This window comes from Bacillus sp. lyk4-R2A-2, assembly GCF_030209735.1.
GTDB classification, from domain to species: domain Bacteria; phylum Bacillota; class Bacilli; order Bacillales; family Bacillaceae; genus Bacillus; species Bacillus pumilus.
This window is the reverse complement of sequence record NZ_JARVRK010000005.1, coordinates 1-115,343: the sequence shown is the minus strand read 5'-3', so window position 1 is coordinate 115,343 and position 115,343 is coordinate 1. Positions and strand designations below refer to the sequence as shown.

The following is a 115,343-nucleotide window of genomic DNA, read 5'->3' as shown; positions in this document are numbered from 1 at the left end:
GTAAATTCCCTCAAGAGTCATGGGAGAAAATCCCCGAATTTTTCCATGATGCCGGATGGGGAACTCTCACGATGGTCCATTCGAAAAAACAGGAAATTGAGTTTGAGCTCGAAGGACCACTTGTATCAAATCGACTTACCTATCAAAAGGAGCCATGCTTTCAGATGGAAGCAGGTTTTATTGCTGAACAAATCCAGCTTCTGAACGAGCACGTGGCTGAATCTTATGAACAAGTGAAAAAGCGTGCTGATAAAGTCATTTTAACCGTTAAATGGGATTTAAGAGACCCTAGCTAACACTCTTTATGAAAGGCGCGGACTTTAGGTCACGCCTTTTTTGTTTGCCTTCTTCTATCATAGCATACTTAGTGAATGGGTTTACGTACGTTTTCCTTTCTAGTATGGGGGTTTCGGATATAAAAAAGAGGTGCACTCTTTTAAGAGATACACCTCCCTGCCTGTTTAAGAATGGGCAGCTACCTTTGATAAATCAAACGCATCGTGCAACGCTTCAACTGCTTTGACCATATCGTCACGGCCAACCACTGTTGAGACTTTGATTTCAGACGTACTGACCATTTTCACTTGTATGTCTTTTTCCGCTAACACAGCGAACATTTCAGCGGCTACGCCTGGATTTGAGACCATACCAGATCCAACGATAGATACTTTGGCTAATTTGCTTTCTGTCTCGATCTGTTCGTAGCCAAGTGCTCCTTTATATTCTTCTAACACTTCAACTGTTTTAGACAAATCATCCGTTTTCACAGAGAAAGAGATCGACGTCTGATTGGTGCTTGTGACGGACTGAATGATGATATCCACATTGATATTTTGTTTCGCAAGTGTCGTAAAAATGGTCGATAATGTGGTGAGACCGCTTGAAAGACCGCACACCGTCACGCGTGTAATCTGATCCTCAAATGCAATGCCTCTGACGACTAAATTTTGTTCCATGGATGATTCCTCCTCAATTAACGTACCCGATTCATTTTCAATACTAGAACGGACTTCTAGTGGGACTTGATAATTTTTCGCAAATTCGACAGCTCTCGGATGCAAGACACCAGCTCCTAAATTAGCCAGTTCGAGCATCTCATCGTATGAAATACCTGCAAGCTTCCGCGCGGCCGGTACATAGCGCGGATCTGTCGTAAATACTCCTGGTACATCTGTGTAAATATCACATTTATCCGCTTTTAGTGCGGCAGCAAGTGCTACAGCCGTCGTATCTGATCCACCGCGTCCAAGTGTTGTAATATGCAGGTCATCTGCAATTCCTTGGAAGCCTGCCACAACAACGACTTTCCCAGCACTTAATTCCTCTTTTATTCTTGATTCATCGATGTCCACGATTCTTGCGTTACCGTGTACCTGCTCTGTTTTCATACCAGCCTGCCAGCCTGTAAAGGAAATCGCATCATAGCCTTTTGCTTGCAGCGCCATCGTTAATAAGGAAATGGTCACTTGCTCTCCAGTTGCGAGCAGCATATCCATTTCTCTTTTGCTCGGATGATCTGTGAGTTCTTTCGCTAGGTCTACTAGAACATCCGTTGATTTACCCATTGCCGACACAACCACAACCACATCATGTCCGGCCTCGCGTTCAGCGATGACCCTTTCTGCAGCATTGCGAATTTTTTCTGTCGATCCAACAGACGTTCCGCCAAATTTTTGTACAATTAGTCCCATGTCTACCACCCTTTTTCAAAAGATCACGTGTGAGAGAAGAGGCAAGAAGCGGCTTTGGAGACTGCCTGCTCACTGCAAATAAAAAAAGCAATGAGAGAACAGATCTCCCATTGCTTTATAATCATCATCAAACGATGCAAACAATGAGATAGCCCTCCAAGAAATACATTCTTGACAGCCCTACATTTCTTCAATGTACAGCCAGCGAATAAAATGAGTGGATTTTATTCACTTCGGCGACGCTCCCCTTTTAGCCCTCTTCCTAGATCCCATCGATCTCTGAAGGCTTACTCTTGAAGTTCGCACCTCTATCTTCAACAAACAACACGTTCATTTATTAAATTTAGTCACAATCTTAACAGACTTTTGGAAAAAGTACAATCTATTTTTTTAAAGCTTCCATTAAAAGCTCGGCCGTTTGTTTCGGGATACCAGCCTCCTGAAAGTCTTGGATAGAGGCTTCTTTCATCTTTTTCACAGAGCCAAAATGTTTAAGAAGCTGTTTTTTACGCTTTTCTCCGATACCTGGCACATCGTCTAAAATAGATTGAAATGCATTTTTTCCGCGCAGCTGCCGGTGAAAGCTAATCGCGAACCGGTGCACTTCATCTTGAATGCGCTGCAATAAATAGAAGGCCTGGCTATTTCGCTCTAGTGCAACAATTTCCAGTGTATCGCCCATCATCAAATTGGATGTCCGGTGCTTTTCATCTTTGACTAGACCTGCTACTGGAACAGACAGATTCAATTCATTTTCAAGCACATCTATCGCTGCATTGATCTGTCCCTTTCCTCCGTCAATTAAAATCAAATCTGGTAGCGGGAGCTCATCCTTTAACACGCGGGTATATCGCCTTCTAATGACTTCACGCATCGATGCATAATCATCTGGACCTGTGACGGTTTTAATTTTGTATTTTCGGTATTCCTTTTTATACGGCTTCCCGTCCTGAAAGACGACCATGGCAGAAACCGGGTCTGCACCTTGAATATTCGAGTTATCAAATGCCTCAATCCGGTAAGGCATATAAATATTTAGTGCATCTCCAAGCTGCTTCACTGCACCAATGGACCGCTCTTCATCACGCTCAATGAGCGAAAATTTTTCTTTTAAGGCGATTTTGGCATTTTGATGGGCAAGTAATAGCAAATCCTTTTTCTTTCCTTTTTTCGGCTGATGAACGTTCGTCTCAAGCAATTGTTCAATCATCTCTTGATCTACGCTATCTGGCACCAAAATTTCCTTCGGCAGAAAGTGGTTGTTCTTTGCATAAAATTGTCCCATAAATGTGAGAAACTCTTCCTCAGGGTCTTGATACATAGGAAACAGGCTGACATCACGTTCAATCAATTTCCCTTGCCTGATGAAGAAGACCTGGACACACATCCAGCCCTTGTCATAGGCATATGCAAAAACATCTCGATCTGATAAATCGCTCATCGTCATTTTCTGCTTTTCCATCGTAGAGTCGATATACGCGATTTGGTCTCTCAGTTCTTTTGCCCGTTCGAACTCTAATTGTTCGGCGGCTTCCTGCATCTTTTCGGTGAGTTCTTTTTTGATTTGCTGGTGTCCTCCGTTTAGAAACCTTATGATTTCGTCCACGAGCTGCTTATTCGTTTCTTCAGAAATGTCATACACACATGGCGCGAGACATTGTCCAAGATGATAATAGAGACAGACACGGTCAGGGAGGGTGCTACATTTTCTGAGAGGATATAAACGGTCGAGCAGCTTTTTCGTTTCTCTTGCTGCTTGAACGTTCGGGTATGGACCGAAATATTTCCCTTTATCCTTCTTCACATTGCGTGTGACGATCAGCTTAGGATGCCGTTCATTCGTAATTTTAATAAAAGGATACGTTTTGTCATCCTTGAGCATGACATTGTATTTTGGGTCGTATTTTTTGATTAAATTCAGCTCTAAAATGAGTGCCTCGATATTAGAAGAGGTGACAATGTATTCAAAGTCCTCAATTTCACTGACAAGCCGCTGCGTTTTGGCGTCATGAGATCCAGTGAAATAAGATCGTACTCTATTTTTTAAGACCTTTGCCTTCCCCACATAAATGACTGTATTTTGCCGATCTTTCATTAAATAGCAGCCTGGTTGATCTGGCAAGACCGATAGCTTTTCTTTGATCAGTTTGTTCATCTTTTCATCCGTCCTTGTTTTCCTCTTTCACTCCTTCTAGTGTATCACGAACATTTGTTTTATACCATGTTGAAAGAAAAGCGGCTCTCGTCTTTACGAGAACCGCTTTAGTGAGTATGCCGATTGGGCATAGACAGGTTTATAGATGTTTGTTAACAAGCTCAGCAAGTGCTTCTTTTGGTTTGAAACCAACAGAAGTTTCTACCACTTCACCGTCTTTTAAAACAAGAAGTGTTGGGATACTCATCACGCCGTATTTACCAGCAGTTTCTTGGTTATCGTCTACATCAATTTTTACAATTTTCATTTTATCGCCCATTTCTTGATCAAGTTCTTCAAGAACTGGAGCAATCATTTTACAAGGTCCGCACCATGGTGCCCAAAAGTCCGCAATAACAACACCTTCTGCAGTTTCTTGTGAAAATGTTGCGTCAGTAGCTTTTACGATTGCCATTATTCATTCCTCCAATGTAAATTATGCTTTTTAGTATAGCATCTACCAATGTGACTTGCGAATGAAATGCTTACGAATCATTTTTTATGAAATGAATTAAAAAACAAACCGTACAATCGCACCAATGACAACAATTGCACCGATAATCATGAGAATCGTTCTAAGCATATAAATAACTCCCTTTCCGCTTCGTTTACAATGTATGATGCCCCAACATCCTGCTCATCAAACATCTAAATATGCGATCAAGCGAGATCAATCGTAATCATCACCACAGACATTGGCGGCAGCTCTATGCTCAACTCACCGGGTTTTACAGCAAATTGCTGAAACTCTGCTGGCTGGACAGCATGAGGATCAGCAAATGTGTTGTGCGCATTCATGCGGTCTGCTGTCAGCACGCGGCCCGTGACTTTCGTTTCTGCATCCATACCTTCAATGGCAAGGGATACTTCGTTTTGTTCATGCGGATTCAGGTGACAGAAGCTAATATGCATCTTATCTGACGAACGCGAAGCTGACACGCTAACCTGAGGTATTTTTTCTCCTCTGCGTTCATAAGACGTTGACACGAACTCCACTTCAAGTACTTCTTCCTCTTGATGCACTTGAAACATGTGAAACACATGATACGTAGGCGTCAGAAGCATCTTTTCGTCTTCCGTTAACACCATTGCTTGCAGAACATTGACCGTCTGGGCAATATTCGCCATATGAATCCGCTGGCAATGACGATGAAAGATATGAAAATGAAGGGCACAAACAAGTGCGTCTCTTAGTGTGTTTTGCTGATACAAAAACCCTGGGTTTGTTCCTGGTTCTGGGTCATACCATGTCCCCCATTCATCAATGATCATCCCGATTCGCTTGTCTGGATCATAACGATCCATGATCTCTCCATGATCCACGACAAGCCGTTCCATCTCATAGGCTTTTTTCAACGTAATAAACCATTCATCTTCATCAAATTCAGTCGCTGACCCTTTCTTCTCCCACGTACCAGGTACAGTGTAGTAATGCAAACTGAGTCCATCCATCCAAGGTGCGGCGCGCTCCATTAATACTTTTGTCCAATTCACATCATTTGAATTGGCTCCGCACGCAATTTTGTATATGGATTGACCTGCAAACTCTCTCACATACGTTTGATATCGTTTATATAAATCGGCATAGTATTCAGGCGTCATATTCCCGCCACAGCCCCAGCTTTCGTTTCCTACACCAACATAGGTCAAATCCCAAGGTTCTTGTTTTCCATTTTGAATGCGCCAATCAGACATAGGTGTTCCCTTTGGAAAGGTGATGTACTCGACCCAGTCTGCTAATTCTTGAACAGTCCCACTTCCCACATTTCCGCAAATATAAGGCTCACATTCAAGCAGCTCACACAATTTCATAAACTCATGTGTACCAAATTCATTGGATTCAACCGTACCACCCCAATGAGTGTTCACCATCGGCTTTCGTTCGCTGAGATCACCTACACCATTTGCCCAATGATACTCGTCTGCAAAGCAGCCGCCCGGCCACCTAAGCACCGGAATATGTAATTCTTGAAGGGCTTTTAGCACATCCGTACGAATCCCCTCAATATGATCGATCTCTGAATCTTTTCCGACCCAAATCCCATCATAAATCCCTCTTCCTAAATGCTCTTGAAAATGTCCATAGATGTGTTTAGAAATACGTCCGATCACGTCATTCACTTTTACTGTTCCCTTCACTTATCAACCGCTCCTTTGTGTATTGATTACATACAAAAAAACCCAGAATACCTAGGCATTCTGAGTGTATGAGCGTTACGAGTGGATATTCATCTTTTTTAACTCTTCATTCAAAAGCGGTACCACTTCAAACAAGTCACCGACGATTCCGTAATCGGCAATTTTGAAGATCTCAGCTTCTGGGTCTTTGTTAATCGCCACAATGACTTTACTGTTAGACATCCCGGCTAAATGCTGAATCGCTCCTGATATCCCGCACGCAATATAGAGATCAGGTGTGACGACCTTGCCTGTTTGCCCAATTTGCAGGGCATAATCACAGTAGTCTGCGTCACAGGCACCACGCGAGGCACCGACTGCTGCGCCCAGCGTCTCAGCGAGTTCATTCAGCGGTTCAAACCCTTCCTTACTCTTGACCCCGCGTCCCCCGGCGACGATAACTTTTGCTTCAGATAAATCTACACCTTCTGACGTTTTTTTAATGACTTCCTTCACGATCGTTCGCAGGTTCTGAATATCGACAGAAACCGGTGTAATGTCACCGCTTCGTGAGGCATCCCGCTCAAGAGGTGCCACGTTGTTCGGGCGTATGGTGGCCAAAAGCAGACGATCTGTTGAAATCACTTTTTCGAAGGCTTTTCCAGAGTAAATCGGTCTTGTGAAAACAAGATGTTCTCCGGTAACGCTTACATCAATCGCATCTGAAATTAAACCAGTCTGCAAGCGTGCAGCTATTTTCGGCGACAAGTCTTTTCCGATAGACGTATGGCCAAAGAGGACGGCATCTGGGTCAACCTGATCTAATATGGCTTGAAGTGCCTGCGCAAAACCATCTGACGTATAGTATGAAAGGTGCGGATGCTCCACAATCATGACATGATCCGCTCCATAGTATAGCAGTTCATTCGCTTGGTCTTTGACGTCATCCCCTATTAACACGCCAATGACTTCACCGCCATCTGCCACTTGATGAGCGGCAGCAATCGCTTCAAATGTCACATTTCTTAATTTACCGTCACGACTTTCTCCAAGTACAACAACTTTTTTACTCATCTTTCAAGTTCCCCCTTGTTCTCGTGATATCGTAAAGTGGATGTTTAGATGACCTTTGCTTCATTTCTTAATAAATCTGTCAGTTCTTTGACTTGATCCTGAAGCTCACCGTTCAGCACCTTGCCACCCTCTTTTTTCTCCGGTAAGAAACGTTCAATTGTTTTGATTTTATATGGCACATCATCTTCATCCAGATCTAAATCATCTAGTTCCAATTCTTCTAAAGGCTTTTTCTTTGCCTTCATAATGCCTGGTAATGATGGATAGCGAGGCTCGTTGAGACCTTGCTGCGCAGTGACGACAAGCGGGAGCTCAGCAGAAATGACTTCCACATCACCTTCTGCATCTCGTTCAATCGAAGCAGAGCCGCCGTCAATTTGAATACTTGTAATCGTTGTGACATATGAAAACCCAAGTAATTCAGCAAGACGCGGGGCAACCTGTCCAGAGCCACCGTCAATTGCCACATTCCCTGCTAAGATCAAGGAAGCCTCTTTGTCTTTTAAATAATGGTAAAGAATCGTAGAAGCTGAATATTGATCCCACTCTTCTAAGTCGTCTTCCACATTTAATAAAACGGCTTGATCGCAGCCCATAGCAAGCGCTGTTCTCAGCTGCTTTTCCGCATCCTCACTGCCAACTGTCACAACGGTCACTTCTCCCCCGTGCTCGTCGCGAAGCTGGATGGCTTCTTCTATGGCGTACTCGTCATAAGGATTAATAATGAACTCTGCTCCATCTTCTTGAATTGCACCAGACTGAATGGAAATCTTCTCTTCCGTGTCAAACGTACGCTTCATCAAAACAAATATATTCATCCATTTCTCCCCCTTGTTTCGTTTGAATCCTTTATTCCCCTTTAAAATTCGGTTTGCGCTTTTCGATAAAGGCTTGGATGCCTTCTTTGGCGTCATTCGATTGGAAAATCTCACCGAACTTTTTGGCTTCTAGCTTCATTCCGCCATCATATGAATACAATTTTGTTGCGTTCAATAAATCCAGCACATACTCGAGTGATTTTGGACTTTTCGTTGCAAATTTTGACGCAAGTGTTTTGGCTGCTTCGAGCGCCTCTTCTTCTGTTTCTGCCAGCTTTGAAACAAGTCCGCAGGCAAATGCTTCTTCACCTGTAATCGGTTCAGCTGTACCCATCATTTCCAGCGCTTTAGCAGAACCAACATAGCGCGGCAGGCGCTGCGTACCGCCGAATCCCGGAATGATGCCGAGGTTTAGTTCCGGCAATCCAAGCTTCGCATCCTTTGTTGCGATTCGGATATCACAAGACATGGCAAGCTCAAGGCCCCCGCCTAATGCCGCTCCGTGAATTGAGGCAATGACCGGTTTTGGACATTGTTCAATCCGTTCAAAGACCTGCTGCCCTCTGTCTGCAAGGCTTGAATAGTCAGACTCTTCCTGTAACGTCGTAAATTCCTTAATATCAGCTCCTGCTGAGAAAAATCTTCCTTCCCCGTGGATCACAATGGCTCTTACTTCTTCATTTTGTTCGAGCTGGTCAAACATGTCATTAAGCTCGGTGAGCAGCTGAGAAGATAAGGCGTTTGCTGGTGGGTGCTGAATCGTGATAAGTGCTGTCTGTCCTTCATGATGTAAGGTGAGTATCTTTTCCATGTCAATCATCCTTTTTCAAAATGTCTTTAAGATTGATGTATTCCGTTTAAGAGTAGATCACGTACGTTTTCTGCGAGTGCAGGAAGATCATATTTTTGATCATTCATGACCCATGTTGTAGCGGTTTCATCAATCGTCCCAAATACCATTTGTCTCGCTAAGCGGACATCTAGATTTTGTCTGAATTCTCCTGTTTTCTTTCCTTCTGCTAATATCGACTCGAGCATATTTAAATACCCTTTCAGCACCTCATTGATTTTTTGCCGCAGCTCAAGGTTTGACTGCCTGAGTTCAAGCTGTGTCACAAGAGCCAAATGATGATTTTGCGCAAGCATACGAAAATGCTCCTCAATGAGCAGTAGAAGCTTTTCTTTCGCCGACGGTTTCTTTTGAATATCTGTTTCCATTCGTTCGATGAATTGTCCCATTTTTTCTTTGAACAATGAGATCAAAATATCCTCTTTATTTTTGAAATAAAGATAAATGGTTCCGTCTGCTACCCCTGCTTGTTTCGCAATTTTTGAAACTTGTGATTGGTGATAGCCGTTCTCTGCAATCACCACAACTGCTGCATCAATAATTTGCATGTACTTCGGTCTTTTCTGCTTCAATGTGCTTCGTCCCTTTCTGAATTGAATGAGTATTCATTCATAACTTTATGTTAAAAAGAAACGGGCGATTTGTCAAGTGATCTTCTTCTTTCTTTTCCACCTTTAGCATACCAGAGGAGGCGGTCAACATTCAAATCATCCGGCCGGTGGACCGGATGATGAAGCCGTTATGTTTTCGGTTGATCGGCAGGCGTTTCAGATGAAGAAGCGTGCTTTCTTTTTTCTTCTTCAATTAATACTCTGCGCAAAATCTTCCCGACGGCTGTTTTAGGCAGTGACTCTTTAAATTCATACACGCGCGGTACTTTAAATGAGGCAATTCTCGTCCTGACAAAGCGATCAAGTTCGTCCTCTGTTAAGTAGGCATCCTTTTTTGTTACAATAAATGCTTTCACTGTTTCTCCTCTGTACGGATCTGGAATACCTGCGACGACGACTTCTTGTACAAGCTCATGCTCATAAAGGGCTTCTTCGACTTCTCTTGGGTAAATATTATAGCCGCTCGCAATGATGACATCTTTTTTCCGGTCGACGATATAGAAAAAACCGTCTTCATCCATATACCCTATATCTCCGGTGAAAAACCAGCCATCTCGTAATACAGCCTCTGTCTCCTCTGGCTGATTCCAGTATCCTTTCATGATCTGGGGCCCTTTGACAATGATTTCTCCATGCTCATATGGTTCTTTGAGGCCTCCGGTTTCCTCGCAATAAATACCGGCATCTGTATTAGGCCACGGACAGCCAATGCTGCCTGTTTTGTTCGCTCCCCATAAAAAGTTAGAATGAGTGACGGGTGAGGTTTCTGAAAGTCCGTACCCCTCCACTAAGCGTCCTCCTGTTAATTTTTCAAAGCTTTGTTTGACTTCAACAGGAAGTGCCGCTGAGCCGCTTAGACATGCAGTGATGGACGATAGATCATACTTTTCAATGTTCGGATGATGCAGCAAGGCTATATACATGGTTGGTGCACCTGGAAAGAGCGTCGGCTTCTGTTTTTCAATCGTTTTGAGGGTATCAGCTGCGTCAAATCGCGGAAGTAGAATCATTGAATGCCCTTCTTTGACAGCAAGATTTAAGACAGTCGTCATTCCGTAGACATGAAAAAACGGAATGATGCCGAGGATGCGTTCTTTCCCCCTGGTCGTTTTATACATCCAGGAAGCGCACATTTCAGTATTCGCTAAAATATTTTCATGTGTGAGCATGACGCCTTTTGGTAACCCGGTCGTTCCGCCAGTATATTGCAAAACAGCGATATCCTCTTTCGGATCAAAGGCAAGTGCGGGTATCTGCTGTTCACCTTCCGATTCTTTCATAATCTGCGCGAAGTGATGAATGGTGTCATTTTTCTCCACTTGGATGACCATTTTATTTTTTCTTCTTTGCACAATAGGAAACAGTATGTTTTTCGGGAATGGTAAATAATCTTGTAGTTTGGTGACGATTAAGTGCTCCATACTTGTCAGCGCTTTCATTTTATAAGCCTTTGGATACAACAAATCTAGCGTGATCAGCACTTTGGCGCCGCTGTCTTCTATTTGATATTCCAGTTCTTTCTCCGTATAAAGCGGGTTTGTTTGAACAACGATGCCGCCTGCTATTAAAACAGCATAATAAGAAATGACCGATTGAGGACAGTTCGGCAGCATGATCGCTACTCTGTCGCCTTTTTTCACGCCAATTTTCAGCAGATGACTGGCTAGTTTCAATACGTCTTCTTGCAGCTGTTCATAGGTGATGTTCTTTCCTAGAAAATGAATGGCTGTATGCTCAGGTGCAGCCTCTGCGGAGCTGAATAAGTAAGATTGTAATGTTTCATTTGGGATGGTGAGTTCGTGGGGAATTTGATTCGGGTAATGCAGAAGCCAACGTTTATCTGACTGCATAAAAACCCTCCTTCCTGAACTTTCGTACTATTATATTATAGCAAACTTTTCCTTAGGGCAGTTTGCTTTTTTCTAATAGGGCTTGGTTCAATTGCACATGTTTACTTTTTCGCCGGTGTTTCGATAGAGGCTCTTTTTCCTTCATGATGCCACTGTTCATATAATCCACCGATTGCACGAAATGAGTCGTTGACTCTTTCTACGATCTGTTGATGGATACTAGGGTCATTCGGTAAATGCGTCTGGATGTTGTCGACTTGATACTTCCTCATCATGTCGATATAAACCGTGAGAAAAATCGTGTCTTCTAAAATCCAGTAAATGACTTCATCCACCACTTTTGTTCTTTTATGCAGCATTTGAATGCCTCGTTCATATTGAATGAGGATATAACCACTCGAATCGATTTGAATATAGGGACTCAAATCATCAAAAAATCCTGACGTTTGAAATGGACGTGCAATATACGGTTTGTATATGTCTCTTGGAAGGGATGTCATTTGAAGACAAGTATCAATGCGCTTGATTAGTTCGTCTTTTTGCAGAATGTGCTTCATGTCATTCGCCGCCTTTGATGAGATAAAAGCTGCCAAGGGATTCCCTGACAGCTTTCTAACGCCTGTTTTTTTCATTTCACAGGAACAGATAAACGGCACCAATGACCGCAAAAGTGCAGGCAACTACGATTAATACTTTTGCTAGCTTTTCCATGTCGTCTCCTTAAATGCCGGCTGCTACTACGTAAGACAGCCCAACTGAAATGATGAGTGAAATAAACCCGACCGCTCTATTATCATTTTCAATCTCTTTGTCTACTTTAAAACGTGGTGTTAAAAATTCAAAAATGAAATAGCTGACAAGCAGCATCACAAAGCCGTATACGCCCCATCCAATCATTTGAAGAAGGGAATTGTGCTGAGCGATTGAATGCTGAAACACATTCGCAATCCCAAAGATTTTCCCGCCTGTTGCCATGGCAACGGCTAAGTTCCCCCGCTGAATCTCTTCCCAATTCTTATAGGAGGTGACGAGTTCAAAAATGGTTAGAAATAAGACGAGACACAGGACGGCCACGCTATAATAGGCGGCAATTTCCACAAGTTCATTTTCCCAAAAGGCTTTCATGCGTTTTCTCCTTTTTACTTTAATTCGACGATGGTGACGCCTGATCCTCCCTCACCTTGTTCGCCAAAACGAGCATTTTTCACACTTCGATGCTGTTTCAATAATTCCTGAACCCCTTTTCTAAGGGCGCCGGTTCCTTTACCGTGAATAATAGACACACGCGGATAACCAGCTAATACAGCATCATCTAAATATTTTTCGACTCTGCTTAAGGCATTTTCATAACGCTCGCCTCTTAAATCGAGTTCCAGCGAGACATGATAATCTTTCCCTTTGACTGCCGTGATGGCTTTTTCTTGCTTAAATTCAGGTGCTGATTTGATAAATTCCATGTCTTTTTCTTTTACCTTCATTTTCAGAATGCCCATTTGGACACTCCATTCTTTGTCGCCTGTTTGTTCAAGCAGCGTTCCTTTTTGCCCGAAGGTAAGCACTTTGACTTCGTCGCCTGCCTTCAGCTGTCTTACTGCTTTTTTCGCTGGCTCTGGCTTCTTTTTCCTGTCAAACTCAGGAACAGCTTCTTCAAGACGCTTTCGCGCATCGATGAGTTCATGGTCTTTGAATGAGCGATGTTCACTTTTTATTGAACGGAGCTCTTGAATGATATCTTCCGCTTCTTTTGATGCTTGTTCAATTTTCTCTTTCGCTTTCTGTTCAGCTTCTTCAAGCAGTTTGTCCTTTTGCTCATTCCATTCAAGAATTTGTCTTTGCAATTCTTTATGAAGCTTTTCTGCTTCTTTTCTATAGACTTCTGTCTCATGCAGTTCTTCTTCTGCTTGTTTCTTGCTATCTTCTAATGAAGCGATCATTTGGTCTACTTCATTATGCTCTGCATGCATATCTGCTTTTGCCCGGTCTATAAGGTGATCTGGCAAACCAAGACGCTTTGAAATTTCAAATGCGTTGCTTCGTCCAGGCACACCGATGAGCAGGCGGTACGTTGGTGATAAGGTTTCAATATCAAACTCCACGCTTGCATTTGTGACGCCTTCCCGGTTATACCCATATGCCTTCAGCTCGGGGTAATGAGTCGTTGCGATGACACGTGCATTCGTTTGATGCACTTCATCTAATATGCTCATCGCAAGTGCCGCACCTTCAGCTGGGTCTGTTCCTGCCCCTAATTCATCAAATAAGACGAGAGAATTAGAAGTCAAATGCTTTAAGATATCGACAATATTGACCATATGAGATGAGAACGTACTCAAGCTTTGTTCAATGGATTGTTCGTCTCCAATATCAGCAAAGACTTGGTCGAACACAGCCACTTCAGAGCCTTCTTCAACTGGAATATGGAGGCCCGCCTGTGTCATCAGCGTCAGAAGACCTAGCGTTTTTAAAGTAACGGTCTTTCCCCCTGTATTTGGTCCAGTGATCACGATCGTTGAAAAATCTTTACCGAGCTCAATATCATTTGCGACAACTTGATCCCGGGGCAATAGAGGATGTCTTGCTCGTTTTAAATAGATTTCTCCTTGATCATTCACAGCAGGTTTTGTGGCTTTTTCTGTCTTTGCATATTTAGCTTTAGCAAAAATAAAATCTAGCGTCTGCAGTTCCTTTACATTGTGAAGCAGTTCCCCAATGTGCTCTGACACGCTCTCTGTCAGCATTTGCAGGATCTTTTCAACCTCTTGCTTCTCTTTTAAACGGGTTTGCTGCAAGGTGTTATTTACATCCACGACCACTTGCGGCTCAATAAAAAGGGTCGCCCCTGATGAAGACTGGTCATGAACAATTCCGCCGTAATTCGAGCGGTACTCTTGTTTCACAGGAATAACAAACCGGTCATTACGAATGGTGACAATTGTGTCTGACAGCATTTTCGAAGCCGATTGTGAACGAATCATCGCTTCTAATTTATCGCGGACCTTTGATTCTAGTGAGCGTAATTGAATACGCAATGAACGAAGTGCAGGAGTTGCATGATCAAGCACTTCTCCATTATCACCAATACAGCTTTCGATTTCTTTTCTGATTTCAGGCAGTAATATCAGCGTCTCAGCATATGTATGAAGGCGCGGTATATCTACTCCATCTTCATACATGGACGTGAGAAAGTGCTTCATATTTTTCACCGCATATAATAGCCCTGCGATTTCCATCAGCTCAGAAGGGCTTAATGTACTGCCGATTTCTGCCCTTTTCACTGCGCGTCTAATATCTGTTAACCCGCCAAATGGCGCAGATCCCTTTAAACGGATCACATCTTGCGCTTCTTCTACCTCTTCCAGCAAATGCTGAATGGTTTCTATATCCGTCAGAGGTGTTAAATCCTGCGCTCTTTCTTTTCCTAATGTGGATGCGGTATAGGACATCACTTTTTCTTTTACTTTATGAAATTCTAATGATGCTAACACTTTTTGTTGCAGCATGGTCCAGCCTCCTAACGACTACCTGTCACGCGTTAAAAACTTTTTGATCTCGTTTAGAGTAAAAGTATTCACGACATTTGCTTTTGGTGTCCAGCCCTTTCTTGCAGCTGTTACACCGACTTCCATATGTTCCAGCATGGCGATGTTGTGCGCATCTGTATTGATCATGATGTGCACACCCGCTTCATTTGCTTTGATTAAATGCTCTGTTTTCAAATCAAGTCTTGACGGATTGCTGTTGAGCTCAAGTGCAGTGCCCGTTTTCTTCGCAAGCTCTATGAGTTGGTCTATATTTAAGGCATAGCCATCCCGTCTGCCGATCAAACGGCCTGTTGGATGTGCAATTAAATCGACATGCTGATTACGCAAGGCATTTTCAAGGCGTTCCATAATGACTTCTTCCGGCTGAGAGAAGCTAGAATGAATAGACGCAATGACAAAATCCATGTCTTTTAAAAAGTCGTCATCATAATCTAACGATCCATCCGGCAGGATATCCATTTCGACCCCTTTGAAAATGTGAAAATGCTCGAATTCCTGATTAAGCTTGTCAATTTCTTTTGCTTGCAGACGCAAACGTTCTTTTGTTAAGCCGTTGGCTACTTTTAAATATTGCGAGTGATCTGTAATCGCCATGTATTCATAGCCTTTTGCGATACATGCTTCCGCCATTTCACGAATAGAGAAGGCTCCGTCACTCCATGTCGAGTGCATATGAAGGTCGCCTTTGATATCTTTCAGTTCTACAAACTGCATACTTTCTTTATACGTATCAATCTCCGCTCCGGTTTCACGAATTTCTGGCGGAATGAGCGGAAGTTGAAAATGTGCATAAAAAGCGCTCTCGTCTTCAAACGTTTTTACTTCGCCAGTTTCAATTGTTTCCACACCATATTCGCTAATGCGCTCTCCGCGTTCCTTCGCAAGCTGACGCATTCGAATATTGTGATCTTTTGAGCCAGTGAAATGGTGCAGTGTAGTTGCGAATTGGTCTACTGTCACAAGCCGGAAATCGACACTGATCTCAAAATCAAGGGCAAGCACAACAGATACCTTCGTATCACCGCTTGCGATGACATCTTTCACATCATCAAGTGCAACGAGCTGCTCTCTGACTTGCTCAGGATTGTCTGTTGCAATGATATAATCTAAATCTTTGACGGTTTCGCGTGCACGTCTTAAACTGCCAGCTCTTGAAAAACGGATGATACCTTTCATCTCTTCAAGCGCATAATCAATCCGCTCTGCCACATCTAATGCAAAGCCAATTGGCAGTCGTTCCGGCTGCTTTCCTGCTTCCTCAAGCGCTGCGAGAATCTTTTCTTCTGTTTTTTTGCCGAAGCCAGCAAGCGCTTGTACCTTTTCCACTTCGCATGCTTCTTTTAGAGACTGTGCATCATGGACGCCAAGCTCTTGGTAAAGCTTAGCGATCTTTTTGCCGCCGAGTCCTGGCAATTTCAAAAGCGGGACAAGTCCTTCAGGCACTTCCTTTTTTAATTGTTCGAGTGTTTCTGATTGTCCTTTTTCGATATACTCAGTGATCACAGCAAAGGTTCCTTTTCCAATGCCCGGTAATGCTAGTAGATCATCTATTTGAGAAAGGCTGCGGTCATCTTGCTCCAGTGCCGCTGCTGCTTTACGAAAGGCAGAAATCTTAAAAGGATTATCTCCTTTTAGCTCCATATATACTGCAATTGTTTCAAGAAGTTTGATAATATCTTTTTTATTCATCTCTCATCCTCCAGCCGCTTTGGCATCTTCCTTTATAAATATACAAACTTTTCCTTCATCCTACAACTTTCTGTCATGGAATGAGAAAAAACTTCTCCAAGAAAGGAGAAGTTTTTAAACTCCATACGTCGTCCATAAGTCTTTAACAAGACCGGACAGATAAGGGGTGTTGCTTACGATCGCATCTGCTAATATGGATTTGCTCAACATTGTTTGCAGTGCATCGACTGGAAGTAATGCAGCGACAAACAAGAGAATAAATACAAATAGATAGGTTTCAAGAAATCCTAAAACACCGCCAAGCAGTTTGTTGACCTGTTTAATCACAGGTATACTTGCAATGGTTGTGAGCAATCCGCCAATGATGGCGAGCAGGATTTTGGTCAAGATAAACAGAATGATAAACGCAATGGTATTATAATAAGCTGTTTCTAGATTCCCACTAAAGAAAGCGAGCTGCGCTTGACCGCCGCTAAAATTAGGTGCTGGAATCCACGTAAGCTGTGGTGCAAGTGACTGATAAAACATGGAAGCCACTAAGATAGAAACAACAAAGCTGATCAATTTAATAAATTGAAGAATAAACCCGCGTTTTAGACCGACAAGCGTTCCCATAAGAAGCAAAAACAAAATGATGATATCGATCACGGTAATTTCATTCCTTTTCTTTAAGCTGAATCTCTAGTTTTTCGTATTGCTCTTTTAATTTCAAGTAGTCGTGGACGACATTGACTGCTGTCAGTACAGCTAATTTGTTTATATCAAAGTATGGGTTTTTTTCATTTATTTCTCTCATTTTATCATCAACAATTGAAGCAACGTGTCGCATATGCATCTTCGTTTCTTGACCGATGATCGTATAGGACTGTCCGTAAATCTCAACTGTTGTTTTCGTTTTACCGCCGTCAGACAACGTTTCTCCTCCATTCCACGAGAATCCTAGTCTCTATCATAACATGTTTAGACATTGAATGGAAAGACGAGCCCTTCCCTGTTATGGTACACTTTAGAAATCAATGATATCAAGGTAAAAAGGAGTTATCCACTGTGCCCCAATCCGTCTTAAAAGCAACATCAGAAGACCTTAAAAAAATGAAGAGCGCGTATGCGCACCACTTAACTGATACGTTACCACCAGGCGCCCTTTTTCAAGCAAAGGTTCCTGGCTGTACAATTACAGCCTATCGATCTGGAAAAGTGCTATTTCAAGGTCAAAAGGCAGAAGCTGAAGCCAGTCAATTCAGCCATTTACAAACAGCTGATCCGAAAAGTCCAAAAGCACCTGCTGTCACAAAATATAGTCCGCCGTCAGGGATTGCTTCTATGTCCGTCATCGGTTCAGATGAAGTAGGAACAGGTGATTATTTTGGACCGATAACGGTCTGTGCCGCCTATGTCGATTCAAGCAAGCTTGCTCTCATGAAAGAGCTTGGCGTAAAAGACTCAAAAGGTCTAAAAGACCCGCAAATTATCAACATTGCCAAAGATCTCATCAAAACCATTCCGTTCAGCCTGCTCGTACTCCGAAATGAAAAGTACAATGCGATGCAGGAAAAGGGCATGAGCCAAGGAAAAATGAAGGCGCTCCTTCACAACCAAGTCATCACCTCTGTGCTGGAGAAATTAGATGGGAAACAGCCTGAAGCTATTTTGATTGACCAATTTGCAGAACCGGGTATTTATTTCAAGCATCTTGCTGGGAAAAAAATCATTCGGGAGCGGACGTACTTTAGCACAAAAGCAGAAGGCATTCATTTGTCAGTTGCTGCGGCTTCCATTATTGCAAGATACGCTTTTTTAATTGAAATGGATAAGTTATCTAAAGCAGCAGGGTTTGACATTCCAAAAGGAGCCGGTCCTCATGTGGACAAGGCGGCTGCAAAGCTCATCAAGCTGCACGGCGAAGAGGCTTTACGTCAATTTACAAAGCTGCATTTTGCCAACACAAAAAAAGCGAAAAAATGGTTATAAAAAAGAGCTAGGCCCATATGGCCTTAGCTCTTTTTTCTTTAACCGCGCAAGACGGCTTGATACGTATTTTCTAATGCTTTCAATACGTTTGTATGAACAGCGGTGACTTCTTCCTCTGTCAATGTTTGTTCCGGATTTAAATATTGGAGAGAGAATGCAACAGATTTTTTGCCTTCTTCCATGTGTTCACCTTCATACACATCAAAGACGGATAGATCAGTCAGTAAATCCCCGCCTGCCTCATAGATGACCCGCTCCAGCTGTCCGCTTGAGATATGCTGATCTACAACAAGTGCAATATCTCTTGTCACAGCAGGGAATCTCGGAATCGCTGTATATTTCATATCCTTCGATTCAGACGTCATCACATCTGTTAAATCAAACTCGAAGACATATGTTTCTTTTAAATCTAATTCCTTTTCAATGACTGGATGAAGTGCAGCAACAAACCCAATGACTTTTCCATTTAAATGAACATCTGCTGTACGACCTGGGTGAAGACCCTCACGCTCTGCTTGAACATATGTGATTTGGTCTGATACACCAAGCTTTTCAAATAGACCTTCTGCAATTCCTTTTGCTACATAAAAATCGACGGCTTTTTTCTCGCCCTGCCAAAGATTTTTATGCCATAGGCCTGTCAGCGCACCAGCGACATGCTCTTTTTCCACCGGTTTTGCTCCTTCAGCTTCTGCTAAGAACACAGAACCCGTTTCATAAAAACCAAATGAATCAGCTTGTCTTGCCAGGTTATATGCAACGGAATCAAGTAAGTTTGGCAGAAGACTTTGTCTAAGCACACTTCGTTCTTCACTCATTGGCAGGGAAAGTCTCGTTTTATAAGCTGGATTCAATGCAAAAGCTGTAGACTTATGCTGATTTGTCAATGAATACGTGATCGCTTGAGAAAGACCTGCGCCTTCTAAGAAGCGTCTCACCTTTCTGCGCTTCACTTGATATGGCGTGAGACCGCCAACTGTACCAGCTGTCGCAGGCAGTGTAGACGGGATATTATCGTAGCCATATAATCTCGCAACTTCTTCAGTGAGGTCTTCTTCAATCGTGATATCCATTCTACGAGAAGGAACCGTTACAACAAGAACGTCATTTGATTCGCCTACTGTAAAGCCCAATTTGTTGAAAATTTGAATCATATCTTCTTTTGAAATGCTCATGCCAAGCACCTTGTTCACACGCTCAGTAGATACTTGGATGACATTCATACTTGTTTCAAGGTGGTTTTCCTCCACAGTCCCGCTTAGCACTTCACCACCTGCATAGATGCTGATCAGTTGCGCTGCTCTTTCGGCTGCTGATTTCGTACGCTGCGGATCAAGTCCTTTTTCAAATCGTGTACTTGATTCACTGCGAAGCCCCAAGTCTCTAGATGCTTGACGGACTGTTTGACCGTTGAAATATGCCGCTTCTAAAAGAATTGTTGTCGTTTCATCACGCACCTCTGATTCAAGACCGCCCATGACGCCTGCGACAGCGTGCGCTTTCGTCCCATTAGTGATCACAAGATGCTTTGATGAAAGTGTACGCTCTTGCTCATCAAGTGTTTGAATGCTTTCGCTATCAGTCGCTTTACGTACGACCACTTGCTTTGAACCAAAGCGGTCATAATCAAATGCATGAAGCGGCTGACCGTATTCAAGCAGTACAAAGTTCGTAATATCGACGACGTTGTTAATTGGGCGAATGCCTGCATTCATCAATCTTGTTTGAATCCAAAGCGGTGCTGGTCCAATCTTTACATGTTTAATGATCTTCGCAGCATAAAGTGGATTCGCTTCTTGATCCTCAATTTTCACTGAAATATAGTCTGCTGCTTTTTCTGAAGACGTGTCATGTGCTGTATCAGGAAGTTTGATATCCTTCCCTAAAATGGCTGCAACCTCATAGGCGACACCTAGCATATTCAGGGCATCCGCACGGTTTGGCGTTAAGCCAAGCTCAAGTACCGCATCGTCTAATTGAAGTGCCTGAAGGGCATCATCTCCGGGCTTGACGTCATTTGGGAAAACAAAAATACCTTCTGCATATTCCTTTGGTACGAGTTTGCTTTCTACACCTAATTCTTGCAGAGAACAAATCATGCCATGAGACTCTTCGCCGCGCAGCTTTGCTTTTTTAATTTTAAAATTCCCAGGAAGGACTGCGCCAACCGTTGCGACAGCCACATATTGTCCTTTATCCACATTCGGAGCTCCGCAAATAATTTGAACCGGTTCGTCTTCTCCGATATCTACGAGACATTTGTTTAATTTGTCGGCATTTGGGTGCTGTTCTCGCTCCACGACGTGTCCAACGACAACTCCTTTAATGCCTTCGCCTTTATATTCAACGGCTTCCACTTCAATTCCGCTTCTTGTGATTTTTTCTGCTAATTCATCCGGCTGAATGCCTTCTAAATCGACATAGTCTTCTAACCATTTATATGAAACAAACATGTTGATTTCCTCCTCTTAGTCCTGCTTGAATTGCTTTGTGAATCTAATATCATTTGTGTAGAAATGGCGAATATCATCAATGCCGTATTTGAGCATCGCAATCCGTTCAACACCCATTCCAAAAGCAAAGCCTTGGTAAGTTTCTGGATCAAATCCGCTCATTTTCAGGACATTTGGATGAACCATCCCAGCTCCTAAAATCTCAATCCAGCCTGTTCCTTTACATACAGAACAGCCTTTTCCTCCGCATTTAAAGCAAGACACATCCACTTCGACAGATGGTTCTGTGAATGGGAAAAAGCTTGGACGCAGTCTAATTTCACGATCTTCACCAAACATTTTTCTTGCGACTGTCTCAAGCGTACCTTTTAAATCACTCATACTAATATTGTGATCGACAACAAGCCCTTCAATCTGCATAAATTGATGTGAATGAGTCGCGTCATCACTATCACGTCTATATACTTTTCCAGGGCAGATGATCTTCACAGGACCTTGTCCTTTATATTTTTCGAGTGTACGTGCTTGAACTGGTGACGTTTGTGTTCTAAGCAGTGTATCCTCGGTAATATAGAAGCTGTCCTGCATATCACGTGCCGGATGCTCCTTTGGAAGATTCAGCGCTTCAAAGTTATAATAATCCGTTTCTACCTCAGGACCTTCCTCAACGGTATAGCCCATACCAATAAATAAATCTTCAATATCTTCGACAACAATCGTTAATGGATGTCTTGCCCCCATTTTGATTGGGCTTGCTGGCAATGTAACATCGATCGTTTGTGACGCAAGTTTCTTCTTCACTTCTTCTTTTTCTAGCTTTTCATTTTTTTCAGCAATAGCACCAGCAATCTGCTCTCTCACTTCGTTTGCGAGTGCGCCCATTTTTGGTCTTTCTTCTGCGGAAAGCTTGCCCATTCCGCGAAGCACCTCTGTGATCGGCCCTTTTTTCCCTAAATATTGAACACGAATGTCATTGACTTCTTTGAGCGAGCTAGCTGCTTCAACCTTCGCTACCGCTTCTAATTCAAGCTGTTTTAACGTTTCTTGCATGAGTGTAATCCTCCTTTTGATATACAAAACCGCCTGGATAAACGGCTGTTTGATCGTTTGAAGACAATAAAAAAACCCGTCCTCTCTAGAAAAGAAGGGACGAGTTGTGGTCGCGGTACCACCCTTGTTAAGCACAAATACATGTGCGAATAAGCTTCATTGACATAACGGAATCAAACGAATCCGGTTCACCTTTACGCAAAGCTTGCGGTCCCGGTGACAACTCCAGAGGTGAATTCCTGTTTCAGCATTCCTTAAATGCACTTTCAGTCTATGATGCATTCTCCCTATAAGGCCGCTCCTTGAAACAATCTTCCTCTATCATGGTTTTTAAAATATTAGTTTCATTATAGTGAAAATAAGCGCATGTTGCAACACTATCCACGCAAATGATAGACAAGAACAGCTGCTGCAACAGCCACATTTAATGATTCTGCCTGTCCATACATTGGCACATATAAATTATGGTCTGTCATTTGCAGAATCTCTGGGTTTATACCCGCGCCTTCATTGCCCACAATTAATGCAAACGAACCTTCTGCCGTTACGCTTCTATACGCTTTCGCATTGTTTAGAGCACTTCCGTATACAGGAATGCCTTGCTCCTTACATGCTGGTATGGTCTGCTGAAGGCTTTGCTTTAAAATGGGCAGGTGGAAATGTGACCCTTGTGCGGAACGGAGCGTTTTTCCGTTAAACGCATCCACTGTTCCATCGCCTAAGATCACAGCATCAAGTCCAGCGGCATCTGCTGTCCGAATGAGTGTGCCTAGATTCCCTGGGTCCTGCACTGCATCTAATAGAAGAAGTCGTTCATACTTCTTTTCTTCAAATACAGGAACTGTACAAACTGCCGCGATGTGCTGAGGCGTTTCCGTTTCGGTCATGGCAGAAAAGGCTTCCTCGCTCAGTTCATAAAGTTCAATGTCCGGATCAATATGAAAAGGAAGCTTATCAGGCGATGTGACCATTAATTCTTTCACAACTCCGCTCTTCAATGCTTCTTCCACTAGGTGGATTCCCTCCACGAGAAACAGCCCCGTTTTCGTTCGTTCTTTTTTCGTATGGAGCTTTTTCCACTGTTTAATGTTTGTGTTTTTAGCTGATTCTATATATTTCAAGCGACTTTAACTCCTTTAAATATCATGAATTTATTATATCTCATGCACACTACATAATAAACCTGTCTTTGAGACAGAATAGGGCTATTACCATCAAAAAAGGAGTGTGGGCAATGGATTTTAATTTAAGAGGCGCAGTCATTCAAAACATCACTGGCCATAATCAAGAGCAGCTTGAGCATACGATTTTAGATGCCATTCAAAGCGGTGAGGAAAAAATGCTGCCAGGCCTTGGCGTGTTGTTCGAAGTGCTATGGCAAGAAGCATCAGAAAACGAGAAAAACGAGATTCTTGAAACATTAGAGCAAGGCTTAAAGCCTCATCAGCAGCAATAAAAGAAGCCGGTTTGCTTATCATAGCAAACCGGCTTTTTCATTTAGCCAGTGATCGGTGTTTCCATTCGAAGCGCTGGATCACGCCAAATGTCGACCCATTTTTTAATCGCAAACACAATAATCACAAATCCTAAGATCAGCATAATGATTGACAGCACAGCATTCAGCACGCTGTAACCTGCTGCCTCGGGATTAAGGTATACATTTGCTACCATCCAATAGCCCGCATAATTCACTGTCACATATAAGTAAGCAAGTGGAATTAAACAAGTCAGCATATATCGCCTTTTATCTGCAATTTTTAAGACAACGGTTGCTCCTATGATGAGACCGACCGATGCCATTAACTGGTTTGATACCCCAAACAGTGCCCAAATGGACCCGATGTCTCCAGAGTAAAGCAAGTACCCCCACATAAAACAAGCAAGCGCACTTGCGAACACCGACCCAGGGACCCAGTCATTTCGTTTAAGTGGTTTATAAGCTTCGCCAAAGAAGTCTTGAATCAAATATCGTGCCACACGTGTCCCTGCATCAATAGCGGTTAAAATAAAGACGGCCTCAAACATAATGACGAATTGGAAAAAATAAGACGCCAAATGACCAAAGAACGGAATTCCCGTAAAGATATACGCCATCCCTACAGCTAATGTCACAGCTCCACCCGTTCTTCCTTCTAAATCAAGACCAATTTCCTTACTCAGCTGCGGAAGGTTCTCGACACTCATCCCGAGTGTTCTGAACACTTCTGGCGTACTGTTTATCGCAAAATAATCGCCTGGATGAAGAGCGGTAGCGGCAATTAACGCCATAATTCCAACTAGACATTCTACTAGCATTGCGCCAAAAGCGACAGGCTTCATATCACTCCAGCGGTCAAGCATTTTAGGTGTTGTCCCAGATCCAACAAATGCGTGGAAACCAGATATGGCACCGCAAGCAATGGTTATTGAAATAAAAGGCCAGACAGGACCAGCTAAAACAGGACCTCCTCCATTCACAAACTCCGTAAAGGCTGGGAATTGAATCGTTGGATTGACGACAAAGATTCCAGCAATCAATGCGATAAAAACACCTATTTTCATAAAGCTGCTTAAATAGTCCCTCGGTGCGAGCAGCAGCCAAACCGGCAATGCCGCAGCAAAAAAAGCATAGATCGGCAAGGCAAGAGCAAGTGTTTTTGTATCAAGTGTTAAAAGATCGCCAAGTGCCGTTCCTTGAATATTCGGCCCAAGGAATACACCAACCATCAGCAAAATAAATCCCGCAGTTGTCGCCAGTTTTAAATTGCCTGTCTTTTTATAATAAAGACCAACCCCCATCGCAATTGGAATCGTGATTCCGACTGCAAATGTCCCCCAAGGGTTACGTTCTAACGCATGAAGCACAACCATAGACAGTCCTGCCATTGTGATCGTAATGATAAACAGCATCGCAAGCCCTGTACAAAATCCTGCGACAGGTCCTAGCTCTTCCTTCGCTACCTCTGATAACGATTTCCCCTTTTTTCGCATCGACGCAAATAAGACGACAAGATCATGTACAGCTCCGCCTATCACTGCGCCAATTAACAGCCAAAGAAGACCCGGTAAATACCCAAATTGTGCGGCTAAAATCGGACCCACTAACGGACCTGCAGCTGCAATCGCAGCAAAGTGATGCCCAAATGTGACCCATTTATTGGTTGGCACATAATCCTTCCCGTCCTCTAATGTGTGAGCCGGTGTAGGATGATCGTCTGTCACCTTTAAGACTTTGACCATCATAAATGTGCCATAAAGACGATAGGCAATCGCTAAAATACACATAGATGCTATGACAATTGTAACCGCATTCATTTAACCATCCCCTTTGCACAAACAATTTGTTACAAATATAGCATAAATTGATTGATTTTTCTTTCCTTTAAAACCAAGTTGACAAATAAGAATAATGTGTTTATTCTTAAGGTAGCTTCACCTACTTCCATAAACTCTCTTTTGACAGGGCATTCTTTAGGCTCTGTCCTTTTTATTGCTTTCATCTTACAAAAATAAAAGCCAGATCACATGTGCCTTATTCACTAGAATATTTTTTCTTCTTCTCTCAAAAACAGTTCTTTTGGCGTAACTTAAAATGACAGTTCATTTCCTGGGAAATTCAATGAAATAAAAAAAAGCCCTTCCCTTATACTGAGGAAAGGCTTTCTTACTTAAGAACCGTACGTGATCTGCTCAACCGTTTTTTGATCAAGTCTTTTGATCACTTCTGTTAAAAGCTTCACTGCATTTTCATAATCATCTCGGTGAATCATCGCTGCATGGGTATGAATATATCTACTTGGTATCCCGATCGATAGTGATGGCACACCATGACCTGTTAAATGGATACCGCCAGCATCTGTCCCGCCGCCAGGCATAGAGTCATATTGGTACGGAATGTTCAATTCATCCGCTGTTTGGACAACAAAATCCCGAAGCCCTTTATGAGATACCATAGAAGCATCAAATACAACAATCGTTGGTCCTTTGCCAAGTTTGCTTGTTGCTTCTTTTTCAGTAATGCCCGGTGTGTCTCCTGCTACACCAACATCAATGGCAAATCCAATATCAGGCTGGATTGTAGCCGCTGCTGTTTTGGCACCACGCAGGCCAACTTCCTCTTGTACAGTTGCAACACTGTAAGCAATATTCTCATGCTGAGTATTGTGTAAGTTCTTCATGACATCAATCGCAACTGCACAGCCGATACGGTTGTCCCATGCTTTTGCAAGGAGCATTTTTTCATCATTCATCACTGTAAACTCAAAATAAGGGACGATTTGATCTCCAGGCAGAACGCCCCACTCCATTGCCTGTTCTTTGCTTGATGCACCGATATCAATAAACATATCTGTAATCTCAATCGATTTTTTTCGAGCTTCAGGTGACAAGACGTGCGGCGGCTTTGAGCCAATCACACCTGTTATGTCTCCCTTTTTCGTTACAATCGTCACACGCTGCGCGAGCATGACCTGCGACCACCATCCGCCGACAGTTTGGAAGCGAATGTAGCCTTTGTCATCAATTTTTGTCACCATGAATCCTACTTCATCTAAGTGACCAGCAAGCATAATTTTAGGTCCGTTTGCGTTTCCTTCCTTCTTAGCAATTAAGCTGCCAAGGCGGTCACTAGAGACTTCATCTGCATATGATTCTATGTATGTCTGCATGACTTTTTTGACATCACGTTCATTTCCTGGAATCCCTTTTGCATCCGTTAGGTCTTTCAGCATAGTTAATGTTTGATCTAGCTTTGTCATTCCATATATCCTCCTTTATCTTCATGGTGCATTCTTATTATACAAAACCTTTTTCGTTCAATACGATCTTTTTATGAATATTTTTTCGTTTTCCGAAATATTTTTTTAAAAAAAGTTGAAACCTTTTGGCCTTTTCATTCGTAGTACATCAGATAACGGTATTGGAGGTGCATCCTGTCATGTTTGTAATCCTCATTAGACTAGCTCTTGTTGCACTGCTTGTCTACATCTTCTACATGGCGGTAAAATTCTTCTCAAATCCGAGAAGAAAGCTGAAACAAGCACAATTAAAAGAAGGCTTTTATTTTATGGACGAACAACAAAATGCACGTAAAAATTTTAATTTCGTCTATAAAGGTGTCTTGTTTGAAGGGGAGAAGCATGTTCCTTCTAAGGATCATCCTCTATTTGTCCACTCCATTTACGTTTGGACGGAGTCACCTGAGAAGCTAAGTGAATTTACATTAGAAGACTTTGAAAAATTGGAGGAAAACATTATCGAACGTTATCCTCAAACAAAAATTGATTGGGATCAGCCCATTAAAAAAATCAAACAAAAAAAAGGAGCAGACACGCCGTCTTGATGGCGTCTGCTCCTTTTTCAGATGAACTTGATATATCCTAATATGATCAACTGCACCATGATTAACACTGGCATGCCAATTTGAAAGGCAGGATGCTTTGTTTTATGACGGAAATACTGCATCCCTAGATACGATCCAGCAGCCCCAAAAAGCACGGCAGCACTCCATAAGTGCGCCTCTGAAATTCTCCATTTATGCGCTTTTGCCCGGCGCTTGTCCTCTCCCATGAGAAAGAAACCATAGCCATTTACCAAGATCAGCAGCACAATCAACGCGATATTCATTCATTTCACCTCACATGATGAGCAAAAAAGATCACCCCTCGACGGAATGATCTTTCATATGACTTACTTGTCTAGTTGTGCTTTTGCAGCATCAGCAAGCTGATTGAATGCACTTAGGTCATTCACAGCAAGGTCAGCAAGCATTTTGCGGTTTACTTCGATACCAGAAAGCTTTAGGCCATGCATTAAACGGCTGTAAGAAAGACCGTTCATACGAGCTGCAGCATTGATACGAGTGATCCATAGTTTACGGAAGTCACGTTTTTTCTGACGACGGTCACGGAAAGCGTAGTTTCCAGATTTCATCACCTGTTGGTTTGCTACTTTGTATAATCTATGTTTTGAACCGAAATAACCTTTTGCTAATTTAAGAACCTTTTTACGACGCTGACGCGACACAGTTCCGCCTTTTACTCTTGGCATTGTAATTCCCTCCTATGATTCCTATTCCAAATTACTTGATGTTTGCAAGTTGTTGTTTGATACGTTTGAAATCTCCAGCACTTACGATTGCGCTCTTACGCAATTTACGTTTTTGCTTTGTAGATTTGTTAGCGAACAGGTGACTTGTGTACGCATGAGAACGTTTAAGTTTACCAGAACCTGTTTTTTTGAAACGTTTAGCAGATCCGCGGTGAGTTTTCATTTTTGGCATTGGATATTTCCTCCCTCTGTTACTTTACTTTTCGACTTTTGGTGCAAGCATGAGGAACATGCTACGTCCGTCCATCTTAGGTTTTGTTTCTACTGTTGCTACTTCAGCGCAAGCTTCAGAGAAACGGTCTAACACGCGCTGTCCGATTTCTTTATGCGTAATCGCACGCCCTTTAAAGCGGATAGAAGCTTTCACTTTATCGCCCTTTTCAAGGAATTTGATTGCATTACGGAGCTTCGTGTTAAAATCATGTTCATCAATTGTCGGGCTCAACCGAACTTCTTTTAAGCTAATGATTTTTTGATTCTTACGTGCCTCTTTATCCTTCTTCTGCTGTTCGAATCGGAACTTACCATAGTCCATGATTCGGCAAACAGGTGGTTTTGCATTTGCAGCAACTAACACAAGGTCAAGATTGGCTTTCGTAGCAATTTCCAGAGCTTCCTGGCGGGTTTTAATCCCCAGCTGATCGCCATTTTGTCCGATCAAACGAACTTCACGCGCACGAATACCTTCATTAACTAATTGATCTTTGCTAATAGTGAGCCACCTCCATGAGATTTTGAATTGAGTTCACAATTCATTTTGACCATTTCGTTGTATGTTTTACAGGCAAACAAAAAGTGTGGGCATATAAAACACCCACACTGCGAACATTTGCATGAAAAAATAAATGTACGGTCAACCTGTCAACTACAAACACGTGTCAATCAGGTGAGAAGCGGGTGCTTCTGCTTGTGATATCTATTCAATTCGTTAATTATTCTACACAATTTTCATTTGTCCGTCAAGTAACCGAACTCTTGAAACAACTTTTTCATTTTAGCATGATTAAACAAATTGGGCAAGGCTTTTTCAAAACAATCACGTCATCAAAGAATGAATTGCATAAAGATTGGGATGACAATGACAGTCACAACTCCTACGACCACAACAGCAATACTTGCCATGGCCGCTTCCACTTCACCCATCTCAATCCCAACAGAGACGCCAAGTGCATGTCCTGATGTACCGAGTGCAAGCCCTTTTGCCACTGGATTTTTAATTCGAAACCATTTTAAGAAGAAAGCACCTAGTGCATACACAATGACTGCATTAAATATGACCGCAAAGGCTGTGATATCTGCAATTCCGCCAATATCCTTTGCAATCGGAAGAGCAATCGCTGTCGTCGCTGCCTGCGGGAGCATACTTTTCATTACAGCCGCATCAAGATGAATGCCTTTTGCTACGACATACACAATTGTAATGGAGCAAAGTGATCCTACAAAAATAGCGGATAAAATCTGCCACCAATATTTTTTAAGCAATGCGCGCTGCTTATAAAGCGGAATAGCGAAAGCAATCGTCGCAGGCTCTAAGAAAAACTTGATAATCTTGCCGCCCTCATTATAATCTGCATAGGAAAAACCGCCAATTTTCAAAAATAAAATACCTAACACCATGGCGACAAAAAGTGGTGTAAATAAGAAGAAGCCTTTTGATTTTTTAAATAAGAATGTACCGATTCCAAAGGCGACCAATGAGACGACTATACCAAAATAAGGACTCATCGTACTTGTACCCATCCTGCATCCCTCCTTTAATGCGTACTTGAAGCTGGTTTATTAGAATGAGAAGGAGCCGATTTGCTCTCCTTTGTCTCTTTACGTTTCTGTGGTTTGTCTGATAATTGCATGAGAAGCTGCGTGAATAGCCCTGTCGCTGCAAGTAACATAATCGTTGCAATGATAATGACACCGACGACTTGCACACCTACTTCTTGCATGACACCTAGTGATTGAATAACCGAGATACCAGAGGGAACAAATAGAAAGCTAATGAGCCCTGTCAATGATGTACCTAATTGCTCCACTTGCTCCAGTTTGACGATTTTCGTTGTCAGCAAAACAAATAATAGAACCAGACCGATCACAGATGCAGGCATCGGAATTGGTAAATACATTGAAATGAGATTAGAAACGAACATTACGGTTGCAAAGATAAATGCTTGAGATAGAAATCCATATACTTTAGTGGCACTCATGCCCCTTCACCTCTTTCTTCGACTGCCCTCAGTATATGGCATGAAATAAATGAATGAAGCGTTTACAATCAAACTCGCCGGATTCAATGAATGAAATGCAGAAAACGAGTATTGAAATACAAATAAAAAAAGCCGTCCTACTCTAGCAGGAGCGACTTCTTTAGTTCTTTGGCGTAAGTGCGGCTGACAGGAATAATCGACCCGTCTGTCATATGCAGATTATACGTCGAATTAAACCACGGCTGTACTTCTTTCATATGAGAGGTGTTCACGATATAGCTTCGATGAACCCTCATAAAATAAGCCTCAGGGAGTTTCTTTTCAATGACCACAAGCGGTTCTGTGACCTCATACATGTGATCCTTTGTTTTTACAACCTTTTTCCCCTCACTAAGCCCTACATACATGATCTCTTCTACTTGCAGAATGACAATTGAATCATCGACTGAGATGGCTAATTTTTGCTGATGGGGGATTTTCTCATCTGATAGCTGGTGGTCTTGCGTCTCAACAGATTTCCACTTTTTAAACTTTTGGATCGTTTGGAAAAGCCGCTCTTCATCGAATGGTTTTGTTAAGTAATCAAGCGCACTTACCTCAAATGCCTTCAGCGCATACTGATCAAAGGCTGTCGCAAATACAATCGCTGGCGGATCAGACATCCGGTTGAGCCTTTTGGCAATATCAAATCCATTTTCACCAGATAAATCAATGTCTAAAAAGAGCAGGTCCGGCTTATGATCCACCATCCGGTCAAAAGCTGATTCTATATTTTCTGCTTCCTCTATTTGAACATCCTCTTTCGTTCTGCGTAATAAGTATTTTAATTCGTCTCTTGCTAACACTTCATCATCTACGATTAATACATTTATCAACGAAAATCATCCTCTTTTACATAGTCCATTGGAATGCGAAATGAGATGTCAGTGCCTTGGCCGCTATGAATAGATAGAGCGGCTTGTCTGCCAAAAATCCCTCTTAACCGCTGATCTAAATTAAAAAGAGCCGTACCTGTTCCTTCTTTGGATTCAACAGGCGCTTTTAATAACTGAGCCATCTTGTCATTCTCGATTCCCTGTCCATTATCAGTCACTTTCATATTGACATGCCCATCTTTCATCACAGCAGATACGATGACTTCACAGCTCGTTTGATGTTTAGGAAATGCGTGTCTCACTGCATTTTCAACAAGCACCTGAAGCACAAATGGCGGAATCATCACCTGCTCTAGCTCCTTTTCAATTTGAAAGGTCACGTGGTATTTATTTGGAAACCTTGCTTGTTCAAGTGACAAATAGGCTTCTACATGCTGAATTTCTTTATGAAGTGGAATGAGCAGCTGGCGGGCGCCTTGCAAATTGGATCGAAAATATATACTCAGCTGAAGCAGCAGCTTTCTAGCCATCTCTACGTTCGTTCTGCACAAGACAGAGATGGTATTAATGGCGTTAAATAAAAAGTGCGGATTCACTTGCGCTTGAAGCGCTTTGATCTCTGCATCTTTTAGCAGACGGCTTTGGGTTTCTGCCTCCCCAAGCTCAAGCTGTGTGGAAAACAGCATCGCCAAGCCTTCTGCAAGCTCCTCCTCTACCCTGCTTAATCCGACCGGAGAATTGAAATACATTTTTAACGTTCCGATCGTTTGACCATTGGAGGTGAGGGGCAGCACAATCGCCGCTTGAAGCGGGCAATGGGTGACTGAACAATTGATTTCATCTTTCGAATGTGCCTTCATAATTTTGCCGCTCATCAATACTTGTTTCGACAGTCCTGTAATGAGGCTTTTCGATGGAATATGATGATCTGTCCCATCTCCAACATGCGCTAAAATCTTTTCTGTATCGGTTAAGGAGACCGCATCTGTTTCTGTTAATCGATGAATGATCTTCGCCACGCTTTTACATGACTGTTCATTTAACCCTTGGCGGAAGAAAGGCAGCGTTTGATCGGCGATTGAAAATACACGGTGTGTCTGCATCGCCTTTGCCTGCTCTTCTTGCCGAATGACTGACTGTAAAATCGATAAAAAGATAAAGCTGCCAATTCCATTCACAAAAATCATCGGCAGGGCAATAATACTCACAAGCCCCCAAGCATCAGCAAATGGCTTTGCAAATAGAAGGATAATGATCATCTGCAAGGACTCCATTGCCACACCAAAAAGTGCGGCTTGGCGAGGTGTCACCATTCGATTCTTCCGCTTAAACCTGCTGCCGACATAGCCTGCAATCACACCGGCTAAAATCGAAGAAATCGCACAGCTGAGTGCCGTGCTTCCTCCTAATGAATAGCGATGAATCCCAGCTAGAAGCCCTGCGCCAATGCCAACAAACGGCCCTCCTATTAATCCGCCCATTTCGATTCCCATGATTCTCGTATTGGCAATTGAGCTTGACGAGCCGAGATGATAGGAAAACTCATGATTCATGACCATCTGCTGCTGGATTTCAATTCCTGTGTAATTGCTGATAATACTAAAAGAAGCAAAAATAAAGACAAGGACTGCCTTTTTTCGAAACCCTTCATTATGAAGCAATAGATTGCGAAAGCCCTTCACATGGGCAAGCACAAACCCTAAAATAACGATGATCCCAACACGCTCGATCATCATAATAATTAAATGAAGCAAACCTGCCACCTCAATTGATGTATGTATTATTTACTGTCTTTCTATTCTATCATGTGCGGTCAATGTTCAAATATCTCTCAAATCTTTTCTTTATTGCCCTCATCTTCTATTGTAAAATGAACTTGAGCCGTCACTTGCAATTGAAGGTAACACATACATAACAAGGGAGAAGATCATGAAAGCCGTATTTTTCGATTTAGATGATACTTTGCTTTGGGATGAAAAAAGCATTCACACCACTTTTCAGGAAACATGCCGCGAAGCGGAAAAGAAATATGGACTGAATCCAGAAACATTTGAACAGATTGTACGTGAAGAAGCAAGAAAGCTGTATTCGTCCTATGAAACATATGATTATACTGTCATGATCGGAATTAATCCTTTCGAAGGACTGTGGTCCAATTTTAGTGAACCGATTAGCGAAGGCTTTCAAAAATTGAATGCCCTTGCACCAGAGTATCGCAAGAACGCTTGGACCAATGGCTTAAAAGAAGCAGGAATTGACGATGAGGCATTTGGACAATATTTGGCTGATTTCTTTGCGGCAGAGCGGAGAAAACGCCCATTTGTCTATGAAGAAACGTACCCTGTTTTAGACCGTCTGAAAGGCAGCTATGAATTGCTCCTTTTAACAAACGGAGATCCTAGTCTTCAAAAGGAAAAACTGGCCGGTGTTCCTGAGCTTGCACCTTATTTTAATGAAATTGTCATTTCAGGAGATTACGGGAAAGGCAAACCTGACCCTAGCATCTTTGAGCACTGCCTTCAGCTGTTAAATCTAACAAAAGACGATGTGATCATGGTAGGAGATAATCCAAAAACAGATATTCTTGGGGCATCTCGAGCCGGAATTCAAACCGTTTGGATCAATCGACATGGCAAAAAGAATGAAACAGATGTAACGCCAGATTATGAAATCAAAGACTTACATGAATTGTTTGATATATTAAAATAGAACAAACGAGAAAACACCCTTCTCCTAACGAGATTGGGTGTTTTTTGTGTGCTCAAACTACACAATTCCCGCTAGACTTTGCGCTTGCTTGTCTAAGCTGCGGGCTGCTTCTCCTACATTATTAAATTCCTCACTTGCCTGCTTTACAAGATCGCGATTTGTAAACACCGTTGTCTTGGCCCGGCTCGTTCCGCTGCTGACCTTCTCTACTTCCGCATGAATCGCCTTTACATATTGATCTACTTTGACGATCGCTTCTTTTGCATCAGTTGCAAGCTTTCGAATTTCTGCCGCCACTACACTAAAGCCATTTCCATAGGAACCTGCATGGGCTGCTTCGATCGCCGCATTTAATGCAAGGAGCTGGGTTTGTGAGGAAATGCTGTTAATCGTTGTAGCGATGGAACTGATGGACTCTACCTGCTCTGTTAATCCTTCTAGTAACATCATATTTTGATCTGTTTCGTTTGCTATATGATCAAAGGAGACATTGACTCTTTGACTATGCTGGATGCCCACTTCTGCTCGCTCCATTAATTTCGCAGACATGTCCTTTAAATCGCCTACGACCTGTTTCATCGTACTTTCTCTTTCTGTTATGTCTGTTGCGACTTTCACAACACCCACTACGCGTTCCTCTTCATTGCGGACAGGTGTATATGTCGCTTCAAGCCATAAGCTGTCACCATTCTTCGTCGTCCGCTGCACCTTTTCCTGAAAGACTTGCCCCTCTTTCAAACGCTTCCAAAACATTTGATAGCTTGCGTGTTCTGCAATATGAGGAGGACAAAACTGTCTATGTTTTAAACCAATCATCTCTTGCTTTGAATATCCCATGGCTTTTGCAAAAATATCATTGACCCATAGCACTTCACCTGTCACATCAAATTCAATCATCGCCAGTGAGTGTTCCAATGCACGAAGTACTGCTGATCGCTCCAATACTTGTGATGATAAAGTGTTTGTTGTTTTCATCATCGCTTTCATACCCCCAATTTAACTCGAACCAATAGTACATACTTACCCATACTTTCATACTATCTAAACGTATCATTCAAGGGACTGGATCACTAGTGGAGAATTTTTCCCAAAAAGAAAAAGCCAGTGATCTAAGGAGAAAGATCACTGACTGCTTCGCTTGAAAAAGATTATTTTTTCGCTTCTGCTACTGCATGTTTCACAAAGGCTTCAAGATCCATTGTTTCTGAATCTTGCTCTCCGTATTTTCTTACATTGACTGCGCCATTTTCTGCTTCTTGATCTCCGACGACTAGCATGTACGGAATCTTTTGCATTTGCGCTTCTCTAATTTTGTATCCGATTTTTTCATCACGGCTGTCAAGCTCTACACGAAGACCTTCAAGCTGCAAACGTTCTTGTACTTTTTTCGCATAGTCTAAATGGACAGAAGGTGAAACCGGAATGACTTGGAATTGTACAGGTGCCAGCCAAGTTGGTAGGGCTCCTTTGTATTCTTCAATTAAGAAGGCAACAAAACGCTCCATTGTAGAAACAACACCTCTATGAATCACGACTGGACGATGGTGCTTGCCATCTTCTCCGATATATGTGAGATCGAAGCGCTCTGGAAGTAAGAAATCAAGCTGTACAGTAGACAGTGTCTCTTCTTTTCCAAGAGCTGTCTTCACTTGAACGTCAAGCTTCGGACCATAAAATGCCGCTTCGCCTTCTGCCTCATAATAGTCATGACCAAGCTCGTCCATTGCATCCTTTAGCATCGATTGCGCTTTATTCCACATGGCATCATCGTCGAAATACTTCTCAGTATCTTCTGGATCACGGTAAGATAAGCGGAATGTGTAGTCATTCAAGCCAAAGTCTTGATACACTTCTTCAATTAGGCGAACTGTACGAATGAATTCGTCTTTGATTTGATCTGGACGTACAAAGATATGGGCATCGTTTAATGTCATACCGCGAACACGCTGAAGGCCGGATAAAGCACCTGACATTTCATAACGGTGCATTGTACCAAGCTCTGCAATACGAATTGGCAATTCGCGATAGCTATGCGGCTCGTTTTTGTAAATCATCATATGGTGAGGACAGTTCATCGGACGAAGAACAAGATCTTCATTGTCCATTTCCATCACAGGGAACATGTCTTCTTGATAATGCGCCCAGTGCCCTGATGTTTTATACAATTCAACATTTGCAAGAACTGGTGTATACACATGCTCATAACCAAGGCGTACTTCTTTATCGACAATGTAACGCTCAATAACGCGGCGGATCGTTGCGCCTTTTGGCAGCCAAAGCGGTAGACCTTGACCTACCTTTTGAGAGTTCGCAAACAGTTTCAGCTCTTTTCCTAGTTTACGGTGATCGCGTTCTTTCGCTTCTTCAAGCAGGCGTAGATGCTCATTTAGATCATCTTTGCTGAAGAAAGCTGTACCGTAAATACGCTGAAGCATTTGATTGTTGCTGTCACCTCTCCAGTATGCACCTGCAAGGCTTAACAGCTTAAACTCTTTGATTTTCCCTGTTGATGGCAAGTGAATGCCGCGGCAGAGGTCAAAGAATTCACCCTGCTCATAAATCGTGACAGCTTCACCTTCTGGAATCGCCTCTAACAGCTCAAGCTTTAATTGATCACCAATCGCTTCAAAGCGTTTTTTCGCTTCTTCTCTTGATACTTCAATTCGCTCGATTGGCAGATTGCTGTTAATGATTTTTTTCATTTCTTTTTCAATCTTTGGTAAATCTTCCGGTGTGATGGCAACATCGATGTCCACATCGTAGTAGAAGCCATTTTCAATCACAGGACCTACGCCAAACTGAACGTGATGCTCTTTTCCATACAGGCGTTTGATTGCCTGTGCTAGCAAATGAGCTGTGCTGTGGCGCATAATGTCGAGTGCTTCATCACTTTTATCTGTGATGATCTCAATTGTTCCACTTTCTAGTAGCGGCGTACGCAGATCTATTTCTTTGCCGTTCAATTTACCGGCAAGCGCTTTTTTCTTTAGGCCTGGGCTAATTGATGCCGCGATGTCTTCTGTTGTAGCTGTGTTGTCAAACTCCTTGACTGCTCCATCTGGAAATGTAAGTTGAATTTGTTCTGACATCTCTGGTCACTCCTTTTTTTGGCAATATAAAAACCCCGCCCCCTGGAAAGGGACGAGGTTGAATAAAACGGAATCGTGGTTCCACCCTTTTTCCCGTATTTGCAGCTTACTTTTTCATAAGCAAACACGGCTTGTGGTTCGATAACGGGAATTCCCGTCAGCCATTACTAAAACGTTCACAGCTGATGTTCAAAGGTGGTAAAGCAAATGGTCCTCTGCTAGGAAGCTTTCAGCCGCGGCTTCCCTCTCTTTAAGCGGGTGTTCATTTGTTCATGTCCTTATCAATACGGTCTTTGTATGAAGTTACACCGTATTATAAAACGTTTTTTCGTGAAAATCAAGAAAGCTTTTCACTTTTCTGTTCCAAATGGTCATGGACAAATTGAACATTGTGTTCTTGAAATGAATGAGCCGGGAATACCTCGACCCTTTCTTGAAAAATATTTTGAATGGTCTGTACCATCGAGTGACCTGTATCATTTGTAAACAGGTCAATCTTTTTGGGCGCTATGGATACGAGTGGTGCAATCAGCTGCGAATCAATATACATTGGATGCTCTCTTACAAACTGTCTGTCTATGTATTGTTTTTGATCACGCTCAGAAGCGTACCGAAATTCCCAAATCATCAGGCGATCCTGATGCACAACATGTACTTTTTCGAGCTTCGGTTCTTTTGCCATCACATAGTCTCGAAGCGATTGAATGAAGTTTTGATATTCTTGTTCCATTTTGTATTCTTCAATGGAGACTTCAACATAGTTCTTCAGCCTCCTGTCATACTCTGACAGTCTGAATGTCATAAATGAACCAATTGAAAAAATACCTTGCTGTAAAGAAATCGTCTCGAGCTCCTTTGTTAACAGGGCTTCTCTTGATGGTTCTTGATGAATGCCGGGAATATCATCTAAATCCCCGTTCATGATGCTGTGGGCAATTGAAAGAATTTGGTGCTGCTCTTCAGGATCTTTAAATAGATACGTGTTTTCAAGAATGCTGCGCATGCGCTCATTTTCTTTGCATTCCAAAAAAAAGTGAACCAGTAATGGCCGCACAATGGACTCAAGTCCTTCCTTTGATTCCTTCGCCTCTATGAGAAGCCGGTCTTTCCCTTGTTGAATTGACATGTGATGCCGACTGTCCAAGTGTTCAGCAAGATGTAAAAAAGCGGCGGTATCATATTCATCTTCAAAGATTATTTCAAGCATGTTTGTCCCCCCTAACGACATCTGTTACATATATATGGGGAGAACATAAAAAATAGACGCCTAAAATAAATCAGGCATCTTTCTTTTTAAAATGAGCGGAACTGAGATAAAGATTAGATAAATCAAACAAACGATTGCTAAAGCGGCATAATTGCCACTGACAAAGCTTGAGCCAAGGACATTTAATGCAACTGTACCCGGTATTAAGCCTAAAAAGGTAGCTGCCGTAAATGCACGATAATTTGCACGTGAAGCTGCTGCCGCATAGCTGACAAAGTCAAAATGGATTGGGGCAATTCGCAATAACAAAATGTAAAGAAACCCATGCTCCTGAATGCGGGACGTCACCGCTTTCAGCTTCCGGCTGCTTGATTGTGTTTCCTTCTTTTTTGCACGAAAGGTTGTGGCAAGCAGGAAGGAGCATGTTGCTCCGGCGGTAGCACCAACGAGGGCATAAATCGTCCCAAGAACACTGCCAAATGCCAAACCTGCTGCCAGCGAAAAAACCGTAATAGGGACGAGAACAAACGGGCGAAAAAGAGATAAGAAAAGAAAAACAAAGGGTGCCAGCATCCCAAATTGAAGCACCCAATTTTTCACATCTTTTGGCGCCAGCTGAAGATGCTGTTTGTTCAGCCACCAAAGTAAAACAGCGAGACCTGCAATCACGAGAAAAAGCAGCCATTTTCTTTTGTTCATTTCATTTGCTCCTCCTTCAGGTGATAGACGCTTTTATAAATGACGGCGGTTTTCTCCTTCGAGCAAGACTGCCTCTGCTAAATAGAGAATCCGTTCCATTAAACGAGCGGCTTTGACCTCTTCTTTTTCCCCGCGCTGTGAGTACGTAAAGTGATGCTTCAGTTCACTTGGTGAGAAATTAGAAGAGAAGAAAGTCGGCAGCTGCTCTGCCATACGGTATTGTAAAATCGTTCCGAGTAGTTCATCTCGAACCCAGCTTGTCATCGACTCTGCCCCAATATCATCAAGCATTAAAATAGGGGTGGATTTGACCATGTTCAGTTTTGATTCTAGTGTATGATCGGCTAACGAATTTTTTAGCTCTCTCACAAATTCAGGCACGTACACAAGGAGAGATGGGTATTCCTTCTCCGCTAACTGCTGCGCAATGGCTGCCAAAATATACGTTTTTCCTACTCCAAACTTTCCGTGTAAATATAAGCCCTTCCCTTTGCCCGTCTCATCATAGCTTTGCAGGAATTGCCCTACTTTTTGAATGACTTCCTGTCTTCCCACAACGTTCAAATCAGCGAACGTCGCTTGAAGAACATTTTGCGGAATGTACATGCTTTTCATGAGCTCTTGCTGTTTTTTCTGTCTATCGAGCCGCAGCTTGACTGGACAAGGGGAATATTCAATATCAATACTCTGACCTTTGATCACAAGCTTCGGGTGATAACCGTCTAAAATCGCATTGACGTTCTCTTCATCTAAGCAATATGAACAGCCCTTCGACTGCTGCACATATTCAAAAAGCCGGTTCAAGCTGCGATTGATCATGTCTTCGTGTATGTCTTCTTGGTGCTCCTGTAAAAAGGCTTTTACATCTTCATCAGATAACACACTCTCTTTAATCTGATTGTATCTCACACGAAAATCTACGCGCCCTTTTAGCTGTTCAAATGAACGACCGATCGGTTTCATCCTCATCTCACCTCATCTTAATGTGCATTGTACTTTTTCATATTTTTAAACTGATCTAACAGTTTTTCTTTTTCTCGTTCGAGGTCTTCTGTCGACAGGCTGTCTGTTTGTTCTTTTGCAGGCTGTTCTTTCGTTTCGGTTTCTTTCATCCAATCAGGAAGCTTCTCTTCACGGACAACTTTCCCTGATCCGTATGTGCTACGCTGCTTTTTCTGCTGCGCCCACTCTGTCATTTGCCTGTTCTCTTCTTTGGCCATTTTCATGGCCGCCGCTACGGTTTTAATTTTCTTTCTCACCCAATGAGCGGCGATTTTTTGCATATATGTTTTCGACAGCTTCATATCTGTTTTCAGTAATGTATAGTAGATCAAAACGTTCATGACACCTGGCTCTAGCTGCTGCTCAAGCATAATATCTTCGACAATTCTTAAGTCGGCATATGTTGGCTCAATGCCGTCAGCCATATCTTTTAGCAGCTCCCTAGGCGAAATATGATCAAGCTTTTCAATCAATTTGGCATCCGGCGTATCTGCCACTGGCGCTTTTGAAGCATCTTGACGCAAGTGTCTCGGCTGTTTTTGATCAATGAGTTTTGGCTGCTCGCCTCTGTATTCAATTTGGTACCAGTCTCTTGCCGCTTTTCTCAGCTCTTCTGTTGAGATCATTTGATCCGAACCACAGGCGCCTGCTACAATATTTTGCATTTGAAGCGGGGTGATGCCGTATACAACGGCTAACTTCTTAATGGTTTCTTTCACCTGCTTTGTCAAAGCCTTTCTTGGAATCATCATATCAGACATGCCTGCTAACAATAAATCGAAATCAAAGGATTCGTCTGAGAGAGGAGCCGGCTGACTCGATCCAACGGTCACATATTCATAGCCCTGATCAAGTGATGACGCCTGATTGATTTCTTCTGTCATCCTGCGTTCACCTGGCTGCAATACGTGAAAAACTTCTTCAAACGACCGCGAGATGTTCTTTGCCTCTGCCGGAACACCGGGATATGAGAAATAATCACGAAGCTGCATATATTTCGCTTTCTCTACACGATGGTACAGCAGAACATTCAGCATACCATCTTGGAAAAACTCATCTGGTCTTAACGGCGGCACAAGCTCATATGTAAACAGTCTGCCTTCTTCCGTTTCCTGTTCATATGTGCGGAGTAAACCAATCGCTTCAAGCTTTAAACGTTCCTCAAAAATATCATTCAAATTCGTTTGCAGCATGACCATGAGCTGCCGATGAGGTGCGGGTTTCCCCCACATACGATTTTGTTCCAGCTCTCCCCACAGCGTCATATATAAGCTGAAAGCGGACATGCCTATAAGCGGCTGATATAAAAGAGTGATGAGCTGTCTATCGATGTCACCGAGCAATGAAGCGCTTTTGACGACATACGGATCGACGGCTAGCACTTCCTTCCAATGCTCTGTCATATGCTGATCCTCCCCATGAATTGCAATTGTTTCTATTGTACACCCTTTTTGCGTTTTACGCTTTACGCAGGAAAAAGAGCATGAAGTATCTTCAGCTCTTTTTTAGCGTTCTTTCTTTAATAAATCTTTTAATTCATCAATAAAGACGTTGATATCTTTAAACTGCCGGTAAACGGAGGCAAACCTGACGTAAGACACTTCATCAATTTTTGCCAGCTCGTCCATCACCATTTCACCTACAAGCTCACTTTTCACTTCTGACATACCTTGATTACGCAGTTCTTTTTCAATATTAAAGCAGACATCCTCCAGCTGCTTTAAAGCAACAGGTCGCTTTTCACATGCTTTTATGAGTCCTCTCAGCATCTTTTCGCGGCTGAATTCTTCTCGAATTCCTTCTTTTTTCACCACAATCAGTGGTAATTCTTCTAATTTCTCAAACGTCGTAAAGCGATATTGGCAGCTTTCGCACTCTCTTCTACGACGGATGGATTTCCCTTCATCTACTGGTCTTGAATCAAGCACCCTTGTGCCAAGGTGCTGACATGTGGGACATTTCATTTCATCAGCTCCGATCTATTCTTGGAAGTTGTTTGTCTAGTTCATCATAAAGGGAAAAAACCGTTTTCTCACTATAGCCAAAATCTGTTGGCAAGGCTGTTTCTGTTGTCACATTAAAATCGACAGCTGTTTCAAAAGGACGAATTGAAATGACAGTCGCTACGAGAAAGGCTTTTTTCGGCATACTAATGTTTGCGCTGATTTCACCTCGTTCTGCTGAAACAGATGTTACTTGATAGGAAGCGTGCCCAGAAAGCATGGCTTCCACCGCTTGAAAAACTTGCGCATTCGTCGATTTGTAGTAATGGCTTTTCAGTTCTGACACTGGATGCTCGTCAGATGTTTCTGTATGGTTTGACATGAACCGTTTGAACTTTTGTCCTAAAATCATCTACGTATCCCCTTTGCCATAATGCCTCTTCTTTATTTTATAAAAAAAACCTTTGTTTTCCTAGAACAAAAGTATAGGCGAGTTGGGGAATGTTGGATTTTCTCTATCAAACAAATATAAAAAGGAGCATAACACAAAGGCATTTCAATGCTTTTGGCCAGCTCCCATTGCGATCTTTTTTTATGTTTACAGTGCTTTGGCTTGCGCCTGTTTCACTTGTACAGGTCCCATGCCTCGAGGAATTTCAATGTTTTCTCTTGTTTCAGCACCTAATTCATCTCCGATATGATCTGCTGCGATATTCGGATCTAGGTCGCCGCAAGTATAAACATCTATGCTCGCATAACCATGTTCAGGAAAGCTGTGAATTGTCAGATGAGATTCAGAAATAATGACAACTCCACTTACTCCTTGAGGTGCAAATTTGTGAAAAGCAACCTCTCTTACTTCAGCTCCTGATTTCAAAGCTGCATTTACAAACGTTTTTTCAATAAAATCCATGTCGTTCAGTTTATCACAGTCGCATCCCCATAGCTCGGAGATAACGTGACGTCCGATTGTTTCCATCATGGACCCCCCTTAAACAAGAATGAAAGAGTGAAGTTCTAAGCAGCCGGACCGGACATATACCACGGGGGAAAGTTAGTCCAAAGAGGTCCTAACCCTTTAAGTATACCCGAATGAGTCTGCGAACAAGAAGTTCACGAAAAATAGTATACTTTGTTTAGACCCATTTTGCAAGCTGTGTTTTCAATGGGATTTTCTCTCATTCCTTGAAAAGGGACGTTCGTCTTCTTCATTTCAAACAGCAGAAAGCTCTTTCATCTGCGATCCGACAAACTTCACAAGATCCACCACTCTGCATGAATAACCCCATTCATTGTCATACCATGCAAGAACTTTTACTTTTCTATCCCCCATCACCATCGTTGTCAGTCCATCTACGACAGCTGAATAAGGGTTCGTATTAAAGTCTGTAGAAACAAGCGGCTCATCCGTGTAATCTAAAATACCGGAAAGAGAAGTTTTTGATGCATTTGAGAAGGCTGCATTGACTTCTTCTGCTGTGACATCTTTTTTCAAGTCGACAACAAGATCAACCATCGATACATTGGAAACTGGCACGCGAAGTGCAAGTCCATGCAATTTCCCTTTCATGTGCGGCAGCACTAAAGAAAGCGCTTTAGCGGCACCCGTCGTCGTTGGAATAATGGACTGGGCACATGCTCTTGCCCGGCGCAAATCCTTATGCGGGTTATCGATATTTTTTTGATCATTTGTATACGCATGAACCGTTGTCATTAAACCGTTGTCGATACCGAATTCATCATCTAACAATTTGACAACTGGTGCTAAACAGTTTGTTGTACAAGATGCGTTTGAAATAACGACGTGCTTTTCAGGATCAAGATCATCCTCATTGACACCCATCACAATTGTAATGTCTTCATTTTTACCTGGAGCTGTAAGTACGACCTTTTTCGCTCCGGCATCTATATGGCCCATCGCTTGATCTTTTGAATTAAATTTTCCGGTTGCTTCTATGACGATATCAATCCCAAGCTCTCCCCACGGAAGCTGCTTTGGGTCTCTGTTATTGAGCAAAAGCACTCTTTTCCCATTTACAATCAGTGCGTCATCTTCTGCTGTCACATCGCATTCGTAACGTCCATGATTTGTATCATATTTAATTAAATGTGCTAGCGTTTCGGCAGGATAGCTTGCGTTCACCGCTACAATTTGAATTTGATCATCAAGCATTGCTTTTCTGAAGACCATGCGTCCAATTCTGCCAAACCCATTGATCGCTGCTTTTACCTTCATGAACAGGTCACTCCTCTATTATGTGTTATACTCAATAAATTTATTTATGAAATTAGTATATCACATTAGATTGTAATTGCCAGTATATAAACGTATATTTTCTAAAAAGGGCTGTTCTTTTCATGAGAAATATAAAAAGCATAAAAAAAGAAGAGTACGTGTATGTACTCTTACTTATCAGTATGTTCCCATTCATTTAATATGTTCTGCAATTGCTTTCTAATAAAAGCAAGATCTTGTGTATTTTCTATCACCCGGTCTGCTTTCTTACATTTTTCCTCAAGAGGCTGCTGAGAGTGAATCCGATTCAGCGCTTCTTCCGCGCTAAGGTCGTTTCGATTCATGAGTCGTGATAGCTGTAATTCTGGTGTTGTATACACCACAATAATGCGGTCGACGAGACTTTCCAGCTGACTCTCAAATAAAAGCGGGATATCCAGGACAACGAATGTTTCTCGGCTGTCGATTCCTTCATCTCGCTGCCTGAGCATTTCCTTTCGCACTTCTGGGTGAACGATCGCATTTAGCTGCTTTCTTTTCTCTTCATTAGAAAAAATAATGGCTCCCAGCTGCTGCCGGTCTAGCTCTCCATTTGGCAGGAGGACACCCTCACCAAAGGTTTGAACGATATGATGAAGGGCGGGTGTTCCTTTGGCGACCGCTTCTTTTGCAATCACATCTGCGTCCACAACCCGGATGCCCTGCTCTTTTATCATCTGCGAGACTGTGCTTTTTCCGCTAGCAATCCCGCCGGTTAATCCAATGACAAGCGTCAATTGATTTCCTCCTTTTACAGCTTCCAAACCCCAATTAATATGAGCAGAAGCCCTGGTAAGCATGCGAGTTTATCGATCCAGCGCCAATTTGCCAAGTAATGACCGGCACGCAGACCGATACATACAAAAAGTGAGCTCATCACTGCGACCGTGATACTCATGACAATTGGAGAAAAGCCTAGTATCGCTGCGCCAATCCCTGCGCCAAATGCATCAATGGATAAAGCAATTCCAAGAAGTACCGCTTCTATTCCATTAATCGTCCCAGATCGGTCAATATCTGCACTTGTTGGCTTTCTTAAAATGTGAATGACAAGCCCAAGCGATTGGACTTCCACATTAAGCAATGTCTTTTCATGAAGAAGCAAATCACGCTCTTTCGCTGGTTTGTAAAATTGATACAGGACCCAAAGACCAATGGCAATTAAGATGCCTCCCCCCAGTTTATCGGTCACTGAGACAGGGAGAAATGTCGTCAGCAAGCTGCCAATCAGCATAGAAATGAGCAGCACAATCCCTGAGCAGCATGCAATAATGACGATGGCTTTAAATGGGATCCTCATTTTGCGGAGACCATACGTAAAGCCTACAGAAAAGCTGTCGATGCTGACTGCAATAGCTAAAAACAGGAGCGAAATCGAAATCATACCTGAACTCTTCCTTTCTGTTCATGCAACGATGATCAAGAGTCTCTAGGCGTTCTTAGACTCTTCTTCACTATATGAAGAGCAGGTGGGCTGTGTGTCAGTCTACACCTTGCTGAAAAATGAATGTTTTTTATCGTATGCATCGCAAAAAGGAAGCATGCTCATGGCTAAGCTTTATTGAGGACGTTTTTGGCAGGTCACACAAAAGTGTGTACCGCGCCCTCCGACTACTGTTTTCTCAATGATGCTTCCGCATGTTTGGCAAGGCTCTCCCCGCCGGTCATATACAAGAAGCTGCAATTGAAATGTGCCAATATCACCTTGTGAGTTGATATAAGAACGAATTGTACTTCCTCCCGCATCTACCGCCACCTGAAGCGTATCGATGATCTGTTTGTGAAGCACTTTGCAGGATTCCAGGCTGAGCTGATTCGCTTTCGTTTCTGGATGAATCCCTGATTTAAACAGGACCTCATCTACGTAAATGTTACCAAGTCCTACGACAATCTTTTGATCAAGCAGTGCTGTTTTGACCACGCGGGTTGTTTTTTTCAATTGCTCCCATAAATACTCAGGAGTAAACTGTTCATCGAATGGTTCATATCCCAGCTGTGATAGCGGGAGTTCTCTTTCCTCTTCACCCGGCTGAAATAAATGCATCGTGCCAAATTTACGCACATCATGGTACCGAAGCTCCGTCCCATCTGTAAACGTAAAGACGACGTGTACGTGTTTATCATAAGGCTCATGCGCTTCATGTACACGGTATTTCCCTTCCATCCTTAAATGGGAGACCATCACATAATGGTCTAAATGAAAGAGGAGGAACTTTCCTCTTCTTTCAATGGTTTGTATGGTTTCTCCTACCAATCTTCTTGCGAACTCTTCCGGCTCCCCAGGACGTTTGATGATGTTTGGCCATTTGATATCGACCGTTTCAATCGTCTTTCCTTCGACTAACCGCTTGAGAGTGCGCCGGACGGTTTCAACTTCTGGTAATTCCGGCATGCTCCTCGCTCCTTTTTCTCTCTATTATTTATTTCGCATCGTACCAAGATGGACCTGAAGCAAAATCAACTTTTAGCGGCACATCAAGCTGAAGTGCATTTTCCATGACTTCAGGAACAATCTTTTCAAGAATGGCGATTTCTTCTTTCGGCGCTTCAAAGATCAATTCATCGTGCACCTGTAATAAAAGATTTGTCTGCAGGTTTTCTTCTTTGAGCCTTCGCGCCATATCAATCATCGCTTTTTTAATAATATCGGCTGCGCTGCCTTGGATCGGTGTGTTCATGGCTGTTCGTTCTGCAAAGCTTTTGATATTAAAATTTCGACTTGTGATATCTGGGATATACCGTCTGCGTTTAAGAAGCGTCGTGACGTAGCCTTTTTGTTTCGCTTCCTGAACGATTTCTTCCATATAGGTTTTCACGCCTTTAAAGCTTGTTAAATAGCGCTCGATAAATGCGGCGGCTTCTTTTCTTGTGATCCCAAGGTTTTGAGAAAGTCCATAGTCGCTGATTCCGTATACAATACCGAAATTTACCGCCTTGGCTTGTCTTCTCATAGCGGAAGTCACTTCTTCTTCTGAGACATGGAACACATCCATCGCTGTTTTCGTGTGAATGTCCATGTCCCTCGTAAATGCTTCGATCAAATTCTCATCTTGTGAAATATGAGCGAGTACACGCAGCTCGATTTGTGAATAGTCAGCTGCAAACATGAGCCAGCCTTCTTTTGAAGGAACGAATGCTTGACGAATCTTCCGTCCTTCTTCTAAACGAATCGGGATGTTTTGAAGGTTTGGATCTGTTGAGCTTAATCTTCCTGTTTGGGTGAGTGCTTGATTAAATCTTGTATGCACTTTATGGGTATCCTTGCGCGTTACTTTCATTAACCCTTCTACATAGGTCGATTGCAGCTTTCCAATTTGTCTGTAGTGCAGAATGGACCGAATGATTTCATGCTTATCTTCAAGCTTTTCGAGCACATCTGCAGACGTTGAATAGCCTGTTTTTGTCTTCTTGATAATCGGGAGACCTAATTTTTCAAAAAGGATGACACCAAGCTGTTTAGGAGAATTGATGTTAAACGTTTCTCCTGCTAAGCGGTGAATCGTTTCTTCATATTCTTTAAGCTTTTTCGTTAATTCTTCACCCATTTTCTCTAGGCGCTTTATATCTACCTTTACTCCAAGAGATTCCATTTCACCTAAGATGAGCGCAAGCGGCAGCTCTAAATCTTCATATAGTTCATGCTGATCATTTTTTTCTAATGCTTCTAGTGTTAAATCATGCAAGGCTGAGATCGCCGCTGCTTTTCGTCCAAGATGTCCTTTCAGTTCATCTTCAGGTGGAATCGCCTGTTTTGCTCCTTTTCCGTATACTTTTTCATCAGAAAGAGCGATATTCAGACCATATTCCTTCGCTACACTTGCGACGTCTTCGTATGATTTCTGCGGGTTGACGACGTAGGAAGCGAGCAGAACATCATTGTCGACACCTTTTAGGTCGACATCATGCCATCTGAGAGCGACAACTGCTCTTTTTGAATCAAAGACCCATTTTTTCTTCGTTTCATCCTGTACCCATTCTTTAAATGCATCTGATTGAAGCGCATCTTCTTTCGTCATAAAGAACGCACCATTTTCATTATGGATCGCAAAACCGATCAAATCCGCTTCGTGATAATTATCTCCAAGCTGTTCTACCACAAGGGCTGCATGATCTGTCAGCATGTCGCCTCCTGCAGCTGTCATTTTTTTCACTTCTAATGCGTCTACTTCAACCTGTTCATCTGTTTCTGGTGCTTCTCCTAGACGCTCTAGCAGGGTTTGAAAGCCTAGTTCTTTATAAAGAGAGATCACTTGATCCATGTGTGGACCTTCGTAGGCAAGATCTTTGCTCGACACATCAATAGGTGCTTCTACGAGAATGGTCGCCAGCTCTTTACTCATGACTGCTTGTTCTTTATATTCTTCAAGCTTTTCTTTGAGCTTTTTCCCGCTCACTTCATCAATATGTTCAAGCAGGTTCTCAACTGTTTCAAACTGCTTTAACAATTTAATGGCTGTTTTTTCACCTACACCTGGGACGCCTGGGATATTATCTGAGGAATCTCCCATCAGCCCTTTCATATCAATGATTTGATCTGGTCGCAGGCCATATTTCTCTTCAATATGAGCAGGTGTGTAGTATTCTACTTCTGTGATGCCTTTTTTCGTAATAGCGACTGTCGTATGATCTGTTGAGAGCTGTGTTAAGTCTTTATCTCCTGAGAAGATTTTGACTTCAAAGCCGTTTTTTTCTGCCTCGACAGCCAACGTACCGATAATATCATCTGCCTCATATTGAGGAAGCTCGTACCTTTTCACCTGATAGGCATCTAATAGTTCACGGATGAATGGCATTTGTTCTGATAGCTCTGGCGGGGTTTTTTGTCTTCCGCCTTTATATTCTTTAAATGTCTCGTGGCGGAAGGTTGTTTTTCCCGCATCAAATGCGACGAGCATATGGGTTGGCTTCTCGTCCTCCAGCATTTTCATTAAAATCATCGCAAAGCCATAAATAGCATTTGTATGTACGCCTTTATCATTTGATAATAGCGGCAAAGCAAAGAAGGCTCGATATGCGAGGCTGTTTCCATCCACTAACACTAATTTCTTTTTGTCTGTCATGTTTTAATCCTCCATCGGCTGAGCATTTCAGCCGTCTCTTTCACACATTGTATCTTCATTTTATCAAAGTTTATTTTGAAAAGAAAATAGTCGAGCCTGCATAAAAAAGGGACGAAAACAACAAGTGTTTTCGTCCTTCCAAAATTGGCTCCTTGGATGAAGGGGTTCCTATTCATCCTATCAATGAATGTTTAACAAAACATGAATTCATTGTAAAGATCATGTAAATTTTAACGTGACTTTCCTTTTTTCTCTATGTCGATTTCAGGCTCACTGTAAAAGTCGTTCCTTTACCTTGTTTGCTGCGGACAGAAATTGTTCCTTCATGCGCTTCCACAAGGTGTTTGACAATGGCAAGGCCAAGACCTGTACCGCCTGAATTCCTGCTTCTATCTTTATCAATTCGATAAAATCTCTCAAATATTCTTGGAATCTCACTTTTCTTCATACCGATCCCTGTATCTGCTACATCAAATTCATAGGCACCTTTTCTCGGTCTTGCTGAGATGGTGACACTTCCTCCCTCTGGTGTATAGGTCAGGGCATTATTAACGAGATTGAGGAAGATTTGCTTTAACCTTAGCGGGTCTGCCATGACATAGACCGGTTCTTTCGGGACACGCACGTGTAATTGAATGCCTTTTTCTGTAGCCTTTTGTTTTAACAGCACTTGAATCTCTTGGATGATTTCTGTCGCATTGGCTTCTTGAATATTCAGCTTGAATTGCTGCTGCTCAATTTTAGAAAGATCAAGTAAGTCTTGAATCAATGTTTCTAGACGGACACTCTCTTTTAAAATGATAGAAAGGAATTCTGTCAGTGCTTCTTTGTCATCAATCGCGCCATCAAGAAGGGTTTCAGAAAATCCTTTAATCGACGTAATCGGTGTTTTTAACTCATGAGACACATTGGCAACAAAGTCTTTTCGCATCTGCTCCAGCTGCTTCGTTTCTGTCACGTCATGAAACACGAGGACAATTCCTTTCCATTCATCGTCTGTACTTAAAATGGGTACACCATCCACTTGGAAGTAGCGGCGTTCAATGTCAACGGCTAGACGTAAAAACTTCCGCACCTTCGTTTCTGTCATGAAAATTTCGTCAATTAATTCGATAATCTCTTCATGGGTAAACGCTTCGTGATACAGCTTGTGCATGTAAATGTGCTTTTGCACCTTAAACTGCTTGCGGAAGGTTCGATTGACGAGGTGGATATACCCCATCTTATCAATCAATATAATCCCCGCTCCAATATTTTCAATGACCGTTTGCAGCCGGTCTCTCTGCATTTCACTAGCACTTGTCATTTCTTGAAGACTTTCTGCCAAACGCTTCATGGAAGTATTCAGTTCACTTGTTTCAATCATCAGCTCTTCATAATTATTCGTATCATAGTTCCCGCGTTCTAGCTGTTTAGCTACCTTTGTCGCATAATCAATTGGTTTCACATATTTCATCGACATGCGGTACCCAAAGAAAACGATAATGATAATTGCCGAGCCAAGACAAAAGGCTAAGGCAAGCCAAAGCTGGCCGTCAATTTCATTTAAAGGCTCGTATGACGCATGGAGAAATAAATAACCCGCCGGTTCGTTTTGTTTTAAGATCGGGACAGCATAATGGAAAAGCGCATCCTTCTCATCGTCAATAACGACCCCTTTTGTTTGGAGACGTTCATTGTTTAGTGTGTTTTGAATGACGGCCTTTTGTTCTGCTTGACCCGTTGTATGTATGATCTTCCCCTTTAAATCCACAATCGACGCATTCATGTCAAAATGCTGCTTTGCCTGATTGAGGACCTCTTTGTTTTGCTTCGCCTTTAAATCATCACCATTCATAGAAGACAGGAGAAAGCTCGATTCCTTTTCCATTCGTTCCGTTAATTTTGTTTCATAGAAAACATGGAACATGTGATCCAGGAAAAGACCAAGTGCCACAAACACAATAAAAAGGAGAAAAATGAGTCCCGAAAACAGACGGGTTCTAATTTTACTCATTTGACTTCGGCTCCTCCAATTTGTAGCCTAAGCCGCGAATCGTTTTAATGTATGTTGGTTTTTTTGTGTTCTTTTCAATTTTGTCCCGCAAGTGACTAATATGGACATCCACAATACGAGTGTCACCTGCAAAGTCATAATTCCAAACGGCACTTAGCAATAAATCACGCGTGAGGACACGTCCTTTATGCTTCGCCAAATAAAGCAGCAGTTCAAATTCTTTTGGCGTCAGCTCTAGACGTTCTTCCTGGAAATAGACTTCGTAGTGTTCTGGTAAAATACGCAGTTCACCAATTTTGATTTGATCTGCAATGATCTCATCCTTCTCCTCTTGCGTGGGGGTAGGCTGAGATTGCTGTGCTCTTCTCAAGATGGCTTTTACCCGAGCACCCACTTCTCTAGGACTGAATGGCTTTGTCATGTAATCATCGGCCCCAAGCTCAAGACCTAGCACCTTATCAAATTCATCGTCCTTTGCTGTCAGCATTAAAATAGGGAACATCATTTTTTGAATTCTCAGTTGTTTGCACACTTCAATGCCGTCCATCTTCGGAAGCATTAAATCTAATACAATGAGATCAGGCTGTTCACTTGCTGCTTTTTCAAGTGCTTCTTCCCCGTCTCTTGCTGTGACGACATCATAGCCCGCTCTTTCGAGGTTATAGCTTAGAAGTGTTACAATCGATTCTTCATCATCCACAACTAATATTTTTTTATTCATGTTGTGCCTCCAATTAGTGATTTCCCCTGCATCCGTTTTTTTGTATCTTATGTGAAAAGCGAGAAGTCATGCTTTCTCTTTCATTTTAACGAAAGCTTAACAAGAGAACAATTTAAAATTTCGACAAGATTTGTTTTGTAAACAAAAAGAAGACTCCTCATCAGAGAAGCCTTCTTTTTTATTCATATTAAGACAATACTTTCATGACATTCTTAACAGATTCAACAGAACGGTCAAGCTGACTTCTTTCTTCTTCTGTCAGCTCAAGCTCGATGATCTGCTCAAGGCCGTTTCCACCTACGATTGTTGGTACACCTAGGTAAATGCCTTCGTAGCCATATTCACCTTCAAGGTAAGCAATCGTCGGCATGACGCGGCGCTGATCTTTAAGGATCGCCTCAACCATTTCAACTAGTGAAGCAGCAGGAGCATAATATGCACTACCGTTACCTAATAGGTTCACGATTTCGCCGCCGCCTTTTCTTGTTCTTTCAACAATTGCATCAATTCGCTCTTTAGGAATCAATGTTTCAAGCGGGATACCGCCTGCATAAGAGTAACGAACAAGAGGAACCATGTCATCGCCATGTCCACCAAGCACAAAGCCCGTCACGTCTTTAACAGATAGGTTTAATTCTTGAGCAACGAACGTACGGAAACGTGCTGTATCAAGAATGCCCGATTGTCCAATGACTTTTTCTTTTGGTAATCCTGATTCTTTATAAACTGCATACGTCATTGCATCAACAGGGTTTGTTAATACAACAATGATTGTTTCTGGAGAATATTTAACGATTTCGCGTGTCACACTGCGCATGATTTTTTCATTTGTTGACACGAGATCGTCACGGCTCATTCCCGGCTTTCTTGCAATTCCCGCCGTAATGACCACGACATCAGAACCGGCTGTATCTTCGTAGTTAGAAGTTCCTGTAATGTTTGCATCGAAGCCTTGAACAGGACTTGCTTCCAGCATATCAAGTGCTTTCCCTTTTGTTGGGTTCTCAAGCTGCGGGATATCGACTAATACGACGTCCGCTAATTCTTTTTGAGCCGTTAGAAATGCTGTAGTTGCTCCAGTAAAGCCTGCTCCGATAACAGATACTTTTTTACGCTTGTTTGCCATTTCCTTTTTCCCCTTTAACTTTAAAGTTTAAGAATCAAGACAAGTTTTTGATGAGCTCGTCAGCAAACTCAGAACATTTCACTTCTGTTGCGCCATCCATTAATCTAGCAAAATCGTAAGTGACGACTTTTGATGCAATTGTATTTTCAACAGATTGAATCACTAGATCAGCTGCTTCCTGCCAGCCAAGGTGCTCAAGTAAAAGCACGCCTGATAGAAGAACAGAAGATGGGTTCACTTTATCAAGACCAGCATATTTTGGTGCTGTTCCGTGAGTCGCTTCAAAAATAGCGTGTCCTGTTTCGTAGTTGATGTTCGCACCTGGTGCGATACCAATTCCACCTACTTGTGCTGCAAGAGCATCAGAGATGTAATCTCCGTTTAAGTTCATTGTTGCCACAACATCGAACTCAGCTGGACGAGTTAGGATTTGTTGAAGGAAAATATCTGCAATGCTGTCTTTGACAATAATTTTGCCAGCAGCTTCTGCTTCACTTTGCGCTTTATTTGCCGCATCTTTTCCATCTTGTTCTACAATACGATCATATTGTGCCCATGTAAAGACCTTGTCGCCAAACTCTTTTTCAGCCACTTCGTAGCCCCAGTTTTTGAAGGCACCTTCTGTGAATTTCATGATGTTTCCTTTGTGAACAAGTGTCACAGACTTACGGCCTTGGTCGATTGCATATTGGATAGCCGCTCTGACAAGGCGAGAAGTTCCTTCTTCAGAAACTGGCTTGATTCCGATACCTGATGTTTCTGGGAAACGGATTTTGTTTACACCTAATTCGTTTTTCAAGAAGTCAATTAACTTCTTCACTTCGTCTGATCCTTGTGCATACTCGATACCAGCATAGATATCTTCTGTATTCTCACGGAAGATGACCATATCTGTGTCTTCTGGACGTTTCACAGGAGACGGTACGCCTTTGAACCAGCGAACTGGACGTAAGCATGTGAATAGATCAAGCTCTTGTCTAAGTGCCACGTTTAATGAACGGATTCCTCCGCCGATTGGTGTTGTCAGTGGTCCTTTGATTGCGATTAAGTATTCACGAATGTCTTCAAGTGTTTGCTCAGGAAGCCATTCTCCAGTTTTATTGTAAGCTTTCTCACCTGCATATACTTCTTTCCAAGTGATTTGCTTTTCACCTTTATATGCTTTTTCTACAGCGGCTTCAAGTACTCTTGATGCTGCTTTCCAAATGTCAGGACCGATTCCGTCCCCTTCGATAAACGGGATGATTGGATTATTTGGTACATTCAATACGCCGCCAGTAACTGTAATTTTTTCGCCTTGTGACAATGATATTACCTCCCAGGTTATGTAGTGAATATTTGAAACTTCTTGGCTTGATGTCTGCAAGCGAAGAAGTTTTTCACGTGATTCGTTTTTTGTTGATCTAGAGGCTGATTGGCCTTCGTGAGGATCAGCCCCCGCTTATTCTATAAACATTAGTCTCTTTCACTGATCGGAACAAACGTTTGAAGATCAGGTCCAATGTAGTCAGCTCTTGGACGGATGAGACGATTGTTGTCATACTGCTCTAAAATGTGAGCAATCCATCCAGAGAATCGGCTGATCACGAAAATTGGTGTAAACAAGTCATGATCAATCCCAAGACTGTGATATACAGATGCAGAATAAAAATCAACATTTGGTGGAAGATTTTTCTCTGATGTCACGATTTCCTCTGCGCGAACAGACATTTCATACCATTTCGGCTCGCCAGTCAGGTTTGTTAAACGCTGGCTCATTTCTTTTAGATGCTTTGCACGCGGGTCACCTTGACGGTATACGCGGTGGCCAAAGCCCATAATTTTTTCTTTCTTCTCTAGCTTACCATGAATATAGGAATCTACGTTTTCAACTTCGCCAATTTCTGAAAGCATCTTCATCACGCCTTCGTTGGCTCCGCCATGAAGTGGTCCTTTCAGCGCACCGATAGCCGCTGTTACACCAGAGTAGATATCTGATAGTGTAGCAACACATACACGCGCTGTAAATGTCGATGCGTTTAATTCATGATCCGCATGTAGAATGAGTGCCTTATCAATTGCCTCAATTTCTACTGGTGACGGCTCTTCGCCATTTAGCATATACAAGAAGTTCGCAGCATAGCTGTATTCTTCTTTTGGCTGTACAGGCTCAAGTCCCTTACGAATGCGTGAAAACGCAGCGACTAGTCCAGAAATTTTCGCCTGTAAGCGAATGGCTTTTCTGTAATTTGCTTCTTTGTCCATAATCTCTGATTCGTCATCAAGTAATCCTAGTAAGGATACCGCTGTACGAATCGCAGACATTGGATGAACCCCATCCAGCGAATACGATTTAAAGTGCTCAATGATTTCTTGCGGAATGTGAGCATTTTCGTTGAGCTGCTGTTTTAACTCACTCAGCTCTTGCTCATTCGGCAGCTTTAAGTGCCATAACAGGTAGACAATTTCTTCGAATGTAGCTTTTTCAGTTAAATCATCGATATTGTACCCTACATAAGTAAGAGTATCATCAATAATTGAGCTTACGGATGAAGTTGTTGCCACGATACCTTCAAGACCTCTTGTTGCTGTCATGTTCAATCTCCCCTTTTTAAAAAGATTCCCCTTCGTTGCAGAATTCTCGCTTTTTGAAAGCGCTATCCAATCCGAATAAGTCGGCAGGTTCAGAAAAGAAAATGCTTACATTTACCTATACGGTTAGAGCGCTTTTAGCCTCATATCTCTTGTGTGATCAATGAGTTCAAAATTAAGCCTATTCCCATTATAAACAATAATCAGACATTTGTTAAATGTTTAACTATAATTTTTTTTGATATTTTTTTTTCCAGTCTTCCATATCAGGCATGGAATAAAGGGATTTTGCTTCTTTTATTATATTTAATTATGTTTTTTTGCAAAAGCTCACGCAAGAAAAAAATAAAAAAGAAAGTGGCATGAACCACTCTCTTTTCAACCGCTGAAAAATTTCATAGCCTGCATCGCCAAATAAGCAATTCCTGCTCCGATCAGCGGACCGACAGCTACCCCTTTAAATAAGCTGACTGCCAAAATCGTCCCGAACACAAGTGCTGCCGTGATATGCGGATCATTTTCGAGTAGCACAATACCGTTTTTTGCGATTAATGCTACTAATATACCCGCTCCAAGTGCAATCCAAGCATAAGAGGATTTCATGGCTTCTCCAAGCTGCTTAAATCCAATGTCACCAGTTGCAATAGGAACAAGCACAGCAATTGTAATGACGGTGACCCCCCAATTGATGCCCTTCGACTGAAGAACTGGGAAAATTTTTTGATCCAAACCAATCAGCTTAATCCCAATGAGCACAGAAACCGCTAAAATTAATGAATTGTTTTTTGCAATAAGTGCAATAACGAGTAAAAGAACCAAAAATAAATTTGCTTGAGTAAACATACGCCGCCCCTTCCTTTCTTTTTATTGCGACCTTTTCATATTACTAATCTTTTTGAATAAAATGAAGTATCGGACATGCTTGTTTTTTGGAGGGGATTGTGTGAATCACACCTATATGGCCATTTTTCTACGAAGTTTGATGATGATCAGCATTGCTGTTTTTGCGGTTGTCTTTTTATATCAGTCTTTTCCTTTTTTATATCCTTTTTGGATTGCACTTATTGTATCCTGCCTGATTCACCCTGCTGTATGCAAAATAGAAGAGATCACCGGAATGCCGAGAGGATTTGTTGTCGTCATTGTACTACTGCTCTTTTTAGTAGTAGCAGCCGGTTTCATCACACTCTTAGTAGCAGAAATCATTTCAGGAAGTGCTTATTTGGCAAAGGTTCTGCCTGGTCACCTTGATCGTATGATTGGGATTGTGGAACAGTTTTTTACAGATAAGATCCTGCCTTTGTACCATGATGTAACCGCCCAATTTAATACACTTCAAGCTGGTCAAAAGGAATCGATTTTGGGACAAATCCAAGCGCTAGGCGATGAAGCTGCCGCAAAAATAGGGACTTTTCTTTCAAAAACACTCGAGCTCATCCCGGCTTTTTTAGGTCTTTTGCCTGATGCAGCCGCAACCCTTTTGTTTTCTGCGCTGGCGACTTTTTTTATCACGAAAGATTGGTTTACATTAAAAAAATATGGCTCTCGTATCTTTCCCGCAAAATGGATGCAGCATACACGAGCCATTTTATCTGAAATCAAAAAAGCCATTACCGGTTTTATGAAGGCGCAGCTTTTGCTTGTTGCGATGACCATCGGCCTTGTCATCATTGGACTGATCATCTTAAAAGTCGAGCACGCCCTTGTCATTGCTTTATGTATTGGGTTTGTCGATTTACTTCCTTATATCGGGAGCGGCACCGTTTTTCTGCCGTGGATCATTTACTCCGCCATGACAGGAAACCTTTCACTCGCCATCGGGCTCGGCATTTTGTATATTGTCGTGCTCATTCAAAGACAAATATCAGAGCCAAAAGTCTTAAGCAAATCCATTGGGCTTAATCCTTTAGCCACGCTTGTGGCGCTATTTGTCGGGTTAAAATGGTTGGGTTTCCTCGGACTCGTCATTGGCCCTGCTTCCCTTGTCGTGTGGCAAGCATTTCGTAATGCAGGTGTTTTCAGGGATATCTATCAGTACATTCGGTACGGCATTCAAAAGTAAAAGAGACCTTCAGTTCAAGGTCTCTTTAGCGAATAATTGTATAGCGACTGCGATTAGACATGTTTCTGAGCCAGCGTTCAAAAAGCGGCTTGATTTGCTTTCTCGTCATCGGAATGAGCAGCAGCGCACCGATGATATCTGATAAGAAGCCGGGAATGAGTAGCAGCAGACCGCCGATTAGAATGCAAAAACCATCGACAATCGCTACCCCTGGCATTTTGCCATATTGTAAATCTCTTTGCACTTTTTGAAAAGCTTCGATTCCTTGTTTTCTTGCAAAATAAGCACCTAATGCACTCGTGAGTACGATCATCAGCATCGTTGGCAAAATGCCAATGATTTTACTTGATATTAAAAATAAACTGATTTCCACGGCAGGGAACAGAATCAATAATAGTAGCAAATATTTTTTCAAGCCATATCACCTCATGGGGTACCTTTCACCCGAAAGCTGTTTTACTTTTTTAGTGTAACATAAAAAAAGAGAGGAGTCAGACAACTCCCCTCGTGGGTATCAATTAAAGGACGCTTGCACGGCCTTTGTAGATCGCTCCGCGTGCCGGATCTACTGTAATCTCTTCGCCTTCTTTTAGCAGTGTTGTTGCACCATCAAGACCTACAATCACTGGAATGCCAAGGCTAAGTCCAACGACTGCTGCATGGCTTGTTAGTCCGCCTTCTTCAGTGATCAGGGCAGATGCTTTTTCTAAAGCACCCATCATATCACGGTCTGTACAGTTTGCAACAAGAATTGCACCATCATACATTTTTTCCTCTGCTTCTTTTCCGCTTTGCGCAATGACAACCGGTCCAAATGCAGATTTACGGCCAATTCCTTGACCTTTCGCAATGATGTCACCGACAACATAAACTTTCATTAAGTTTGTTGTACCTGTTTCACCAACTGGCACACCAGCTGTAATAACGATTAAATCGCCATGTCTCACGTAGCCTGTTTCAATCGATTTCTCGACTGCATTCTCAAGCATTTCATCAGTAGACGTCGTTTTTGAGCCGCTCTTTGCAAATACACCGAATACAAGAGATAGCTTTCTCGCAACTGATTCGTTTGCTGTAACTGCTACGATTGGTGCTTTTGGTCTATATTTTGAAATCATTCTTGCTGTATGACCGCTTTCCGTAGGTGTCACAATCGCTGCAACGTCAAGCTTCATCGCTGTATGTGCAACAGATTGACCGATGGCATCTGTAATGCTGACATCTACTTCTTCGCTTCTGCGAGAAAGAATGGCTTTATAGTTGAGTGCATCTTCTGAACGTGATGCAATGTTATGCATCGTTTGTACAGCTTCTACTGGATATGTTCCTGCTGCTGTTTCACCAGAAAGCATAATCGCATCTGTGCCATCAAAAATGGCATTTGCCACGTCACTTGCTTCCGCACGAGTTGGACGAGGATTACGTTGCATGCTATCAAGCATTTGGGTCGCTGTAATGACTGGTTTGCCTAAGCGATTGCATTTTTTGATCAGCATTTTTTGAACAAGTGGTACTTCTTCTGCCGGGATCTCTACACCAAGATCTCCACGTGCAACCATCAAACCGTCTGATACCTCAAGGATTTCATCGATGTTATCAACACCCTCTTGGTTTTCAATCTTAGGAATGATTTGAATGTCAGCCGCGTTATTCTTTTCAAGAAGCTCACGAATTTCAAGAACATCAGAAGCTCGTCTCACAAAAGAAGCTGCGATGAAATCGACGCCTTGTTCAACTCCGAACAGAATATCATTGGCATCCTTTTCTGTAATACCTGGCAGGTTCACACTTACACCTGGTACGTTTACACCTTTTTTGTTTTTGAGCGTGCCTGTATTCATGACCTTTGTGACGATTTCTTTGCGGTCCATGTTAATTTCTTTCACTTCTAAACCAATAAGACCATCATCTAATAGAATCGTTGAGCCTACTTCTACATCATGAATTAACTCTTCATACGTCACACTAATTTTTTCCGTATTTCCAACAATGTCTTCCATACTTACGATAAGATCTGCACCAGCGACTAGCTCAATTGAGCCGTTTTCAACTGTACGTGTACGGATCTCTGGACCTTTTGTATCAAGAAGGATCGCAATGTCCTTGCCTAATGTTTTACCTGCTTTACGAATGTTTTCGATGCGTGCACCATGCTCTTCAAAATCTCCATGAGAGAAGTTTAGTCTGGCTACATTCATTCCTGCTTCAATCAATTCAGTCAGCTTTTCAATAGTTTCACTTGCTGGACCGATTGTACAAACGATTTTTGTCTTTCTCATTACTGTTCCTCCTAAGGTCTTCTCGTTTTATATAGAGAGCTCTTGTGAAAGTCGGTACATATTTTGATCGACTGTATGTTTTTTATCTAAGATATCTAAAATATCGTGGTGAACGAGTTCGTTGCTTTGAATGCCCACACAGCGTCCGCCTTTTCCTTCAAGAAGAAGTTCTACTGCGTATGCTCCTAAACGGCTTGCGAGTACTCGGTCAAATGCGCTTGGAGAACCTCCGCGCTGAATATGTCCTAAGACAGATACACGGGTTTCAAGGCTTGTCTCCTCTTCAATCCGCTTACCAAATTCAACACCGCTGCCTACGCCTTCTGCGACGATGATGATACTGTGCTTCTTGCCGCGCTCGTGCCCTCTTCTTAATCTCGCGATAATTTCATCCATGTCATAGTCTGCTTCAGGAATCAAAATAGATTCGGCTCCGCCTGCAAGACCTGACCAAAGAGCAATATCACCAGCATGTCTTCCCATTACTTCCACTACGTATGTACGTTCATGAGATGTGGCTGTATCACGAATTTTATCAATGGCGTCAATGACTGTATTCAGTGCTGTATCAAAGCCAATAGTGAAATCAGTACCTGGGATATCGTTGTCGATTGTACCCGGGACACCTACACATGGAAAACCGAGCTCAGTTAATTTCTTCGCTCCCATGAATGAACCGTCTCCGCCAATCACAACAAGTCCTTCAATACCGAATTTTTTTAAGTTCTCAATGCCTTTTTCACGACCTTCAACTGTCTTGAATTCAGGGCATCTTGCCGTGTAAAGTTTTGTTCCTCCACGATGAATGATATCGCCAACTGAACCTATTTCAAGTTTCTCAATTTTACCGTTAATTAGACCTGAATATCCATTATAAATACCGTAAACTTCAACATTATGGTAAATCGCTTTCCTTACAACTGCGCGCACAGCTGCATTCATTCCTGGGGAATCCCCACCGCTCGTTAAAACTCCTATACGCTTCATCTTTTTCACCTCAGAGACCATATATGAATTAAACATACCATTTCCACTGCTTGAAAACAATCATGAGCAAAACCAGATGTTTTCAATACGTATTTCTAAAACCGTACTTATTATACAATTAAATAAACCGTTTTTAAACAAAAGTTAAGAAAGTCATGAAAGCAATTCTTTCAAAAGCGAGGAAGATCCAGCCTTCTAAAGCCCACCGTATCAGGGTTTTCAGACGTTTCAAACTTTATGAAAACAAAAGAAAATTATTTTCAAATAGCGCTTACATGAGGTCGGTTTTCATGAAAAAGGATGAAAAAAAATAAACGCCAGCCAAAAAGGCTGTACGTTTATTTAGTTTACCCCAATATATTGATTTTCAACCGATACTTTCCCGATTGCTTTGTATTTTTGATATCTTTGTTCGACTAGTTCTTCAGGTGTTAGTTTGAGCAAAGATGTAAGTGACTGTTTTAATGTTTTTTCAATGTAGGCTGCTTGTTGTTTCACGTCTCGGTGTGCTCCACCTTGCACTTCTTTAATAACATCATCTATAATATCTAATTCTTTTAGGTCTGGAGCCGTAATTTTCATTGATTCTGCAGCTTTTTTCGCAAGTGATGAGTCCTTCCAGAGCAGTGCTGCTGCACCTTCAGGTGAAATCACTGAATACGTTGAATTCTCTAGCATGTATAGGTGGTTTCCTACGCCTAAGCCTAGTGCGCCGCCACTTCCGCCTTCTCCAATGACAATACAGACAACCGGTACACGAAGTCCTGCCATTTCGAATAGGTTTTTCGCAATTGCTTCACTTTGCCCGCGTTCTTCAGCTGCTTTACCAGGATAAGCTCCTTTTGTATCAATAAAACAAATGATCGGGCGATTAAATTTATCTGCTTGTTTCATCAAGCGCAGCGCTTTACGGTAGCCTTCTGGATGAGGCATTCCGAAATTACGGCGCAAGTTTTCTTTTGTATCTTTACCGCGCTGATGGCCAATCACCGTGACAGGAAGCCCTTTAAACGTGGCAATTCCTCCAACGATCGCTTCATCATCGCCATAAAAACGGTCACCGTGACACTCGAAAAAGTTGTCAAACAGCTCTTGAATGTAATCGAGAGTTGTTGGGCGCATCGCATGACGAGCAATCTGTACTCTGTCCCACGGTTTTAAATTTGTATAAATGTCTGCTTCAAGTTTGCTCAGACGTGTTTCAAGACGCTCAATTTCTGCACTTAAATCCATTTCTGAGTTTTGTGTGAACTTTTTCAGTTCATCAATTTTCGCTCGAAGTTCAATGACAGGTTTTTCAAATTCTAGTTCTCCAGCCACTCTCGTTCACCTCCTGTGCTGTGTAATGCTAAGATTCGGCCTAGTGTTTCTTTCATCTCTGCACGATGAATGACAGCATCCAATTGACCATGCTTCATTAAAAATTCAGCCGTTTGGAAGTCCTCTGGCAGGTCTTCACGAATGGTTTGTTCAATGATTCTACGACCTGCAAACCCAATTAAAGCACCAGGTTCTGCAAAGTTGTAATCACCAAGAGACGCGAAACTAGCTGATACACCGCCAGTTGTTGGGTTCGTCATCACAGAGATAATCAAACCTTGATCCTCGCTGAACAGCTTTAATGCTGAGCTTGTTTTTGCCATTTGCATAAGACTGAGGATCCCCTCTTGCATTCTCGCTCCGCCAGATGCAGTAAAGATGATAAATGGCACCTTGTCCGCTTTTGCTTTCTCGATCGCAAGTGTGATCTTTTCACCAACAACTGAGCCCATGCTGCCCATACGGAATGTGGCATCCATGACAGCGATCACAGCAGGCTTGCCTTCAATTTCACCTTGACCTGTGACAATGGCTTCATTCAAAGACGTTTTTTCTCTGTCTTTCTCAAGCTTTTCTTCGTAGCCTGGGAATCCGAGCGGGTTTTCTGAGATCAGATGCCCGTTAAATTCTTCAAATGTGCCTTCGTCAACAAGGCTGTCAATACGCTGTTTTGCATTCATTTGCAAATGTCTACCGCAATTCATGCAAACACGTAAATTTTTATCTAGTTCTTTGGTGAGCATTATTTTTTTACATTGCGGACATTTGGTCATGATGCCTTCAGGCACATCTTGACTTGCCTGTTCAGAGGGTACAGATGCATATTTTTTCTTTTTACTGAAAATATTTTTGATTGACAAATGACTACCTCCCTTTTTGAAGGGTTTTTTCTTTACACGCACATCCACTATTATAGGACATGTCATAACTGTACCGAAACTATTGTACTTTTTTTGTCAAACGCTGTCATCCTTCATTCAATTTTTTCAGTGGGGAATTGATGAGAAATGAGTATGTGTTTGGGGCGCTGAGCAGTTGATATATGTGAATTGTGAACGTCTACAAAAAAATATCATTCCGGATGAAAAAATTTTCGCGTATGAGAGGAAATGGTGCACGTCTTTCCTCCAATTTCAGAAAGAACGTGCACACTTTTCCAATTGATTATTCGCCGATAATCGTTAATTTTCTTGTTTTTTCAGCAACTTCTTCTGGGTCGACTTTGATTCTTGCAACGCCAGTTTCCATTGCTGCTTTTGCTACTGCTTTTGCTACCGCTGGTGCTACACGTGCATCAAATGGTTCAGGGATGACGTATTCAGCTGACAATTTATCATCTGAAACAAGAGAAGCAATTGCTTCAACGGCTGCAATTTTCATTTCTTCGTTAATGTGGGTTGCACGTACATCTAGTGCTCCGCGGAAAATTCCTGGGAATGCCAGTACGTTGTTTACTTGGTTCGGGAAGTCAGAACGGCCAGTTCCTACAACACTTGCGCCTGCTGCATGTGCATCTTCTGGCATGATCTCTGGATTAGGATTCGCCATTGCGAAGATGACAGGATCTTTTGCCATTTTGCCAACCATTTCTTTTGTTAGAGCGCCTGCTGCTGAAACCCCAATGAAGACGTCAGCGCCTTCAATCACTTCTTCTAATGAACCTTCTTTACGGTCTTGGTTCGTGAATTTAGCCACTTCGTTTTTCACTGCATTCATACCGTTCGGGCGGCCTTCGTAAATTGCGCCTTTTGTATCACACATGATGATATCACGTACACCGAAATGATATAGAAGCTTGATAATCGCAATTCCCGCTGCTCCAGCGCCGTTTGCCACCACTTTGATAGAGGACATTGATTTTCCAGACAGTTTCAGTGCATTTACAAGTCCAGCTACTGTCACAATCGCTGTTCCGTGCTGATCATCGTGGAACACTGGAATGTTTGTCTCTTTTTTCAAGCGCTCTTCGATAATGAAGCAGTTTGGAGCTGCAATATCTTCAAGGTTGACACCGCCAAACGTTGGCTCAAGAAGCTTTACTGTTTCAACGATTTTGTCTACATCGTTTGTCGCAAGCGCGATTGGGAAGGCATCAACGCCAGCGAAGCTTTTGAATAATACAGCTTTTCCTTCCATGACTGGAAGAGATGCTTCTGCACCAATATTTCCAAGCCCTAAAACAGCACTTCCGTCTGTGACAACAGCGACCATATTGCCTTTCATTGTATAATCATACACTTTGCTTGTGTCGTCATAAATATCTTTACATGGTTCTGCAACACCAGGTGAGTAAGCCAAGCTCAAGTCTTTCGCATTTTTCACTTGTACTTTTGATTTTGATTCAAGTTTGCCTTGATTCTCTTTGTGCATATGTAATGCTTCTTCTCTTAATGACATGTGATGAACACTCCTTCAAGTGGAAAATGATTTAATGAATTGCTAAGTTGATAAGCACATACTGGCAGTTTTAAATACACAGAATCTTTAAAATGATAACACAATAGGTGAATTTGTAAAACATATTCAGGCGATTTGTCATCATTTAATCACAACGTTTTGTTCACCGAGCAGCTCTTTTAACTGGAAAATGACAGCATGATCTGCATGAACTTTGTATGCATCTGGAAGTCTCACTGTCTTTTTTTGCTTCTCATAATACAAATAGACATCTGCTTCTCCGCTGTGCATCGAGATCACCCGCTTTACTTGCTCTAGCAGCTCCTGCGTATGATTTTCTTCTTTCACTCGAATGTAGACAGACTCTTTTCTTTGTGTGCCCATCTCTTCAAGCAGAACGGCTTCTTGCACGATGATCTGGCTGCTGTCATTTCTGACATCTATTCTGCCTTCAACATAAAGCATGGCGCCCTCCTCAAGTAAGGGGGACAGCTTTCTAAATTGCTCTGGAAAGACGACGCCTTCCATTTCTCCCGTTTCATCCCCAAATGTGATAAATGCCATCGATTGTCCATTTTTTGTTCGAATCGATTTCACTTTTGTCAAAAGACCACCCATTGAGACCTTTTGCTTTATATAGGAAGAAAGTCTGATGATGTCCACTGCACCATTCTCTCTTAAGCGATCTCGGTACGCTTGTACAGGATGATTTGATAAATATAGTCCAAGTGCCTCTTTTTCAAATTGCAGGAGATCGACAAGCGGCAATTCTTCTATCTCCGCATATTTTGGCTTAATGGAGAAGGTTGTATCCCCCAGAAAGTCGAGCTGATCATCTGGATTTAAAAATGACACGTGGTCTAATGCAATATCTATTGATGCCAATAACGAAGCACGATTTGGATAAAGCTCATCCATCGCCCCTGAAAAAATGAGTGCTTCAATCGTTTTTCGGTTGACACTCTTTGCTGATACTCTTGCGCAAAAATCAAATAAATCTTCAAACGGCTTTTCCTGTCTTGCCCTGTATATATCCTTTACAGCTGACACTCCGACATTTTTGATCGCTCTTAAGCTGTAGCGGATCTCCCCTTTTTCAACCGTAAATGGAAATTCACTCTTATTAATAGAAGGCTTCAACACAGATATCCCTTTTTCCTTTGCCTCATAGAAATATTGAGCGACTTTGTCTTCATTTCCAATCACACTCGTTAAAAGTCCGCACATAAAATATAACGGATAATGCGCTTTTAAGTAAGCAAGCTGAAAGCCAATCATGCTATATGCAACAGCATGGCTTCTATTAAAACCATAGTTTGCAAATTTGACGATTAAGTCATAAACGTCATTTGCAATGTTAACAGGATACTCCTTTTTTAGGCATCCTTCAACAAAATGGCTCCGCTCTTCATCAAGGACCTTTTTATCCTTCTTCGAAACAGCTCTTCTTAATAGATCTGCCTCGCCAAGCTGAAAGCCTGCCATCTTCGCTGCAATCAGCATAATTTGCTCCTGATAGACGATGACCCCATATGTGTCTTTTAAAATGTCATACAAATCAGGATGCGGGTAAGAGACCTTGACTCTGCCGTGCTTTCGGTCGATAAAAAGCGGGATATTCTCCATTGGACCTGGGCGATAGAGGGCATTGACTGCCACGATGTCTTCTAAACTAGAGGGCTTAAGGCGTCTCAGCACCTGACGCATCCCTTGTGATTCAAGCTGGAAAATCCCAGTTGTATCCCCCGCTGATAACAATTCAAATGTTTTCTGATCTTCATATGAAATGTCACTAAAGTTAATGTGGACGTTTTCCTGTCTTTCAATCTGGTTTTTAATGGATTCAATTAAGGTTAAGTTCCTTAGTCCTAAGAAATCCATCTTTAAAAGCCCAAGATCTTCTAAATAATTCATCGCATACTGCGTTAAATACACACCATCATGACCATCTTGAATAGGAACAATCTCTGTCAGCGGCTCCTCGCTCAGCACAACGCCGGCTGCATGTGTCGAGGTATGTCTTGGCAAGCCTTCTACCTTTAAAGCAGTTTGAAAGACTTGCCTGAGCTCGTCGGACTGCTGGAGCATTGTTTTTAATTCAGGAGATGCAGTGAGCGCTTCTTTCAGCGTCGTTCCTGGCTTTGACGGAATCAGCTTTGCAAGACGATCCGCTGCCTTTGAATCAATCCCCATCACACGCCCTACATCTCTTAAGGCTGCTTTTGCTGCAAGTGTTCCAAACGTGACAATTTGCGCCACATGCATGTCTCCGTATTTGTCTTTTACATAAGAAATGATTTCATCTCTTCTCGTATCGGGGAAATCTATATCAATATCAGGCATACTGATTCGCTCAGGATTTAAGAAACGTTCAAATAACAAACCGTGACGGAGCGGATCAACATCCGTAATAAACAGTACATAGGCAACAAGTGAACCTGCTGCCGATCCCCGGCCCGGCCCTGTGACAATGCCTTGGTCATGGGCATACTTCATAAAATCCCACACGATGAGAAAATAATCACTGAAATTCATTTTTTGGATAATGCTCAGTTCGTACTCAAGTCTTTTCACATACGCGTCATTTGAAGCAATCTTTCTTTGCTTCATCCCTTCTACACACACTTTGCGTAAAAACTGATCTGCTGTTGATTGATCAGGGGTCGGATAGGATGGGAGTTTTGTCTGCCCAAGATTTAAATCGACTTCACAGCGGTCTGCGATCTCCACCGTTCTTGATAGCAGCTCCGTATCCTGCGTATACCATTCCTTCATTTCTTCAAAGGTTCTGAAATGCTTTTCTGCTCGGTCTTCCTCAACCTCAGGCAGCTGCTGCCCTGCTTTAATAGCCTTTAAACACGTATAGGCCGTTTTGTCTTCCATGTTGATGTAGTGGACATCTCCTGTCGCAACAAGAGGAATGTCGGCACTTTTTGAGACGTCCCTCAGTTTACGGGCAAGCGATTCGTCTTGCTGAAATGGCTGAAGTGCGATGTACACATGTCCCTCACCGAAAATATGTTTCAATTGTTTCGCCGCATCATGCGCTTCTTCTAGCTGATCCTGCTGAAGCAGCGTTTCAATGTAACCAGAAACGCCTGGTGTGATGGCAATGAGCCCGCGGTGGTAGCTTTTCAGCCATTTTTCTTTCAGTCCAGCTTTTGATTTTGATTTCAGCACACTGCTGATCTTGATCAAATTTTGGTAGCCTTCATTGTTTTTGGCAAGGAGTACCAAGGGATAAGCCTCTGTCTCTTGTTCATCTATGAAGACAGAAGCTGTTAAACCGATGACCGGCTTGATGCCATGTTTTTTACATTCCTTATAAAATTCAACCGTTCCATACATCACATGGTCATCGGTAAGAGCGAGCGCCTTGCAGCCAAGTTCTTTCGCTTTCAGCACGAGCTCCTTTACTTTTGCTGCACTGCTTAATAAGCTGTATCCACTGTGGACCTGAAGATGAACATAAGACATGCTTAATCCACTCCTTTCGTCTAAAGTCATTCTTTCATTATAAAACGCGATGCGATGAGAAACAAATGTTCTTTCTTTTCTGTCCGTTCATACTTGTCCCGCACGCACCATATATTGAATAGAGTGAGGTGGACAAAATGGATGTGAAGGAAGCTTTTATTCCAAATTTTATTAGCTGTTATTTTATTGCACTTGGGGTCATTTTGGGTGGTGCCATTATAGGCGGTGTTGGTGCTTATTTGTCTGGTCAGCCGCCTTTATCCATTATTACGAGTCTTGCCAACCGTTTAAAGATTTGGGCGCTTGTCGCAGCTATCGGCGGAACGTTTGATGCTGTTTATAGCTTTGAAAGAGGTATTTTTGAAGGGAACACGCGTGATATTTTCAAGCAGATTTTATTAATTGTCTCTGCCATGGGCGGTGCGCAAACGGGTTATCTTATTATCACGTGGCTCACACAGGAGCATGTGTCATCATGAGGGTGCCGGAGCTGTACAAACGTCCAGGCTGGCAGCGTTTTTTTGCGGGGATGATGTTTGGCGCGATTGTGAGCTGGCTCATTTTCCTCTTTACATACGGAACCTTTCAGGAAAAGCAGGTGACACTGCTGAGAAGCCAGCAGCACCATATGGACAGTCTGAAAGAACAAATCACACTCTATCGGGAAGATTTGCATAAGTTAAATGAGGATAATAAGAAGCGGCTGCTGATCCAAAGCGTAGATGTCCATCTCGTCAATCGTGAGCAATATAAAATCCCAGAGCCAGATACGCTAAAATTTGAAGATCAGGTCAAGGAGGATATCTCAGAGGTTATTACAAAGGATATTGAAAGTGTCTATAAAACAAAGGAATTATTAAAACGCACGGTCGAAAACAAAGAATATACCATTCGGGAAAAGGCTTACCGCGCCAAAGTGACAGAGCTGACAATTTATACAAAGCTTTCACTTGAAGTGCGCATTTCATTTGCTGAATAAATGATCATGTGGAATTTTTATGAATTTCTGCCCTCAATGATCGCTTTTCCCCCTTAATTTTTATACACTAAAAGTAGAACGAGATCTAAAACAGAAAGAGGTGAGGACAATGGAGGTTTATAGCTATCGTCAAATGGCACGAGACAAAGCAAGCCGGATCAAGGACGGCATGTGTGCTTATGCTGAGACAGAAATGATGGCTCATTTAATTAAAAAAGAATTAAAGCATCAAAATCTCCAAGCCTATGAAGATTCAACTGACATCGGCTGCTGGTTTATCCCTGTATGCAAGTAACCCTCTTCTCCATGACAAAAAAAGAGAGAGGGGACTTGAAGCCCCCTCTCTCATGATGATGATTTACATACTTCTTCTAAATCACGCAAAATCTCATCTGCCACGGCCCAATCATAAATAGACGCACCAGCTGCAAGCGGGTGGCCGCCGCCATGATATTTTTTCGCAATGGTATTAATGACGACGCCTTTCGAACGGAATCTAACACGAATCTGATCGTTTTCTTCCACAAAAAAGACCCATGCCTTAATCCCTGCAATATTTCCAAGTGTTCCAACAAGCTGTGAGGCTTGCTGCGCTGTCGTTTGGAACGATTCCAAAATATCCTGCTTAATGAAAACAGAAGCGACCCCATTCTCTGACAAAGAAATATGTTGAAAAATATAGCCATTTAATTTCACGACATTGAGATCCGTCTCATACAATTGATTGAAAAGGTCTGAAGATGAAAATGGATATTCAATCAGTTCTCCAGCATATTTGAGCGTCTTTTTCGTCGTGTTTGGGAAAAGGAAGCGGCCTGTGTCTCCTACAATGCCGGCATAAATGAGCTCTGCCGCCTTTGTATTCAGCTGATATCCTTCTTCTTTCCCCTCTAAATACAATTCATAAATCATCTCGCTCACAGAGCTTGCCTCTGTATCTACCCAAAGCAAATCACCATAAGGATCTTCATTTGGATGATGATCAATTTTCATCAGCTTGTCGCCCATTGAATAGCGCTGATCGTCAATTCTTGCTTGATTGGCTGTATCACAGACAATGACAAGGGCATCTTTGTACACGTCATCCGGCACCTCATCAAGTTCATACAAAAATGAAAGGGTTGGCTCCGGGGTTCCTGTCGCATAAATATTTTTTTCTGGATAGGTGGCACGCAAGATTTCCGTAAGGCCGCACTGCGATCCATACGCATCAGGATCTGGTCTTACATGTCTATGAATGATGATGGTGTCATATAATGATATGGTTCTAATCAGTTCTTTTTTCATAAAAACTCCTTCTTATCCGATACTCTTTTTATTATTAAATCATAATCTATCCTGACGGAAAAGTGAGAAATAGACAATTTATTCTAGTAAGCAAGCCTATTTACGTTTAAAATAGGGTTGTAACCACTTACAATGGAGGCTTGGCACATGCTTGTTTTGATTGTGTTTATTATTTGTTCTGCCATGTTTTATTTATACTACAAAGCAAAGAATGTACGTACGAACCGCCCAGTCGAAAAGAAATTCTGGTCGGCGAAATCCAGTATGGCACTTGGCTGCTTTGTCCTGCTCTTCGGTGTGAATCAATTATTTTTAAACCGCTCGTCACTCGCATTTGTCATTGGATTTATTTTTGTTGCTGTCGGTATCGGCAGTACGTGGGCTGGATATAAAGCCTACAAGCATTACCTTCCGCTCTTTTTAAAGGAAGGCGAAAAAGATCACGCATAATAAGAGAGAAGGGCTAAAATGATGTTTATTTTAGCCCTTTGTCTTTTTCAGCAGATTATCCTCTCTCCATGAGCTGCACCATCAGCATGGCTTTACCGACGATATTCGATTGATGATAAACTTCCACTTCCAGCTTTCCAAACTTGCGTCCTACTTCTAAAATATTCGGCTTGATCTGTATCGTGGATTCCATTTGAACCGGTTTTAAGAAGTAGACAGAGAGACTTTCGACAATCAGCTCCCCTTTTTTATGAGACTTTAAGAAGCGATTGGCGGATTCAATTAAAATTTGCGTGAACACGCCATATGAAATGTTTCCGAGCTGGTTTGTCATTTGTGGTGTGACCTCATATTGATACACGGCATCTGCCTTTGGTTTTTCTGTATCGGTCTCTTTAAACCCTCTTGAGACAACATCATCCAGTTTTTCTCCGACCTGCGGCTGCTTTTGAATCATTTGAAGCGCCTTCAGCACGTCCTGACGACTGATCATTCCAATCAGTTTCGCATAATCATCTACAACAGGCAGCACCTCAATGCCTTCCCATACCATCATTTGAGCAGCAGAAGCGACAGAGGTTTTTCCAATGACTGTCAGTGGGTTTTTCGTCATGACCTTTTCAATCGGTGTGGAGCGGTCATGCCCCGCGATATCCTTTGAGGTGAGAATGCCGTGAATTTTCATTTGGTCGTCTGCGACCGGAAAGCGTCCGTGGCCAGTTTCATAGTTCTTTTCATACCATTTTTCAAGCTTATCCTCTGGTGATAAATACACTGTTCGTTCTATCGGCGTTAAAATATCTTCCACAAGCACAATCTCTTTTTTTATGAGTTGGTCATAAATGGCCCGGTTAATGAGAGCTGCTACGGTAAATGTATCGTAGCTTGTCGATAAGATCGGCAGCTCAAGCTCATCTGCGAGCTGAATGATTTCATCATCTGTTGAGAAGCCGCCTGTGACCAGCACAGCTGCTCCTGCCTCTAATGCTTGTCTATGGGCATTGATCCGGTTTCCGACAATTAGCAGGTTTCCAGCTGCCGTATAGCGCATCATCGCATCAAGCTCCATCGCTCCGATGACAAATTTGTTTAATGTTTTATGTAAGCCCGCTCGTCCTCCAAGCACCTGTCCGTCAATCACATTGACCACTTCTGCATATGTCAGTTTTTCAATATTTTCTTTTTTCTTCTGTTCAATTCGAATGGTACCAACTCGTTCAATGGTACTGACGAATCCTTTATTTTCAGCATCCTTGATGGCCCGGTAAGCGGTCCCTTCACTCACTTTCATTTCTTTCGCAATACGCCGGACAGAAATTTTCTCTCCGACTTCTAATGAATCAATATACGATAAAATTTGTTCATGCTTTGTCGCCAATCCCGTTCACCCTTTTTGTTTTCAGCGTTTTCATCTAACTTTCATTATAAGGGCAGGAGGCTTTTAATAGCAATTTGTCTTTTTTCAGCGCGATACATGTAAACAAAAAAGCCGGCATTTGAGTGCCGGCTTTCAGATTGTTGACAAAGGGCTAAAATGATTTTTATTTTAGCCCTTTGTCTTCTTTTCAGCGTGATAGAAAACCTTTGCAGTCAAGGAAGGACGAGTACTGGCGCGGAGCGAATTTGACATTCGTGAGCACCAGCACGCAGGACTGACAATGAATGCGAGGGTTTGTCTACACGCTGAAAGCCGGCATTTGAGTGCCGACTTTTTGCTATGTTGATTAAATCTCGATCGATTCTCCGCTGTTTAACACATGACCGACGCCGCCATGGAGGCTGTCTGCAAATGCATGTGGGTCCTGCTCAATCGGCGGGAATGTGCTGTAGTGAATTGGCACGACTTGCTTCGCCCGAAGCCATTCGGCTGCGATTCTTGCATCGTCCGGTCCCATCGTGAAGTTATCACCGATCGGAAGGAATGCAAGCTCAATATGATTCAGCTCACCGATCAGCTTCATATCTGAAAAGAGTGCAGTGTCTCCGGCATGATAAATCGTTTTGCCCTCTGCGGTAAATAGAATACCTGATGGCATGCCTGTATACGTAATCGTTTTGGCATCTTCATCAATGATAGCAGAACCATGGAACGCTTGAGTGAGCTTCACTTTACCAAATTCAAACTCACGTCCGCCTCCAATCGAAAGCGGGTGCGTTTTCACCCCCTGCCAGCTTAAATAAGTGGCAAGCTCGAATGGCGCAATAACGAGCGCATCATTGTTTTTGGCGATTTCAATGGTGTCACCGATGTGATCTCCATGCCCGTGCGTGAGCAAAATGACATCCGCTTTGACATCTTGCGGTTTGATATCTGTGTGCTTATTTCCATTTAAAAATGGATCAATCCAAATATGGTATCCGTTTGTTTCAATGTGTACGACTGAATGTCCGTGATATGTAGCTTTCATGTGAGTATATCCACCTTTCGAATTTGATCTCATTTCATCTATTCCCTGTATAAAAAACTGAAAAACTTAATGTCTGTGAATGACGTTAAGACCACCTGTTGCTTCAATAACGGTTCCTGTAATCAGATCAGAGCGGTCATCGCATAAAAAGGAAATGATGCGCCCGATATCTTCTCCAGTACCAGACCTGCCAATCGGCGTTTCATCGTCTTTCATCTGGCGCGCTTCTTCTATTGTCGATTCTTTCATGTCTCCAACGATTTTGCCTGGACAAACCATATTGGCTGTGATGCCATTTTCGGCTTCTTCAATCGCAATGGTTTTCGTCAGTGACGCCAGCCCCACTTTTGCTGCTCCGAAGGCTGATCTGTGCATCCATCCCGGCGCATGGTCTGCGCCTTGAAAGCCATATGTGACAATTCGGCCGAAGCCTTGCTTTCTCATCATTGGGATGACCATACGGAACAAATGGAACACAGCAGATAGGTTGCCTTCCATCATTTGATACCATTCATCTTCGGAATAATCCGCTAGTTTTTTTCGTTCAAAAATATAAGGTCCGGCATTGTTAATCAAGGCATCGATCCGCCCAAATCGCTCGGCTGCCAGCTCGACCATATTTTTTAAATCTTCTTTGTTTGTCACGTCACCTTGGACAAATTGAAGCTTCTCTTCATATTGCTGCAATTCTTCTTTCATCTGGCGCACAGCTTCATCATCACTTCGATAATTTACTGTCACAGAATACCCCATATTCAGTAAAGACTCGGTGACTTTCCTGCCAAGTCCCTTAGAACCCGCTGTTATTAATGCGTGTCGCACACAATCTCCTCCTAAAACAAAGGTTGCAAGTTCATGTGTTTCTTTTGTTATCTTTACTTTACTATAAACCAGCATCTGGCGCACTTATGAACCCTTTCTGCTATTTCTATTTAGAATGAAAAAATGAAGGATGATTCATCCACTTTTGGATATCCCACGAGCCATGAATATCAAGAAGCAGCGAAACAAAACGGTAGCATTCTCTCACCTCATAAAGCTGGCGAGGAAGCGGGCAAATCTCTTCATAGCCCAACTGAACATCGTGTGCAGCTTCTTTCGTCAAAAGGTATTCCAATGCAATAAAATCAAACGCAGCTGGTCCAAATACGCAGTATTCCGTATCAACTAGACTCGTCACTTGATCATACTTTTCAATATATTGCGACGGATCTAAATCAATTAAAATGAGACTGGCTGAATCAGGAGGACTGAGGTGGTCTAGCTTTTGCTGCACCATTTCTCCATAGCACTGAAATTCAGGCTGATCAGCGTAATAGCGGCTTATAAGTTTAGACACAGCCCTTTTTAAAAGAGCATGGAATTCACTCAAATGTCTCTTTTCTGCTCCGTATATAGTACCGAAGGAGTGAGTTCGATGTGAATGAAGATGTGCTAGTTTCCTCCCGTAATCCAAATAGAAATCTGATGAACGTCCCTTAAAAGATGTTAAAGGTGTTCCTTCTACTTTTTCCATGACATCATAATGTCTCCCCGCCATCTTCACTTTACGAACAACTTCCGGAATATGAAAGGAATTCGTCAGAGCCAGCTTTTCATTGATTTGATCGAGATGCTCTTGTCCCATATCGGCATTTACCCCATAGATCATGTTGATCCCATATACAAATTCACTTTCTGCTTTTGTCATTTTAGGAGATTTCACCACATATTCCGTTTTGTCTTGTAAGGAGATCAGCCACACATCATTGGCCCGTCCGTCGTACTGTTCTCCTAACGTCTTAACTGAGGCGATGGGCTGGTCAAACAAAGCCTGAAGCGTTTTCTTCATGGACTACTGTCACTCCCTCTTCAGCTTAACACTGGTATGCTTTCAACTTCTCTAATGATGATCAATCTCCTTTTCCCAAGACAAAAAACCATCCGTATAAACGAATGGTTTTGGTCAGTTATGCTAGGCAGGCTTTTGCTTTTTCTAAAGCGAGCTGAATTTGTTTAAATCCAGTTCCACCTGCGCTTGTTCTTTTTTCAACAGCAACATAAGGATCAAGAACGGTGTAAATGTCTTCTTCAAAAAGATCGCTCGCTTCTGTAAATGTCTCAAACGGAAGATCACTTAAGTAGATGCCTTTTTGAATGCATGTATACACGAGCTTGCCAACGATTTCGTGTGCTTCACGGAATGGCATGCCTTTTTTCGCAAGGTAGTCTGCCACTTCGGTCGCATTTGAGAAATCTTCTTTCGTTGCTTTTTTCATGACATCTTCGTTCACTGTCATTGTTTGAATCATGCCTGTGAAGATTTGCAGGCTGCCGGCGATGGTTTTGACTGTATCAAACATGCCTTCTTTATCTTCTTGCAGGTCTTTGTTATACGTAAGCGGCAAGCCTTTCATAATGGTGAGAAGCCCCATCAGGTTGCCATACACACGGCCTGTTTTCCCGCGGATCAATTCTGCCATATCCGGGTTTTTCTTTTGCGGCATCATGCTGCTGCCTGTTGCATATGTGTCATCAAGCTCAATGAATTTGAATTCTTGAGAGCACCATAAAATGATTTCCTCACAAAGACGCGAGAGGTGCATCATGACAAGGCTGCTGTTAGACAAGAACTCTAAAATGAAATCCCGATCACTTACGCCATCAAGGCTGTTTTCGTAAATATGATCAAAACCAAGCAGCTCAGCTGTATATTCACGATCAATTGGGAATGTCGTTCCTGCTAGCGCTCCGCATCCGAGTGGAGACACGTTAATTCGTTTCAAAGAATCTTGAAAACGCGCTTTGTCACGCTCTAGCATCCAGAAATAGGCGAGCATATGATGCGCAAAGGAAATAGGCTGTGCACGCTGTAAGTGCGTATAACCTGGAAAAATCGTTTCAACGTGCTGTTCTGCTTTTTCCACAAGCACTGTTTGAAAGGAAGAGATCAGTTCAATGATATGCTCTACTTGGTTATTCAAATATAAATGCATATCAGTGGCAACCTGATCATTCCGGCTTCTCGCTGTATGCAATTTGCCGCCAAGCGGACCAATCTCATCAATGAGCATTTTTTCAAGGTTTAAATGGATGTCCTCATAATCCACTGAGAATTCGAGTTCATTTGCCTCTGCCTTTTTCATGAGCGTATTCAGTCCATCTTTGATGGCAGCGGCCTCGTCATCGCCCAGGATACCGCATGTATTCAGCATACTTGCATGAGCAAGGGAGCCGGTCAGATCTTCTTTGACTAATTGTTTGTCGAAATGAATGGACGCGCCAAACTCATCGACCCATTTTTCTGGTGTTTTTTGAAATCGGCCTCCCCAAAGCTTTTTCATGCTTTAACCTGCTCCTTTTTATTCACGATGCTGTTCACTTTTGTTGGTAAGCCCCAAAGGTTAATAAATCCTACCGCTGCATCATGATCGAATTCATCTGCTTTTGTGTAAGTTGCTAAATTTTCATCATAAAGTGAATATGGTGATTTACGTCCTTCAACAATGGCATGGCCTTTAAATAGTTTTACACGTACAACACCTGTTACGTTCTGTTGTGTTTCCTGTAAGAAAGCATCTAGTGCTCCTTTAAGAGGTGAGAACCATAATCCGTTGTATATTAATTCAGCCATTTTTTGTTCAACGATTGGCTTAAAGTGTGCGACTTCCTTCACTAGCGTTAAGTCTTCAAGCTCTTTATGTGCTTTTAGAAGTGTGACAGCACCTGGGCATTCGTACACTTCACGAGATTTAATGCCTACAAGACGGTTTTCAACGTGGTCGATTCTGCCAACCCCATGCTGACCAGCGACTTCATTTAAATGAAGAATAAGATCTGATAAGGAATACTGAATACCATCAATAGCTGTTGGTTTTCCTTTTTCAAACGTGATTTCAATGATTTCAGGTGTGTCAGGTGTTTTTTCAAGTGGCGTCGTTAAATCATACGCTCCTTCTGGCGGTGCAGCCCAAGGATCTTCTAAAATGCCGCACTCGTTACTTCTGCCCCAAAGGTTTTGGTCGATTGAATATGGGCTGTCTAAGTTAATCGGAATTGGAATACCATGTTTTTGTGCATAATCGATTTCTTCATCGCGAGACCATTTCCACTCACGCACTGGTGCAAGAACTTCTAGGTCTGGATTCAATGCTTTAATGGATACTTCAAAACGGACTTGGTCGTTTCCTTTTCCAGTACATCCGTGCGCAACCGCTACTGCATTTTCTTTCTCTGCGACTTCCACTAGTTTTTTTGCAATAAGTGGACGAGATAATGCAGATACAAGCGGATATTTCCCTTCATACATCGTGTGTGCTTGTAAGGCAGTTAGTGCAAATTCCTCTGCGAATTCTTCTTTTGCGTCAATCATGTAAGACTGAACCGCTCCGACTTGAAGTGCTTTTTGTTGAACGAATGCTAAGTCTTTTCCTTCACCTACGTCTAGGCAGCAAGCGACGACTTCGTATCCTTGCTCTTGTAACCATTTAACTGCAACAGAGGTATCAAGACCTCCGGAATATGCTAATACGACTTTTTTATTTTGTGACATGATTGAAAAGCTCCTCTCACTTGTTTTGATTCTGTGAATGTTTTTTGCATAAAAATAAGTTTTAATTTATAAACATGCATTTAGTATGTATACACTGTAACAAGGAAAAATTGTTTTTTCAACCCCTTTATGAAAAAAACTCCGCCAAATTTTCTTGGCAGAGTCATTTTGGGCTATTTTTGATCCTTTTCAAGCTCTCGTAAGACGTGAGGAAGCTCTGGAATGATGAGTTTTGTCATGGCTAAACGAACAGCTCCAGTAGAGCCTGGTGTGGCAAAGACGGCTTGTTGATTGACGACCCCTGCCGCTGCCCGGGACAACATAGCGGCTGAACCGATGTCTTCTGTATAGCTTAGCATGCGGAAAATTTCGCCAAAGCCAGGCAGCTCCTTGGAGAAAAGCGGGGTGATCGCTTCAATGGTGACATCCCTTGCGGCAATTCCTGTGCCTCCGTTTAACAAGACGGCATCTATTTTTGGTTCGCTTGTTCCCTCTAGCACAGCGTCTTGGATCGCTCCAATGTCATCTTTTACAATATCATATGCAAGAATGAGATGTCCCTGTTCTTTAAGCAAATCAATCATCAGACGGCCGCTTTTATCTGTTTCTTTCGTTCTTGTATCACTGACCGTAATGACTTTCACATAAAGCCTCGCTTTCGCCTCACGTTTATGTTCTGTCACGCCCATTTTCGCACCGCTCCCTTTTGCTTCGTATTGGACAACATTATAGCATGCTGCTTTTAACAGAAAAAAGCTCTTTTCCTTATTGGAAAAGAGCTTCTTCAATTTGGATTACGCTAAGCGCATAACGTCTCTTGCAATCATCACTTCTTCGTTCGTTGGAATAACGATCACTTTTACAGGGGAGTGCGGGTAGCTGATGAATGCTTCTTCGCCTCTCATGTTGTTAAGAGAAGGATCCCAGTAAACGCCCATGAATTCTAGACCACGAAGGACACGTGCTCTTACTTCTGAACTGTTTTCACCGATTCCAGCTGTGAAGATGATCGCATCTACGCCATTCATTCTCGCTGCATAAGAACCGATATATTTATGAATACGGCTTGCAAAAATATCAAGAGCTACTTCTGCACGGTCGTTTCCTTCTTCTGTTGCTTCTTCAATATCACGAAGGTCACTTGATAGACCAGACACACCTAAAAGACCACTCTTCTTATTCAAAGTTGAAAGTACTTCTTCAGCTGTATGTCCTGTTTTCTCCATAATAAATGGAATAAGGGCAGGGTCAATGTTACCTGAACGTGTTCCCATTGCAACACCCGCAAGCGGTGTGAAGCCCATTGAAGTATCGATTGATCTTCCGCCTTCAACTGCTGCGATACTCGCACCATTTCCAAGGTGACAAGAGATCAGACGAAGCTCTTCAAGAGGGCGGCCTAATAGCTCTGATGCACGCTCTGTTACGAACTTATGGCTTGTCCCGTGGAATCCGTATTTACGAATACCAAAGTTTTTGTAGTAGTCGTACGGAAGGCTGTATAGGTAAGACTGCTCTGGCATTGTTTGGTGGAAAGCTGTATCGAACACAGCAATCGCTGGTACGTCAGGCAGAATTTGTTTGAATGCTTTGATTCCTACAACGTTTGCAGGGTTGTGCAGTGGTGCTAGCTCTGAAAGCTGATCAATGTCATTGATGACTTCATCAGTTAAAAGAACAGAGTCGCTGAATTTCTCTCCACCGTGAACAACACGGTGTCCTACGCCATCAATTTCATTAAAGTCTTTGATGATGTTAAATTCAATTAGTTTTTCAAGTAGCATTTTAACCGCTACTGCATGATCTGGAATATCTGTGACTTCTGTTTTCTTTTCTCCATCTACAGAAATCGTGAAGATACTGTTGTCCATTCCGATTCTTTCAACAAGACCTTTTGTTAAAACGGTTTCTTCTGGCATGTCGAACAATTGGAATTTAAGAGATGAGCTTCCTGCGTTGATTGCAATAATTTTAGACATTCTTGTCGCTCCTTTTACTCAGTTGTTATATAAGGTTTCACGTTTTTTCCGGTGCTATATTCAACCTGTATGACGGGTCTTTTATAGTTTAACGATAAGTCCGAAAAATATCTGACTTTTTCATTTAAACATTGAAAACTTTGCATTTCAAGTGCACCTTCGAACTGTTATCGCTTACATCGATAAGTCGATATTTTCTGAATAATAAAAAAGCCAGACATCACTCTGGCTATTCTTTCGTTTCTTTTTCTTCTATAAACCATTGGTCTAATTTTCTCATTACACCCAACATTGATTCTTTTTGTGAGAAAGACGGTAGATTGGCAAACAGCATCCGTTTTGGTGCTTCGAGCCCTTCCTTTTTCTTTTGCATCACAAACAAGCTTTTGGCGTGCTTTTTGTCCTTGAACATGGAGACCGGCAGCTGAATTAATGCATTCATATATGCATGATCTTTGATAAAGTCCTTTAATTGCACGCTTTCTTTTCCTTCAAACAAATCGTTTGGAATGATGAAGAACAAGAAGCCGCCTTCTTTTGTATAACGAAGGCTTTGTTCAATAAATAAATAATGCGCAAAGGCATGTCCTTCTTTTGCCTTTAATTCATAGTCTGCTGCACGCTCATCATTTGGATAATAACCAACTGGCAGACTGCATACAGTGACATCTACTGGAGAGATCAAAAGCGGCTCAAGACTGTCTTGATGGAAAAGCTCGACTTCCTTCTCTTCCAAGTTCGCCTGTGCCCATGCAATTTTAATGAGGACATCATCAATTTCAGACGCAAAGCCGCGCTTTGTTTCTGCAGTCAGATTATTTAAGACAGCAAGCAGTAAGTTCCCTGTTCCTGCTGCTGGATCAAAGACAACTAGCTCTTTTTGTCCTTCTAAAAATTTATTCACCAAGTAGCTGACAAACAGCCCGATCGTATCTGGTGTCATCTGACGATTTGGATGGGAAATATCCTTTTGTCCTTTCAATACGGCGAGCTGAAACGCTTTACGAATCTGCTCATGATCATAAGAGGCAAAATCTGCTTTCTCTATTAAATCCTTTAGTAAACCGTCTCGATCATTTGCTTGGAAAAAGGCTTCTCCTGCTTCAGCTAATGCCTCAATATAGGAAATGCTTTGGTCCTTTTTTAATCGAATAGAAGCTGTATCGAGCAGCTCGAAAATCGTACTTACTTGATCTTTCTGCAATGCTTTTCTCTCCTCGCTTTGTTAAAAGCTATATGTTCTCATTGAAAAGAGCCCCAGTATGAAGCCGGAGCTCTTGTCGATGCTGCTTTTATAACAGTGATTTTGCAGCTTCAATGGCTTTTTCATAATTTGGGTGATTCGTTGCTTCGCTTACGTATTCAGTGTAAACCACTTTCCCATTAGGGTCTAATACGAAAACTGCACGCGCCAATAAACGCAATTCTTTCATATACACACCGAATGCTTCACCAAATGACATATCTCTGTGATCAGATAATGTTTCGACATTTTCAATTCCGTTTGCTCCGCACCAGCGTGCTTGTGCAAATGGAAGGTCTGCACTAATTGTATAGATATTGACCGGACCTAAACCGGCTGCCTCTTCATTGAAACGTCTTGTTTGTGCGTCACACACACCTGTATCAATAGAAGGAATCACTGAGATGATCGTCACTTTTCCTGTTAAATCAGAAAGTGAAACTTCCCCTAGTGAGTTCGTTAATACCGTGAAATCCGGAGCCTGCTCGCCTACTTTTACTTCATTTCCTACAAGCGTGACAGAACTCCCTTTAAATGTGATCGATGCCAAAACAATTCCTCCCTTATCAAATGTATGGTTCTATCATAGTAGAGAAAGCAAAAAACTGCAAAGCCTAATCTTCGCTTTTGAAAAAAAAGTTAACTGCAGCGCAGCTAACTTTTTAAAGGTCTATGTCATCTAGTTTTCGTTCTTTATGACGGTTCTCCCGTTCATCCTTCTTAAACATGTGCTGAAGACGTTCAATTGCTTGAGGAGCAGAATCCAATATTTTATCAAGCAGATGTGTATGTTCATCCAAATGAAGCATTCGAACGCCGTTTGTTCCGACAATTAAGAAGGCGATTGGTGTAATAGACACACCTCCGCCGCTTCCTCCGCCAAATGGGAGTCTCGGTTCTTTTCGTTCTTGATCATCAGAACGTTTTTCTTTCTTTTGGTTCCCGTTAAATTCACTGCCGCCGGCTGCAAATCCAAAACCAACCTTCGACACAGTGAGGATGACACTGCCGTCAGGGGTTTCGACTGGATCGCCGATGATCGTATTCACATCTATCATTTCTTTTAAGTTTTCCATCGCTGTCTTCATAAGACCTTGGATTGGATGATCTGCCATTTTCGGGTTCCTCCTTAAACAGATGATTCATTCTTCGTTGCTTGAAGAGAGGCATTTTTTCTCGCCTTTCTTCCTTTTAACCAATGAACAAGTAAACGAATGGCTGCAAGCATAGCATGTCCAATACGAAAATAAGCTATACATGTAAACTGGGTCTGTGACACATTGTGATGAAAAGCAGGAATGACTTCATATACCGGTTTATGCTTAAAGGTGAGATGCTCCTGCATAAAGGCAAGTAGTGCTCCTTTCACTGACCATACACCGCCGGCTGCTACACCTGTCAAAGCGGCGTCATGAAAGCCGATCCATGTTGACCAGTGAAACGATACAATTCTCATGCGAATGAAGAATTTACGCATGATCCGGTTTAAATCGACGATCTCTTTTGTGATGCGCTCCATTTGATGAAGGATCTGCTTCATATCACGTTTTCCCACTTTTTTATGTATGGATTCTTTTTCGTGACTAGGGGTTTTGGCGCTCGCCATTTTCTTTTCACGTATATCAATCGTTTGATCCTCTGGATTGACCCTCACCATCGGAATGTCTTTTTTGAGTCTGATGATTCCATATAAGGTGATGATCTTCAGTGCAAGATGGTCATCGTCATTTGCATGTGAATAATCCAGTGAAATGGTCACTTTCATGAAGATTAATAAGATTCCAAGGAACAAAAAAGCTGCGATCCAAACGTAAAGCACTGTGCTCACTTCCTTCATAACAAATGATGCTTCCTCTACGATTATGGCTCTCATTCTGGATTTTATACCCAATCATAAAAAAAAAGAGTTTGACCTGTACCCGGCCAAACTCCTCTGATTATACGTTTGCTTCTGTTTTTTCATATAGGTGTTCATGGACGACCACCGTATCAGCAAAGTAATCATGAACCCCTTGCTTTTTCGGTGTGAATCCAACAACAGCATAGAGAACAAAGAGCGTATTGATATAGCGTCCTACAATCTCTCTAAAGAAAATGACATCCCATGCCAGCTTCTTCTCAGGCTGAAGTGAGACCACTTTGATTCCAAACACCATTTTCCCAAGTGTTTGCTGAAAGAATTTCGTCATGATGGCGAAATAAAGCAGGAATACAATCGTCGTTGTGACGGAGAATGGAGAAAACCATCCTCCTCCTTTGGACCAGCCGAACAGACTAAAGATTGGAGAAACCGTCAAATGGTTGACACCCCAGACGACGAGCCAATCAAGAATAAACGCCCAAAACCTAATCCAAAAGCCTGCAAACGCCTGTGCTTCAATCACTGCACGTTTCGCAAGAGCCGGATTCGATTCTTCTTGGCTACGGCTTTCGGTTACTTCATCGAATGTAGAATCCATCTATGATCCCTCCTTTATTTTGAATAGAGATACATCGGTTTAGACCCATTTGAGCCAGCCAGTGTTTCTTTTAGATTGAGAAAATCAATTTCACTTTTAAAGAGTTTGCTTGCGCTCATATTGAAGAGAGAGTTCCAGCCAAAGCTTTGAGAATAGCTGATCACTGTCGCTCCTTTTAACCCTTTTTCATTTTTCTTCATTGCTTTGATTGCATCTTCATAATATCCAAGCTCATCGACTAATCCGTTCGATTTCGCCTGTGTTCCGTCATAGACCCGGCCGTCAGCAATTTTCTTGACGTTCTGTTTTGACATGCCGCGTCCTTCAGAGATGACTTTGACAAATCCTTCATACGAGTTATCGACCATGCTTTGCATGATGTCGCGCTCATCTTTTGTCATGTCACGATTTGGCGACATGATGTCTTTGAATTTTCCACTCTTAATTGTTTCGTATTTAATACCTAAATTATCTGCCAGCTTTGAATAGTTCAAGCTTTGCATGATCACACCTAACGATCCTGTTAATGTTTCAGGTGAAGCAAAGATTTTTTTGGCTGGAGTTGATACGTAGTAGCCGCCAGAAGCTGCCATAGAGCCCATGGAGACGTAAATCGGCTTCTTCGCTTTTTTCACTTCTTCTAATTTTTTATGTATTTCTGCACTTTCATAGACACCGCCGCCAGGAGAGTTGACGCGTAGCAGTACACCTTTTACTGAAGCATCATCTTTCGCTTTTTCTAGTTCCTTGAGGAATGCACGATGATCATAGCCTTCTCCGCCTAATAGACTTGATGCGCCGCCATTATCTTGAATGGTTCCATTAATCTCAAGAACCGCTATTTTTCCAGCACCGCTTCCATCCTCTAGTACCTTCTCTTCTATTTCATCCCCAAATTGATAGCTCATTTTATTGTCATTGAAGCTTTCATACAAAGCCGTCGTGACACTAATCACAATTGAAAATCCGAAAACTCCAAGTGCAATGATTAACGCTACCCATCTTTTCGCATTCATCTTTTTCTCCTCCTTTTTGTCTCTCTTCATTGATACGAATATTCACATGAAATGTTTCACAGGAATTGTGGTTTTTTTACATTTCATTTCATCATATGATAGCACCTCTCTTCTTTCACGATCAACTTTACATCGTCTGCCAAGAGATACGTGTGACGAAAAATTGGCTTTTTTATCCTCTCTCTGCACCTATTAGGCTAGGTCTTCACCACAACAAAACACCTAATCCACTCTTTCATAAGAAAACAGCTATTCAATTATGCTCAAATTCTGCCCTTTTCAAATCCCTTACATTGACTCATTTCTAAAAATGAATGCCACCATCATGAAGGTTTTTCTAATGTTTTTACTTTCATATGAAAAAAGTGTAAAATGTGAGCAAGGCTTCATATGTAAGCCCTTTATTACTCTAAATCTACTTTTGACAACGAAGGGGAGAACGTCAATGACAGACAATCGTCGCAATGTATTTTTCTTTTACAAAAAAGATCATGAATTGGATGGACACATTTCTTCTCTGGAGAAGCTCGCTACCGATCAAGGCTTTCAAGTCGTCAAGCGTGCAGAGGATGCCCATATTATTGCTTCAATTGGCGGAGATGGCACATTTCTTCAAGCAGTCCGCAAAACGAACTTCCGGGATGACTGCTTGTATGTAGGGGTATCAAAAACAGAGAATTCGCATCTATACTGCGATTTTTCATTAGAACATTTTGATAAAATGATTGATGCCATGAACACTGAACAGATTGAAGTGAGAAAATATCCGATCATTGATGTAAGCGTTGACAGTACCAATCAATTCCATTGCTTAAATGAACTGTCGATCCGCTCAAGCATTATTAAAACATTTGTGATCGATGTGTATATAGATGATTTCCACTTTGAAACATTTAGAGGAGACGGAATGATTATTTCTACTCCGACTGGCTCAACAGCCTACAATAAATCGGTAAACGGTGCCGTGGTTGATCCGATGCTCCCTTGTATGCAAGTCACAGAGCTTGCATCGCTAAACAACAACTCGTACCGTACACTCGGTGCTCCTTTCATCTTAAGCAGTGACCGCAAGCTAACGCTGAAGGTTGTGCAGGACGGAAACGACCATCCGATTATCGGGCTTGATAACGAAGCGCTTGGCACAAAACACGTCAAACAAATTGACATCGGCCTTTCAGGAAAAGTCATTAAAACGGTAAAATTAAAAGACAACTCCTACTGGGAAAAAGTAAAACGCAGATTCCTTTAATCAAAAAGCTCCTTTATGGGGCTTTTGTTTTCTTTTCAGCGTGATAGAAAACCTTTGAAGTCTAGGAAGAGTGAGCACCGGAACGGAGCGAATTTTCGTGAGTACCGGAGCGCAAATCTGACACCGAATGCGAGGGTTTGTCTACACGCTGAAAGCTCCTTTATGGGGCTTTTCTTCATGTCTTTTCATTCACGGTCATGATTATGGTATGATGTCACAAGTATGAATGTACGAAAAGGAGAACACGATGACATTACAACAATTTGATCAATATCCATTAAGCGATGATTTAAAACAAGCGCTAAAAGCACTTCACTTCCATACACCTACACCTGTTCAGCACGAGACATTATCCGTTGCTTTTTCAAGGCAGGATCTGATCGTCAAATCTCAGACTGGCAGTGGCAAGACCGCAGCCTATGGTCTGCCGATTTGTGAAATGGTCGATTGGGCTGAAAATAAACCTCAAGCCCTCATCCTCGTTCCAACGCGAGAACTCGCCATGCAGGTAAAACAGGACCTTACAAGCCTTGGACGATTGAAACGAATTAAAGCCGCAGCCATTTATGGAAAAGCCCCTTTTCAAGCCCAAAAAGTAGAGCTTGCACAAAAAAACCACATTGTGTGCGGAACACCAGGACGAGTCTTGGATCACCTTGAGAAAGGTACTCTTTCCTTAGAAAACCTTAAATTTTTCGTGTTAGATGAAGCGGATGAAATGCTGAACATGGGATTTATTGAGCAAGTTTCTTCTATTATTGAGTATCTGCCGCCAAAGCGCATGTCAATGCTCTTTTCAGCGACCATGTCTGATGAGATGAAGAAATTAAGTGAACAGTTTTTACAATCACCAAAAGTAATTGAAATTGCACGCGCGGAAACGTCTGTACCACAAATCACCCACACCGTGATTGAAACGGAAGAAGAAGCGAAATTCTCTCTTCTTCAGCGTACGATCGTCATTGAAAATCCAGATAGCTGCATTATTTTCTGTAATACACAGGATCGAGTCAATGAACTCACGATGAAGCTGGATGATTGGGATGTGCCTTGTGACAAAATTCATGGAGGCATGAGACAGGAAGACCGTTTCGCTGTTATGGATGAATTCAAAAACGGGGAATTCCGTTATTTGATCGCAACCGATATAGCAGCCCGGGGCATTGATGTCAGTGACATGACACATGTGATTCATTATGACCTCCCCTATGAAAAAGAGCGCTATATTCACCGAACAGGAAGAACAGGCAGAGCGGGAAAAAGCGGAAAAACCATTGCGTTTATGACGAAAAATGCAAAACCTCTAATTGATGAATTAAAAGAGGAAGCAGGTATTGATTTCAAAACGCAGCCTTATCCAACAAAGGAAGATGCAGAGCAGCATGTAGAACGCTTTGAAGAAAAGATTGAAACGCCAGTTCAAAAGGAAAATAAACAGGCGGGCGTTGAGAAAGATATTATGAAGCTTTATTTTAACGGCGGGAAGAAAAAAAAGCTGCGGGCCGTTGATTTCGTTGGGACCATTGCCAAAATAGAAGGCGTTGCCTTTGATGACATTGGGATTATTACCATTCAAGATACGAAAACATATGTCGATATTTTAAACGGCAAAGGCCCTCTTGTGCTGAACGCTATGCGCCACACAACCATTAAAGGCAAGCAGTTAAAAGTTCATGAAGCACGTTCATAAAAAGTGAAGGCTAATCGCCTTTACTTTTTTATTTAAAATAAAATAAGCTTACAAACCCTGATACCGTCAGCCTTTCCTGCAATCAACATGACAAATGTCATATCGAATACATGATGGGTGCTACTATGAGCATGACACCTTTCCTTCTATACTTTGAAGTAGAAAGAAACGGAAAGGACTTGAACGTTCATGACGACTTCAACAAACACACAGCAGCAAGCCACTTTAAGAAAACAAGTTGGCCAATTCTCTGGTGCTAATTCGAAAAAAAGTATCATTCAACTCTTTAATACATTCATTCCATTTTTGGGGCTTTGGTTTCTTGCCTATTATAGCCTGAACATCTCCTACCTTTTAACCCTCTTCTTTGCGGTTATTGCAGCTGGTTTTTTAGTACGTGTCTTTATTATTTTTCACGACTGCTGCCACCAATCCTTTTTTAAACAGAAGCCGCTGAATCACCTGTTTGGTTTCATAACGGGTGTACTCACCCTTTTCCCTTATCTTCAATGGCAAAGAGATCATTCAATTCACCATGCCACAAGCAGTAATTTAGACAAACGAGGTACTGGTGACATTTGGCTCCTGACAGTCAAAGAATATCAAGAAGCATCTGCATGGACGAAATTTCGCTACAGATTTTATCGCAATCCTTTTGTCATGTTTATTTTAGGACCGATCTTTGTTTTTCTCTTAAAAAACCGTTTCAACGTCAAAAATGCTCGTAAAAAAGAGCGCTGGAACACGTATTTCACAAATGTGAGCATCATTGCGCTAGCAGCTGCAACGTGTCTACTTTTTGGCTGGCAGGAGTTCCTGCTTGTCCAAGGTCCAATCTTCCTGATCTCAGGATCAATCGGTGTATGGCTGTTTTATGTGCAGCATACATTTGAGGATTCTTACTTTGAAGAAGATGAACATTGGAATTATGTGCAGGCGGCAGTAGAAGGCAGTTCTTTTTACAAATTGCCAAAGCTTCTTCAGTGGTTAACAGGCAATATCGGCTATCACCATGTCCATCATTTAAGCCCGAGGGTACCAAATTATCACTTGGAGCATGCACATGAGCATAGTGAGCCGCTTCAAAATGTTCCAACCATCACTTTAAAAACAAGTATCGAATCAATGAAATTTAGACTTTGGGATGAAGAAACGAAAGCATTCGTTACCTTTAAAGAAGCACGGCAATCTAAGAAGATGCCCGCACCTGTCATTAAAGGAGACATTCTAAAGAAAAATGCATAATTGGTTCAAGCTCTTTCTTACACTAGAAGGAGCTTGTTGTCATTTACAGGATGCAACCATAAGTTGAATTTGATAAAGTAAGGAAAAAGAACGAAAACGGAAAAGGTGGCACACGGATGAAAAAACAGTTAAAAATTCAAAAATTACATGGGATTTCTCCCTATATATGGGCCATTTTTTTCATCCTTCCCTTTTATTTTATCATTAAGGCTCCTTCGACTTTAGGCATTGTAATCGGCATTATTTTGAACGTTGTCTTTTTCGCTGTCTATCGTTTTGCCTTTATCGCAAAAGGCTGGTCTTTATATGTATTAGGCCTTCTCTTGATTGCGATTTCTACTGGCTATGTCATGCTCTACAGCTACATTTATTTCGCTTTTTGCATCGCCTATTTCAATGGGCATATTAAAAGAAAAGTACCTTTCTATATCTTATACTATATTCATGTCGGGAGCGCCGCCATTGCTGTAAACTTCAGTCTGATCTTAAAAAAGGGCTGGTTTCTCACGCAAATCCCCTTGGTTCTCATTACACTCATTAGTGCCATTCTCCTCCCTCTCAGCATTCGAAGCAGGAAGGAACGTGAACGGCTCGAAGAGAAATTAGAAGATGCCAATGAACGGATCGCTGACCTTGTAAAAATTGAAGAAAGGCAGCGCATTGCACGTGATCTGCATGATACCCTTGGACAAAAGCTTTCCCTCATCGGTTTAAAGAGTGATCTTGCCCGAAAACTGGTTTATAAGGACCCAGAGCAGGCACGCGCCGAACTGAAAAGCATCCAGCAAACAGCCAGAACGTCTCTCAATGAAGTACGGAAAATTGTTTCCTCCATGAAAGGTATTCGGATCAAGGATGAAATGTCGAACATCGAGCAAATTCTCGAAGCAGCGGGGATTGAATTGATTTATGATGAAAAGGAAGCGCCAAAACACATCTCTCTTCTTAACGAAAACATTGTAAGCATGTGCATCAAAGAGGCCGTGACAAATGTCGTCAAACATAGTGATGCGACCGTTTGCAAAGTCACCATTCATCAAAAATCAAAGGAAGCTATCATCACCGTTGAGGATGACGGGACATTTAAAGGCGATGATCCACTCTCTCCAATGAAGGGGCATGGCCTTTTAGGAATTAGAGAAAGATTGGAATTTGCAAATGGGCGCCTGCGTATTGAGACAAAGGACGGAACAAAGCTGATCATGAGCATTCCAAATGATTCAGCAGCAAAAGACAAGGAGGGGATGAAATGATCAACATCTTTATCGCAGAAGATCAGCAAATGCTGCTCGGTGCGCTCGGTTCACTTCTTGATTTAGAAGACGATATGACGGTTGTTGGAAAAGGTACGAACGGCCAGGACGCCATCGATTTTGCCAAAAAACATCCTGTTGATATTTGCTTAATGGATATTGAAATGCCAGGAAAAACAGGACTTGATGCAGCAGAAGAGCTCAAAGGAACAGATGTGAAAATCATCATTTTAACGACCTTTGCCCGCTCTGGTTATTTCCAAAGGGCGCTCAAAGCTGGCGTCAGCGGCTATATGCTGAAAGATAGTCCAAGTGAAGATCTGGCAAGTGCCATTCGCAGTGTGATGAAAGGGAAAAAGGTGTACGCCCCTGAATTAATGGAAGACTTATATAGTGACGAAAACCCTTTAACAGAACGAGAGAAATCAGTCCTTGAACTCGTCGCAGACGGCAAAAACACAAAAGAAATTGCGAAGGAGCTCAGCATTAAAAGCGGCACGGTCCGAAACTACATTTCCATTATTTTAGATAAGCTAGAAGTGAAAAACCGCATTGAAGCCATTACACGCTCAAAAGAAAAAGGCTGGTTTAAATAAGAAAAAAGATCAGGACACATACTGCCTTGATCTTTTTTTCTACCAAAAATCTCCCCTCCTATTTTTTATCACCAACTATCAAAATGTAATTGACAACAGACCGCACTTCTATGATATGATATCCAAGTGATAATAATTATCATTATCACTCATACAATCAAATACCCGGCTAATGTGCCGATTTCAAAGGAGTCTACATTCATGAAGAAAATATTGTTCCCTCTGATGCTCATCTTTGTACTTGCATTGAGCGCATGTGGCAATAGCAGCAGCTCTTCCTCAAATAAAGGAAATCAATCAACATCATCAGACAAAATTACATATGAATCTGAAAATGGCCCTGTGAAGCTGCCAGCGCACCCAAAACGTGTCGTTGTACTCGGTTCCTACACAGGTAATGTTATGTCACTTGGTGTGAACCTGGTCGGCGTCGACTCTTGGTCAAAAAAGAACCCTCGCTTCCAAAAGGAATTAAAAAATGTGGAAGAAGTGTCAGATGCCAATGTCGAAAAAATCATGAAGCTAAAGCCTGATGTCATCATTGGCTTAAGCAATACAAAAAATGTAGAAAAACTAAAAAAAATTGCACCAACCGTCTTGTTTACGTATAACAAAGTCGATTACCTACAGCAGCATATTGAAATTGGAAAAGTATTAAACAAAGAAAAAGAAGCCAAAGCATGGGTAAAAGATTTTAAAGAACGCGCAGCTGAAGCTGGAAAAGAAATTAAAGCAAAAATCGGCGAGGATGCGACGGTTTCTGTGTTTGAAAGTGGCACAAAAGATCTTTACGTGTTCGGAGATGCATGGGGCCGGGGCACAGAAATTCTTTACCAAGCAATGAAACTAAAAATGCCTGAAAAAGTGAAAGAAAAAGCATTAAAGGCTGGCTACTATGCGGTTTCACAAGAAGTTATTCCTGAATTTGCTGGAGACTATATGATCATTAGTAAAAACAGCGAAATGGACAATTCCTATCAAAACAGTGAAATTTACAAGTCCATACCAGCTGTGAAAAAACATCGTGTGTATGTGGCAAATGCAGAAGAATTCTATTTTAATGATCCGCTCACACTCGAGTATCAACTATCATTCTTTAAAAAGCACTTTTTAGGTAAATAAACTGAAGCAAGGGAGCCCTTCCCTTGCTTTTTTCTTATCTGCTTCTAGCGGCAGCATCTTTTTTCCGCTACAATGACATACAAGCGAATACAAAAAGTGTGGTGCTGGTTTTGTTTAAAATTTTACTCATTGAGGATGATACAACCCTCTTCCAAGAAATCAAAGAACGTTTAGTGAATTGGTCCTATGATGTTTATGGGATTCACGATTTTCAACAGGTGATGCAGGAATTCACTTCTGTTCAGCCTGATCTCGTCATTATCGATATACAGCTCCCAAAATACGATGGCTTTCATTGGTGCCGGATGATTCGGCATCATTCAAATGTACCAATCATCTTCCTCTCCTCACGTGACCATCCTGCTGATATGGTCATGTCAATGCAGCTCGGTGCCGATGATTTTGTACAAAAGCCCTTTCACTTTGACGTGCTTATTGCCAAAGTCAGTGCCGTTCTTCGCCGCGTGCATGATTATAATGCAGAACCGGCTAGCTTAAAGGTATGGTGCGGCGCTACGATTGATCTAGAAAAAAACACCGTCACAAATGATCACGGTGAAGTTGAATTAACGAAAAATGAACTGTTTATTCTCAAGGAATTGATCCAGCATAAAAATCATATTGTCAGCCGGGAATCACTCATTCAAGCACTGTGGGAGGATGAACGGTTTGTCAGTGACAATACACTTACTGTGAACGTCAATCGCCTTAGAAAAAAACTAGATGAGATCTCCCTTGGCACCTACATTGAAACAAAAGTGGGCCAAGGCTATCTTGCAAAGGAAAAGGATGATCAATGATGCTGCACGCATTTTTAAAAGAACGAAGAAGCTGGATTCTGTTCTTTCTTAGTTTGCAGCTCCTTATTCTGTTTGTTGCTTATTTGGATACGACCATTCCAATGGCATCTCTTTTTTATATTGTGTTATTATCTACGTTTTTCATGATCGTCTTTCTCTTTTTCCGATACCGTAAAGAAACGGCGTATTATGAGCGGCTGAAAGAATGGGATGATCATATTGATCATCCCATGCGGCTCACGCCATCTTCCCCATTTGAACAGCTTGTACATGATGCGACGTCTGAGCAAATTGCCCGCTACCGAAAAATGGCAGCAGAACAGCAAATTGCCCTTGAAGAAGAGAAGGATGAATTACTCTCATGGATACATGAAGTGAAGACACCTCTCACAGCGATGCACTTGATGATTGACCGCTTAACAGAGCAGCCGCTGAAATCAAATATGACGTACGAATGGCTCAGAATTCATTTATTACTCGATGCCCAGCTGCATCAAAGCAGAATACGTCATATCGAAAATGATTTATTTATTGAACAGCTGGACCTGCAAAGCATCATAGCGAAGGAAATCAAAGCGCTCCAATCATGGTGCATGCAAAAAGGGATCGGCTTTGAACTCACGCTAGAAGAACGTCACGTATTAAGTGATACAAAATGGTTATCCTTTATGATCAGACAGTTACTCACAAACGCAGTCAAGTACAGCCAATCGTCCGATATTGCCATTGAAAGTAAGAAAATGGATGACCAAGTGATGCTGACGATTACAGATCAAGGCAGAGGAATTGACCCAAGAGACCTTCCGCGTATTTTTGAAAAAGGCTTTACCTCAACTAGACATCACAATGACACAGCCTCAACAGGAATGGGACTCTATTTAACAAAAAAAGGAGCAGACGCTCTTCATATCAAGATCGAGGTCAACTCCACGATAGATCAAGGCACAACCTTCACCTTCATCTTTCCGAAAAAGAATGATTTTGTGCATATTGCGAGCATGTGACAAAACAGACGAATCAAAATCTCTTCGCATCTGGCTCCCAAGCTAGTGCGAAGAGATTTCATTCTTTTATTTAAGAAATGCTCTCTGCCTCTTGACGCACAATATCTCCCACCTTTCTACGTCTATAAATACTTAAAATCATCCCAACAGCCATCAATTCAAGCAGAATATGAGAACCGCCATAGCTCATGAAAGGCATGGACAATCCAGAAAAAGGCAGAAAGCCGAAATTAGTAACAATGCTTAAAATCAATTTTGCTGCAAACACAGCTGCAAAACCTGTCATCAGCATTTTTCCATAAGCCATTTTTACGCGTTTTGTTGTATGAAAGATTCGGTAAATAAAAATGACAAACAACATAAGTACAACGACTCCTGCTAGCCAGCCAAATGAAAAAATGATATATGTAAACATCCAATCAGTGTGAACCTCGGACATTGCAGAAGGAATGATTTGAAGTCCGTTTGAACTAAATTGATGAACTGTGTAAAGTTGTCTACCTGCTTGAAAAAGAGAAAACATTTCAAACATTAGATATATACCGCCTGCTGCTGCCAGCGGAATGATTTGCCTTAAACTAGCACTAGACACACACATCATCGTTAAACACATGACAAAACAGATAACGGTCGCAGGAAGAAAACCAATCGCACTGATTAGAATAACTGGTAAAGCCATAATCCCTACTCCAAGCCAAGCTTTGAGACCATTCTCCCAATTCCAAGAGTGAAAGATACCTGCTAAAGAAACAGCCACAAGAAATGGTACGACCTCCGTCAAATTGATTGAGATATCGCTTAATCTTAAAAACAGAACACCGTTTACTCTTATGCCAAAAATCATCGTCAGAAGCACCATTCCAAGCGTCCCTATATATAAATGCCAGGAGTATTTCAATAAGCGCCGATAATCGAAGGAAAATAAAACAAACATAAGCACTAGTCCAACTAAATAAAAGGCGAGACTTTTATAAAAAATATTCATGTCTTGTAGATTTGTAAACCCCGAATGAAACTGCAAAAAGTACATGATAAGCAGTCCAAAAGAACAAGCGGCTAATACAAGAAGAAACATTTTAAGATCCATTTCGGTTTTATGTGTTTCATGAAGCTGCGCTCCAAGAATGGTCGCATCCCCAATTTGCTCTAGCGCTTGATCCACCGCCTCTTCTTCAGACATCCCAGCATTCATCGCTTCCTCTTTTAGCGTGTATAGATGATCCATAAGTTCAAGCTTGATTTCCGAATGGACATCTTTATTTTTGACTCGTTTACATACATTCTTCATATATTTTTCAAACTTTTTTTCTAATCCCATGCGATTTTCACTCCGTTCAACACGCCATCGACTGCATTTTTGAAAACATCCCATTCTTCTTTCTTTTCTTGCATAAATGCTTTCCCTTGTTCATTTATTTTGTAATATTTTCTTTTCCGATTGCCATTCCCTTCGCCCCAGTAAGAAATAATGAATTCTTTCCCCTCCAAGTTGTGCAAAATCGGATAGATTGTTCCTTCTTTAAAGCTGAAAATACCTTCAGACTTCTCCTCCAATGCTTTGATCATTTCATATCCATACATTGGCTTTTCATTTAACAAACTTAAAATCAGGGTAGCTGTACTTCCCTTTAAAAGCTCTTTACTTACTTTCATTTCTGGTCACTCCTAATACATAGATTTACTATGCATATATTTAATATGCATATCATACATGATTAAAATGACCGTGTAAAGCTCCTAAACGTCTTCATACCAAGAAAAATCCAAGAAGATTGATACATAAGAATGAAAAACAGATAAAATGAATGTGTGATGATCAGAAACAAACTTAAACAAAACATATGAACCGTTTAAAAAAACAAGCATGTGACAACAATGTCACATGCTCGTCTGTTTTGTTCGCCAAATCGAAGGAAGTCCGGCGGGCTTCTTTTTATACTAGAGATATCAATTAAATAGAAAAGGGGATCGACAAATGAACATTTTAGAAGCTCGCAAAATATATAAAAGCTACGGAAATAAATTCAACAAACAAGAGGTGCTGAGTGGCATTGATTTGACCATTGAAGCCGGAGAATTTGTCAGTATTATGGGGCCATCAGGCTCGGGGAAAACAACCCTTCTGAACGTATTGTCCTCTATTGATCATGTGTCCAGCGGATCAATTCGTATCGCAGATGTTGAGATGACACAAATGAAAGATCAGCAGCTCGCAGAATTCAGAAAAAAGCAACTTGGCTTTGTTTTTCAGGATTATAACTTACTTGATACACTCACGGTCAAAGAGAACATCCTCTTGCCATTATCCATCTCCAAAACGCCGAAGAAAGAAGCTTTCGAACGTTTTCAACAGCTTGCGGAGGACATGGGCATCTATGAACTAAGAGACAAATATCCGAATGAACTCTCTGGTGGACAAAAGCAGCGGACATCAGCGGTTCGTGCCTTCATTCATGAGCCAAGTCTGATTTTCGCAGATGAACCTACTGGAGCGCTTGATTCCAAATCTGCATCTGATTTACTCAATAAACTGCAAGATTTCAATCGAAAACGAAAAGCGACCATTGTCATGGTGACACATGATCCTGTTGCAGCCAGCTATTCAAGACGCGTCATTTTTATCAAGGACGGACAGATTTATACTCAGTTGAATAAAGGTGCTTTAGAGAGAAAGATGTTTTTCGAGGATATTATGAAAACGCAAGGTGTTTTAGGCGGTGTGAAGCATGAACATTAATCAGCTCATTCTCCGTAACCTGAAGAAAAATTTGAAGAATTACTATTTATATGTGTTTGCTCTCGTGTTTAGTGTGGCGCTCTACTTTTCCTTTGTCACCTTGCAGTACTCACCTGCACTTGATGATGTAAAAGGGTCCATTAAAGGAGGTGCGTCGATTAAAGCCGCTTCGGTGCTGCTTATTGCCATCGTTGGGATCTTCCTGTTATATGCGAACAGCATTTTTATTAAACGCCGAGGGAAAGAAATAGGTCTCCTGCAGCTCATTGGCATGACGAAACAAAAAATTGCCAAACTGCTCAATGCAGAAAATTTCATCCTCTATGTGTTCTCAATGGCTGTTGGCATCATAGCTGGCTTTATCGGTTCAAAGCTCATGCTGATGGTGTTATTTAAAGTAACCGGCGTGAACGCCATCGCCAACCTGCATTTTTCAGGCATGGCCCTTTTGCAGACACTTATCGTCTTTTTCATCATCTATGGATTAATTATGCTAAGAAATAGACGGTTTATTAGTAAACAGACAATTTTATCTTTGTTTCGAACCACGTCTTCTACAGAGCAGCGTGTGAAAAAGATCTCTGTGTTTGAAATCATCATTGGGGTTTTCGGTATTGCCTTGATCAGCTCAGGCTATTATATTTCTTCTCAGCTTTTTAGCGGCTCATATACGTCTATGCTTGAGTTATTTTCAGCCATGATTTATATTCTAGCCTCTGTCATTATCGGTACCTTTCTTTTTTATAAAGGCTCTGTTTCTTTCATTGCCAATATTGTACGGAAAAGAAAAAATGGCTATCTCGCCATTCATGAAGTCCTGTCTTTGTCATCTATTATGTTCCGGTTAAAATCAAATGCACTGCTTTTAACGATTATTACAACCGTATCTGCTCTTGCGATCGGGTTGTTATCTTTAAGCTACATTTCCTATTACTCAGCAGAAAAAACGGCTGAACAACAGATTCCATCACATTTTGTCATGGGCTCTGAAAAGGAAGCAGCCACCTTCACTCGTGCACTTTCAGACAAGCATATTGCATATGAAAAAAAGCAGTTCAAGGTCATTCAAGCGGATTTTGACGCAAAGAAGATCATTGATACGGAGTTAAGCAGTTTGAATAAGAGTCCAGGAGTATTGATATTTCCTGTAATTAGTGAGAGGAACGTACCAAGCATTCATGTAGAGAACAACGAAGTCATTTTAAGCGGCTACAATGATTTATTAAAAAAAGTCATGCCGATTAAAAGCTCAGGTGATGTGAAACTTCTGATAAAGAAACCACTTGATTTAAAAGTCATTGATATGAAGAAAGATCACTTAATCTCTTACCGGTTCACTGCTGGCGGCATGCCTGTTGCCGTTGTTAGTCAAAACGTCTTTGAACAGCTGGACCAAAACAAGGATCCTAAGCTTCAGCTTGAGAATAACCAATATATTGCGATCAATGTAAATGATGAGAAACATATTGAACAAGCCAATGACATCTTTACTTCTTTAAAAATGGGTGATGACAGCATGTCTCAATTAGCTTCAGCTCAGCAGCAGAAACAAACAATGGGACTGATGATGTTTGTCCTCGGATTTTTAGGCCTAAGCTTCCTTGTCACATCAGGCTGTATTTTATACTTCAAACAGATGAATGAAAGTGAAGAAGAACAAAGCTCGTACACGATCTTACGTAAACTTGGCTTTACAGAGAAAGATCTATTAAAAGGCATACGACTCAAACAGCTATTTAACTTTGGGATTCCGCTCATCATCGGATTGCTGCACAGCTACTTTGCCGTACAGTCAGGCTGGTTTTTATTCGGCGGTGAACTGTGGACACCAATGCTCATCGTCATGTCGATTTATACGGTGTTATATTCTATCTTCGGATTCCTATCTGTCCAGTATTACAAAAAGGTCATTAAAGAATCCTTGTAATTTATTCCCCATAGGCCGCTGCCTATGGGGATATATTTGTTTATGATGGAGTTGATTCAAACTTATGCGATAGAATATGATCTCTTGCCGCATAAGCTTTCCGTTTGACCTCTTCTAGGTTCACACCGACAAGCTTTCCGTTTCGTTTCACTGCTTTTCCAGCCACATAGACAGAATCAACATTTGAAGGATGTGCCGTTTGGACAACTGCTCCAGCCGGATCTGTCATCGGCAGAAGATTCATGCTTGTTCGGTCGATCAGGATGAAATCAGCTTCTTTTCCAGGTGTGAGCGAGCCAACTTTATGATCAAGCTGTAATGCACGAGCTCCATTGATCGTCGCAGCTTCAAGCATTTGATGAGCAGAAATCCCAAGTTCAGGTCCTGGCATAATGCCCTCCATCAGCAATGATTGATTTTGGAGCGCGCGCTCTGCCTGAAGTCCAAATTTCATTTGAGCAAACAAATCACCGCCTGTCGCTGTGACCACGTCTACACCGAGCGTTGGAAGAACACCTTGTTCGATCGCAAGTCCTGTGACAGGATAACCGTGACCCATCATCATCTCAATTTCAGGTGTAATGGATATCGAGCTTCCGCTGTCTGCCAGCATCTTCATTTGATCCGCATCGATTGCATTGATATGCACCATGTTGAGATCAGGTCCAAGTAATCCCGCTTTGTGAAGCCGCTCAATTGAACGATCCTCCGCTCCCCAGTTCCCAAAGCCAATATGCATACTGCATAGAGCATCTAGAGACCGGGCTGTTTCAATTTCAAATACTGAAGTTTCCCATGAAGAAAACTCTGGTCCACGAATCGCAAGCCCCATCGTCAAAAGCTGATCTGATGATTGAAAATGCGCTTTTTTCACGCGTGCTGCGTCCTCCATATTGGTGAGCGTGCTCTCCCTATCCCAATACTCAGCATCTCCAGAGGAACCGAAAGCAAAAACAGCTCGAATGCCCGCATCTTTCAAACCTCCGATGAGTTCTTCTGTATGATCCATTGAATTGATCATCGTCCAGTCTAAACATGTGGTCACTCCGGCATCTAATGCCTCTAATGCCCCTAAATAATTTGCGATTCGATCATCGGATGGGCGTCTCATCGCACCATAGTTTCCATAATAGATTTTGCTCAAATATGTCTGCAACGACCAATCTGTGCCTATGCCTCTGATGACAGACTGCCACACATGACGATGTGTATCCACAAGCCCTGGCATGATCACCATATCGGACGCATCGACAATGTCAGCATCATTTGCTTCAATGAAAGGTCCGACCTCTAAAATGTGTGTCCCTTCAATTAATAAATCTCCTTTTTCTAAAAAACCTAAAGTTGGATCAAGTGTTAAAAGCGCTGCATCTTTAAACAATGTTTTCTTCATCCATATCCCCCTTTTCAAATGACGAGGAAGAGTTCTCCCACCCTCACTGTTATTTTAAAACATAAAAGGATTGAATTAGAAGAAAAGTGACTTCGCTAACTATTTTATGAGCTGATTTTTCTGAAATAGTTGTAGATACGTTTTAATTTGACCTCATGTTTTCCTTTTGGACTTTCCATCATGCCGAACTCAAAGAACTTCACAGGTTTGATTCCGACATAGTGTAAAAGGGCTCGTTTCATTAAGATCTTGTGTGCATTTTGCAAAAAGAACAAAGGGTAGTTGGTTGGCCCTTGCATCGTCGATACACAAACAGCACTTTTTCCTTTTAACAGTCCTTCTGGAAACAGCCCGCCTGTTTGACGATAAGCAAAATTCGCAGCAAACATGCGGTCAATAAAGCCAAGCAGCATGGCTGGAGGTCTTCCCCACCAAATAGGATATACGAACACGATTTTGTCCGCCCATTTGATCTTCTCCTGATACATCCGAATGTCAGGGTCTTTATGCATGTCACGCCTTTTTTTCTCTTTATTAAAAATCAGCACAGGATCAAATTCTTCTTTGTATAAATCGATGATTTTCACTTCATGAACTAGTGGATTTTCTTCACTGCCTTTCATGATTTCTTTTAAAAAAGCACCATTTAAACTATTGTGATGGGGGTGAGTATAAATAATGAGTACATTCATGTATGATCTCCTTTTATTATCATTTGATAACCAAATGATATACCTCCGTTAAATAGTTGTCAAATGATAATTGTTTTTTGATAATAATTTTGGTATGTTACGTAGGAGGTGATAAACATGAAACATCCCCATTTCTTCAAGGAATTCGTAGCATTTGCTTCTACTTTTTCAGAACTAAAACATGACCTGATGAACAAAGTCAAACCAGCTAACTTAACGACCTTACAATACTTAATACTAGAGCAACTAGCTGTCAGCGAGCCGCTTACGCCTAGTGAAATTGCCGACTGTCAGCACATGTCTCTTCCGAATGTCAGCAGAGAACTTAAAAAACTGCACGAGAAACAATTCATTGATAGAGAAGAAGACCGTGATGACAAACGAAAACATGTCATTATGCTGTCTGACAAAGGCCGTGCCTGTATGAACGAAGCCTTTCAGCATATCGAAGGGATGCTATTAGACAGCCTAACTTCCTCGGATATAGAACAAATGGATGATATCGTACAAGCTTTCCGTCTTTTAAATCAAACGATTTTCAAAAAATAACCTAAAAAGGCATGAGCGATACGCTCATGCAAAGGTGGCTAAACTTCAAAATACAAAAAAGCGCGGGCTTCATCTACCCAAACGCTTCTCGCTTTTTTCTCTATGTACTTTTATACAATCAATTGATACGCAATGTATAACGCGACAAGCCAGATCATGACCGCTGAAGCTTTATTGATACGGTTCATCCACTTACCGTTTGTATCTAACTTCCCTAGCATTTTCCCTAAAAGAGCGAGCCCAATAAACCATAACCAGGACACGATGATACAAGCGAGTGTAAATGCCCATTTTTCTGCCCCGTTATATTGAAGCGAATTTGTTCCAATCACACCAATGGTATCGAGAATGGCGTGGGGATTTAAAAGTGAAACTGAACAGGCAAAGACAATTTGTTTTCTCGCAGGCATGAATTCCTGCTTCTCTTTAGCATCTGTTGATGAGCTTGTGTTCCACACGGACCATCCCATATAAACTAAAAAACAAAACCCAATGATATAAAGACACATTTGCAGTACAGGAATGGTGAACACCACAACAGAAACACCAATGACAGCTAATGCAATTAATAGTGTATCACAAAGAGCAGCAGTGATAACGACAGGTAAAGCCTGATATAATCGCGGCTGAAGCGCTCCTTGCTGAAACACAAATACATTTTGTGCGCCCAATGGTAAGATGAGGCCAAAAGCAAGCACGATTCCATGAATGATGGCAATGAACATCTTCTAACATTCTCCTTTTCCAGCAATTTCTTCACATTTTAACATAAAACATCATGATCGCTTCCAGCAGATTTGATTTTCCATAAAAAAAGCGCTGGATGCTTTCATCCAAACGCTTTTCGTTTATTCATCAAGATCCTTTTCGTGCAAGTTCTCTTTCTCTCAGCTCGACACGGCGAATTTTCGCTGACGGTGTTTTTGGCAGCTCGTCGATGAATTCGATTTCTCTTGGGTATTTGTAAGGTGCTGTTGTGTTTTTCACATGCGTTTGCAGCTCTTTGATTAGCTCGTCACTTTGTGCAGTTCCATCACGTAGGACGACATATGCTTTGACGATTGATCCTCTGATTTCATCAGGGCTAGCCACGACCGCACATTCTTTGACTGCTGCGTGTTTGATCAGTGCATCTTCTACTTCAAACGGTCCAATGGTATAGCCTGAGCTGACGATGATATCATCTCTACGGCTTTCAAACCAAAAGTACCCATCTTCGTCTTTTTTTGCGCGGTCACCCGTAATAAAGTAATTCCCGCGGCGCTGCGCCTTTGTACGCTCTTCATCTTTGTAGTATTCCTTAAATAAAGCCGGCGTTTCAAGATGAACCGCAATATCACCAATTTCTCCAGGAGCGCATACGCTGCCGTCCTCATCAATGATCTCGACTTCGTTTCCAGGTGTTGGTTTTCCCATACTGCCTGGCTTGATGTCCATTCCTTTTAGCACCCCTACGAGCAGTGTGCTTTCTGTTTGGCCATAGCCATCTCGTACTTCTATATCGAAATGCTTTTTGAATGTATCAATGACTTCACGGTTCAGTGGCTCTCCCGCAGAAACGGCACTATGCAATTTTGGCAGCTCGTACTGACTTAAGTCATCTACTTTCGCCATAAATCGGTATTCTGTCGGCGTACAGCATAGGACATTGATTTCATTTTTTTGAAGCAGCTCTAAGTACGTATTTGGATTGAATTTTCCTCCGTATACAAAGCCTTCTGCGCCACTTCCTAACACAGATAAGAGTGGGCTCCACACCCATTTTTGCCAGCCTGGTCCTGCTGTCGCCCATACTTTATCTCCTTCATTAATGGAGAGCCATGCTTTGGCAGCGGTGCGTAAATGTGCATATGCCCAGCCATGTGTATGAACAACCCCTTTTGGGTTGCCTGTTGTACCAGATGTATAGGATAAGAACGCCATGTCTGTGCGTGTTGTTGGAGCCATTGGAAGCTCGCTTGATTGGTGATCCTTTTCCGCAAGAATATTTGTCCAGCCATGATCGTTTTCACCGATTGAGAATGTTTTAAAATCGTTTGGCTGATTGGTTCCGTCGAACGATTGAATGAATGAAGAGTAAACGATCGCTCCCTTTGCTTCTGCATGTTCAATTCGGTAATCTAAATCTTTTGCACGCAGCATTTCTGAACAAGGAATGACGACCATTCCTGTTTTCAAGATCGCTAAATAAATGCTGTATGCCTCTAGCATGCGCGGCACCATCACAATGATTTTATCGCCTTTTTTAAAGCCTGCATTTAATAATACATGACCAATTTTATTTGCTTCTTCCACTAAAGATGCATACGTCACATGTGCTTCGTAGCCATTTCCATCCTGCCAGTGCAGGGCCTTTTTCTCCTTGTCATGACTGAACGCTTCAATCTCACTGACTAAGTTATATTGTTCTGGTGCAATTAAGTCTTCTCTTTTCATGGTACAGCTCCTTTTAGCCTCTTTCTATGAAACGAAACATGTTTCAATTTACCTATTCTAACATTCATAACTGAAAAATGCTTGGATTAGGACCTACTCCTAGTATTATGCCATAATTTTTTCATTCCGTCTTCTTTTTTGTAAATATTCAAACTATTTTTATGTACAAAAAGAAAAGAGCGGGAATGATCCCGCTCCTAAGCCATAGCTTTTTAATTGTGTGTCTTAGAAAGATCCGCCACCCATATGTTGTTGAGCGTAAGATACAAGACGTTTAGTGATTTCTCCACCAACTGATCCGTTAGCGCGAGCTATTGTTTCTGGTCCAAGGTTTACACCAAATTCTGAAGCGATTTCATACTTCATTTGGTCGATCGCTTGTGCAGCGCCTGGAACGACTAATTGATTAGAACTGCTTTGTCTGTTTTGTTGAGCCATGTGTTCTCACCTCCTTGTGAATATAGAATGTGTAGAAACACATGACTTCATGCGATCGATTTTATGGTAATTATTATGAAATTTTTATTTTAGAATAAATCAGCGAATTCGTCTGCCGTTTTCTTCTCATTTGTGACGATGATCGTTTCGATTTGATCCACTGCCTCATCAAGCATTGGCTCGAAATCAGCAAAGCTTTCGTAGCGTTCTACTTTCTCAAGCTTTGGTTTTGTTTTAGGAGACGGCGGCGTAAAGATCGTACAGCAATCCTCGAAAGGCTGAATACTTGTATCGTATGTGCCAATTCGTCTCGCTTCTTCAATAATGTCATTCTTATCAACCGCAATAAGCGGGCGAATGATTGGTGTATTGGTTACATGGTTAATGGCATACATGCTTTCAAGTGTCTGACTTGCGACTTGTCCAAGGCTTTCACCGGTAATAATCGCAAGAGCATCACGCTTCTCTCTTATTTTATCTGCGATTTTCAGCATCATTCTTCTTGTTGATGTCATCGTATAGTTTTCAGGTACTTGTTTGTGAATCAGCTCTTGAATTTTTGTGAAAGGTACGATGTGAAGCTTCACTTCGCCCCCATATGCAGCTAAGCATTCTGTAAGATCAATGACCTTTTGTTTGGCACGTTCACTTGTATATGGGGGACTAAAGAAATGGACGGCCTCAATTTGAATTCCGCGTTTCATCGCTTGGTAGCCGGCAACTGGGCTGTCAAAGCCGCCTGAAAGCATGAGCATCGCTCTTCCGCTTGAACCCACTGGCAGTCCGCCTGCACCCTTGACATCTTTAAATGTAATGTATGTCGCATGTTCTCTTATTTCAATGCGCAAATGTACATCCGGCTGTTTGACATTGACCGTTAAGTTTTCCGTATTCTTCAGCACATGTCCGCCAATTTCCCGGTTCATTTCATTTGAATCAAGTTCAAATTGCTTATAAGAGCGTTTCGTTGAGACCTTAAATGTATCTCCTTGTTCATATACTTCCTGTACCGCTGTGAGTGCCGCTTCTTTGATGGCATCGAGATTTGTCTCACATTTCACCGCCAGACTAAAGCTCTGAATGCCAAATACACCTTTAAGCTGTTCTGAAATCGGTTCAGGGTCTTCACCGTTCAGCATGATCGTGATGCGGTCTCTGTCAGATGCATACTTTAATGCTTCAAAGTCTTTTAATACAAACCGGATATGCTGCCTTAGTTTTTCAATAAATTTCTTTCTATTTTTTCCTTTTGTTGAAATTTCACCAAAACGGACTAAAATATGATCATATTTCATGCTGTTATCTCATTCCTTTTAATTTTTTCACACTTTGTGCGATCGATGTGATGATTTGCGGCGCTAGTTCGGGTCCTTGTCCATACGTCAAACTGATTCTCATACTGCTTTTTGCCACTTCCTCCGGCCTCCCCATCGCTAGGAGAACTTGGCTTGGCTCTTTTTTCTTGGCTGAACAGGCAGATGTTGTCGAAACATACATGCCTTCTTTTTCAAGCATATGAAGAAGGACCTCAATTTGAATACCTGGTACTGAAAAATTCACAATGTGCGGCGCACTTTGCGTCAGCGGTGTGTTGATGACAATACCTTCTATTTCTCCAAGCTGCTTTTGCAGCTGCGTTTTTAAGTTTAACATTTCATCATGATGTTTTTTTTGCAGCTCGAATGATTGTTTCATGGCTTTTGCTAAGCTGACAGCACCAGCAGGGTTTTCGGTACCTGAACGTAGGCCTAATTCCTGCTCTCCTCCTGTGATAAAAGGGGCAAGCACTACACCTTTCTTTAAAAAGAGCGCTCCTGTGCCTTTTAAGCCATGAATTTTATGGCCAGATATCGTCAAAAGATCCACATCCAGTTGTTTATTAAGTGCTACTCTGCACATTCCCTGCACCCCGTCGACATGAAATAGGGCATTTTCAGCATGCTCACGAATCATGCCAGCAGCTTCTTCAATTGGCTGGGTGGCACCCGTTTCGTTATTGACGTGCATCATGCTGACAAGCACTGTATCAGGGCGAAGCACTTCTTTTAAATGATTCATATCTGCATGGCCATGCTCATTTACTTGAATATAGGAGATGTCAAAACCAAATAAAGCCTTCAGCTGTTCAAACGATTCGATGACAGACGGGTGTTCAATTGCTGTTGTCACAATATGTTTCCCCCGATTCATTTTGGCGAGAGCTGCTCCTTTAATGGCGATGTTATTTGCTTCTGTTGCACCAGAAGTAAAAATAACCTCATATTGTTTCAAACCTGTATAGTGAAGCATTTGTTTTCTCGTTTCACTTAGCAAGCGGCTCGCATCAATTCCAAGCTGATGTAGCGAAGACGGATTCCCAAAAAAACGTTCATTCACTTGCTGATATACTTGTAAAACCTCAGGGTACGGTTTTGTTGTTGCACTATTATCGAGATAAATCATACTTGGACTCCTTACAAAAAGCTTTAAAAATAAATGCATTTATATGTTACCATAATGAAGTCAGACAGAGAATTTTCTGAAAATGGCAGTTGACAACTTTTCATTTTCACTATATCATGCATAGTGCAATTGGCACATAAACACCTAAATTGTCAGAATATTTAAATTTAGCACATTACATTGGATAAGGAGGAACTATTTTGAAAAATAGTTTAAGTATAAAAGAGACATTAGCCATTGGTTTAATGCTTTTTGCATTATTCTTTGGCGCAGGAAATATGATTTTCCCGCCTGTCCTTGGACAATATGCAGGTGAGAATGTTTGGCTTGCTATCGGTGGATTTTTACTCACAGGAGTTGGTCTTCCGCTTCTAGGAGTTATTGCTATCGCCCTTACAGGTACCGGTGCGAAAGGCCTTGCGGATAAAGCCCATCCTATATTTGGAACCATTTTCACTGTCATTCTGTATTTATCCATAGGACCATTTTTTGCTATCCCGCGAACAGGTACGGTTTCTTACGAGATTGGTTTAGCACCGTTTCTATCTGAAACACAAACCTCTTCATGGGTACCGCTTTTCTTATTCACCCTTGTGTTTTTCACGATTACGTATCTGCTCGCTTTGAACCCTTCAAAGCTTGTTGATCGAATCGGCAAAGTGTTGACACCTATCTTATTAACGGTCATTGCAATTATTGTATTTAAAGCCATAGCTACACCGATGGGAATAATCGGTGCGCCTGATGCGACTTATAAAGCAAACCCTCTCTTCACTGGGTTTTTAGAGGGCTATAAAACAATGGATGCTCTCGCTTCTCTCGTATTTGGAATCGTTGTTGTGACAGCTGTTAAAGAAAGAGGCATCACAGAGCGCAAATCTCTTGCGGCGGCCTGTATAAAAGCTGGCCTTGTTGCAGCAGCTGGACTAGCACTAGTGTATATCTCGCTTGCTTATGTCGGTGCTTCAAGTCCTGATACAACCGGAATGGTTGGGGCAAATGAAGGCGGCAAACTGCTTTCACTATCAGCAAACTTTTTATTTGGTTCTGCTGGTAACATTGTCCTTGGTGTAGCCATTTTATTTGCTTGTCTCACAACAAGTGTTGGGCTTGTCTCATCATGCGGCGAATATTTTTCTAAGCTTTTCCCAGCACTTTCTTATCGCACAGTCGTACTCATTGTTTCTTTATTTAGCACATTGGTTGCAAACCTTGGACTGGCACAAATCATCTCTCTATCGGTCCCTGTACTCGTAGCGATATATCCACTGGCAATTGTCATTATTTTATTGTCATTCCTTGACCGCTGGATTAACGGTAGACGAGTGATTTATGTAGTATCCCTCATCTTTACTGGTTTCTTTGCCATCATTGATGGATTATTAGCTGCCAAAATCAATCTCGGTGGGTTGCCTGCCTTCTTAGATGCATTCATTCCATTTTACGATTTGGGCATTGGATGGGTCGTACCAGCAATTATCGGCGCAGGTATTGGCGTACTCATCTCTATGTTGACTAGCCCGCCTAAACAGCTCGCATCATAATCATGCTTCAAGCATCCCCTTCCAAAGATGAAGGGGATGTTTTTTTATTGTCCTCCATATACTAAAATAGAAAAATTCATGACTTTTGTACGAAAACACATGTTGACATCAGACGCACATCCTTTATAATTAGTGAATGTTAATGAAGAACGGTTTTAGCAACTAATTAACAGAATATTTCAACATAATATTGGAGGCTTTATATTCAATGAAGGCAACATTGTCGACGAAAGATACAGTTATTATCGGTTTTATGTTATTTGCTCTATTCTTCGGCGCCGGAAATATGATTTATCCACCAGAACTTGGGCAATATGCTGGCACAAATGTATGGAAAGCAATGGGCGGATTTTTATTAACAGGTGTCGGTTTACCTCTTCTAGGGATTATTGCGATCGCTTTAACAGGTCGAGATGCGAAAGGATTAGCTGATAAAGCTCACCCAGCTTTTGGAACAGCGTTTACCGTCATTTTATATTTATCTATTGGGCCGCTTTTCGCTATTCCTCGAACAGGAACGGTTTCATATGAAATTGGTGCATTACCCTTTTTAGCAGGTGTACCAGCTTGGCTCTCCCTTCTTTTATTCACACTTGTCTTTTTTGGTATTACGTATTATCTTGCTCTAAATCCAACGAAGATTGTAGATCGTGTAGGGAAAGTGTTAACACCGATTAAATTTACGATCATTCTTATTATTATTGTCAAAGCCATTTTAACGCCGATGGGCGTCATTGGCACACCTGATGTATCCTATAGCAACGGATCATTTTTCAAAGGATTTTTAGAGGGCTATAAAACAATGGATGCTCTTGCCTCAATTGTGTTTGGGGTTGTTGTCATCAACGCCATTAAAGGACGCGGTGTGACAAGTAAAAAGGCACTGACCTCTGCTTGTATCAAAGCAGGTTTAATTGCAGCCTGCGGATTAACGTTTGTTTATCTATCTCTTGCTTATTTAGGCGCTTCAAGTACACACGCCATTGGTTTTGTTGGAGATGGCAGTAAAATCTTGGCTCAGTCTTCTCAATTCCTATTTGGCAGCTTAGGAAATATTGTGTTGGGTGCTGCGATTACGGTTGCTTGTTTAACAACAAGTATCGGCCTCGTTACATCATGCGGAGAGTATTTCTCGAAGTTACTACCTAAGCTTTCGTATAAAATGGTCGTTACACTCGTGACATTATTCAGTTTTATCATTTCGAATTTTGGACTTGCTCATATTATCGCTTTCTCTGTACCAGTTTTAACTGCGATTTATCCGCTAGCGATTGTGATCATTGTTTTGTCACTTGCTGATAAGTGGCTTGGACATAGAAGACCTGTATATGCTCTCTCTTTAATTTTAACAGGCTGCGTTAGCTTATTTGACGGCTTAGCAGCAGCGAAACTTCCAATCGATCCAATAAAAGACGTCTTCCAATCAATACTGCCTTTATATGACCTTGGCATAGGCTGGATTGTCCCTGCAATACTTGGAATCGTGATCGGATTTGTAATCTCTCTTTTCACTTCTTCTGCTTCAGAAGAGCGGCAAAAACAAGCGTCATAATATAAAAAAAGCTGAAGTCCATTGATAGGGCTTCAGCTTAGATTGTTGACAAAGGGTTAAAATGATCTTTATTTTAACCCTTTGTCTTCTTTCAGCGTGATAGAAAACCTTTGAAGTCTAGGAAGGACGAGCACTGGCGCGGAGCGAATTTGACATTCGTGAGCACCAGCGCGCAGGACTGACAACGAATGCGAGGGTTTGTCTACACGCTGAGCTGAAGTCCATTGATAGGACTTCAGCTTTTTTATTGATGCTGATACTCTTTTTCTTGCTGAGCTAACAGCTTTTGAACAGCTCCGGGTGATGCTTTTTCAACAGCCGCTGCTGCTATATCAAATGATCCGTTGTAATCATAGGCGTAAAATCTTCGTTCAGCCTCTTTCAATTGTTCTGAAAGAATGTGGTTTTGACTTCTAAAGCGATTGCCATATTGAATGATTCGTTCAATTTGATCCACTTTACCAAGTATTTCTTCTGTCTCATCCACAACATTTTTGACTGTGTCAGAGGCATCTTTTAATTGCTGATTTACTGCCGGCATGTTGAGTGGCAGGTTTTCCAGCTGCTCGTGCACTTGATGAATCATCTCCTGCGCTTTTTCAGCCCGCTCTTTCATCTCAGCAGGTACACCTGGAATATTGCTTTTATGCAGCTGGCGTACTGTATCTGTCAGCATGGTTTTGAGCTCAGCCAGTGTTTCTCTCGCTTGTAATTCTTCTTTTCTTAATGATTGGAGATGACCTTTAAATGTGTCATGCAATGCTTTTGCATCCTCGATAAAGGTGTCCAGCTGATTGATTTCATCCATTAATAATGAATATGCCACGTGATCACGATCAAGCTTCTCACGGATTTGTTTCATCAGCTTTTCAATTTCTTCTAAACGTTTTTCAAATGCCTTCTGTTGATCGAGTTCTCCTGCTGTCAGCTTGTAGCTTTCTTTCACAAGAGCCGTTTCTGCCTTTGTTTGTGTGTGATCTTGCTCGAGCTTTTCGAATGCTTCTGTGAGCTCAGGCATTCTGCTTTTAATTTCCTGACCTGCCTCTACTTCCGCCTCTAGCTGATCATACAGCGTCTCAATCGCATCATCAATCATTTGCAGAATGCTTGATGCCTCTTCTAAATTGAGTTCATCAATGAGCAATTTTTCCGCTCTCGCAAGCTGTTTGTTTAAAGTCTCCAGCTCTTTCGTGATCTGGATGTGCTCCAGCTTGTAGCCTTTTTCCGACATTTCTTGATATCCGTCTTTCAGCTTCGTCAGCTGACCTGGTACGGTTTGTTTGCAGTCTGCAATAAGCTTTGGTACATCATTGATAAATAGTTGAAGCTGGTCGAGTCTGCGATCTTGCTCAAGCAAAATTTTTCTTGCTTTCATGTAGTTTCCGTTTTCTGTTTCTTCCTCGTACTGCTTGATCCCTTCCCAGGCCTCATCTAAGTCCTGCTCCATTTTGTCATAAAGGGTGCCATATAAATGGCTGTACGCAAGCAGATTTTTTCGAACCGTTTGATATTGCTCTTTGACCTTTTCAATGTCCTTGCGATTTTGCTCCTCGCTTGTGACAAGGTCTGCTATTTCTTTTAAAATGTCTTCAATGTTCGAATCAGCAGCACTCAGCAAATCCTCAATATGCGTTAGAACCTGCTTGGCTTTGGAGAATCGATATTTATCAGAATACTCTTCTGCGTCATATAATAGCTCCTCTACCTTTGGAAGATGGGCTGTGACGATATCGTCCCACTCTGCACGCCATCTTTCAAAAAATTGCTCTGTTTCTCCGGTCATTTTTAAGTGTTTGATTTTTGAAATTTCTTCTACAATTGATCTGTTTAAAATTTCAATTTTCCATGCTTCCAATCGGTCAATCTCTTTATATACATTTTTTCTGAGGAAATAACCGACTGAAAACAAAGCAAGCAAAATGACAATTAAACCGATGATAAACTCCATAATGAGCCCCCTTGTTGTGATCTAAGTGATGTCAGGGTAAAAGTGTCCCGAGTAGACCTGAGAACCCTTTCGTGTCCGCTTTGCATTTGTCTTTTTATAAACAGGATCGTATGTTTTCCAATACCATCCATTCACGGTTGTATGTATGTTTTTCAAGAAAGTATTTGAGCGCTTTCTATCATTTGATCACACGTATCCATGTGACCTGCTTTTATGTATGCGGAAGCTGTCGTTTTCATTGTTATTATGATACCATGTAACCAGCATTTTTGGTCATGATTTTTCATTATTTTCGCTGATAAACATGACGTTTTTCAAAATATCGACAAGAGGTGACGACATGCTGAAGCAAGATGCACATCTACATACACCGTTTTGCCCGCACGGCTCGCTTGATTCTTTTCATTCTTATATTGAAAAGGCCATCAAAAAGGGATTTGATTCCATAACCTTTACCGAGCATGCCCCTCTGCCTCCATCGTTTCAAGATCCAACACCAGAGCAGGATAGTGCCATGAAGCTCCAAGAACTTGACTCGTATATAACGAAATTGGATCAGTTGAAACAGGAATACAAAGGCCAATTAATAGTAAAAACTGGGCTTGAGGTTGACTATATCAAAGAGTATGAAGAGGAAACAAGTGCCTTTTTAGACTGCTATGGTCCAGAACTAGACGATAGCATTTTATCTGTTCACTTTCTTCCTGCTGGAGATGATTATATTTGCCTTGATTTTGACGAGCATGCCTTCCAGCAGCTAATAAGCCTCTATGGCAGCATCGAAAAGGTCTATCAAAGCTACTATGACCAAATTCATTCTTCTATTCTATCATCTTTAGGTCGCTATAAGCCAAATAGAATCGGTCATATCACCCTTGTGCAGAAATTCAAACAGCTTTTCCCATTTGAGATGACTTCTGCACTTTGTCAAAAGGTCACCCTTTGTCTTGAAGAAACGGCAAAAAAAGGCATGTCCTTAGATTTTAATACATCAGGTCTTCGTAAAACATATGCCAGAAGTATCTATTTAGATCAATGGATGATTGATCTTGCAAAACAGAAAAAAATTCCGCTCATTTTTGGGTCTGATGCCCATCAAGCGGAAGATCTCGGATATGCTTATGATCAATTCGAAGACATCATGAGTTTTAAATGAGAATCTAATGCCGGCTTTTTTGGTTCTAGTAAATGATGAAGCGAGCGGCTCAGTTCTTTAAAATACGTTTGATAGAAATAAGGCTCATTTGGATTTAAATAAAGCACCTCTGTTAAATATTGCGGCTGTAAATAGGGCATCATGAGTAGTGATTTCAGCTGAATCATAAAAGAGGAGATGGAGAGCTGCTCACAAATCACATGGGTGCTTTTTCCTTTTTCAATGATGAGCTGAAACAAATATTTTTCTTTCGTTAAATAGGTCGACATAATTTCTCTAATGAGCGTCGAATCAATCGTTACCTCTCGATAAACGAAACGGGTTAATTGACGGTGCTCGTGCTGATAAGATAAAATATCAAAAACCACATGTAGTAAGCATTCTTTTGCATGACGAGTTTCCATGTGATGGATATGTGATTCAATCATGTGAATATAGCCTTCATAAAAATCGGATACGAGCTGCTCAAGCAGCCCTCCTTTTCCTTGAAAGTAATAAGAAATGTGGGCAACGTTGACGTTTGCTTCCTTCGCAATCTCACGGACAGAGGTTCCAGAAAATCCTTTTTGGTTAAAAAGTCTGATGGCAGCTTCAATAATACGGTCTTTTGTTTGCATGGTTGTTGATGCTTTCATCCGCTCACCCCTCTTCATGTGTACATACTTCAAGATGAAGGCGGAAGTTCCTTTTACAATTGCTCGACAAATCCCACATGTGAGACGCAAGTTATGTATTTTTGAGATAGAAAGTAGGAGATTTTCATGTTTCATGTCGAAAAACAGTCTGGCGATCCATCAAAAAACTATCAATTGCTCGTTAAACAGGTAGCAGCCATTACAGATGGTGAGCCTGATCTAATTGCCAACCTAGCAAATGCGGCGGCGCTATTGTATCATTCACTCCCAGAGGTCAATTGGGCAGGGTTTTATTTGGCTAAAGGCGGCGAGCTTGTGCTCGGACCGTTTAACGGACTGCCTGCATGTGTGCGTATCCCATCTGGAAAAGGCGTTTGCGGTACGGCATTTGCAACAGGTGAAGTCCAGCGTATCGCTGATGTGCACGCATTCCCTGGGCATATCGCATGTGATGCAGCATCACAATCTGAAATTGTCGTTCCGCTCAAGGTAAATGGAGAGATCATTGGGGTGCTCGACATTGACAGTCCCGTGAAAGACCGTTTCAGTGAAGTAGATGAAACCTACTTAATTCAATTTACCGAGGTACTCCAAAAGGCATTATTAGCCTCTACAAATGAGTAATCTTACAAAAAGCAGGCATATTGTCTGCTTTTTTATTTTCTTCGCAGACGCGAAGCATCGCCATTGCCTTTAAATAGGTTGACTTCTCCTATCCAGCGTCATATAATAGAGTTTGTGTGAAATATGGCAGCCTTTTTGTTCGGCTTTTTTGTATCATTTTGTTCCTTCTATATGAAGGTGCATCTTGTAACTCCCTGCTGCTGGAGCGAGGATGCATGAAAACATAATGACGGAAAAGACAAAGAACAGACGGTTTTTATTTTTCACAAATAAAAACAAATAAGGAGGAGTCACATTATGGCTCGCTATACAGGTCCAAGTTGGAAGATTTCCCGCCGTTTAGGCATTTCATTAAGCGGAACAGGTAAGGAACTTGAAAAACGCCCTTACGCTCCAGGCCCACATGGTCCAGGACAACGCAAAAAACTATCTGAATACGGTTTACAATTACAAGAGAAGCAAAAGCTTCGTCACATGTACGGTGTCAACGAACGTCAATTCCGTACACTATTTGACAAAGCTGCTAAACTTCCTGGTAAACAAGGTGAAAACTTCATGATCCTTCTTGAAACTCGCCTTGACAACCTAGTATACCGTCTTGGCCTTGCTCGTACTCGTCGCCAAGCTCGTCAGCTAGTCAACCATGGTCACATCCTTGTTGATGGAAGCCGTGTAGACATCCCATCTTTCTCTGTGAAACCAGGTCAAACGATTGCTCTTCGTGAGAAATCTCAAAACCTTGCAGTTGTGAAAGAATCAGTTGAAGTTAACAGCTTCGTTCCTGAATACCTTACTTTCGATGCTGAAAAGCTTGAAGGAACTTTCACTCGTCTTCCAGAGCGTTCTGAATTAGCGCCTGAAATCAGCGAACAACTAATCGTTGAGTTCTACTCTCGTTAATTTCATGACTCTCCAAAGAGAGATCAAACAAACCCTAGATCCCTTGATTGTTCAAGGTGGTCTAGGGTTTTTTGTTTGCGATTCTCCTATGAACAAATCAATTTAAAACATATATAGAAAACAGACTATACACAAGACGAGCACCAGGCAAAACTTCTAAAAGCATTTCTACACATTTAAGTTAGTCTAATTTTTTAATAATAATAGAGGCATTCACGTTTGTTTGAGTCCCTCCTGCTAGGGTTTGAAGAGTAACTGCTGCTGCGGAAGTATGGTTTACAAGAGTAAGCGTGTCACCCGCTGCTAGAGCGAGGATTGCCTGACCGTTATTCTGTTGAGTACCAGCTCCTGACCCATAAACTGTGTTCGTCACAGGACCTCCATTTACAAATAGGGTAAATTGATTTGGCTCTACGCCAGAAACTGAAAAAGTAACCTCGTAGTTTCCTGGATTGGTGACTATAATTTGAGAAGTTCCAGGGGCATGTGTAATACCAGAAGTAATAATTCCAGTTGAGTCAAAAATTACCGGTGCCTCTAAAGCTACTGTTTCAGCACTTAGATTGTATACATATGCAAATTCAGCTAGCCCTGCTCCTGTGGCTCCTGTTGCACCGGTCGCTCCTGTGGCTCCTGCGGCACCCGTTGCTCCTGTGGCTCCTGCGGCACCCGTTGCTCCTGTGGCTCCTGTTGCACCGGTCGCTCCTGTGGCTCCTGCGGCACCCGTTGCTCCTGTGGCTCCTGCGGCACCCGTTGCTCCTGTGGCTCCCGTATCTCCTGTTGCACCGGTCGCTCCTGTTGCTCCTGCGGCACCTGTTGTACCTGTGGCTCCCGTATCTCCTGTGGCTCCTGTTACTCCCGCTGGACCAGTCGCTCCGATATCTCCCGTGGCTCCTGTTACTCCCGTTGGACCAGTCGCTCCGATATCTCCCGTGGCTCCTGTGACCCCCGTTGGACCGATCGCTCCGGTATCTCCTGTGACCCCCGTTGGACCGGTCGCTCCAGTATCTCCCGTGGCTCCTGTTACTCCCGTTGGACCAGTCGCTCCGATATCTCCCGTGGCTCCTG

108 protein-coding genes, 1 riboswitch and 2 other annotated features (1 of these 111 running past the window's edge) are annotated in these 115,343 nt (G+C 42.0%); of the genes, 26 read left to right on the top strand and 82 right to left on the bottom strand.

The window, feature by feature from the left end:
- Window positions 1–296 carry the 3' portion of a YslB family protein gene (locus QRN39_RS07375; RefSeq protein WP_284906696.1) on the top strand. It extends 148 nt beyond the left edge of the window, so only the last 296 of its 444 coding nucleotides appear in the window; its start codon lies off the left edge, out of view; its stop codon occupies window positions 294–296.
- Between the two features lie 165 nt (window positions 297–461).
- Here the strand turns inward: QRN39_RS07375 and QRN39_RS07370 are convergent, their stop codons facing one another.
- The 15 genes from QRN39_RS07370 to zapA form a co-directional block, all read right to left on the bottom strand.
- A complete protein-coding gene (locus tag QRN39_RS07370) occupies window positions 462–1,691 on the bottom strand; it encodes an aspartate kinase (protein WP_061409010.1) in 1,230 nt (409 codons plus the stop codon).
- A 141-nt stretch (window positions 1,692–1,832) separates the two neighbouring features.
- Window positions 1,833–2,010: riboswitch (Lysine riboswitch) on the bottom strand.
- 63 nt (window positions 2,011–2,073) lie between these two features.
- Window positions 2,074–3,846 carry an excinuclease ABC subunit UvrC gene (uvrC, locus tag QRN39_RS07365; RefSeq protein WP_050943614.1) on the bottom strand — a complete coding sequence of 591 codons (1,773 nt, stop codon included), beginning with the start codon at window positions 3,844–3,846 and terminating at the stop codon, window positions 2,074–2,076.
- A gap of 139 nt (window positions 3,847–3,985) precedes the next feature.
- Entirely contained in the window at window positions 3,986–4,300 is a 315-nt protein-coding gene (gene trxA / locus QRN39_RS07360; protein WP_003216330.1) for a thioredoxin, read from the bottom strand.
- 245 nt (window positions 4,301–4,545) lie between these two features.
- Window positions 4,546–6,024: an alpha-N-arabinofuranosidase gene (locus QRN39_RS07355; protein WP_284906692.1), complete on the bottom strand. Its 1,479-nt coding sequence runs from the start codon at window positions 6,022–6,024 to the stop codon at window positions 4,546–4,548.
- 75 nt (window positions 6,025–6,099) lie between these two features.
- Window positions 6,100–7,077: an electron transfer flavoprotein subunit alpha/FixB family protein gene (locus QRN39_RS07350; protein WP_003216494.1), complete on the bottom strand. Its 978-nt coding sequence runs from the start codon at window positions 7,075–7,077 to the stop codon at window positions 6,100–6,102.
- A 44-nt stretch (window positions 7,078–7,121) separates the two neighbouring features.
- Window positions 7,122–7,895: an electron transfer flavoprotein subunit beta/FixA family protein gene (locus tag QRN39_RS07345; RefSeq protein ID WP_226803813.1), complete on the bottom strand. Its 774-nt coding sequence runs from the start codon at window positions 7,893–7,895 to the stop codon at window positions 7,122–7,124.
- 31 nt (window positions 7,896–7,926) lie between these two features.
- Window positions 7,927–8,706: an enoyl-CoA hydratase gene (locus QRN39_RS07340; protein ID WP_003216795.1), complete on the bottom strand. Its 780-nt coding sequence runs from the start codon at window positions 8,704–8,706 to the stop codon at window positions 7,927–7,929.
- A 26-nt stretch (window positions 8,707–8,732) separates the two neighbouring features.
- Window positions 8,733–9,317: a TetR/AcrR family transcriptional regulator gene (locus QRN39_RS07335; RefSeq protein WP_003216590.1), complete on the bottom strand. Its 585-nt coding sequence runs from the start codon at window positions 9,315–9,317 to the stop codon at window positions 8,733–8,735.
- A 167-nt stretch (window positions 9,318–9,484) separates the two neighbouring features.
- Window positions 9,485–11,206 (bottom strand): AMP-binding protein, encoded by a 1,722-nt coding sequence (locus QRN39_RS07330; protein WP_226803814.1) that lies wholly within the window; start codon window positions 11,204–11,206, stop codon window positions 9,485–9,487.
- A gap of 101 nt (window positions 11,207–11,307) precedes the next feature.
- On the bottom strand, window positions 11,308–11,763 hold the full coding sequence (locus QRN39_RS07325) for an immunity 63 family protein (protein ID WP_284906686.1): 456 nt from the start codon (window positions 11,761–11,763) through the stop codon (window positions 11,308–11,310).
- 163 nt (window positions 11,764–11,926) lie between these two features.
- The gene (locus QRN39_RS07320) at window positions 11,927–12,331 is read right to left on the bottom strand and encodes a DUF350 domain-containing protein (RefSeq protein ID WP_008345990.1); all 405 of its coding nucleotides are present in this window, start codon (window positions 12,329–12,331) and stop codon (window positions 11,927–11,929) included.
- Between the two features lie 14 nt (window positions 12,332–12,345).
- The gene (locus tag QRN39_RS07315; RefSeq protein ID WP_284907254.1) at window positions 12,346–14,703 is read right to left on the bottom strand and encodes an endonuclease MutS2; all 2,358 of its coding nucleotides are present in this window, start codon (window positions 14,701–14,703) and stop codon (window positions 12,346–12,348) included.
- A 21-nt stretch (window positions 14,704–14,724) separates the two neighbouring features.
- Window positions 14,725–16,437: a DNA polymerase/3'-5' exonuclease PolX gene (gene polX, locus QRN39_RS07310; protein WP_226803815.1), complete on the bottom strand. Its 1,713-nt coding sequence runs from the start codon at window positions 16,435–16,437 to the stop codon at window positions 14,725–14,727.
- 114 nt (window positions 16,438–16,551) lie between these two features.
- Window positions 16,552–17,085 (bottom strand): CvpA family protein, encoded by a 534-nt coding sequence (locus tag QRN39_RS07305; RefSeq protein WP_003216761.1) that lies wholly within the window; start codon window positions 17,083–17,085, stop codon window positions 16,552–16,554.
- A gap of 7 nt (window positions 17,086–17,092) precedes the next feature.
- Window positions 17,093–17,350 (bottom strand): cell division protein ZapA, encoded by a 258-nt coding sequence (gene zapA / locus QRN39_RS07300; protein ID WP_284906684.1) that lies wholly within the window; start codon window positions 17,348–17,350, stop codon window positions 17,093–17,095.
- A gap of 134 nt (window positions 17,351–17,484) precedes the next feature.
- Between zapA and rnhC the strand changes: the two genes are divergently transcribed.
- Window positions 17,485–18,408: a ribonuclease HIII gene (gene rnhC, locus QRN39_RS07295; protein WP_113387217.1), complete on the top strand. Its 924-nt coding sequence runs from the start codon at window positions 17,485–17,487 to the stop codon at window positions 18,406–18,408.
- A gap of 38 nt (window positions 18,409–18,446) precedes the next feature.
- Here rnhC and pheT read toward each other — a convergent pair whose 3' ends face one another.
- The 3 genes from pheT to QRN39_RS07280 all read right to left on the bottom strand — a co-directional run bounded on the left by pheT (window position 18,447) and on the right by QRN39_RS07280 (window position 23,032).
- Window positions 18,447–20,861, bottom strand: a complete 2,415-nt coding sequence (pheT, locus tag QRN39_RS07290; protein WP_284906681.1) for a phenylalanine--tRNA ligase subunit beta — start codon at window positions 20,859–20,861, stop codon at window positions 18,447–18,449.
- Between the two features lie 15 nt (window positions 20,862–20,876).
- Window positions 20,877–21,911, bottom strand: a complete 1,035-nt coding sequence (pheS, locus tag QRN39_RS07285; RefSeq protein WP_284906680.1) for a phenylalanine--tRNA ligase subunit alpha — start codon at window positions 21,909–21,911, stop codon at window positions 20,877–20,879.
- Between the two features lie 377 nt (window positions 21,912–22,288).
- Complete coding sequence (locus QRN39_RS07280) at window positions 22,289–23,032, bottom strand: TrmH family RNA methyltransferase (RefSeq protein WP_106029045.1); 744 nt, start codon at window positions 23,030–23,032, stop codon at window positions 22,289–22,291.
- Between the two features lie 113 nt (window positions 23,033–23,145).
- Between QRN39_RS07280 and sspI the strand changes: the two genes are divergently transcribed.
- Entirely contained in the window at window positions 23,146–23,367 is a 222-nt protein-coding gene (gene sspI / locus QRN39_RS07275; protein ID WP_003216243.1) for a small acid-soluble spore protein SspI, read from the top strand.
- 41 nt (window positions 23,368–23,408) lie between these two features.
- Here sspI and cstA read toward each other — a convergent pair whose 3' ends face one another.
- Together cstA and QRN39_RS07265 are read right to left on the bottom strand one after the other, a co-directional pair.
- Window positions 23,409–25,205 carry a carbon starvation protein CstA gene (gene cstA / locus QRN39_RS07270; RefSeq protein ID WP_050943606.1) on the bottom strand — a complete coding sequence of 599 codons (1,797 nt, stop codon included), beginning with the start codon at window positions 25,203–25,205 and terminating at the stop codon, window positions 23,409–23,411.
- A gap of 353 nt (window positions 25,206–25,558) precedes the next feature.
- Window positions 25,559–26,647, bottom strand: a complete 1,089-nt coding sequence (locus QRN39_RS07265; protein ID WP_050943605.1) for a M42 family metallopeptidase — start codon at window positions 26,645–26,647, stop codon at window positions 25,559–25,561.
- Window positions 26,648–26,826: 179 nt separating this feature from the next.
- Between QRN39_RS07265 and QRN39_RS07260 the strand changes: the two genes are divergently transcribed.
- Window positions 26,827–27,231: a hypothetical protein gene (locus tag QRN39_RS07260; protein ID WP_003216690.1), complete on the top strand. Its 405-nt coding sequence runs from the start codon at window positions 26,827–26,829 to the stop codon at window positions 27,229–27,231.
- A gap of 17 nt (window positions 27,232–27,248) precedes the next feature.
- On the opposite strand, the gene QRN39_RS07255 is transcribed toward QRN39_RS07260, so the two are convergent.
- The 8 genes from QRN39_RS07255 to QRN39_RS07220 form a co-directional block, all read right to left on the bottom strand.
- The gene (locus tag QRN39_RS07255; RefSeq protein WP_003216616.1) at window positions 27,249–27,515 is read right to left on the bottom strand and encodes a DUF1294 domain-containing protein; all 267 of its coding nucleotides are present in this window, start codon (window positions 27,513–27,515) and stop codon (window positions 27,249–27,251) included.
- Between the two features lie 63 nt (window positions 27,516–27,578).
- Window positions 27,579–27,938 (bottom strand): 50S ribosomal protein L20, encoded by a 360-nt coding sequence (rplT, locus tag QRN39_RS07250; protein WP_003216409.1) that lies wholly within the window; start codon window positions 27,936–27,938, stop codon window positions 27,579–27,581.
- Between the two features lie 31 nt (window positions 27,939–27,969).
- Window positions 27,970–28,170, bottom strand: a complete 201-nt coding sequence (gene rpmI, locus QRN39_RS07245; RefSeq protein ID WP_003216324.1) for a 50S ribosomal protein L35 — start codon at window positions 28,168–28,170, stop codon at window positions 27,970–27,972.
- A gap of 24 nt (window positions 28,171–28,194) precedes the next feature.
- Window positions 28,195–28,710, bottom strand: a complete 516-nt coding sequence (gene infC / locus QRN39_RS07240) for a translation initiation factor IF-3 (RefSeq protein WP_034620611.1) — start codon at window positions 28,708–28,710, stop codon at window positions 28,195–28,197.
- 71 nt (window positions 28,711–28,781) lie between these two features.
- Window positions 28,782–28,913: a sequence feature (ribosomal protein L20 leader region), on the bottom strand.
- Window positions 28,914–29,042: 129 nt separating this feature from the next.
- Window positions 29,043–29,738, bottom strand: a complete 696-nt coding sequence (gene lrgB / locus QRN39_RS07235) for an antiholin-like protein LrgB (protein WP_170966027.1) — start codon at window positions 29,736–29,738, stop codon at window positions 29,043–29,045.
- Window positions 29,739–29,752: 14 nt separating this feature from the next.
- Complete coding sequence (gene lrgA, locus QRN39_RS07230) at window positions 29,753–30,196, bottom strand: antiholin-like murein hydrolase modulator LrgA (RefSeq protein ID WP_284906670.1); 444 nt, start codon at window positions 30,194–30,196, stop codon at window positions 29,753–29,755.
- 137 nt (window positions 30,197–30,333) lie between these two features.
- Entirely contained in the window at window positions 30,334–31,071 is a 738-nt protein-coding gene (locus QRN39_RS07225; protein ID WP_284906669.1) for a LytR/AlgR family response regulator transcription factor, read from the bottom strand.
- Window positions 31,068–32,825 (bottom strand): sensor histidine kinase, encoded by a 1,758-nt coding sequence (locus tag QRN39_RS07220; RefSeq protein ID WP_284906667.1) that lies wholly within the window; start codon window positions 32,823–32,825, stop codon window positions 31,068–31,070. Before QRN39_RS07220 ends, QRN39_RS07225 begins: the two co-directional genes overlap by 4 nt.
- Before the next feature lie 175 nt (window positions 32,826–33,000).
- Between QRN39_RS07220 and QRN39_RS07215 the strand changes: the two genes are divergently transcribed.
- On the top strand, window positions 33,001–33,780 hold the full coding sequence (locus QRN39_RS07215; RefSeq protein WP_003216598.1) for an HAD family hydrolase: 780 nt from the start codon (window positions 33,001–33,003) through the stop codon (window positions 33,778–33,780).
- 57 nt (window positions 33,781–33,837) lie between these two features.
- On the opposite strand, the gene QRN39_RS07210 is transcribed toward QRN39_RS07215, so the two are convergent.
- From QRN39_RS07210 to QRN39_RS07115, 20 genes are all read right to left on the bottom strand, one after another.
- Window positions 33,838–34,758 carry a methyl-accepting chemotaxis protein gene (locus tag QRN39_RS07210; RefSeq protein ID WP_284906664.1) on the bottom strand — a complete coding sequence of 307 codons (921 nt, stop codon included), beginning with the start codon at window positions 34,756–34,758 and terminating at the stop codon, window positions 33,838–33,840.
- A 170-nt stretch (window positions 34,759–34,928) separates the two neighbouring features.
- A complete protein-coding gene (gene thrS, locus QRN39_RS07205) occupies window positions 34,929–36,869 on the bottom strand; it encodes a threonine--tRNA ligase (RefSeq protein WP_050943600.1) in 1,941 nt (646 codons plus the stop codon).
- Window positions 36,870–36,914: 45 nt separating this feature from the next.
- Window positions 36,915–37,163: a binding site (T-box leader), on the bottom strand.
- Between the two features lie 43 nt (window positions 37,164–37,206).
- Entirely contained in the window at window positions 37,207–38,076 is an 870-nt protein-coding gene (gene ytxC, locus QRN39_RS07200) for a putative sporulation protein YtxC (protein WP_050943599.1), read from the bottom strand.
- A 60-nt stretch (window positions 38,077–38,136) separates the two neighbouring features.
- Entirely contained in the window at window positions 38,137–38,775 is a 639-nt protein-coding gene (locus QRN39_RS07195) for a TVP38/TMEM64 family protein (protein ID WP_003216366.1), read from the bottom strand.
- Window positions 38,776–38,808: 33 nt separating this feature from the next.
- Complete coding sequence (gene dnaI / locus QRN39_RS07190; protein WP_034620615.1) at window positions 38,809–39,738, bottom strand: primosomal protein DnaI; 930 nt, start codon at window positions 39,736–39,738, stop codon at window positions 38,809–38,811.
- Window positions 39,739–39,755: 17 nt separating this feature from the next.
- Entirely contained in the window at window positions 39,756–41,180 is a 1,425-nt protein-coding gene (dnaB, locus tag QRN39_RS07185) for a replicative helicase loading/DNA remodeling protein DnaB (protein WP_050943597.1), read from the bottom strand.
- A gap of 102 nt (window positions 41,181–41,282) precedes the next feature.
- Window positions 41,283–41,741 (bottom strand): transcriptional regulator NrdR, encoded by a 459-nt coding sequence (gene nrdR, locus QRN39_RS07180; RefSeq protein WP_003216720.1) that lies wholly within the window; start codon window positions 41,739–41,741, stop codon window positions 41,283–41,285.
- Window positions 41,742–41,745: 4 nt separating this feature from the next.
- Entirely contained in the window at window positions 41,746–42,132 is a 387-nt protein-coding gene (locus QRN39_RS07175; RefSeq protein WP_003216254.1) for a hypothetical protein, read from the bottom strand.
- A 186-nt stretch (window positions 42,133–42,318) separates the two neighbouring features.
- Window positions 42,319–42,699, bottom strand: a complete 381-nt coding sequence (speD, locus tag QRN39_RS07170; protein WP_003216492.1) for an adenosylmethionine decarboxylase — start codon at window positions 42,697–42,699, stop codon at window positions 42,319–42,321.
- Between the two features lie 234 nt (window positions 42,700–42,933).
- Window positions 42,934–43,956: a glyceraldehyde-3-phosphate dehydrogenase gene (locus QRN39_RS07165; protein WP_003216683.1), complete on the bottom strand. Its 1,023-nt coding sequence runs from the start codon at window positions 43,954–43,956 to the stop codon at window positions 42,934–42,936.
- A 170-nt stretch (window positions 43,957–44,126) separates the two neighbouring features.
- A complete protein-coding gene (gene coaE / locus QRN39_RS07160; RefSeq protein ID WP_050943596.1) occupies window positions 44,127–44,732 on the bottom strand; it encodes a dephospho-CoA kinase in 606 nt (201 codons plus the stop codon).
- A 14-nt stretch (window positions 44,733–44,746) separates the two neighbouring features.
- Window positions 44,747–45,379, bottom strand: a complete 633-nt coding sequence (gene ytaF, locus QRN39_RS07155) for a sporulation membrane protein YtaF (RefSeq protein WP_003216274.1) — start codon at window positions 45,377–45,379, stop codon at window positions 44,747–44,749.
- Window positions 45,380–45,553: 174 nt separating this feature from the next.
- The gene (gene mutM / locus QRN39_RS07150) at window positions 45,554–46,387 is read right to left on the bottom strand and encodes a DNA-formamidopyrimidine glycosylase (RefSeq protein WP_003216358.1); all 834 of its coding nucleotides are present in this window, start codon (window positions 46,385–46,387) and stop codon (window positions 45,554–45,556) included.
- Between the two features lie 28 nt (window positions 46,388–46,415).
- A complete protein-coding gene (gene polA / locus QRN39_RS07145; protein ID WP_050943594.1) occupies window positions 46,416–49,055 on the bottom strand; it encodes a DNA polymerase I in 2,640 nt (879 codons plus the stop codon).
- Between the two features lie 253 nt (window positions 49,056–49,308).
- Entirely contained in the window at window positions 49,309–51,051 is a 1,743-nt protein-coding gene (gene pnpS / locus QRN39_RS07140; RefSeq protein WP_284906657.1) for a two-component system histidine kinase PnpS, read from the bottom strand.
- A complete protein-coding gene (locus QRN39_RS07135) occupies window positions 51,044–51,772 on the bottom strand; it encodes a response regulator transcription factor (protein ID WP_003216596.1) in 729 nt (242 codons plus the stop codon). Before QRN39_RS07135 ends, pnpS begins: the two co-directional genes overlap by 8 nt.
- A gap of 187 nt (window positions 51,773–51,959) precedes the next feature.
- The gene (mdh, locus tag QRN39_RS07130; protein WP_003216833.1) at window positions 51,960–52,898 is read right to left on the bottom strand and encodes a malate dehydrogenase; all 939 of its coding nucleotides are present in this window, start codon (window positions 52,896–52,898) and stop codon (window positions 51,960–51,962) included.
- A gap of 34 nt (window positions 52,899–52,932) precedes the next feature.
- The gene (icd, locus tag QRN39_RS07125) at window positions 52,933–54,204 is read right to left on the bottom strand and encodes an NADP-dependent isocitrate dehydrogenase (protein ID WP_003216780.1); all 1,272 of its coding nucleotides are present in this window, start codon (window positions 54,202–54,204) and stop codon (window positions 52,933–52,935) included.
- Window positions 54,205–54,353: 149 nt separating this feature from the next.
- Window positions 54,354–55,472: a citrate synthase gene (citZ, locus tag QRN39_RS07120; RefSeq protein WP_008346063.1), complete on the bottom strand. Its 1,119-nt coding sequence runs from the start codon at window positions 55,470–55,472 to the stop codon at window positions 54,354–54,356.
- Window positions 55,473–55,847: 375 nt separating this feature from the next.
- Window positions 55,848–56,312, bottom strand: coding sequence for a DUF441 domain-containing protein (locus tag QRN39_RS07115; protein ID WP_284906656.1), 465 nt, complete (start codon window positions 56,310–56,312; stop codon window positions 55,848–55,850).
- Between the two features lie 100 nt (window positions 56,313–56,412).
- Between QRN39_RS07115 and ytvI the strand changes: the two genes are divergently transcribed.
- On the top strand, window positions 56,413–57,531 hold the full coding sequence (gene ytvI / locus QRN39_RS07110) for a sporulation integral membrane protein YtvI (RefSeq protein WP_268459544.1): 1,119 nt from the start codon (window positions 56,413–56,415) through the stop codon (window positions 57,529–57,531).
- A gap of 25 nt (window positions 57,532–57,556) precedes the next feature.
- On the opposite strand, the gene QRN39_RS07105 is transcribed toward ytvI, so the two are convergent.
- The 7 genes from QRN39_RS07105 to dnaE form a co-directional block, all read right to left on the bottom strand.
- A complete protein-coding gene (locus tag QRN39_RS07105; RefSeq protein ID WP_003216718.1) occupies window positions 57,557–57,946 on the bottom strand; it encodes an FxsA family protein in 390 nt (129 codons plus the stop codon).
- A gap of 103 nt (window positions 57,947–58,049) precedes the next feature.
- Window positions 58,050–59,810 (bottom strand): pyruvate kinase, encoded by a 1,761-nt coding sequence (gene pyk, locus QRN39_RS07100; RefSeq protein WP_050943588.1) that lies wholly within the window; start codon window positions 59,808–59,810, stop codon window positions 58,050–58,052.
- Between the two features lie 27 nt (window positions 59,811–59,837).
- Window positions 59,838–60,797: a 6-phosphofructokinase gene (pfkA, locus tag QRN39_RS07095; protein ID WP_012010865.1), complete on the bottom strand. Its 960-nt coding sequence runs from the start codon at window positions 60,795–60,797 to the stop codon at window positions 59,838–59,840.
- A 342-nt stretch (window positions 60,798–61,139) separates the two neighbouring features.
- Complete coding sequence (accA, locus tag QRN39_RS07090; protein WP_003216264.1) at window positions 61,140–62,117, bottom strand: acetyl-CoA carboxylase carboxyl transferase subunit alpha; 978 nt, start codon at window positions 62,115–62,117, stop codon at window positions 61,140–61,142.
- Window positions 62,102–62,977, bottom strand: a complete 876-nt coding sequence (accD, locus tag QRN39_RS07085) for an acetyl-CoA carboxylase, carboxyltransferase subunit beta (RefSeq protein WP_050943587.1) — start codon at window positions 62,975–62,977, stop codon at window positions 62,102–62,104. Before accD ends, accA begins: the two co-directional genes overlap by 16 nt.
- A 304-nt stretch (window positions 62,978–63,281) precedes the next feature.
- Window positions 63,282–64,514, bottom strand: a complete 1,233-nt coding sequence (gene ystJ, locus QRN39_RS07080; RefSeq protein ID WP_050943586.1) for an NADP-dependent malic enzyme — start codon at window positions 64,512–64,514, stop codon at window positions 63,282–63,284.
- A 141-nt stretch (window positions 64,515–64,655) separates the two neighbouring features.
- Complete coding sequence (gene dnaE, locus QRN39_RS07075; protein WP_284906652.1) at window positions 64,656–67,991, bottom strand: DNA polymerase III subunit alpha; 3,336 nt, start codon at window positions 67,989–67,991, stop codon at window positions 64,656–64,658.
- 137 nt (window positions 67,992–68,128) lie between these two features.
- Here dnaE and ytrH point away from each other — a divergent pair, with 137 nt between their 5' ends.
- The 3 genes from ytrH to QRN39_RS07060 all read left to right on the top strand — a co-directional run bounded on the left by ytrH (window position 68,129) and on the right by QRN39_RS07060 (window position 69,265).
- Window positions 68,129–68,470, top strand: a complete 342-nt coding sequence (gene ytrH / locus QRN39_RS07070) for a sporulation membrane protein YtrH (RefSeq protein ID WP_034661856.1) — start codon at window positions 68,129–68,131, stop codon at window positions 68,468–68,470.
- On the top strand, window positions 68,467–68,970 hold the full coding sequence (gene ytrI, locus QRN39_RS07065) for a sporulation membrane protein YtrI (RefSeq protein ID WP_003216226.1): 504 nt from the start codon (window positions 68,467–68,469) through the stop codon (window positions 68,968–68,970). Before ytrH ends, ytrI begins: the two co-directional genes overlap by 4 nt.
- 109 nt (window positions 68,971–69,079) lie before the next feature.
- Window positions 69,080–69,265 (top strand): YtzJ family protein, encoded by a 186-nt coding sequence (locus QRN39_RS07060; protein WP_003216400.1) that lies wholly within the window; start codon window positions 69,080–69,082, stop codon window positions 69,263–69,265.
- Between the two features lie 50 nt (window positions 69,266–69,315).
- Here the strand turns inward: QRN39_RS07060 and QRN39_RS07055 are convergent, their stop codons facing one another.
- Window positions 69,316–70,257, bottom strand: a complete 942-nt coding sequence (locus tag QRN39_RS07055; protein WP_044139298.1) for a DHH family phosphoesterase — start codon at window positions 70,255–70,257, stop codon at window positions 69,316–69,318.
- 147 nt (window positions 70,258–70,404) lie between these two features.
- Here QRN39_RS07055 and QRN39_RS07050 point away from each other — a divergent pair, with 147 nt between their 5' ends.
- On the top strand, window positions 70,405–70,707 hold the full coding sequence (locus QRN39_RS07050) for a YtpI family protein (RefSeq protein ID WP_003216665.1): 303 nt from the start codon (window positions 70,405–70,407) through the stop codon (window positions 70,705–70,707).
- A gap of 55 nt (window positions 70,708–70,762) precedes the next feature.
- Here QRN39_RS07050 and QRN39_RS07045 read toward each other — a convergent pair whose 3' ends face one another.
- The 14 genes from QRN39_RS07045 to sppA form a co-directional block, all read right to left on the bottom strand.
- Window positions 70,763–72,085 carry a CBS domain-containing protein gene (locus tag QRN39_RS07045; protein ID WP_003216834.1) on the bottom strand — a complete coding sequence of 441 codons (1,323 nt, stop codon included), beginning with the start codon at window positions 72,083–72,085 and terminating at the stop codon, window positions 70,763–70,765.
- Between the two features lie 346 nt (window positions 72,086–72,431).
- On the bottom strand, window positions 72,432–73,115 hold the full coding sequence (locus QRN39_RS07040) for a metal-dependent hydrolase (protein ID WP_050943583.1): 684 nt from the start codon (window positions 73,113–73,115) through the stop codon (window positions 72,432–72,434).
- A 66-nt stretch (window positions 73,116–73,181) separates the two neighbouring features.
- Window positions 73,182–73,937, bottom strand: coding sequence for an SDR family oxidoreductase (locus tag QRN39_RS07035; protein WP_044139333.1), 756 nt, complete (start codon window positions 73,935–73,937; stop codon window positions 73,182–73,184).
- Window positions 73,938–74,043: 106 nt separating this feature from the next.
- Window positions 74,044–74,946, bottom strand: coding sequence for an aminoglycoside phosphotransferase/kinase family protein (locus QRN39_RS07030; protein WP_284906644.1), 903 nt, complete (start codon window positions 74,944–74,946; stop codon window positions 74,044–74,046).
- Window positions 74,947–75,064: 118 nt separating this feature from the next.
- Complete coding sequence (gene argH, locus QRN39_RS07025; RefSeq protein ID WP_003216440.1) at window positions 75,065–76,438, bottom strand: argininosuccinate lyase; 1,374 nt, start codon at window positions 76,436–76,438, stop codon at window positions 75,065–75,067.
- Window positions 76,435–77,646 (bottom strand): argininosuccinate synthase, encoded by a 1,212-nt coding sequence (locus QRN39_RS07020; protein WP_003216486.1) that lies wholly within the window; start codon window positions 77,644–77,646, stop codon window positions 76,435–76,437. The genes argH and QRN39_RS07020 overlap by 4 nt, the downstream gene beginning before the upstream one ends.
- A gap of 173 nt (window positions 77,647–77,819) precedes the next feature.
- The gene (locus QRN39_RS07015) at window positions 77,820–78,335 is read right to left on the bottom strand and encodes a MogA/MoaB family molybdenum cofactor biosynthesis protein (RefSeq protein WP_284907252.1); all 516 of its coding nucleotides are present in this window, start codon (window positions 78,333–78,335) and stop codon (window positions 77,820–77,822) included.
- A gap of 105 nt (window positions 78,336–78,440) precedes the next feature.
- A complete protein-coding gene (locus tag QRN39_RS07010; protein ID WP_003216471.1) occupies window positions 78,441–79,625 on the bottom strand; it encodes an acetate kinase in 1,185 nt (394 codons plus the stop codon).
- Window positions 79,626–79,854: 229 nt separating this feature from the next.
- Entirely contained in the window at window positions 79,855–80,829 is a 975-nt protein-coding gene (locus QRN39_RS07005; RefSeq protein ID WP_003216620.1) for a class I SAM-dependent methyltransferase, read from the bottom strand.
- 88 nt (window positions 80,830–80,917) lie between these two features.
- The gene (gene tpx, locus QRN39_RS07000; RefSeq protein WP_003216787.1) at window positions 80,918–81,418 is read right to left on the bottom strand and encodes a thiol peroxidase; all 501 of its coding nucleotides are present in this window, start codon (window positions 81,416–81,418) and stop codon (window positions 80,918–80,920) included.
- A 112-nt stretch (window positions 81,419–81,530) separates the two neighbouring features.
- Window positions 81,531–81,983: a GerW family sporulation protein gene (gene ytfJ, locus QRN39_RS06995; RefSeq protein WP_003216488.1), complete on the bottom strand. Its 453-nt coding sequence runs from the start codon at window positions 81,981–81,983 to the stop codon at window positions 81,531–81,533.
- A 14-nt stretch (window positions 81,984–81,997) separates the two neighbouring features.
- Window positions 81,998–82,705: a DUF2953 domain-containing protein gene (locus tag QRN39_RS06990; protein ID WP_284906637.1), complete on the bottom strand. Its 708-nt coding sequence runs from the start codon at window positions 82,703–82,705 to the stop codon at window positions 81,998–82,000.
- A gap of 100 nt (window positions 82,706–82,805) precedes the next feature.
- Window positions 82,806–83,327, bottom strand: coding sequence for an RDD family protein (locus tag QRN39_RS06985; protein WP_050943577.1), 522 nt, complete (start codon window positions 83,325–83,327; stop codon window positions 82,806–82,808).
- A 14-nt stretch (window positions 83,328–83,341) separates the two neighbouring features.
- Window positions 83,342–84,343: a signal peptide peptidase SppA gene (gene sppA / locus QRN39_RS06980; RefSeq protein WP_050943576.1), complete on the bottom strand. Its 1,002-nt coding sequence runs from the start codon at window positions 84,341–84,343 to the stop codon at window positions 83,342–83,344.
- Between the two features lie 445 nt (window positions 84,344–84,788).
- Here sppA and QRN39_RS06975 point away from each other — a divergent pair, with 445 nt between their 5' ends.
- The 8 genes from QRN39_RS06975 (at window position 84,789) to QRN39_RS06940 (ending at window position 93,302) form a co-directional block, all read left to right on the top strand.
- The gene (locus QRN39_RS06975) at window positions 84,789–85,592 is read left to right on the top strand and encodes an NAD kinase (RefSeq protein ID WP_003216672.1); all 804 of its coding nucleotides are present in this window, start codon (window positions 84,789–84,791) and stop codon (window positions 85,590–85,592) included.
- A gap of 247 nt (window positions 85,593–85,839) precedes the next feature.
- Window positions 85,840–87,282 (top strand): DEAD/DEAH box helicase, encoded by a 1,443-nt coding sequence (locus QRN39_RS06970; RefSeq protein WP_284906633.1) that lies wholly within the window; start codon window positions 85,840–85,842, stop codon window positions 87,280–87,282.
- 189 nt (window positions 87,283–87,471) lie between these two features.
- Entirely contained in the window at window positions 87,472–88,527 is a 1,056-nt protein-coding gene (desA, locus tag QRN39_RS06965) for a Delta(5) desaturase DesA (RefSeq protein WP_284906631.1), read from the top strand.
- Between the two features lie 116 nt (window positions 88,528–88,643).
- A complete protein-coding gene (locus QRN39_RS06960) occupies window positions 88,644–89,780 on the top strand; it encodes a sensor histidine kinase (protein ID WP_003216252.1) in 1,137 nt (378 codons plus the stop codon).
- Window positions 89,777–90,376: a response regulator transcription factor gene (locus tag QRN39_RS06955; protein WP_003216398.1), complete on the top strand. Its 600-nt coding sequence runs from the start codon at window positions 89,777–89,779 to the stop codon at window positions 90,374–90,376. Before QRN39_RS06960 ends, QRN39_RS06955 begins: the two co-directional genes overlap by 4 nt.
- A 201-nt stretch (window positions 90,377–90,577) precedes the next feature.
- Window positions 90,578–91,498: an iron-hydroxamate ABC transporter substrate-binding protein gene (locus QRN39_RS06950; protein WP_003216500.1), complete on the top strand. Its 921-nt coding sequence runs from the start codon at window positions 90,578–90,580 to the stop codon at window positions 91,496–91,498.
- 110 nt (window positions 91,499–91,608) lie between these two features.
- Window positions 91,609–92,298 carry a response regulator transcription factor gene (locus tag QRN39_RS06945; protein ID WP_148660152.1) on the top strand — a complete coding sequence of 230 codons (690 nt, stop codon included), beginning with the start codon at window positions 91,609–91,611 and terminating at the stop codon, window positions 92,296–92,298.
- A complete protein-coding gene (locus QRN39_RS06940; protein WP_253622340.1) occupies window positions 92,298–93,302 on the top strand; it encodes a sensor histidine kinase in 1,005 nt (334 codons plus the stop codon). Before QRN39_RS06945 ends, QRN39_RS06940 begins: the two co-directional genes overlap by 1 nt.
- Window positions 93,303–93,372: 70 nt before the next feature.
- Here the strand turns inward: QRN39_RS06940 and QRN39_RS06935 are convergent, their stop codons facing one another.
- Both QRN39_RS06935 and QRN39_RS06930 read right to left on the bottom strand, forming a co-directional pair.
- Complete coding sequence (locus tag QRN39_RS06935; protein WP_003216717.1) at window positions 93,373–94,620, bottom strand: FtsW/RodA/SpoVE family cell cycle protein; 1,248 nt, start codon at window positions 94,618–94,620, stop codon at window positions 93,373–93,375.
- Window positions 94,611–94,955: a PadR family transcriptional regulator gene (locus QRN39_RS06930; RefSeq protein ID WP_003216467.1), complete on the bottom strand. Its 345-nt coding sequence runs from the start codon at window positions 94,953–94,955 to the stop codon at window positions 94,611–94,613. The genes QRN39_RS06935 and QRN39_RS06930 overlap by 10 nt, the downstream gene beginning before the upstream one ends.
- A gap of 322 nt (window positions 94,956–95,277) precedes the next feature.
- Here QRN39_RS06930 and QRN39_RS06925 point away from each other — a divergent pair, with 322 nt between their 5' ends.
- Both QRN39_RS06925 and QRN39_RS06920 read left to right on the top strand, forming a co-directional pair.
- Entirely contained in the window at window positions 95,278–96,039 is a 762-nt protein-coding gene (locus QRN39_RS06925; RefSeq protein WP_003216695.1) for an ABC transporter ATP-binding protein, read from the top strand.
- Window positions 96,029–97,966, top strand: a complete 1,938-nt coding sequence (locus QRN39_RS06920) for an ABC transporter permease (protein ID WP_284906625.1) — start codon at window positions 96,029–96,031, stop codon at window positions 97,964–97,966. The genes QRN39_RS06925 and QRN39_RS06920 overlap by 11 nt, the downstream gene beginning before the upstream one ends.
- Window positions 97,967–98,006: 40 nt before the next feature.
- On the opposite strand, the gene QRN39_RS06915 is transcribed toward QRN39_RS06920, so the two are convergent.
- Together QRN39_RS06915 and QRN39_RS06910 are read right to left on the bottom strand one after the other, a co-directional pair.
- Window positions 98,007–99,359, bottom strand: coding sequence for an amidohydrolase family protein (locus QRN39_RS06915; protein WP_284906623.1), 1,353 nt, complete (start codon window positions 99,357–99,359; stop codon window positions 98,007–98,009).
- A gap of 104 nt (window positions 99,360–99,463) precedes the next feature.
- The gene (locus tag QRN39_RS06910) at window positions 99,464–100,051 is read right to left on the bottom strand and encodes an NAD(P)H-dependent oxidoreductase (protein ID WP_003216455.1); all 588 of its coding nucleotides are present in this window, start codon (window positions 100,049–100,051) and stop codon (window positions 99,464–99,466) included.
- Between the two features lie 117 nt (window positions 100,052–100,168).
- On the opposite strand from QRN39_RS06910, the gene QRN39_RS06905 reads away from it, so the two are divergent.
- A complete protein-coding gene (locus tag QRN39_RS06905) occupies window positions 100,169–100,600 on the top strand; it encodes a MarR family winged helix-turn-helix transcriptional regulator (protein WP_034620625.1) in 432 nt (143 codons plus the stop codon).
- A 110-nt stretch (window positions 100,601–100,710) separates the two neighbouring features.
- On the opposite strand, the gene QRN39_RS06900 is transcribed toward QRN39_RS06905, so the two are convergent.
- From QRN39_RS06900 to QRN39_RS06880, 5 genes are all read right to left on the bottom strand, one after another.
- Window positions 100,711–101,325, bottom strand: coding sequence for a LysE/ArgO family amino acid transporter (locus tag QRN39_RS06900; protein WP_106029029.1), 615 nt, complete (start codon window positions 101,323–101,325; stop codon window positions 100,711–100,713).
- Window positions 101,326–101,455: 130 nt separating this feature from the next.
- On the bottom strand, window positions 101,456–103,036 hold the full coding sequence (gene mbcS, locus QRN39_RS06895) for an acyl-CoA synthetase MbcS (RefSeq protein ID WP_003216281.1): 1,581 nt from the start codon (window positions 103,034–103,036) through the stop codon (window positions 101,456–101,458).
- A gap of 225 nt (window positions 103,037–103,261) precedes the next feature.
- Complete coding sequence (locus QRN39_RS06890) at window positions 103,262–103,474, bottom strand: alpha/beta-type small acid-soluble spore protein (protein ID WP_284906618.1); 213 nt, start codon at window positions 103,472–103,474, stop codon at window positions 103,262–103,264.
- Between the two features lie 89 nt (window positions 103,475–103,563).
- On the bottom strand, window positions 103,564–104,769 hold the full coding sequence (gene thiI, locus QRN39_RS06885) for a tRNA uracil 4-sulfurtransferase ThiI (RefSeq protein WP_137055349.1): 1,206 nt from the start codon (window positions 104,767–104,769) through the stop codon (window positions 103,564–103,566).
- A gap of 4 nt (window positions 104,770–104,773) precedes the next feature.
- Window positions 104,774–105,916, bottom strand: coding sequence for a cysteine desulfurase family protein (locus tag QRN39_RS06880; RefSeq protein ID WP_284906615.1), 1,143 nt, complete (start codon window positions 105,914–105,916; stop codon window positions 104,774–104,776).
- Between the two features lie 200 nt (window positions 105,917–106,116).
- Between QRN39_RS06880 and brnQ (QRN39_RS06875) the strand changes: the two genes are divergently transcribed.
- Both brnQ (QRN39_RS06875) and brnQ (QRN39_RS06870) read left to right on the top strand, forming a co-directional pair.
- Window positions 106,117–107,460 carry a branched-chain amino acid transport system II carrier protein gene (gene brnQ, locus QRN39_RS06875; RefSeq protein ID WP_050943561.1) on the top strand — a complete coding sequence of 448 codons (1,344 nt, stop codon included), beginning with the start codon at window positions 106,117–106,119 and terminating at the stop codon, window positions 107,458–107,460.
- 208 nt (window positions 107,461–107,668) lie between these two features.
- A complete protein-coding gene (brnQ, locus tag QRN39_RS06870) occupies window positions 107,669–109,012 on the top strand; it encodes a branched-chain amino acid transport system II carrier protein (RefSeq protein ID WP_003216733.1) in 1,344 nt (447 codons plus the stop codon).
- A gap of 244 nt (window positions 109,013–109,256) precedes the next feature.
- On the opposite strand, the gene ezrA is transcribed toward brnQ (QRN39_RS06870), so the two are convergent.
- Window positions 109,257–110,960: a septation ring formation regulator EzrA gene (ezrA, locus tag QRN39_RS06865; protein ID WP_284906612.1), complete on the bottom strand. Its 1,704-nt coding sequence runs from the start codon at window positions 110,958–110,960 to the stop codon at window positions 109,257–109,259.
- Between the two features lie 340 nt (window positions 110,961–111,300).
- Here ezrA and hisJ point away from each other — a divergent pair, with 340 nt between their 5' ends.
- On the top strand, window positions 111,301–112,116 hold the full coding sequence (gene hisJ, locus QRN39_RS06860) for a histidinol-phosphatase HisJ (RefSeq protein WP_284906611.1): 816 nt from the start codon (window positions 111,301–111,303) through the stop codon (window positions 112,114–112,116).
- On the opposite strand, the gene refZ is transcribed toward hisJ, so the two are convergent.
- The gene (gene refZ, locus QRN39_RS06855; RefSeq protein ID WP_113387241.1) at window positions 112,086–112,751 is read right to left on the bottom strand and encodes a forespore capture DNA-binding protein RefZ; all 666 of its coding nucleotides are present in this window, start codon (window positions 112,749–112,751) and stop codon (window positions 112,086–112,088) included. The two genes, hisJ and refZ, sit on opposite strands and share 31 nt — an antisense overlap.
- A gap of 126 nt (window positions 112,752–112,877) precedes the next feature.
- Between refZ and QRN39_RS06850 the strand changes: the two genes are divergently transcribed.
- On the top strand, window positions 112,878–113,375 hold the full coding sequence (locus QRN39_RS06850; RefSeq protein WP_284906608.1) for a GAF domain-containing protein: 498 nt from the start codon (window positions 112,878–112,880) through the stop codon (window positions 113,373–113,375).
- Between the two features lie 297 nt (window positions 113,376–113,672).
- Window positions 113,673–114,275, top strand: a complete 603-nt coding sequence (gene rpsD / locus QRN39_RS06845; RefSeq protein WP_012010904.1) for a 30S ribosomal protein S4 — start codon at window positions 113,673–113,675, stop codon at window positions 114,273–114,275.
- 181 nt (window positions 114,276–114,456) lie between these two features.
- Here rpsD and QRN39_RS06840 read toward each other — a convergent pair.
- Window positions 114,457–115,343 (bottom strand): BclA C-terminal domain-containing protein (locus QRN39_RS06840; protein WP_481748863.1); only part of this gene is annotated, 887 nt, incomplete at its 5' end.

Coding starts and splice junctions, on each gene's coding strand:
- QRN39_RS07370 (WP_061409010.1), bottom strand. CDS start 1,691: ATGGGACTAATTGTACAAAAATTTGGCGGAACGTCTGTTGGATCGACA.
- uvrC (WP_050943614.1), bottom strand. CDS start 3,846: ATGAACAAACTGATCAAAGAAAAGCTATCGGTCTTGCCAGATCAACCA.
- trxA (WP_003216330.1), bottom strand. CDS start 4,300: ATGGCAATCGTAAAAGCTACTGACGCAACATTTTCACAAGAAACTGCA.
- QRN39_RS07350 (WP_003216494.1), bottom strand. CDS start 7,077: ATGAGTAAAAAAGTTGTTGTACTTGGAGAAAGTCGTGACGGTAAATTA.
- QRN39_RS07345 (WP_226803813.1), bottom strand. CDS start 7,895: ATGAATATATTTGTTTTGATGAAGCGTACGTTTGACACGGAAGAGAAG.
- QRN39_RS07340 (WP_003216795.1), bottom strand. CDS start 8,706: ATGGAAAAGATACTCACCTTACATCATGAAGGACAGACAGCACTTATC.
- QRN39_RS07330 (WP_226803814.1), bottom strand. CDS start 11,206: ATGCAGTCAGATAAACGTTGGCTTCTGCATTACCCGAATCAAATTCCC.
- QRN39_RS07325 (WP_284906686.1), bottom strand. CDS start 11,763: ATGAAGCACATTCTGCAAAAAGACGAACTAATCAAGCGCATTGATACT.
- QRN39_RS07320 (WP_008345990.1), bottom strand. CDS start 12,331: ATGAAAGCCTTTTGGGAAAATGAACTTGTGGAAATTGCCGCCTATTAT.
- polX (WP_226803815.1), bottom strand. CDS start 16,437: ATGAATAAAAAAGATATTATCAAACTTCTTGAAACAATTGCAGTATAT.
- pheT (WP_284906681.1), bottom strand. CDS start 20,861: ATGTTTGTTTCATATAAATGGTTAGAAGACTATGTCGATTTAGAAGGC.
- pheS (WP_284906680.1), bottom strand. CDS start 21,911: ATGCAAGAAACGTTAAAACAGCTTGAATTAGAAGCGGTAGCGAAGGTT.
- sspI (WP_003216243.1), top strand. CDS start 23,146: ATGGATTTTAATTTAAGAGGCGCAGTCATTCAAAACATCACTGGCCAT.
- cstA (WP_050943606.1), bottom strand. CDS start 25,205: ATGAATGCGGTTACAATTGTCATAGCATCTATGTGTATTTTAGCGATT.
- QRN39_RS07265 (WP_050943605.1), bottom strand. CDS start 26,647: ATGACAAAGCTAGATCAAACATTAACTATGCTGAAAGACCTAACGGAT.
- QRN39_RS07260 (WP_003216690.1), top strand. CDS start 26,827: ATGTTTGTAATCCTCATTAGACTAGCTCTTGTTGCACTGCTTGTCTAC.
- QRN39_RS07255 (WP_003216616.1), bottom strand. CDS start 27,515: ATGAATATCGCGTTGATTGTGCTGCTGATCTTGGTAAATGGCTATGGT.
- rplT (WP_003216409.1), bottom strand. CDS start 27,938: ATGCCAAGAGTAAAAGGCGGAACTGTGTCGCGTCAGCGTCGTAAAAAG.
- rpmI (WP_003216324.1), bottom strand. CDS start 28,170: ATGCCAAAAATGAAAACTCACCGCGGATCTGCTAAACGTTTCAAAAAA.
- lrgB (WP_170966027.1), bottom strand. CDS start 29,738: ATGGGTACAAGTACGATGAGTCCTTATTTTGGTATAGTCGTCTCATTG.
- lrgA (WP_284906670.1), bottom strand. CDS start 30,196: ATGAGTGCCACTAAAGTATATGGATTTCTATCTCAAGCATTTATCTTT.
- QRN39_RS07215 (WP_003216598.1), top strand. CDS start 33,001: ATGAAAGCCGTATTTTTCGATTTAGATGATACTTTGCTTTGGGATGAA.
- QRN39_RS07210 (WP_284906664.1), bottom strand. CDS start 34,758: ATGATGAAAACAACAAACACTTTATCATCACAAGTATTGGAGCGATCA.
- thrS (WP_050943600.1), bottom strand. CDS start 36,869: ATGTCAGAACAAATTCAACTTACATTTCCAGATGGAGCAGTCAAGGAG.
- ytxC (WP_050943599.1), bottom strand. CDS start 38,076: ATGCTTGAAATAATCTTTGAAGATGAATATGATACCGCCGCTTTTTTA.
- QRN39_RS07195 (WP_003216366.1), bottom strand. CDS start 38,775: ATGAACAAAAGAAAATGGCTGCTTTTTCTCGTGATTGCAGGTCTCGCT.
- dnaI (WP_034620615.1), bottom strand. CDS start 39,738: ATGAAACCGATCGGTCGTTCATTTGAACAGCTAAAAGGGCGCGTAGAT.
- dnaB (WP_050943597.1), bottom strand. CDS start 41,180: ATGACAGAGCATTGGAAGGAAGTGCTAGCCGTCGATCCGTATGTCGTC.
- nrdR (WP_003216720.1), bottom strand. CDS start 41,741: ATGAAATGTCCCACATGTCAGCACCTTGGCACAAGGGTGCTTGATTCA.
- QRN39_RS07175 (WP_003216254.1), bottom strand. CDS start 42,132: ATGATTTTAGGACAAAAGTTCAAACGGTTCATGTCAAACCATACAGAA.
- speD (WP_003216492.1), bottom strand. CDS start 42,699: ATGGAAACAATCGGACGTCACGTTATCTCCGAGCTATGGGGATGCGAC.
- QRN39_RS07165 (WP_003216683.1), bottom strand. CDS start 43,956: ATGAAGGTAAAAGCAGCGATCAATGGGTTTGGCAGAATTGGACGCATG.
- ytaF (WP_003216274.1), bottom strand. CDS start 45,379: ATGATTTCGATTTCGCTCCTGTTTTTAGCTATTGCAGTCAGCATCGAC.
- mutM (WP_003216358.1), bottom strand. CDS start 46,387: ATGCCGGAATTACCAGAAGTTGAAACCGTCCGGCGCACTCTCAAGCGG.
- polA (WP_050943594.1), bottom strand. CDS start 49,055: ATGACAGACAAAAAGAAATTAGTGTTAGTGGATGGAAACAGCCTCGCA.
- pnpS (WP_284906657.1), bottom strand. CDS start 51,051: ATGAGTAAAATTAGAACCCGTCTGTTTTCGGGACTCATTTTTCTCCTT.
- QRN39_RS07135 (WP_003216596.1), bottom strand. CDS start 51,772: ATGAATAAAAAAATATTAGTTGTGGATGATGAAGAATCGATTGTAACA.
- mdh (WP_003216833.1), bottom strand. CDS start 52,898: ATGGCAAACAAGCGTAAAAAAGTATCTGTTATCGGAGCAGGCTTTACT.
- citZ (WP_008346063.1), bottom strand. CDS start 55,472: ATGACAGCAACAAGAGGTCTTGAAGGTATCGTGGCAACAACTTCATCC.
- QRN39_RS07115 (WP_284906656.1), bottom strand. CDS start 56,312: ATGTTTACTCAAGCAAATTTATTTTTGGTTCTTTTACTCGTTATTGCA.
- pyk (WP_050943588.1), bottom strand. CDS start 59,810: ATGAGAAAGACAAAAATCGTTTGTACAATCGGTCCAGCAAGTGAAACT.
- pfkA (WP_012010865.1), bottom strand. CDS start 60,797: ATGAAGCGTATAGGAGTTTTAACGAGCGGTGGGGATTCCCCAGGAATG.
- ystJ (WP_050943586.1), bottom strand. CDS start 64,514: ATGTCATTAAGAGAAGAAGCATTACATATGCACAAAGAGAATCAAGGC.
- dnaE (WP_284906652.1), bottom strand. CDS start 67,991: ATGTCTTATGTTCATCTTCAGGTCCACAGTGGATACAGCTTATTAAGC.
- ytrH (WP_034661856.1), top strand. CDS start 68,129: ATGGATGTGAAGGAAGCTTTTATTCCAAATTTTATTAGCTGTTATTTT.
- ytrI (WP_003216226.1), top strand. CDS start 68,467: ATGAGGGTGCCGGAGCTGTACAAACGTCCAGGCTGGCAGCGTTTTTTT.
- QRN39_RS07060 (WP_003216400.1), top strand. CDS start 69,080: ATGGAGGTTTATAGCTATCGTCAAATGGCACGAGACAAAGCAAGCCGG.
- QRN39_RS07055 (WP_044139298.1), bottom strand. CDS start 70,257: ATGAAAAAAGAACTGATTAGAACCATATCATTATATGACACCATCATC.
- QRN39_RS07050 (WP_003216665.1), top strand. CDS start 70,405: ATGCTTGTTTTGATTGTGTTTATTATTTGTTCTGCCATGTTTTATTTA.
- QRN39_RS07040 (WP_050943583.1), bottom strand. CDS start 73,115: ATGAAAGCTACATATCACGGACATTCAGTCGTACACATTGAAACAAAC.
- QRN39_RS07030 (WP_284906644.1), bottom strand. CDS start 74,946: ATGAAGAAAACGCTTCAGGCTTTGTTTGACCAGCCCATCGCCTCAGTT.
- argH (WP_003216440.1), bottom strand. CDS start 76,438: ATGAAAAAGCTTTGGGGAGGCCGATTTCAAAAAACACCAGAAAAATGG.
- QRN39_RS07020 (WP_003216486.1), bottom strand. CDS start 77,646: ATGTCACAAAATAAAAAAGTCGTATTAGCATATTCCGGAGGTCTTGAT.
- QRN39_RS07015 (WP_284907252.1), bottom strand. CDS start 78,335: ATGGGCGTGACAGAACATAAACGTGAGGCGAAAGCGAGGCTTTATGTG.
- QRN39_RS07010 (WP_003216471.1), bottom strand. CDS start 79,625: ATGTCTAAAATTATTGCAATCAACGCAGGAAGCTCATCTCTTAAATTC.
- ytfJ (WP_003216488.1), bottom strand. CDS start 81,983: ATGGCAGATCATCCAATCCAAGGTCTTATGAAGACAGCGATGGAAAAC.
- QRN39_RS06990 (WP_284906637.1), bottom strand. CDS start 82,705: ATGAAGGAAGTGAGCACAGTGCTTTACGTTTGGATCGCAGCTTTTTTG.
- QRN39_RS06985 (WP_050943577.1), bottom strand. CDS start 83,327: ATGGATTCTACATTCGATGAAGTAACCGAAAGCCGTAGCCAAGAAGAA.
- sppA (WP_050943576.1), bottom strand. CDS start 84,343: ATGAATGCGAAAAGATGGGTAGCGTTAATCATTGCACTTGGAGTTTTC.
- QRN39_RS06975 (WP_003216672.1), top strand. CDS start 84,789: ATGACAGACAATCGTCGCAATGTATTTTTCTTTTACAAAAAAGATCAT.
- QRN39_RS06970 (WP_284906633.1), top strand. CDS start 85,840: ATGACATTACAACAATTTGATCAATATCCATTAAGCGATGATTTAAAA.
- desA (WP_284906631.1), top strand. CDS start 87,472: ATGACGACTTCAACAAACACACAGCAGCAAGCCACTTTAAGAAAACAA.
- QRN39_RS06960 (WP_003216252.1), top strand. CDS start 88,644: ATGAAAAAACAGTTAAAAATTCAAAAATTACATGGGATTTCTCCCTAT.
- QRN39_RS06955 (WP_003216398.1), top strand. CDS start 89,777: ATGATCAACATCTTTATCGCAGAAGATCAGCAAATGCTGCTCGGTGCG.
- QRN39_RS06950 (WP_003216500.1), top strand. CDS start 90,578: ATGAAGAAAATATTGTTCCCTCTGATGCTCATCTTTGTACTTGCATTG.
- QRN39_RS06940 (WP_253622340.1), top strand. CDS start 92,298: ATGCTGCACGCATTTTTAAAAGAACGAAGAAGCTGGATTCTGTTCTTT.
- QRN39_RS06935 (WP_003216717.1), bottom strand. CDS start 94,620: ATGGGATTAGAAAAAAAGTTTGAAAAATATATGAAGAATGTATGTAAA.
- QRN39_RS06930 (WP_003216467.1), bottom strand. CDS start 94,955: ATGAAAGTAAGTAAAGAGCTTTTAAAGGGAAGTACAGCTACCCTGATT.
- QRN39_RS06925 (WP_003216695.1), top strand. CDS start 95,278: ATGAACATTTTAGAAGCTCGCAAAATATATAAAAGCTACGGAAATAAA.
- QRN39_RS06920 (WP_284906625.1), top strand. CDS start 96,029: ATGAACATTAATCAGCTCATTCTCCGTAACCTGAAGAAAAATTTGAAG.
- QRN39_RS06915 (WP_284906623.1), bottom strand. CDS start 99,359: ATGAAGAAAACATTGTTTAAAGATGCAGCGCTTTTAACACTTGATCCA.
- QRN39_RS06910 (WP_003216455.1), bottom strand. CDS start 100,051: ATGAATGTACTCATTATTTATACTCACCCCCATCACAATAGTTTAAAT.
- QRN39_RS06905 (WP_034620625.1), top strand. CDS start 100,169: ATGAAACATCCCCATTTCTTCAAGGAATTCGTAGCATTTGCTTCTACT.
- QRN39_RS06900 (WP_106029029.1), bottom strand. CDS start 101,325: ATGTTCATTGCCATCATTCATGGAATCGTGCTTGCTTTTGGCCTCATC.
- mbcS (WP_003216281.1), bottom strand. CDS start 103,036: ATGAAAAGAGAAGACTTAATTGCACCAGAACAATATAACTTAGTCAGT.
- QRN39_RS06890 (WP_284906618.1), bottom strand. CDS start 103,474: ATGGCTCAACAAAACAGACAAAGCAGTTCTAATCAATTAGTCGTTCCA.
- thiI (WP_137055349.1), bottom strand. CDS start 104,769: ATGAAATATGATCATATTTTAGTCCGTTTTGGTGAAATTTCAACAAAA.
- QRN39_RS06880 (WP_284906615.1), bottom strand. CDS start 105,916: ATGATTTATCTCGATAATAGTGCAACAACAAAACCGTACCCTGAGGTT.
- brnQ (WP_003216733.1), top strand. CDS start 107,669: ATGAAGGCAACATTGTCGACGAAAGATACAGTTATTATCGGTTTTATG.
- ezrA (WP_284906612.1), bottom strand. CDS start 110,960: ATGGAGTTTATCATCGGTTTAATTGTCATTTTGCTTGCTTTGTTTTCA.
- hisJ (WP_284906611.1), top strand. CDS start 111,301: ATGCTGAAGCAAGATGCACATCTACATACACCGTTTTGCCCGCACGGC.
- refZ (WP_113387241.1), bottom strand. CDS start 112,751: ATGAAAGCATCAACAACCATGCAAACAAAAGACCGTATTATTGAAGCT.
- QRN39_RS06850 (WP_284906608.1), top strand. CDS start 112,878: ATGTTTCATGTCGAAAAACAGTCTGGCGATCCATCAAAAAACTATCAA.
- rpsD (WP_012010904.1), top strand. CDS start 113,673: ATGGCTCGCTATACAGGTCCAAGTTGGAAGATTTCCCGCCGTTTAGGC.